102 protein-coding genes and 3 pseudogenes (1 of these 105 only partly in view) are annotated in these 114,654 nt (G+C 72.0%); 57 read left to right on the forward strand and 48 right to left on the reverse strand.

Going from position 1 to position 114,654, the window contains the following annotated elements; translation table 11 throughout:
- The first annotated feature begins 19 nt into the window (after positions 1-19).
- The 3 genes from FLV34_RS43375 (at position 20) to FLV34_RS14345 (ending at position 1,334) form a co-directional block, all read left to right on the forward strand.
- Entirely contained in the window at positions 20-169 is a 150-nt protein-coding gene (locus FLV34_RS43375) for an integrase core domain-containing protein (RefSeq protein ID WP_369074152.1), read from the forward strand.
- Between the two features lie 335 nt (positions 170-504).
- The gene (locus FLV34_RS40430; RefSeq protein WP_168065806.1) at positions 505-672 is read left to right on the forward strand and encodes a hypothetical protein; all 168 of its coding nucleotides are present in this window, start codon (positions 505-507) and stop codon (positions 670-672) included.
- The gene (locus tag FLV34_RS14345; RefSeq protein WP_142646950.1) at positions 669-1,334 is read left to right on the forward strand and encodes a hypothetical protein; all 666 of its coding nucleotides are present in this window, start codon (positions 669-671) and stop codon (positions 1,332-1,334) included. The genes FLV34_RS40430 and FLV34_RS14345 overlap by 4 nt, the downstream gene beginning before the upstream one ends.
- On the opposite strand, the gene FLV34_RS14350 is transcribed toward FLV34_RS14345, so the two are convergent.
- On the reverse strand, positions 1,272-5,099 hold the full coding sequence (locus tag FLV34_RS14350) for a CHAT domain-containing protein (protein ID WP_187280636.1): 3,828 nt from the start codon (positions 5,097-5,099) through the stop codon (positions 1,272-1,274). The genes FLV34_RS14345 and FLV34_RS14350 overlap by 63 nt on opposite strands.
- 521 nt (positions 5,100-5,620) lie before the next feature.
- On the opposite strand from FLV34_RS14350, the gene FLV34_RS14355 reads away from it, so the two are divergent.
- Entirely contained in the window at positions 5,621-6,268 is a 648-nt protein-coding gene (locus FLV34_RS14355; RefSeq protein WP_147943323.1) for a hemerythrin domain-containing protein, read from the forward strand.
- Between the two features lie 96 nt (positions 6,269-6,364).
- On the opposite strand, the pseudogene FLV34_RS14360 reads toward FLV34_RS14355, so the two are convergent.
- Positions 6,365-6,508: pseudogene (locus FLV34_RS14360) on the reverse strand (alpha/beta hydrolase); the annotation flags it as partial.
- A 127-nt stretch (positions 6,509-6,635) separates the two neighbouring features.
- Here FLV34_RS14360 and FLV34_RS14365 point away from each other — a divergent pair.
- Both FLV34_RS14365 and FLV34_RS14370 read left to right on the forward strand, forming a co-directional pair.
- Positions 6,636-6,896: a hypothetical protein gene (locus tag FLV34_RS14365; protein ID WP_261985776.1), complete on the forward strand. Its 261-nt coding sequence runs from the start codon at positions 6,636-6,638 to the stop codon at positions 6,894-6,896.
- A gap of 207 nt (positions 6,897-7,103) precedes the next feature.
- Positions 7,104-7,487: a hemerythrin domain-containing protein gene (locus FLV34_RS14370; RefSeq protein WP_187280637.1), complete on the forward strand. Its 384-nt coding sequence runs from the start codon at positions 7,104-7,106 to the stop codon at positions 7,485-7,487.
- Positions 7,488-7,783: 296 nt separating this feature from the next.
- Here FLV34_RS14370 and FLV34_RS14375 read toward each other — a convergent pair whose 3' ends face one another.
- Together FLV34_RS14375 and FLV34_RS14380 are read right to left on the reverse strand one after the other, a co-directional pair.
- A complete protein-coding gene (locus FLV34_RS14375; protein WP_261985777.1) occupies positions 7,784-9,613 on the reverse strand; it encodes an MFS transporter in 1,830 nt (609 codons plus the stop codon).
- A gap of 211 nt (positions 9,614-9,824) precedes the next feature.
- A complete protein-coding gene (locus FLV34_RS14380) occupies positions 9,825-10,499 on the reverse strand; it encodes a TetR family transcriptional regulator (RefSeq protein WP_147943325.1) in 675 nt (224 codons plus the stop codon).
- A 156-nt stretch (positions 10,500-10,655) separates the two neighbouring features.
- Here FLV34_RS14380 and FLV34_RS41515 point away from each other — a divergent pair, with 156 nt between their 5' ends.
- Positions 10,656-12,134, forward strand: a complete 1,479-nt coding sequence (locus FLV34_RS41515) for a serine/threonine-protein kinase (protein ID WP_222709505.1) — start codon at positions 10,656-10,658, stop codon at positions 12,132-12,134.
- A 171-nt stretch (positions 12,135-12,305) separates the two neighbouring features.
- Here the strand turns inward: FLV34_RS41515 and FLV34_RS14390 are convergent, their stop codons facing one another.
- From FLV34_RS14390 to FLV34_RS14405, 4 genes are all read right to left on the reverse strand, one after another.
- Entirely contained in the window at positions 12,306-14,153 is a 1,848-nt protein-coding gene (locus FLV34_RS14390) for a wax ester/triacylglycerol synthase family O-acyltransferase (RefSeq protein WP_222709506.1), read from the reverse strand.
- A gap of 75 nt (positions 14,154-14,228) precedes the next feature.
- Entirely contained in the window at positions 14,229-15,194 is a 966-nt protein-coding gene (locus FLV34_RS14395) for a peptidylprolyl isomerase (protein WP_147943326.1), read from the reverse strand.
- A 122-nt stretch (positions 15,195-15,316) separates the two neighbouring features.
- Positions 15,317-19,693, reverse strand: coding sequence for an NEW3 domain-containing protein (locus FLV34_RS14400; RefSeq protein ID WP_147943327.1), 4,377 nt, complete (start codon positions 19,691-19,693; stop codon positions 15,317-15,319).
- A 123-nt stretch (positions 19,694-19,816) separates the two neighbouring features.
- Positions 19,817-20,524 (reverse strand): MBL fold metallo-hydrolase, encoded by a 708-nt coding sequence (locus FLV34_RS14405; protein WP_142646942.1) that lies wholly within the window; start codon positions 20,522-20,524, stop codon positions 19,817-19,819.
- 192 nt (positions 20,525-20,716) lie between these two features.
- On the opposite strand from FLV34_RS14405, the gene FLV34_RS14410 reads away from it, so the two are divergent.
- Entirely contained in the window at positions 20,717-23,056 is a 2,340-nt protein-coding gene (locus FLV34_RS14410) for a glycoside hydrolase family 3 N-terminal domain-containing protein (protein WP_315985191.1), read from the forward strand.
- Between the two features lie 189 nt (positions 23,057-23,245).
- On the opposite strand, the gene FLV34_RS14415 is transcribed toward FLV34_RS14410, so the two are convergent.
- A complete protein-coding gene (locus FLV34_RS14415; protein WP_187280638.1) occupies positions 23,246-23,662 on the reverse strand; it encodes a DUF3592 domain-containing protein in 417 nt (138 codons plus the stop codon).
- A gap of 73 nt (positions 23,663-23,735) precedes the next feature.
- The gene (locus FLV34_RS14420) at positions 23,736-24,149 is read right to left on the reverse strand and encodes a PH domain-containing protein (RefSeq protein WP_147943329.1); all 414 of its coding nucleotides are present in this window, start codon (positions 24,147-24,149) and stop codon (positions 23,736-23,738) included.
- Between the two features lie 416 nt (positions 24,150-24,565).
- Between FLV34_RS14420 and FLV34_RS14425 the strand changes: the two genes are divergently transcribed.
- Positions 24,566-25,225 carry a dihydrofolate reductase family protein gene (locus FLV34_RS14425; RefSeq protein ID WP_142646938.1) on the forward strand — a complete coding sequence of 220 codons (660 nt, stop codon included), beginning with the start codon at positions 24,566-24,568 and terminating at the stop codon, positions 25,223-25,225.
- A 105-nt stretch (positions 25,226-25,330) separates the two neighbouring features.
- On the opposite strand, the gene FLV34_RS14430 is transcribed toward FLV34_RS14425, so the two are convergent.
- Positions 25,331-25,762: a DUF5709 domain-containing protein gene (locus FLV34_RS14430; RefSeq protein ID WP_142646937.1), complete on the reverse strand. Its 432-nt coding sequence runs from the start codon at positions 25,760-25,762 to the stop codon at positions 25,331-25,333.
- A 37-nt stretch (positions 25,763-25,799) separates the two neighbouring features.
- The gene (locus tag FLV34_RS14435) at positions 25,800-26,291 is read right to left on the reverse strand and encodes a metallophosphoesterase family protein (RefSeq protein ID WP_142646936.1); all 492 of its coding nucleotides are present in this window, start codon (positions 26,289-26,291) and stop codon (positions 25,800-25,802) included.
- A 130-nt stretch (positions 26,292-26,421) separates the two neighbouring features.
- On the opposite strand from FLV34_RS14435, the gene FLV34_RS40435 reads away from it, so the two are divergent.
- Entirely contained in the window at positions 26,422-26,562 is a 141-nt protein-coding gene (locus FLV34_RS40435; RefSeq protein WP_168065798.1) for a hypothetical protein, read from the forward strand.
- Between the two features lie 136 nt (positions 26,563-26,698).
- Here the strand turns inward: FLV34_RS40435 and FLV34_RS14440 are convergent, their stop codons facing one another.
- From FLV34_RS14440 to FLV34_RS14450, 3 genes are all read right to left on the reverse strand, one after another.
- A complete protein-coding gene (locus FLV34_RS14440; protein ID WP_147943330.1) occupies positions 26,699-27,271 on the reverse strand; it encodes a hypothetical protein in 573 nt (190 codons plus the stop codon).
- A gap of 126 nt (positions 27,272-27,397) precedes the next feature.
- Entirely contained in the window at positions 27,398-28,351 is a 954-nt protein-coding gene (locus FLV34_RS14445) for a Ppx/GppA phosphatase family protein (protein WP_142646934.1), read from the reverse strand.
- Positions 28,352-28,438: 87 nt separating this feature from the next.
- A complete protein-coding gene (locus FLV34_RS14450) occupies positions 28,439-29,452 on the reverse strand; it encodes an NADPH:quinone reductase (RefSeq protein WP_147943331.1) in 1,014 nt (337 codons plus the stop codon).
- Between the two features lie 94 nt (positions 29,453-29,546).
- Between FLV34_RS14450 and FLV34_RS14455 the strand changes: the two genes are divergently transcribed.
- From FLV34_RS14455 to FLV34_RS14470, 4 genes are all read left to right on the forward strand, one after another.
- The gene (locus FLV34_RS14455; protein ID WP_147943332.1) at positions 29,547-31,295 is read left to right on the forward strand and encodes an ATP-dependent DNA helicase RecQ; all 1,749 of its coding nucleotides are present in this window, start codon (positions 29,547-29,549) and stop codon (positions 31,293-31,295) included.
- 103 nt (positions 31,296-31,398) lie between these two features.
- A complete protein-coding gene (locus tag FLV34_RS14460) occupies positions 31,399-31,803 on the forward strand; it encodes a hypothetical protein (RefSeq protein ID WP_142646931.1) in 405 nt (134 codons plus the stop codon).
- Between the two features lie 622 nt (positions 31,804-32,425).
- The gene (locus tag FLV34_RS14465; RefSeq protein ID WP_147943333.1) at positions 32,426-34,825 is read left to right on the forward strand and encodes a Tex family protein; all 2,400 of its coding nucleotides are present in this window, start codon (positions 32,426-32,428) and stop codon (positions 34,823-34,825) included.
- Between the two features lie 463 nt (positions 34,826-35,288).
- On the forward strand, positions 35,289-35,840 hold the full coding sequence (locus FLV34_RS14470; protein WP_147943334.1) for a hypothetical protein: 552 nt from the start codon (positions 35,289-35,291) through the stop codon (positions 35,838-35,840).
- Between the two features lie 280 nt (positions 35,841-36,120).
- On the opposite strand, the gene FLV34_RS14475 is transcribed toward FLV34_RS14470, so the two are convergent.
- From FLV34_RS14475 to FLV34_RS41520, 3 genes are all read right to left on the reverse strand, one after another.
- A complete protein-coding gene (locus FLV34_RS14475; RefSeq protein WP_147943335.1) occupies positions 36,121-37,368 on the reverse strand; it encodes an allantoate amidohydrolase in 1,248 nt (415 codons plus the stop codon).
- Complete coding sequence (gene hutU, locus FLV34_RS14480; RefSeq protein WP_222709515.1) at positions 37,361-39,028, reverse strand: urocanate hydratase; 1,668 nt, start codon at positions 39,026-39,028, stop codon at positions 37,361-37,363. The genes FLV34_RS14475 and hutU overlap by 8 nt, the downstream gene beginning before the upstream one ends.
- Positions 39,029-39,282: 254 nt before the next feature.
- Entirely contained in the window at positions 39,283-40,365 is a 1,083-nt protein-coding gene (locus FLV34_RS41520; protein WP_261985778.1) for a MurR/RpiR family transcriptional regulator, read from the reverse strand.
- Here FLV34_RS41520 and FLV34_RS42420 point away from each other — a divergent pair.
- Positions 40,330-40,842, forward strand: coding sequence for a hypothetical protein (locus FLV34_RS42420; RefSeq protein ID WP_187280642.1), 513 nt, complete (start codon positions 40,330-40,332; stop codon positions 40,840-40,842). The two genes, FLV34_RS41520 and FLV34_RS42420, sit on opposite strands and share 36 nt — an antisense overlap.
- 31 nt (positions 40,843-40,873) lie before the next feature.
- A complete protein-coding gene (locus tag FLV34_RS14495) occupies positions 40,874-41,992 on the forward strand; it encodes an MBL fold metallo-hydrolase (protein ID WP_147943336.1) in 1,119 nt (372 codons plus the stop codon).
- Between the two features lie 112 nt (positions 41,993-42,104).
- Here FLV34_RS14495 and FLV34_RS14500 read toward each other — a convergent pair whose 3' ends face one another.
- On the reverse strand, positions 42,105-42,461 hold the full coding sequence (locus FLV34_RS14500; protein ID WP_168065793.1) for an STAS domain-containing protein: 357 nt from the start codon (positions 42,459-42,461) through the stop codon (positions 42,105-42,107).
- Between the two features lie 105 nt (positions 42,462-42,566).
- Complete coding sequence (locus FLV34_RS14505; RefSeq protein WP_147943337.1) at positions 42,567-42,791, reverse strand: hypothetical protein; 225 nt, start codon at positions 42,789-42,791, stop codon at positions 42,567-42,569.
- A gap of 206 nt (positions 42,792-42,997) precedes the next feature.
- Between FLV34_RS14505 and FLV34_RS14510 the strand changes: the two genes are divergently transcribed.
- Positions 42,998-44,197, forward strand: coding sequence for a hypothetical protein (locus FLV34_RS14510; protein ID WP_142646924.1), 1,200 nt, complete (start codon positions 42,998-43,000; stop codon positions 44,195-44,197).
- 65 nt (positions 44,198-44,262) lie between these two features.
- On the opposite strand, the gene FLV34_RS14515 is transcribed toward FLV34_RS14510, so the two are convergent.
- Both FLV34_RS14515 and FLV34_RS14520 read right to left on the reverse strand, forming a co-directional pair.
- Positions 44,263-44,844, reverse strand: coding sequence for a hemerythrin domain-containing protein (locus FLV34_RS14515; protein WP_147943338.1), 582 nt, complete (start codon positions 44,842-44,844; stop codon positions 44,263-44,265).
- A 126-nt stretch (positions 44,845-44,970) separates the two neighbouring features.
- Positions 44,971-46,326 (reverse strand): cellulose-binding domain-containing protein, encoded by a 1,356-nt coding sequence (locus FLV34_RS14520; RefSeq protein WP_142646922.1) that lies wholly within the window; start codon positions 46,324-46,326, stop codon positions 44,971-44,973.
- 469 nt (positions 46,327-46,795) lie between these two features.
- Here FLV34_RS14520 and FLV34_RS14525 point away from each other — a divergent pair, with 469 nt between their 5' ends.
- Positions 46,796-47,824: an ROK family protein gene (locus FLV34_RS14525; RefSeq protein WP_142646921.1), complete on the forward strand. Its 1,029-nt coding sequence runs from the start codon at positions 46,796-46,798 to the stop codon at positions 47,822-47,824.
- A 127-nt stretch (positions 47,825-47,951) separates the two neighbouring features.
- Positions 47,952-48,299, forward strand: a complete 348-nt coding sequence (locus FLV34_RS14530) for a hypothetical protein (protein WP_142620331.1) — start codon at positions 47,952-47,954, stop codon at positions 48,297-48,299.
- 2 nt (positions 48,300-48,301) lie between these two features.
- Here FLV34_RS14530 and FLV34_RS14535 read toward each other — a convergent pair whose 3' ends face one another.
- The gene (locus tag FLV34_RS14535; protein WP_205830081.1) at positions 48,302-48,979 is read right to left on the reverse strand and encodes an Lrp/AsnC family transcriptional regulator; all 678 of its coding nucleotides are present in this window, start codon (positions 48,977-48,979) and stop codon (positions 48,302-48,304) included.
- 139 nt (positions 48,980-49,118) lie between these two features.
- Between FLV34_RS14535 and FLV34_RS14540 the strand changes: the two genes are divergently transcribed.
- Genes FLV34_RS14540 through FLV34_RS14565 form a run of 6 tightly spaced genes read left to right on the forward strand, consistent with a single transcriptional unit; the run spans position 49,119 to position 55,379 of the window.
- Positions 49,119-50,714, forward strand: coding sequence for an ABC transporter substrate-binding protein (locus FLV34_RS14540; RefSeq protein ID WP_142646919.1), 1,596 nt, complete (start codon positions 49,119-49,121; stop codon positions 50,712-50,714).
- A gap of 22 nt (positions 50,715-50,736) precedes the next feature.
- Positions 50,737-51,762, forward strand: a complete 1,026-nt coding sequence (locus FLV34_RS14545; RefSeq protein WP_260617184.1) for an ABC transporter permease — start codon at positions 50,737-50,739, stop codon at positions 51,760-51,762.
- A complete protein-coding gene (locus tag FLV34_RS14550; RefSeq protein ID WP_260617183.1) occupies positions 51,759-52,634 on the forward strand; it encodes an ABC transporter permease in 876 nt (291 codons plus the stop codon). Before FLV34_RS14545 ends, FLV34_RS14550 begins: the two co-directional genes overlap by 4 nt.
- The gene (locus tag FLV34_RS14555; protein ID WP_168065791.1) at positions 52,631-53,449 is read left to right on the forward strand and encodes an ABC transporter ATP-binding protein; all 819 of its coding nucleotides are present in this window, start codon (positions 52,631-52,633) and stop codon (positions 53,447-53,449) included. The genes FLV34_RS14550 and FLV34_RS14555 overlap by 4 nt, the downstream gene beginning before the upstream one ends.
- Positions 53,446-54,381, forward strand: a complete 936-nt coding sequence (locus FLV34_RS14560; protein WP_147943339.1) for an ABC transporter ATP-binding protein — start codon at positions 53,446-53,448, stop codon at positions 54,379-54,381. The genes FLV34_RS14555 and FLV34_RS14560 overlap by 4 nt, the downstream gene beginning before the upstream one ends.
- A complete protein-coding gene (locus tag FLV34_RS14565; RefSeq protein ID WP_261985779.1) occupies positions 54,378-55,379 on the forward strand; it encodes a Xaa-Pro peptidase family protein in 1,002 nt (333 codons plus the stop codon). The genes FLV34_RS14560 and FLV34_RS14565 overlap by 4 nt, the downstream gene beginning before the upstream one ends.
- A gap of 33 nt (positions 55,380-55,412) precedes the next feature.
- Here the strand turns inward: FLV34_RS14565 and FLV34_RS14570 are convergent, their stop codons facing one another.
- Positions 55,413-55,997 carry a DJ-1/PfpI family protein gene (locus FLV34_RS14570; RefSeq protein ID WP_147943340.1) on the reverse strand — a complete coding sequence of 195 codons (585 nt, stop codon included), beginning with the start codon at positions 55,995-55,997 and terminating at the stop codon, positions 55,413-55,415.
- A 177-nt stretch (positions 55,998-56,174) separates the two neighbouring features.
- Between FLV34_RS14570 and FLV34_RS14575 the strand changes: the two genes are divergently transcribed.
- The gene (locus FLV34_RS14575; RefSeq protein WP_142646915.1) at positions 56,175-56,840 is read left to right on the forward strand and encodes a hypothetical protein; all 666 of its coding nucleotides are present in this window, start codon (positions 56,175-56,177) and stop codon (positions 56,838-56,840) included.
- Between the two features lie 715 nt (positions 56,841-57,555).
- The gene (locus FLV34_RS42425) at positions 57,556-57,681 is read left to right on the forward strand and encodes a hypothetical protein (protein ID WP_260617182.1); all 126 of its coding nucleotides are present in this window, start codon (positions 57,556-57,558) and stop codon (positions 57,679-57,681) included.
- A 543-nt stretch (positions 57,682-58,224) separates the two neighbouring features.
- Here the strand turns inward: FLV34_RS42425 and FLV34_RS14580 are convergent.
- Positions 58,225-58,419, reverse strand: a complete 195-nt coding sequence (locus tag FLV34_RS14580; protein ID WP_142646914.1) for a CsbD family protein — start codon at positions 58,417-58,419, stop codon at positions 58,225-58,227.
- A 188-nt stretch (positions 58,420-58,607) separates the two neighbouring features.
- Here FLV34_RS14580 and FLV34_RS14585 point away from each other — a divergent pair, with 188 nt between their 5' ends.
- Both FLV34_RS14585 and FLV34_RS14590 read left to right on the forward strand, forming a co-directional pair.
- Positions 58,608-59,081 carry an SPW repeat protein gene (locus FLV34_RS14585; protein WP_142646913.1) on the forward strand — a complete coding sequence of 158 codons (474 nt, stop codon included), beginning with the start codon at positions 58,608-58,610 and terminating at the stop codon, positions 59,079-59,081.
- 163 nt (positions 59,082-59,244) lie between these two features.
- Entirely contained in the window at positions 59,245-60,207 is a 963-nt protein-coding gene (locus tag FLV34_RS14590) for a glutathione S-transferase family protein (protein ID WP_147943341.1), read from the forward strand.
- Positions 60,208-60,414: 207 nt separating this feature from the next.
- Here FLV34_RS14590 and FLV34_RS42430 read toward each other — a convergent pair.
- Positions 60,415-60,630: pseudogene (locus tag FLV34_RS42430) on the reverse strand (aminotransferase); the annotation flags it as partial.
- Positions 60,631-60,896: 266 nt separating this feature from the next.
- Here FLV34_RS42430 and FLV34_RS14600 point away from each other — a divergent pair.
- The 3 genes from FLV34_RS14600 to FLV34_RS14610 all read left to right on the forward strand — a co-directional run bounded on the left by FLV34_RS14600 (position 60,897) and on the right by FLV34_RS14610 (position 63,139).
- A complete protein-coding gene (locus FLV34_RS14600; protein ID WP_142646911.1) occupies positions 60,897-61,205 on the forward strand; it encodes a helix-turn-helix domain-containing protein in 309 nt (102 codons plus the stop codon).
- A gap of 166 nt (positions 61,206-61,371) precedes the next feature.
- Entirely contained in the window at positions 61,372-62,340 is a 969-nt protein-coding gene (locus tag FLV34_RS14605) for a TerC family protein (RefSeq protein ID WP_142646910.1), read from the forward strand.
- A 151-nt stretch (positions 62,341-62,491) separates the two neighbouring features.
- On the forward strand, positions 62,492-63,139 hold the full coding sequence (locus FLV34_RS14610) for a 4'-phosphopantetheinyl transferase (protein ID WP_142646909.1): 648 nt from the start codon (positions 62,492-62,494) through the stop codon (positions 63,137-63,139).
- 194 nt (positions 63,140-63,333) lie between these two features.
- On the opposite strand, the gene FLV34_RS14615 is transcribed toward FLV34_RS14610, so the two are convergent.
- Positions 63,334-63,492, reverse strand: a complete 159-nt coding sequence (locus tag FLV34_RS14615) for a hypothetical protein (RefSeq protein ID WP_222709508.1) — start codon at positions 63,490-63,492, stop codon at positions 63,334-63,336.
- A 167-nt stretch (positions 63,493-63,659) separates the two neighbouring features.
- On the reverse strand, positions 63,660-64,103 hold the full coding sequence (locus tag FLV34_RS14620) for an ester cyclase (RefSeq protein WP_205830058.1): 444 nt from the start codon (positions 64,101-64,103) through the stop codon (positions 63,660-63,662).
- 288 nt (positions 64,104-64,391) lie between these two features.
- Between FLV34_RS14620 and FLV34_RS14625 the strand changes: the two genes are divergently transcribed.
- The 4 genes from FLV34_RS14625 (at position 64,392) to FLV34_RS14640 (ending at position 69,816) form a co-directional block, all read left to right on the forward strand.
- Complete coding sequence (locus FLV34_RS14625; protein ID WP_147943342.1) at positions 64,392-65,306, forward strand: SMP-30/gluconolactonase/LRE family protein; 915 nt, start codon at positions 64,392-64,394, stop codon at positions 65,304-65,306.
- A gap of 82 nt (positions 65,307-65,388) precedes the next feature.
- A complete protein-coding gene (locus FLV34_RS14630) occupies positions 65,389-66,402 on the forward strand; it encodes a zinc-binding dehydrogenase (protein ID WP_222709509.1) in 1,014 nt (337 codons plus the stop codon).
- A 39-nt stretch (positions 66,403-66,441) separates the two neighbouring features.
- Positions 66,442-69,285, forward strand: a complete 2,844-nt coding sequence (locus tag FLV34_RS14635; RefSeq protein ID WP_147943344.1) for an FAD-binding and (Fe-S)-binding domain-containing protein — start codon at positions 66,442-66,444, stop codon at positions 69,283-69,285.
- Between the two features lie 105 nt (positions 69,286-69,390).
- On the forward strand, positions 69,391-69,816 hold the full coding sequence (locus FLV34_RS14640) for a DoxX family membrane protein (RefSeq protein ID WP_205830057.1): 426 nt from the start codon (positions 69,391-69,393) through the stop codon (positions 69,814-69,816).
- Positions 69,817-69,839: 23 nt separating this feature from the next.
- On the opposite strand, the gene FLV34_RS14645 is transcribed toward FLV34_RS14640, so the two are convergent.
- Together FLV34_RS14645 and FLV34_RS14650 are read right to left on the reverse strand one after the other, a co-directional pair.
- Positions 69,840-70,034 (reverse strand): hypothetical protein, encoded by a 195-nt coding sequence (locus tag FLV34_RS14645; RefSeq protein ID WP_142646905.1) that lies wholly within the window; start codon positions 70,032-70,034, stop codon positions 69,840-69,842.
- Between the two features lie 111 nt (positions 70,035-70,145).
- Complete coding sequence (locus FLV34_RS14650; protein ID WP_222709510.1) at positions 70,146-70,688, reverse strand: MarR family winged helix-turn-helix transcriptional regulator; 543 nt, start codon at positions 70,686-70,688, stop codon at positions 70,146-70,148.
- Positions 70,689-70,773: 85 nt separating this feature from the next.
- Between FLV34_RS14650 and FLV34_RS14655 the strand changes: the two genes are divergently transcribed.
- From FLV34_RS14655 to FLV34_RS14670, 4 genes are all read left to right on the forward strand, one after another.
- Complete coding sequence (locus FLV34_RS14655; protein ID WP_147943345.1) at positions 70,774-71,955, forward strand: flavin-dependent oxidoreductase; 1,182 nt, start codon at positions 70,774-70,776, stop codon at positions 71,953-71,955.
- Entirely contained in the window at positions 71,952-72,401 is a 450-nt protein-coding gene (locus tag FLV34_RS14660; protein WP_142646903.1) for a DUF3237 domain-containing protein, read from the forward strand. Before FLV34_RS14655 ends, FLV34_RS14660 begins: the two co-directional genes overlap by 4 nt.
- A gap of 24 nt (positions 72,402-72,425) precedes the next feature.
- Complete coding sequence (locus FLV34_RS14665) at positions 72,426-74,018, forward strand: CocE/NonD family hydrolase (protein WP_142646902.1); 1,593 nt, start codon at positions 72,426-72,428, stop codon at positions 74,016-74,018.
- A gap of 311 nt (positions 74,019-74,329) precedes the next feature.
- A complete protein-coding gene (locus FLV34_RS14670; protein WP_142646901.1) occupies positions 74,330-75,271 on the forward strand; it encodes an HNH endonuclease in 942 nt (313 codons plus the stop codon).
- A gap of 51 nt (positions 75,272-75,322) precedes the next feature.
- On the opposite strand, the gene FLV34_RS14675 is transcribed toward FLV34_RS14670, so the two are convergent.
- The 3 genes from FLV34_RS14675 to FLV34_RS14685 form a co-directional block, all read right to left on the reverse strand.
- The gene (locus FLV34_RS14675; RefSeq protein ID WP_147943346.1) at positions 75,323-75,571 is read right to left on the reverse strand and encodes a hypothetical protein; all 249 of its coding nucleotides are present in this window, start codon (positions 75,569-75,571) and stop codon (positions 75,323-75,325) included.
- The gene (locus tag FLV34_RS14680; RefSeq protein WP_142646899.1) at positions 75,568-75,882 is read right to left on the reverse strand and encodes a hypothetical protein; all 315 of its coding nucleotides are present in this window, start codon (positions 75,880-75,882) and stop codon (positions 75,568-75,570) included. The genes FLV34_RS14675 and FLV34_RS14680 overlap by 4 nt, the downstream gene beginning before the upstream one ends.
- Before the next feature lie 129 nt (positions 75,883-76,011).
- Positions 76,012-76,548, reverse strand: coding sequence for an RNA 2'-phosphotransferase (locus FLV34_RS14685; RefSeq protein ID WP_147943347.1), 537 nt, complete (start codon positions 76,546-76,548; stop codon positions 76,012-76,014).
- 102 nt (positions 76,549-76,650) lie between these two features.
- On the opposite strand from FLV34_RS14685, the pseudogene FLV34_RS43380 reads away from it, so the two are divergent.
- From FLV34_RS43380 to FLV34_RS14695, 3 genes and pseudogenes are all read left to right on the forward strand, one after another.
- Positions 76,651-76,755, forward strand: a pseudogene (locus FLV34_RS43380) (restriction endonuclease); the annotation flags it as partial.
- Between the two features lie 19 nt (positions 76,756-76,774).
- Positions 76,775-77,509 (forward strand): helix-turn-helix domain-containing protein, encoded by a 735-nt coding sequence (locus FLV34_RS14690; protein WP_147943348.1) that lies wholly within the window; start codon positions 76,775-76,777, stop codon positions 77,507-77,509.
- Between the two features lie 132 nt (positions 77,510-77,641).
- The gene (locus tag FLV34_RS14695; protein WP_147943349.1) at positions 77,642-78,019 is read left to right on the forward strand and encodes a helix-turn-helix domain-containing protein; all 378 of its coding nucleotides are present in this window, start codon (positions 77,642-77,644) and stop codon (positions 78,017-78,019) included.
- A gap of 3 nt (positions 78,020-78,022) precedes the next feature.
- On the opposite strand, the gene FLV34_RS14700 is transcribed toward FLV34_RS14695, so the two are convergent.
- The 3 genes from FLV34_RS14700 to FLV34_RS14710 all read right to left on the reverse strand — a co-directional run bounded on the left by FLV34_RS14700 (position 78,023) and on the right by FLV34_RS14710 (position 79,883).
- The gene (locus tag FLV34_RS14700; RefSeq protein ID WP_142646895.1) at positions 78,023-78,619 is read right to left on the reverse strand and encodes a ClpP family protease; all 597 of its coding nucleotides are present in this window, start codon (positions 78,617-78,619) and stop codon (positions 78,023-78,025) included.
- Positions 78,616-79,224, reverse strand: a complete 609-nt coding sequence (locus tag FLV34_RS14705; protein ID WP_142646894.1) for a ClpP family protease — start codon at positions 79,222-79,224, stop codon at positions 78,616-78,618. The genes FLV34_RS14700 and FLV34_RS14705 overlap by 4 nt, the downstream gene beginning before the upstream one ends.
- A 317-nt stretch (positions 79,225-79,541) precedes the next feature.
- Complete coding sequence (locus FLV34_RS14710; protein ID WP_142646893.1) at positions 79,542-79,883, reverse strand: hypothetical protein; 342 nt, start codon at positions 79,881-79,883, stop codon at positions 79,542-79,544.
- A 225-nt stretch (positions 79,884-80,108) separates the two neighbouring features.
- Between FLV34_RS14710 and FLV34_RS14715 the strand changes: the two genes are divergently transcribed.
- Positions 80,109-81,098, forward strand: a complete 990-nt coding sequence (locus tag FLV34_RS14715) for an alpha/beta hydrolase (protein ID WP_261985780.1) — start codon at positions 80,109-80,111, stop codon at positions 81,096-81,098.
- A gap of 18 nt (positions 81,099-81,116) precedes the next feature.
- Positions 81,117-82,121: a helix-turn-helix domain-containing protein gene (locus FLV34_RS14720; RefSeq protein ID WP_142646892.1), complete on the forward strand. Its 1,005-nt coding sequence runs from the start codon at positions 81,117-81,119 to the stop codon at positions 82,119-82,121.
- Positions 82,122-82,230: 109 nt separating this feature from the next.
- On the opposite strand, the gene FLV34_RS14725 is transcribed toward FLV34_RS14720, so the two are convergent.
- Together FLV34_RS14725 and FLV34_RS14730 are read right to left on the reverse strand one after the other, a co-directional pair.
- Positions 82,231-83,082: a siderophore-interacting protein gene (locus FLV34_RS14725; protein ID WP_142646891.1), complete on the reverse strand. Its 852-nt coding sequence runs from the start codon at positions 83,080-83,082 to the stop codon at positions 82,231-82,233.
- Between the two features lie 54 nt (positions 83,083-83,136).
- Positions 83,137-86,214, reverse strand: a complete 3,078-nt coding sequence (locus tag FLV34_RS14730; RefSeq protein ID WP_147943350.1) for a CHAT domain-containing protein — start codon at positions 86,212-86,214, stop codon at positions 83,137-83,139.
- A gap of 274 nt (positions 86,215-86,488) precedes the next feature.
- Here FLV34_RS14730 and FLV34_RS14735 point away from each other — a divergent pair, with 274 nt between their 5' ends.
- From FLV34_RS14735 to FLV34_RS14770, 8 genes are all read left to right on the forward strand, one after another.
- The gene (locus FLV34_RS14735) at positions 86,489-87,745 is read left to right on the forward strand and encodes a S8/S53 family peptidase (RefSeq protein ID WP_142646889.1); all 1,257 of its coding nucleotides are present in this window, start codon (positions 86,489-86,491) and stop codon (positions 87,743-87,745) included.
- Positions 87,746-87,751: 6 nt separating this feature from the next.
- The gene (locus FLV34_RS14740; protein ID WP_147943351.1) at positions 87,752-88,315 is read left to right on the forward strand and encodes an RNA polymerase sigma factor; all 564 of its coding nucleotides are present in this window, start codon (positions 87,752-87,754) and stop codon (positions 88,313-88,315) included.
- Between the two features lie 172 nt (positions 88,316-88,487).
- Positions 88,488-88,988, forward strand: coding sequence for a hypothetical protein (locus tag FLV34_RS14745; RefSeq protein ID WP_147943352.1), 501 nt, complete (start codon positions 88,488-88,490; stop codon positions 88,986-88,988).
- A 283-nt stretch (positions 88,989-89,271) separates the two neighbouring features.
- Positions 89,272-90,048: a hypothetical protein gene (locus tag FLV34_RS14750; protein ID WP_147943353.1), complete on the forward strand. Its 777-nt coding sequence runs from the start codon at positions 89,272-89,274 to the stop codon at positions 90,046-90,048.
- A 2-nt stretch (positions 90,049-90,050) separates the two neighbouring features.
- On the forward strand, positions 90,051-90,746 hold the full coding sequence (locus tag FLV34_RS14755; protein ID WP_142646886.1) for a hypothetical protein: 696 nt from the start codon (positions 90,051-90,053) through the stop codon (positions 90,744-90,746).
- Positions 90,747-90,751: 5 nt separating this feature from the next.
- Positions 90,752-92,002, forward strand: a complete 1,251-nt coding sequence (locus tag FLV34_RS14760; RefSeq protein WP_147943354.1) for a hemopexin repeat-containing protein — start codon at positions 90,752-90,754, stop codon at positions 92,000-92,002.
- Between the two features lie 31 nt (positions 92,003-92,033).
- Complete coding sequence (locus FLV34_RS14765; protein ID WP_147943355.1) at positions 92,034-94,121, forward strand: hypothetical protein; 2,088 nt, start codon at positions 92,034-92,036, stop codon at positions 94,119-94,121.
- Positions 94,122-94,126: 5 nt separating this feature from the next.
- Positions 94,127-96,520 carry a hypothetical protein gene (locus FLV34_RS14770; protein WP_147943356.1) on the forward strand — a complete coding sequence of 798 codons (2,394 nt, stop codon included), beginning with the start codon at positions 94,127-94,129 and terminating at the stop codon, positions 96,518-96,520.
- Here FLV34_RS14770 and FLV34_RS14775 read toward each other — a convergent pair.
- Positions 96,507-97,337, reverse strand: a complete 831-nt coding sequence (locus FLV34_RS14775; protein WP_147943357.1) for a helix-turn-helix transcriptional regulator — start codon at positions 97,335-97,337, stop codon at positions 96,507-96,509. The two genes, FLV34_RS14770 and FLV34_RS14775, sit on opposite strands and share 14 nt — an antisense overlap.
- A gap of 348 nt (positions 97,338-97,685) precedes the next feature.
- Between FLV34_RS14775 and FLV34_RS14780 the strand changes: the two genes are divergently transcribed.
- A complete protein-coding gene (locus FLV34_RS14780; protein ID WP_147943358.1) occupies positions 97,686-98,915 on the forward strand; it encodes a sensor histidine kinase in 1,230 nt (409 codons plus the stop codon).
- A 152-nt stretch (positions 98,916-99,067) separates the two neighbouring features.
- Here FLV34_RS14780 and ligA read toward each other — a convergent pair whose 3' ends face one another.
- The 7 genes from ligA to FLV34_RS43385 form a co-directional block, all read right to left on the reverse strand.
- The gene (ligA, locus tag FLV34_RS14785) at positions 99,068-101,155 is read right to left on the reverse strand and encodes an NAD-dependent DNA ligase LigA (protein WP_142646880.1); all 2,088 of its coding nucleotides are present in this window, start codon (positions 101,153-101,155) and stop codon (positions 99,068-99,070) included.
- A 58-nt stretch (positions 101,156-101,213) separates the two neighbouring features.
- Complete coding sequence (locus FLV34_RS14790; RefSeq protein WP_222709512.1) at positions 101,214-102,302, reverse strand: D-alanyl-D-alanine carboxypeptidase family protein; 1,089 nt, start codon at positions 102,300-102,302, stop codon at positions 101,214-101,216.
- Between the two features lie 424 nt (positions 102,303-102,726).
- Entirely contained in the window at positions 102,727-104,370 is a 1,644-nt protein-coding gene (locus tag FLV34_RS14795; RefSeq protein ID WP_260617181.1) for a HAMP domain-containing sensor histidine kinase, read from the reverse strand.
- Position 104,371: 1 nt separating this feature from the next.
- Entirely contained in the window at positions 104,372-105,295 is a 924-nt protein-coding gene (locus FLV34_RS43265) for a response regulator (protein ID WP_315985192.1), read from the reverse strand.
- A 96-nt stretch (positions 105,296-105,391) separates the two neighbouring features.
- On the reverse strand, positions 105,392-107,011 hold the full coding sequence (locus tag FLV34_RS14810; protein ID WP_222709513.1) for a M1 family metallopeptidase: 1,620 nt from the start codon (positions 107,009-107,011) through the stop codon (positions 105,392-105,394).
- Positions 107,012-107,205: 194 nt separating this feature from the next.
- Complete coding sequence (locus FLV34_RS14815; protein ID WP_142646879.1) at positions 107,206-108,504, reverse strand: dicarboxylate/amino acid:cation symporter; 1,299 nt, start codon at positions 108,502-108,504, stop codon at positions 107,206-107,208.
- 79 nt (positions 108,505-108,583) lie between these two features.
- Entirely contained in the window at positions 108,584-108,667 is an 84-nt protein-coding gene (locus tag FLV34_RS43385) for a putative leader peptide (protein ID WP_356994099.1), read from the reverse strand.
- A gap of 186 nt (positions 108,668-108,853) precedes the next feature.
- Between FLV34_RS43385 and FLV34_RS14820 the strand changes: the two genes are divergently transcribed.
- The 3 genes from FLV34_RS14820 (at position 108,854) to FLV34_RS14830 (ending at position 112,642) form a co-directional block, all read left to right on the forward strand.
- Positions 108,854-109,510, forward strand: coding sequence for a GntR family transcriptional regulator (locus FLV34_RS14820; RefSeq protein WP_147943359.1), 657 nt, complete (start codon positions 108,854-108,856; stop codon positions 109,508-109,510).
- A gap of 35 nt (positions 109,511-109,545) precedes the next feature.
- The gene (locus FLV34_RS14825) at positions 109,546-110,925 is read left to right on the forward strand and encodes an MFS transporter (RefSeq protein WP_222709514.1); all 1,380 of its coding nucleotides are present in this window, start codon (positions 109,546-109,548) and stop codon (positions 110,923-110,925) included.
- A gap of 391 nt (positions 110,926-111,316) precedes the next feature.
- Positions 111,317-112,642, forward strand: coding sequence for a glycoside hydrolase family 6 protein (locus FLV34_RS14830; protein WP_147943360.1), 1,326 nt, complete (start codon positions 111,317-111,319; stop codon positions 112,640-112,642).
- A 118-nt stretch (positions 112,643-112,760) separates the two neighbouring features.
- Here FLV34_RS14830 and FLV34_RS14835 read toward each other — a convergent pair whose 3' ends face one another.
- Positions 112,761-113,126 carry an MmcQ/YjbR family DNA-binding protein gene (locus tag FLV34_RS14835; protein WP_147943361.1) on the reverse strand — a complete coding sequence of 122 codons (366 nt, stop codon included), beginning with the start codon at positions 113,124-113,126 and terminating at the stop codon, positions 112,761-112,763.
- Positions 113,127-113,287: 161 nt separating this feature from the next.
- Positions 113,288-114,654: the 3' portion of an MFS transporter gene (locus tag FLV34_RS14840; protein WP_147943362.1), read on the reverse strand. It continues 25 nt past the right edge of the window; 1,367 of the gene's 1,392 nt are visible here — the last part of the coding sequence; the start codon falls outside the window, past its right edge — the gene reads right to left on this strand; its stop codon occupies positions 113,288-113,290.

Raw genomic sequence — 114,654 nt, forward strand, 5'->3', positions numbered from 1 at the left:
GCGCGGCCCGTGGAACGGCCTGGACGACGTCGAGATCGCCACCATGGAATGGGTCGACTGGTACAACAACCGGCGCCTCCACAGCGCCTGCAACGACCTCCCACCAGCCGAATTCGAGACCCACTACCGAACACAAACCGCCACGGCTATCCTCACCCCAGCCAGCTAACCCGGCCTCCACGAAACTCGGCGCGGTTCAGATACAGTGCTGGTAGCACTCCAGCGAACCCGGCTCTTGTTTCACGGAATGTCTGCCGAGGGCGCCCGAGCAAAAGGCAGAATATGCCTCTTCTCCGAACGGCGGAGCACTGCGGTAAACGGTAGGAGGAGACCTTCACCGACCTGATCGCCGGCGCCGCCCACAGCGGAGCTCACCGCACTCGGCAAGCGAAGCGCGGGCCTGTCCAGGCGGTTTTTGCACAGTCCCGAAGCGCGCAGCGACTACGACTGTAGTCGGAGCAAGAGCCGGGTTGTCCGATCTTGCGGCGATGTCATACTTCGGGCATGACGGATTCCCAGCCGCCCGATCCCCGAGTGGAGAAGACCTGGGTCGACGACGCCGGCGAGTTGTTCGTTTCCGACGGGAGCCGCTGGCTGCGGTATGAGGACCTGCCGGACTGGCCGGATGGTGATGACCCAGACTCGAAGGCACTGTACAGGGACGCCGGATGACAACTCACGCAGGCAGCGCTGCCGGGAAGGCGAAAGCATTCGAGGGGCTGCCCTCGCCTCTGGACGCCGTCGATGACCTCCGGTCTGCGGCGAAGTGGACGCTGGCGACGGAAGGGGCGGTGGGTGCGGCGCTCATCAGCGGCGGGCCGCTGGTCGCGGTCGGCCAGGTGCACGGCACCTCGCACGCACTCCTCGCTGGAGCGGGCTTGACTGTGGCGCTGAGTGGGGTGGGGCTGGCGATATGGTTCACCGGCAAGGTGCTCTCACCACGGCTGACGACTCCCCAAACGCTGAGGTCCCCCGGCCTGGCTGGGCTGCGGCGAAGGATCGAGGCCGAGCCCGCACAGTTCCTCGGCGCGGTGGCGACAAAGGTGGACGACCTGCTGTTGCACCAGGAGGTCGCCGTCGACCTGGCACGAAAGGCAGCGACGGAGAAAGACCCCGCACGACGGCGGCTGATCCATCGCCAGTTGCGCCGGGCGGAGGCGAACGCGGAGCGGGCGGCCCCGTACGTCCGGTGGCTGTTGTCGTTGGCCCATGTCTGGCAGATTGAGGCGGACCTACGCCGGTCGCGGTGGTCCGCCCTGGTGGGCGGCCTGCTAGTGGTCGCCGGGGCGGTACTGTTCTTCGTCGCCACCGCTACCCCTGCGGTCGCTGAATAAGGAGGGGCGCTCGCTCGCGAGTTCGCGAACCTGAGCAATAAGGTCCCGGAGAGCCTGCTCGGCGATCTCCGGATCGGGGCAGAAGCGTTCGATGAGACCGGGCAGGTCTGTTCCAGGGATATCGCCGACCAGACCGCACAGCTCGGCCACATCGGCGGGCATGATGTCGTCGGCGCCGAACCTACCCAGGTCGTTGGCGGCGGCCTCGACCGATTCCGCGATGTCGTCATTGCCAATCAGAATGCAGACAAAGGCGGAAGCGAGATGGGCAGCGAAGGCCAAAACGGGCTGGCGGGTATGACTGGCCAGGCGGTCACCGAGGTTGTGGTAGCTGATCAGGATGCCTTCCACGTCCTCGACCATGTACTTATAGCGGAGGGAGTCGCGTTCCAGGCGTATGGCGGCGTCGCCGTGCCCGCGCGCGTCCTCAACGTCGGCGAGGGCGCCGAGGGTTCTGCCGAGCATGAGAGTGTCGCGGGAGTCTTGAAAGACCTGCCGGCACTCCCGCAGCACGGCCAGCGCCTCCTCGATACGGCCGAGGCGCAGAAGCGGGAAGTAGTTGTTGTACCGGCTGCGGGCGATGAAACTGGCAGGGGCGTGACGGTCGCGCTGGCTGGCGGTCACCTCGTCGATCAGGGTGAGAGCATCGGCATGTCGGCCGAGCAGCATGGCCGCATAGCGGCCGGTGTCTAGCAGCGCCTCGCGGACGTGCCAGGGCGCTTCCCCACCTTCGGGGTCGGGGGCGGAGGGCAGTGTGGCCATGCGGGCGCGGAGCCGGGTGACCTCGTCCAGGACCTGATCGGAGTGTCCCATCGCGGCCAGCACCTGCAGTCGCCAGACCTCGTCGGCCAGTTGGTTCCAGGGGCCCAGGCCGGCCTGGCGGGTGTAGACGGCCTTCTGCTCCGCCGCCTCAAGGGCCTCGGGTAGCTGCCCGGTGGACCGGCACAGCTCCAGCAGCCGCCCGGCGTTCGCCGACGCGGTTCGGTAGTCGCCGCGGGCTGCGGCCTCGGCCATGGCAGTGCGTAAGAGCGCGACGGCGATTGGCGGGTCGGTCACAGCAAGCACCTTGGCCAACACGCCCGACCACTGTGGCTTCTGGCCGGTAATCTGCTTAATTGCGGGCAGAACCGCCGCCGCGTTGGCCCGCGTGGGGTCCCTGACGAAGGCAGCCTCCAGCAGGCTGGCGGCGTCGTCCCAACGGTGCTGGCGGAGCAAGTAGGGAACCGCGGCTAGCCCGGCCCGGACCAACAGCTCGGTATCCACGCTCTCGCCGCCCACCTTCCCGGACGCGCGCTGGTGAACCGAGTCCCAGAATCCTCCGGCCAGGGCGTCCACTGCGTCCCTGAACATCTGGCCGGCATGGGCGCGGCCAGCCTCGGCGACCCCCGGATGCACCGCGTAGGTCTCGTTTGCGGACTGTGTCGTGATGAGGCTGGTGGCCGATATGACGGCCAGTGCCTCGTCCAGGTCGGGCGGCTCACCCTCCCGGCCTAGCCGCTGCCACAAGTCGGCCCAGGTATCGCCGAGGACCCATCGCTGGCGGTCGCGGTCCTCCAAGCAGCACAGGAACCAGAACAAGTCCTGCTCACCCGGCGCCAGCGTGTTAGTGATCGACCTGGTCCACGCGGCGAGGACATGCCAGTAGTCCGCGGCCGCTGCCGCCCTGCCCTCGGAGAGGGCTACCTCGCCCGTGGCGAAGAACCCGTGCGGAAGACCGCGCCGCTCACGCCACGCACGGTCACCATCCGCTAGCAGTGCGGCGAGTCGGTCCGGGTCCGCGGCCTGACCGTCGGCGAGCTCCAGTAGCTTCGGGTGACCACCTGCGGCGCTCAACACACCGCGGGCCAGCCGCTGTGACCTCGAACGGCCGATCCCGGGCAGCTTGCCGCCGAGGAGTGCCTTCACACGCGGGAGTTCCCGGGCGAGCAGCAATGCCTCGTCGGCCGAGAGCGCGTCGACCGCCTCGATCTGGAGCCGGATCGCATCCGACGATGGCTCGGGGGCCGACACGGTCCGGATGCCCTTCGCTTCCGACGGGATCAGGCGTGGCAGCACGCGGCGGCTCGTGATGATGACCCGACCGAGTCCGGTGTGAGTGGTGAGGGCAGCGATCAACTGGCCCCAGCGAACATCCTGCCAGCCCCCGTCTCCCGACATCAGCGACTCGGCGTTGTCGATGACGACGAGCAAACGGGATTGCTTCATCATTTCAGTAAGCCGGGGCAGAAACTCGGCCAGACCGTTATCGGTCGCAAGCAGATGCGCCATCTGGAAGCCGCCCATGTAGCGCTCCAGTGTCAGCGCGAAGTCGGTCAGCGCGCCGTCGACGGCCATGCCCTCGTCCGGTGCCTTGTACCAGATCAGTGTCTCGAATGCGTGTTCGTGACCGTAGGCCAGCTCTAGCGCGCAGGCGGTTTTGCCGCCGCCGGGCATGCCATACAGCAGGACGCCGGGAATGCCGCTCTCGGCGGCCAGAGCCGTACTTGCTCGGGCCATAACGCGGGTACGGCCGACGAAGCGGTCCGGCAGGGGCGGGAAGCCGGTCATCTTCGGCCTGGCAAGGCTGGGCCGCCCTGTGCGATCCGGTGCCGCGAGCCTGAGGCCGACGGCCTGGGCACCGAACAGCGCCGGGGTCGCGACAGACAGGTCCGACGCGCCGGAGGTACTCAGTTGCCCAAGCGCGATGCCGACGGCGCGGGGCAGCGACTGGCCCTTCTCAACCAGGAGCTCATAGAGCGTACTGGACAGTGTGGTGGCGAAGTCATCGTTCACCGGGTAGCGCATCGCGAGGACGGCGCAGTCCAGGCGGTCGGCGAGGGCAGTGGCCAACGCACCGCTGGAGTCCGCTCCGACGGGACGAGACTCTCGGAGTCGTTCGGCCCTTGCATTTTGATCGGGCACGGGGAGACCGAGCATGCGACGCTGCTCGGCGGTAGTGAGTGCGGCCGACCAGCAGGCTGAAACCGTTACGAGCCTGACGCGTTCCCTGGCCAGGTCCAGCAGCTCGGCGAGTTCGTCAGCCGTGACACGATCCGGCTGGCCCGCAGCGGTCTCCAGGAGGAGCTCGCCGGGGGCGCCATGGCCGGAGATGTGGATGATGTCCCATCCCTCGGCCTCCTTCAGAACGCCACGCAGTCGACTACGGGTCACTCCGTACTGGAGCACACGTACATCTACATCCTTGCCGTTGGCGGCGATTCGCTCGATAAGGCCGACCAAATTGTGCCGTTCGCGGCGCAGATTGAGAGGCTGGCCGCCTTCAGGAAGGCTGAACAAACCAAGGACGCGGAGGCGGGCGCCCACGGAGGTCTTCTGCGCCGCGCTGGTACCCAGCTCCACGACCAGGGTGACGTCCTGTGCGGCGAGCGGTTTGTTTCCTGCGTACGCGAGCGCGAAAGGTCGGAACGCCAGTGCTCGGGCCTCAGGGGGAACGACGACGCGAACCGTGGCCGGGGCTGCCTCAGCCAGCACGGCGGCGACCGGGCCAAAAACTTCCCCCTCGATCCATGCGCCGAGTTCCCTGACAATCCGTGCCTCGTCCTTTGGCCGCCGGTCCGGCGCGACATGCCACGACAGATACTCCAGCAGATCCGCAAACGCCTCGAACTGCCAGTTGGCGGCGTCCAACCGGACGTAGTGACTGACTACTTCTGTCCCGACGGCCTGATCAGCACCGTCGGATTCGTCAATGAGCACCCAGCGCCAACGCATCGGGCTCTCGAAGTCCCGGACCTCTAGCCGAAACAACCCCGCCACTCGGTTCACAACCGCAGTATGTCTCCATACGAAGGACCAAGCACGCATAAGCTATAAACCCGTAATGGGCCGATTCTTTGGCCGGGGGCATGCTGCTGTCGCCTCGGTCTTCCTCCAGCTCTCGGGCATGCGATATCTGGGTCTCTGTGCTCCGCTCCGCGGTATGGCATTTGTAAACGCGTCCCGGTGCGTGCAACGCCGGCAGGGCTTCCTGGGTGACGATCCAAGTGAGCCGGAGGATTTGAGGAAAGGCGCGATGTGGTCGCATGTACTGAGCGGTCGGTACGGCCCTGCCGTACGACCTATTGAACAATCCGCCGCCGCAGGTGCCGCCGGGTCTGCAGCCGAAGATTGACCGCCTGCTCAGCTGGGGCAAGTGGTCCTGTCTGGTTCTGGACGTCGCCGGAATCCTCATCTGCGCGGGAACGCGGCGCTCGCCGATGGCCGAGGACACCCCGGCGGCCCGGGCGGGGAGCGGGCCGCAAGTCGGCGTTGAGTGGCGGTGAAGGGGGCGGGGCCATCGTGGGGCCATGACAACACCGACGCAGACCCGGCGCCGACCGGGTGAACCCGCTCCCGACCTCGTCACGTTCCTGGTCTTCCATGCCGGCCTGCGGCGCGAGTTCGGCAGACTGGCCGACGTCTTCGACCGATGCGACCCTCGCGACGAGCGGCGGCGCGCGGTCGTCGACGAGCACCTCGCGCTGCTGCTGCGCGCGCTGCATCACCACCACACCGAGGAGGACGAGGCGATCTGGCCGCTGCTGCGCGGCCTCGTCCCCGAGGCCCGCGCCGTGCTGGACCGGCTGGAGGCCGACCACCAGGAGATGGACGCCGTGATCGGCAGGCTGTCCGGCGGGGGCCGGCCCGCCCGCGAGGTCGCGTCCGACCTGCGCTCGCTCGACCGGCTGCTGAACACCCACCTCGACCTGGAGGAGTCGGAGGTCGTCCCGCTCATCAGGGAGCACGTCAGCGCGGCCTGGTGGGAGGAGTCGGGCAAGAAGGTCTCCAAGAGCCAGGGCCGCGATCTGCCCATGCTCGCCGCCTGGCTGCTCGACGTGGCCACCCCGGCCGACCGCGACCACATCTACGGCTCCGCTCCGGCCATCATGCGGGTCCTCTACCGGCTCTCCTGGCGCCGGGCCTACGAGCGCCGGGTGTCTCAGGTGTACGGGTGACACGCGTACGGACGACCTGGCAGGCGGCCTCCGCCTGGGTCGTGCGGAGGCCGCGCCCGGGGAGCCCGGGCAGTCGCCGGGGCGGCAGACGGTGCCGGGCGGGGGCAGGGTCAGGTTTCTGAGATACCGCGTGGCGTGCCCGATCGCGCACCGGTTGCCGGAGAGGTAGAGCCCGTGGCCGGGGCCGTCATACCGGACGATCACCGAGCCGGGGACCCGCCGGACCAGGCTGCCGGTCAGGCGACGACGGCGATGATGCCGGGCGCCGCTCGGTGGTCATGCGGCGTACGCCGGAAAACCACGATCGCCGCCACGCCGAAATTGTGACTATGCCGGGTATTGGAACGATCCCTATGCTCGGCTGGAGATGGTGCGATTATGGGTGCTCGACCAATTCCGGGCCGAGGTCGGCGGGCGTCCGGTCGATCTGGGGCCGCCGCTGCAACGGGCCGTGCTGGCGCGCCTGATCTGCGCGGGCGGGCACGTCGTCTCGACCGATCGCTTCCTCGACGACCTGTGGCAGGGCCAGCCCCCGCCGAGGGCGCTGGGCGCACTCCTCGCCGGACAGCTCGGCTCGCCGCACTGGCGTGAGGAGGCGACGCGGGCGCTCGACGCGCTGAAGTCATGAGCACGCTGAAACCGTGAGCGCGGGGAGTCGTGAACACGCTGGAACCGTGAGCGCGGGGAGTCGTGGCGAGGATGAGAACACCGCCAAGTGACCACCAGACAGGCGTTTAGCGGGCGGAGCCACCGTGGTTTCCACTACCGATCCGGACGCCTTGGAGGCCACGTTGGACACTCCCGACCTCACCGGGATCGCATGATCCACCGCGCGATGCGTAACGACCTGCACCGGCTGCGCGCGCTGGCCGAGGACCTCGACGCGGGACGCCGTCGGGCGGACCCGGCCCGCGCCGCCGCCGTCGCCCGCTACACGGAGGACGTCTGCGCGGCGATCCATCACCATCACACCAGCGAGGATGAGGTCGTCTGGCCGGTGATCGAGCGGTCGGCGGGCGCCGCCGTCGATCTCACCGACCTGTCCGACGACCATTCGGAGCTCGACCCCCTGCTCGCCCGGGTCCGCGTGACGGCACAGGCCTTCGCGGGCGGCGGAGGCGCGGGCGACCTGGCGGCCGCGCTGCGCATGCTCTCCGAGCTCATCGACGAGCACATCGAGGAGGAGGAGTGCAGGATCTTCCCGGTCATCGAGACGTAAGTCTCCGCGGCCGGCTGGGAGAGGCTGGAGAAGTCGCTCCGGGGCGGCGACCCGCGTTTCGAGCTCGGCTGGGTGGACCACTATGGCCGGTCCCGTTCCGGGGACGAGAAGGGCGGCACCGCCTATCAGTACGCCCGGGTGGCGGCCCGCTGAGGACCGGCTGAGGACCGGCTGAGGACCGGCACGCCCCGTCCTCGCCCCGGTGGGGCGAGGAGGGGACACAGCCGGGGCGCGACGGGGACACGGCCGGGGCCACAGCGGGGAACAACAGGGCGCAGCGGGGCCCGGCGGTGCCGTCAGGGCTTCGTCGCGTCGGGTGCGGCGCCCTGGGAGTCGAACTGCTCGTCCGGGACGACGAGCTCGTTGCCGGCCAGGCCGGCCTCGCCGGAGACCGCGGCGAGCTCGGAGCCGAGCGACTCGTGGGCCGCGGCGCGGTGCCTGCGGCCGACGTGGCCGGTCAGCAGCGACGACAGGGCGGCCACCAGGCACGCGGCCACGGCGAACCAGAAGGCGATGACCAGGCCCTGGTGGAAGGGGCCCGCGATGAGGTGGGGGAAGAACTCCTTGCTCGTCAGGTGGGCGCCGCCGTCGGGCAGCCGGTCGAGGATGCCGCCCAGGAGCTGCCGGAACGGGTTGTAGCCGAGGAACGCCGCGAACAGCACGGCGATCGGCGGCAGCTGGGCGATGCCCTCGGCCTGCGCCGCGGGGACGCCCTGGGCCACCAGCTCGTCGTGCATGGTGTGCGGCAGCGACTGCGACAGGCCCGCGATCATCAGGCTGAAGAACACGCCGATGGACAGCACCATCGAGGAGTTCTGGAAGGTGGCGGTCATGCCCGCGCCGACGCCGCGGGACTCCGCCGGGACCGCGTTCATGATCTCCGCCCGGTTGGGCGAGGAGAACAGGCCGGACCCGACGCCGTTGATCAGGATGAGCAGCGCGAAGACGCCGTAGCCGAAGTCCGTGGGCAGGGTCATCAGGGCGTAGAAGCTCGCCGCGGTGACCAGCGCGCCGCCGACCGTGAACATCCGGGGCCCGAACCGGTCGGACAGCCAGCCGGAGATCGGCGCCGACAGCAGGAAGCCCACGGTCAGGGGGATCATGTAGATGCCCGCCCACAGAGGCGTCTCCTCGAAGCTGTAGCCGTGCAGCGGCAGCCAGATGCCCTGCAGCCAGATGATCAGCATGAACTGCAGGCCGCCTCGGCCGAGGGCGGTCAGCAGGCTCGCGACGTTGCCCGCCAGGAAGGCGCGGCTGCGGAACAGCGAGAGGCGGAACAGCGGATCGTCCACCCTGGTCTCGATCCAGGCGAACAGCGCGAGCAGCAGGACGCCTCCGCCGAGCGCGGCGATCACCCAGGGGTTGCCCCAGCCCATCACGCCGGTCCCGTACGGCTGGATGCCGTAGGTGATGCCGACCAGGATGGCGATGAGGCCGACGGCGAAGGTCGCGTTGCCCCACCAGTCCATCCGCGCCCGGCGCCGTACGCCGTTGTCCTTGAGCTTGACGTACGCCCAGATCGTGCCGAAGACGCCGAACGGCACGGACACCAGGAAGATCGCCTTCCAGTCGACCGGGGCGAGGACGCCGCCGATGACCAGGCCGAGGAAGGAGCCCGCGATGCCGGCGATGGAGTTGATGCCGAGCGCGGTGCCGCGCTGGCGTACGGGGAAGGCGTCGGTCAGGATCGCGGTGGAGTTGGCGAACAGCAGTGCGCCGCCGATGCCCTGCACGATCCGCCAGCCGATCAGCCACATCGCCCCGGCGTCGCCGTCCACCCAGGTCAGCGACAGCATGATCGAGCACAGGCTGAAGACCGCGAACCCGAGGTTGTACATGCGGACCCGGCCGAACATGTCGCCCAGGCGGCCGAACATCACCACGAGCACGGCCGTGACGACCATGAAGCCCATCATCATCCACAGCAGGTAGCCCGTGTTGCCGGGGTCGAGCGGGTTCAGGTGGATACCGCGGAAGACGTCGGGAAGGGCGATCAGCACGATGGACTGGTTGATCGTCACCATCAGGACGCCGAGAGTGGTGTTGGACAGCGCGATCCATTTGTACCGCGAGGACGGCGCCGACTGCGGCGATGCCCCCGCCCGGGACTGGTTCGCTACGGCCACGGAGTGGTTCCCCTCCTCTTGGCCCGCACGGCACGCGGCCGGTTTCCGCGCAGCGCGCCGTACGGGACAGACAGTTAGTTAGCGCAACTAAATTACCCCGACCGGGTGACATCGATGTTTCGCGGGCATGCGTAACGAAGGCTCAGAGGGGGCCTTTAATCGGATTTGACCCTTATATGACCTGGTTACGGGCCTTCGGGAAGAGGCGTCGTCAGGACCGGAGCGCCCCGGCGATCACGTCGGCGAGGCTGTCCACCACCGTCTCGCGGTCGAGCCCGGGGTTCTCCAGCCACCAATCGCCGATCGCCTGCACCATGCCGACGAACGCGTGGCCGAGCACCCGGGCGCGTACCGGGTCGGCGACGCCCTCCTCCGCCAGCGCCGCGCCCAGCTCCTCGCCGACGCTGCGCACGATGGCGGCCATCTGCGTGCGGGTGCGGCAGTCCTCGGCGCTGGCACGGTGGAACAGGAAGCGGTAGAGGTTGGGGTTGGCCGAGATCGTCTCCAGGTATGCCTCGATGGCGCTCCGGGCACGGGCCCGGGGGTCGGACATCGCCCTGGCGAACTCCGGGCGCAGCAGGTCGATCACGACGCGGGTGTGGCGTTCCGCGAGCGCCTGGTAGAGGCCGCTCTTGTCGCCGAAGTGACGGTAGAGAATCGGCTTGGTGATCCCCGCCTCGGCCGCGATCGCGGCCATCGACGCCTGCGGGCCCTCTCTGCGGATCACCCGGTCGGCCGCGTCGAGCAGGTCCCTGCGCCGCTCCGGGCTCCGGCCGCCTGTCGCGGTGCTGCCTGTCGCGGTGCCGCTCGGCGTGGTCCCTCCCGTCGTGGCGCCTCCCGGTGTGGCGCCTCCCGGTGTGGTGCCTCCCGTCGTGAGCCCCGTCATGAGCACAGCATAGGTGCCGATTCCGCGTCGCCTGGATCAAGTCAGGGCCCTATAGGCGATCACTCCGGTAATGTGCCGGACGCGGGTTTAGGAGCCGGATTCTCCGGTCCGGGATCCGCCGCTGAACGGTTCCGCCGGGTCCTCTGGAGGTGCGGGGTGGGCGAGGCGGGCGGGCCGCTGGTGCCGGGCTACGAGATGCTCGGAATCCTGGGCCAGGGCGGCTTCGGGGTCGTCTACCGGGCCAGGCAGCTCGCGGTGGGCCGCGAGGTCGCCCTCAAGGTCGACAACCGTGTGCTCGTCTCCGACCGCGACCGGCGCAGGTTCATGCGCGAGGTGACGTCCGCCGGCGCCCTGTCGGGTCATCCGCACGTCGCCGACGTCTACGACGCGGGCGTGCTGCCGGACGGACGGCCGTACATGGTGCTGGAGCTGTGCCCGAACGGGTCGCTTGCCGACCGGCTGCGCGGCGCGGGCCCGCTCGGCCCCCGCGAGGTGCGCGACATCGGCATCAAGATCGCCGACGCGCTGGCCGCGGCCCACGCCGTGGGCGTTCTCCACCGCGACGTCAAGCCCGCCAACATCCTGGTCAACTCGTACGGCATGGTCGCCCTGTCGGACTTCGGGCTGGCCACGATGCCGGGGCAGGGCGGCGCGGAGGGCGGCGAGGTGTCGGTCACCCGCGAGTCGCTCACGCCCGCCTACGCCCCGCCGGAGGCGTTCGACCTCACCGAGCCCACGGCCTCCGGGGACGTGTACGCGCTCTCGGCCACGCTGTACGCCCTGCTCCAGGGCAGGCCGCCCCGCTTCCCGGACAGCGGCGTGGTGAACATCGCGGCCATCATCGCGCTGCACCGGTTGCCCGTTCCCGACATTCCCGGCGTGCCCGCCGCGCTCACCGCCGTCCTGCGCCACGGCATGGAGACCGATCCGGCCCGGCGCATCCCGACGGCCGCCGCGCTGCGGGACGCGCTCGCCGCCCTGGCTCCGGACGGCTCCGCCTCGGGGGATCACCCGCACCTCGCCGCGTCCGGGAACCCGGGCGGCGGCCCGGGCTGGAGCGCTCCGACCGGGTCCGCCTCGTCTCCCGGACCACACCCCGGGGAGCGGCGACCCGGCGATACCCATGCCCCCTCCGCGCCAGGGCGCTCGATCACCGGCCCTGCCGGAGGCGTTCCCGCGCCCGGTCAGGACCTGCGCCGCGCGGCGACCTCGCCGAACGCGGCCCCGGGCCCGCGGACGGGAGGGCACCGGCCGTCCGAGCTGAGGCCGCTCGACCACCCGCCGCATCACCCGCCGCTCGGTCAAAGTCCGGTCGGCCACGGTCCGGTCGGTCACGGTCCACTCGGTCAGAGGCCGCCCGAGCACCGGCCTCTTGAGCAACGGCCACCCGGCCACCGGCCGCCGGGGCCCCGGCAAGGGTCCGCTCCCCCGCCTCCGCCGCGCACCGGCATGTCCCGGCAGTCGATCGTGTTCGCCGTGATCGCCGCCGTCTTCGCCCTGCTGCTCACGGCGGGGATCGCGGCGCTGACGCTGGGAGACGGCGGCCCGGAGGTGCAGACCCCGTCCTTCCCCGGTTACACGTCCGGCCTCGGCGCCGCCCACACGGGACCAGGCCGTACGGGCGCCCTCTCCTGACCGCCACCCTCCAGAAGCCCGGCCATGCGTGAGAGGGCATCAGGCCGACCCGGCGGCAGGCGGGCGGCAGCGTCAGGCCGAAACCGTCCTCAAGCGGCGGGCAGCGGGCGACGGCACCAAGTGCACGACCCCATCAGACAAAGGCCGCCGCATCAGGCGGATGGTGGCGTGTCAGGCTGACGGCGGCTCCGGAGGCTTGCGCGTCCGCCTCGGCCTCGGCGCGGCGCCCTGCTCCTGGCGCGGCCCGCCGGTCACCTCCGCACCGCGCGCTCCCGCGCCACTCGTCGCCGCGCCCTTCGCTTCCGCGCCCGCTTTCGCCGTCCTTCGCGGCATCGCGGCCTTCACCTGCTCAGCGGCCTTCGCCTGCTCGGCGGCCTTCCCCGGCTTCACGGCCTTGCTCGGCTCCATGAGCTTGCTCCGCTTCGCGGGTTTTCCCTGCTCCGCCGGCTTGCTCGGTGCTGCGGTCTTTCCCTGCTCGGCGGGCTTGCCGGCCTTGGCAGGCTTGGCCGGCTTCGCGGGCCTTACCTGCTTCGCGGGCTTGCTCGGCTCCGCCGTACCCGGCTCGCGCTGGGCCGCCAGCGTGCCGTACTCGGCGAGCGAGTCGCGCAGGTAGTCGATGAGGTCCCACACGTCGGGCACCATGTCGCGGTCGGTGACGATCCCGAAGCCGAGCTTGCCGTCGTAGGAGAAGACCGTGATGTTGATCCCCCCGCTGACGTCCGTGATCACCGACATCGGGTAGAGCGCGGTGACCCGCGCCCCGCACACGTAGAGCGGCGTCTGGGGCCCAGGCACGTTGGAGATCAGCAGGTTCATGGCGGGAGCCGTACGCGAGGCGATCCGGAAGGCGGACCTGGCCGCCAGCGCGTTGAGCGCGGCCGGCATCGCCTGGCTGAACTCCAGGAGCCAGGCCGCCGGAGCCGCAGCGAGACGTTCCTTCAGCAGACGCATCGACCTGTTCACCGACAGCAGGCGTTCGCCCGGATCGGCCACGTCGGTCGGCAGGGTGGTCATGGTCAGCATGACCTCGTTGGCGATCGTGCCGTTGCCTGCCTGTCCCCGGGTGGAGACCGGGATCCCGGCGACGAGCGGCTGACGGGGCAGCTCGTCGCGCTTGGCCAGCCAGCGCCGCATCGCCGTGGCGCACATCGCCATGACGACGTCGTTCACCGTGACGCCGAAGGCGTTCTTGATCCGCTTGACCTCGTCGAGGGGCAACTGCCCGAAGGCGAACCGGCGATGCCGCGAGATCGGCCCGGAGAACGGCGTGCGCGGCACCACCATGCGGGGCAGCTCGGGCAGGGGCTCGGCGTCCCCGCCGCCGATGCGCCGGACGAACCGCGAGAGCAGCCCCACCCCCGGAAGCTGCGCCACGAACGGCACCTCGTCAAGCCTCGGCATCGCCTCGGCGACGAAACGCAGCAGGGCGAACGGGTTGTCGATCACCCGCCCGATGCCCCTGATCACCATTTCCATCGCGTCGGGGGCCGGCTCCGGCTCGGCCACGGTCTCCGGGCCGGGTACGGCGGACGGCTCGGGCTCGAAGTCCATCACGGCGGCCAGCACCTCGGCCCCGGTGACCCCGTCGACGGCGGCGTGGTGGACCTTCGTGTAGATCGCCACCCGGCCCCCGGCCAGGCCGTGGATCAGGTAGATCTCCCACAACGGCCGTCCCCGGTCGAGCCGCGACCCGTGCAGCCGGGCGACCTGCTCGGCGAGCTTGTGGTCGTCGCCCGGAGGAGGCAGGGCGAGCTCCCGCACGTGGTAGTCGAAGTCGACCTCGCTGTCCTCCGCCCAGTAGGGGTGGTCGAGCCCGAAGGGCACCTCGACCAGCCGTCTGCGCAGCGGCGGCGCGAGATGGAGCCGGCGCTTGAGCAGCCCCACCAGGTCCTCGCGGGTCAGCGCGCCGCCGGGCCTGCCTGAGGGGTCGAGAATCGTGAGCGCCGCGATGTGCGCGAGGTTGGTGCCCGTCTCGAAGTTGAGGAACTGCGCGTCGAAGGCGCTGACTTGCTGTGCCATGCCTACTCACCTGCCCCGAAACGCCGGGGTCGGACCGCCGGGAAAGCGGGTGTCTCCCATGGTCAGTTCCGGTGGTCAGTGCCGGTGGTCGGCGTCGGGCTGGGCGGGGTCGGCCGGATGCTCGTGCCCCGGTGTGAGCACGACCGAGTCGGCGTGGCGTGCGTCGAGCCACCGGGCGAAGGCCCGCTCCCCGCTCTCCTGCGCCAGCTCCGCGCGGATCCGCTCCCGCACGGCCGCGTACGGCTCCCGCCGCGCCGCCTCGATCCGCTCGACCACCAGAGTCCAGGGGCCGCCGGGGCCCTCCACGGGCCCGACCGTCTCACCGTGGCGGGCGGCGAAGACCGCGTCCTCGATCAGCCCGGTGATCTCCCCGCGCCGGACCGGCCCGAACGGACGGACCCAGCGCGTCTCGGGAGTCGTGAAACGGTCGAGGTTGCGCCGGTAGTAGTCGCGCACCTCGTCCTCGGCCGGTTCGTGGCCCTCGGCGAGCACCCGGCACACCGCGCGCGCCGCCGGTGACACGGCCAGCACCGCCGCCGCGACTCCTCCGGTGCGCAGCGCGCCCGCGAGCGTCAGCACGGCCTCGGGCGCGACGGCGGTCCCGCCCGACGACGGGCCCGGTGGGCAGAGCCCCGGCGCCGGGAGAGGCCTCGGCGTTGGGAGGGGGTTCTCCGGGCCGACGTGGTCTGGCACCAGGCCAAGGCGGGCCGCCTCCTGCTCGCACAGCGCCTCGGCCACCATGACCTGCACCAACCAGCGGCGCAGGTTGCGGCCCTCGGCGGTCTCCGGGCGCGGCAGCCGGGACGCGAGCGGGCCGCCGCGCACCAGGCGCAGCCGCCGGTCCACCTCGGCGACCGTGATCACCCGGTCCCCCGCCGTCGCCGCGACCGCGCCGTCCATCGCGAGAACGCCGTCCGGTGAGAGGACGCCCACGGTCACGCGCGCCGCTCCCGGCGTCTCCGCGACGTGGCCGTCCACCGGCCGGCCCCGGGCGGAACCGGCCACCACGCCGCCGGCCAGGGAAGCGTCCAGGTTGTTCACCGGCGAACGTCGGACGGACCCGATCGCCACGCCACCGGTCGGGGAAGCGTCCAGGTTGTTCACCGGCGAACGTCGGGTGGAACCGATCGCCGCGCCGCCGGTCAAAGGAGCGTCCGGGCCAGTCACGGCTCGACCTCGACCTCGATGGTGTCGGTGTAGTGCAGCCACCCGGCGCAGGCGACCTTCACCAGCGCCCACCAGCGGCCCGGGCGAGCGCCGGGCGGCACGCGTACCGGGAAGCACACCTCCGCCTCGCCCTCGGGCGGCACGACGGCCCCGCCGTTCCACTCGGGGAACATCTCGAACGTCTGCCACGGGCTGACGAGCTGTGCCTGTGCGGCCACCGGCGAGCGTGCTTCCGACCGCAGCCGCACCACGACCTCGGCCCGGTCTCCGGGCCGCAGCCGCAGGTGCGGCGGGTGGCCGAGGCCCTCCAGGGACACCTCCAGCCCCGGTGACCGCCGCCCGCCCTCCCCCGGCCTGACCACGGGCAGCCGGGTCACGTCCTCGTACGCCTGGCCTCCGAACTCGATGCGCGCGGCGAGCACGTGGAGACCGATCTCGGCGTCGGCGGGCGGCGTGAGCCGGACCGGCACGGTGGCGTGCCCTCCGGGAGGCAGCACGTACGGCCGGACGGCGGGCGTCACCGACCAGCCGTCGGGGGCGGTGAGCGTGACCACGCCCTCCGCCCGGTCCTCCGTGAGGCCGGAGGCGATGGTCAGGGTCAGGTCCACCGACCCCGAGACGTCCAGGTCGGACGGGGACAGATGCACGGCGACCGGCAGGTCGCCCATCGGCGCGGGCCCGGTGTTGTTCAGCCAGTAACGCGTGTGGACCGGCTGGTGCGGCTCGATCTCCGGCACCACGGGCGCGTTCCCCCAGGCCGCCAACCGGCCACCGGCACTCCTGCCAGGACCGCTCGCCTCAGAGCCACCGGCCCGCAGCCCCGCCACATCCGCCGTCGCGACGCCCGCCTTAGGACCGTTCACCCTGGGACCGGTCGCCCGATCCCCTGCCACGTCCCCGGACGGCACGGGACGGAGCGGAGCGACGAGCGTGACGATCTCCATGCCGTCGAGCGTGCCGGGGGCGTCACCGGTGACGTTCTCCAGGAGATCTGCCCGCCGCCACGGCGCCGTTCCCCCGGAACCCGTGTCCAGGGGCAGCGTCGTGGCGATCGACAGCGGGACGGTGCGGCCACCGGCCTCGCACACGCGGGCGGTCAGCGCGGTCACCGGGCCGGGCGTACGGCCGGACGCGATCGGGTTGCCCGCCGCCTTGAGCGCGGTGAGGACCAGGCCGGGCCCGGTCTCCAGGAACGACCGCGACTCGCCCGCCGGCCCGTCCCGGCCCACGGTCGCCGCCAGCGGGTGGTTGACGTCGTGGCCGAGCCGTACGAGATCGGCCGCGCGCCAGTCGCCCGGCCCGGCCACCAGGGAGCACTCGAACGCGTGGGTCCAGTGCTGGAGCTGGAAGCCGGAGCCGTCGGGAGCGGTGCGGCGCGGCGGGTCGATCCACACGCCGGACGGCCAGCCGGTGCACGACCGCATAAGTGACACGTGCATCGCCCCCGAGGGATCGATGGCGAAACCCGGGAGGCCCCGGTTGATCAGCCCGATCGTGAAGTCGTCGAGTGAGGCGTCGGCCGGCTCGGCGTCCGTCACCACCTCCACGGCCGCGTCGGCGAGGTCCTCGATCAGCTCCCCCACCGCGCCCTCGCCGCAGACCACGAGCACCGGAAGGTCACGGAGGCCGGTGAGGTCCGCGCCCGGCACCCAGACCTTCTCCAGCGGCTCGTCGGCGGGCCCCCACAGGCGGGCCCGTCCCTCGGCGGCGAGACGGGCGCGCAGCTCCGCCGCCTCCGTGTCGTCCAGCAGCGCCGCGACGAACGGGTTCTCGTCGGGCGTGCCGACCGCGATGCGTACGTCGGGCAGGTTGGAGTCCACGGCCAGGTTGCCGTACCGGGTGCCGGGCCCGGTGGAGCACGTCGAGGTCACGCCCTGCCGTACGAGGGCGACGGCGAGGTCTCTCAGGTCGGCGGCGTCGGCGTCGCGCGGCGCGATGATCTCGGCGACGCCGACGGCCCGCGCGCCGAGGGGCCGCCCGGCGGGCGAGCGCAGCACGACGCGGGCGGTGGACGACAGCGCGAACCAGTTGTGCGCGGGGTTGTCCAGCGTCCACGGGTGCTCCGCGGAGTCCACGTCGATGAGGCCGAAGCCGCGGCCGACGACGGCGCCCGCGACCTCGCTGACCGGCAGCGCCCCCGGCGCCCGCACCGGCCAGCGCAGCCGCAGCAGCACGTCGGAGCCGTGGAACTCGTCCACGTGGGTGGTGAGGTCCACCCGCGGCAGCCCGTCCCAGAGCGTGATCTCCTGCGTGTAGGCCACCGGGCCGACTTTGCCGGTGACGACGATCCGACGGCCCGCCGGGCACTCGGCGACGTGGACCTCCGCCGGGGCGGCGGCAGAGCCCGTCACCCCGCCGCTCGGCACCAGGTGCCAGGGGCCCTCGCCGAAGCGGGGGTGCGCCGGGTGCTCGTCGTAGACGAGCAGTTCGTTGCCCGCCCGGTCCTGCTGCAGCAGCTCGCGGCCCTCGACGGTCAGGCTCGACACCGTCCCGCCGCGCTCGGGGTCGGCCTCCACCGCGTGGGTGGCGTTCGCGATCCGGGTCCCCTCGCGTACGGCCCAGCCGATCCGCGCGGGCTCGCGGGTGGGCACCAGCCGGAACGTGCGATATCCGAGCGCGGGCACGTCGTCGGCGACGAAGACCGCGTCCACGGCCGCGAGGCTGCCGTCGAGGTGCCGCTCGGGGTGCTCCAGCAGCACTCCCCGCGTGGGCGGGTCGAGCGCGACGCCGTACGAGCCGGGCTCGGGCAGCGTCAGCCGCACGCGGACGAGGTCGGTCCTGGGCCAGGAGGAGGGGTTCCAGACGGCGACGCCGGTCAGCCCCTCGCCGAGGCGGCGCAGCGACGCGTCGAGCACCTTCCCGCCCAGGTCGTACGCCTCCCGCCAGCCCGTCATCAGATGCAGATAGACCTGGTCGGACTCCGAGCCGGTGATGCCGTCGTGGTGCGCGCCGTACGCGATCTGCCGCCAGGCCTTGTCGAGCGCGGCATGCGGGTAGGGCGCGCCGAGGGTCGCGGTGGCGATCGCGGCGAACTTCTCGGCGTCGGCGAGCCGCGTCTCGGCGTGCCGCTGCGCCTGCTTGGTGTCGATGTACGACACGTCCTTGCCGGTGTAGATCGGGTTCATGTCCCGCGTCTGCGGCGTCAGGCGGACGCCCTCGGCCCGTACGGCGGCGAAGAACTCCCTGGGCAGGCCGCAGACGAACCGGGGCGAGACGTAGCGCCGGTTCCAGTCACGCTGGATCTCCATGACCCATTTGTTGGGCGGGGTGTAGTCGGTGCCGACGGGCAGCAGCACGTTGCGGGTGGCGGCGACCTTCTTGAGCAGCGTGAACAGCTCGTAGACCGCGGCCTCGGCCTGCTCCAGGGTCGGCGCGGAGTCCATCCACCATCCGGCGCTGTAGTGGGCCGGCATGTAGTGCGTGGTGACCCCGCGTCCCGACGGCGACACCCACTCGAACTCCGAGGGGAACTGCATCACCGAGGGGTCGCCCCAGCCGCCGCCGACGAGCATCGGGCCCCACTGGTGGTAGGGCCCGCGCGCCCACGAGCTGGAGGTCAGGCCCGCCTCGGCGGCCAGCCCGGGAAACTGCGGGTCGTGCCCGAACGCGTCGAGCTGCCAGGCCGTCGCCGGGTCGCCGCCGAGCACGTCGCGCTGGAAGCCGATGCCATGGACGAGGTTGCGGATCGTCGCCTCGGGCCCGGTCAGGTTGGTGTTCGGCTCGTTGTACGTGCCGCCCATGATCTCCACCCGGCCCTCCGCGAGCAGGCGGCGCAGATAGGCCCGGTCTTCGGGGTGGGCGTTCCAGTAGGGCTTGAGGTAGTCGACCTCCGCGAGCACGAACGTGTAGCCGGGCTCCCTCCTGGCGGTGTCCAGGTGGAGCCGTACGAGATCGAACCCCGCGTGCTGGAACTCCTGCCGGTTCGCCTGCGCCGCGCCGCCCGCGTGGTCCCAGGTGGCGGTGTAGGCGGCCTGGGTGTTCCACCAGACCGGGTCGTAGTGGAAGTGGGGGATCATCCAGACCGTCCACCCGGGCTCGGCGACGAGCAGCTCCCCCTCGGCCGTGCACCTTTCCCGCCCCGCGCCGGCCCGTACGGTGATCGGGACACGCGCGCCCAGGACCGCTGCGGGCGCGGTGACCCGCACCGGCACCTCCACGACCGTGTCCGGGGGACGCCCGTCCGGGGCGCGTCCGTCCGGGGCGCGTCCGTCGACTGTGCGCTCGCCGCGCACCCCGGGGCCGGTGACCTCCACCACCAGGGGCACGCCGTCCGGCACCTCGCCGAGGACGACCCGGACCACCTGGCGCGGGGCGTCATCTCCGGTGGCCGGGTGGACGAACAGTTCGGTGGACTCGACGGCGGTGACGCGCATGCGCACCCCTAACTGCGGCCGACCGCGGCGGCCGCGTGAGGGGACAGGTGACGGTCGAGACATCCCCCGCCCGCGCCGCCCTCACGCCTGTGATCTTCCGTGCGGAGGGGCGGCCGTACGGCGTCAGCCGGTGAGGCGGGCCGCGGTGTCCGCGATGAGCCGGGAGGCGCCCTTGGTGACGGGCTCGCCGTGGCCGAAGCAGGCGATCTCGACGTCGAGGGCCGCCTGCCGTACGAGCGAGGCGACGGCGGCGGGCGGGTCGGCGTTGAACACACCGAGGATGACCTGGCCGTCGGGGGCGCGGGCGATGGTGTCGCCGGTGAACAGCACTCCCTGCTCCGGCAGGTGCAGCGCGAGGCTGCCCGGAGTGTGACCGGGCACGGCGAGCACGCGCGCGCCACCGCCGAAGCCGAGCGTGTCGCCGTCGTCCAGTTCGCGGTCGACGCGCACGGGCGGTGCGGGCACGTGCGGCATGTCCGCGTGCACGTGGTCCCACAACTCCTGCTCCCAGCCGGACAGGATCGGCGCGGGTCCGGCCGCCTCGCCCCGGACGAACGGCGCGTCGTCGCGGTGGGCGCACACGGTGACGTCGCCCCAGGCGGCGATGTCGGCCGCCGAGCCGGTGTGGTCCTCGTGGAAGTGCGTCAGCACCAGGCGCCGTACGTCGGACGGCGCGTGCCCGAGCGTACGGACGGCGTCCGCGATGAGCGGCGCGGAGCCGGGAACCCCGGAGTCGATCAGGGTCAGCCCGTCGGGGTCGCGCCACAGGTAGACGTGCCCCACGGGAAACCGCAGGAAGTACAGGCTGGGGAGCAGTTCGACCAGATCCATGGGACGACGCTACGGCCGCCCCGCGGACCACCGGCGCGATCTTCGCCGGCAGCGGATCCGCTGAAGGCGCAAGCCCGGCGTGGAACGTGAAACTTTCCTCGCCCGCGGCTGGTGGCGAGTGTCCGGAAGTCACGTCGATTGACCCGAATTCCCGGCGATTCCTACCGTCAGCGGGACCACAAGGAGGACGTGATGACATCCCGGCTGACACCCGTCTGGATTCCCGCGCTCGTGGCGCTGCTCGCCGTGGCGCTCGGCGCCGTCTTCGTCGGCGGTCGCGAGGCCGCGCGGGCGGCGAACGCCCCCTACCAGGATCCGAGCCTTCCGGTGGCGACGCGGGTGGACGACCTGCTGTCGCGGATGTCGCTCGACGACAAGGTCGGGCAGATGACCCAGGCCGACCGGTCGGCCCTGACGACGATCTCCGACGTGGCGGCGTACCGGCTGGGCTCGATCCTGTCCGGCGGCGGCTCGGCTCCCTCCTCGAACACCCCGTCGTCGTGGGCCGACATGTACGACAACTTCCAGCGGCAGGCGCTGTCGACCCCGCTCGGCATTCCGATGATCTACGGCATCGACGCCGTGCACGGGCACAACAACGTGGCCGGCGCGACGATCTTCCCGCACAACATCGGGCTCGGCGCGACCCGCGACCCCGGCCTGGTGGAGCGGATCGGGCGGGCGACGGCCGAGGAGGTGTCCGGCACCGGCATCGACTGGACCTTCGCGCCCTGCCTGTGCGTGGCCCGCAACGACCGCTGGGGCCGTACGTACGAGTCCTTCAGCGAGGACCCGCAGCTCGTCACGCAGATGACGACGATCGTGGACGGCTTCCAGAACGCCGGGAACGCCTCCATCCTCGCCACCGCCAAGCACTACGTGGGCGACGGCGGCACCACGGGCGGCCGGGACCAGGGCAACACCGAGCTGAGCGAGGCCGACCTGCGGGCCATCCACCTGCCGCCGTTCAAGGCCGCCGTGGAGCGCGGGGTGGGCTCGGTGATGGTGTCCTACAGCTCCTGGAACGGCGTGCGGATGCACGGCAACAGATACCTGATCACCGACGTGCTGAAGGGCGAGCTGGGCTTCACGGGCTTCGTGGTCTCCGACTGGGCGGGCATCGACCAGCTCGACGGGCAGTCCGGCTTCACCGCGAACGAGATCACCACGGCGGTCAACGCGGGCATCGACATGGTGATGGTGCCGACCGACTACAAGAGGTTCATCTCCCTGCTGAGGCAGGAGGTGCAGGCGGGCCGGATCCCGATGTCGCGGATCGACGACGCCAACCGCCGCATCCTGACCAAGAAGTTCGAGCTCGGGCTGTTCGAGAAGCCGCTGACCGACCGCTCCTACACCTCCACGATCGGCAGCTCGGCGCACCGCGCCCTGGCCCGCGAGGCCGTACGCGAGTCGCTGGTGCTGCTCAAGAACGCGGGCAACGTGCTGCCGCTGAGCAAGAGCGGCGGCAAGATCTTCGTGGCGGGCAAGAGCGCCGACGACATCGGCAACCAGAGCGGCGGCTGGACGATCAGCTGGCAGGGCTCGTCAGGCAACATCACCACCGGCACCACGATCCTGCAGGGCATCCGCGACGCCGTCGGCTCCGGCACCCAGATCACCTACAACCGCGACGGCAGCGGCATCGACTCCTCCTACCGCGCGGCGATCGCCGTCGTCGGCGAGACGCCGTACGCCGAGGGCCAGGGCGACCGCACGGGCTCGATGGGCCTGGACTCGACCGATCTGGCCACGCTGCAGCGGCTCAAGGCGTCCGGCGTGCCGCTGGTCGTGGTGCTCGTCTCCGGGCGGCCGATGGACATCGCCGGCCAGCTCGACCAGTGGAACGCCCTGGTCGCGGCCTGGCTGCCGGGCACCGAGGGACGTGGCGTGGCCGACGTGCTGTTCGGCGACTACGCCCCGACCGGGAAGCTGCCGATGACGTGGCCGCGCAGCGCCGACCAGGAGCCGATCAACGTCGGTGACGGCAAGCAGGGGCTGTTCGAGTATGGCTTCGGGCTGACCTACACGGGCGCCAGCCCGTCGCCGTCTCCCTCCCCGTCGCCTTCCCCCTCACCTTCGCCGTCTCCGTCGCCGTCCCCGTCCCCGTCCCCGTCCCAGTCCCCGTCCCCGTCCCCGTCCCCGTCCCCGTCCCCGTCCCCGTCACGGTCGCCCAGCCCGTCGCCCAGCGCCAGCCCGTCGGCATCGGCGGGCGGCTGCGTGGTGACGTACAAGCCGAACGACTGGGGCAGCGGGTTCACCGCGGACGTGACGATCACCAACAGGTCGTCGAGCCCGGTCAACGGCTGGCGGCTCCAGTGGACGTACGCCGGCAACCAGAGGATCACCAACTCCTGGAACTCGACGATCACGCAGTCGGGCCAGCAGGTCACCGCGACGAACGCCGACTGGAACGGAACCATCGGCGCGAACGGCGGCACGGCGAACTTCGGCTTCCAGGGGACCTACAGCGGCTCCAACCCCGCCCCCGCCGCCTTCACCCTGAACGGGACGGCCTGCGCGACCGGATGATCCACACGCCGCGGGGGGCGGGGACCGAGCCTGCGGGCTCGTAGCGCGCCGGTTCAGAGCGCCCGTGCTCGAAAGCGTCCGTGCTCGAAAGCGTCCGTGCTCGAAAGCGTCCGTGCTCGAAAGCGTCCGTGCTCGAAAGCGTCCGTGCTCGAAGCGCTGGCTCAGATCGTCTGGCTCAGATCGTCTGGCTCAGATCGTCTGGGTCAGCGCAACCCCCGCCCCCGCGGTGAACAACACGATGCCCCCCGCGAGGAAGATGCCGCCGAGGAGCATGCCGTTCCCCGCCGCGCTGTCGATGCGGATCCGCGTCGGCCTGGCCGGGTCGTACAGCACCGTGACCTCCTGGCCCGGCCGCGCGGGCGGCGGGTTGCTCCCGAAGGAGGTCTCGGCCTCGACCTGCTGGCCGTAGATCGTCGTGAACCGGATGGCCGGGTAGTAGACGGTGCCGTCGGTGGCCCTGCTCGCCCGCAGCCCGACGACCAGGCCGCTGGCGCGCTGCGCCCGGCGGCGGAACTCCCGCGCGTTCCTGGTGATGGCGCCGCCGATGAGGCCGAAGACGAGCCCGAGGCCCGCGAGGATCAATGTGGTGAGAGCGGTTTGTGACACGATCGGACCTTAGGGCCCGGCGCTTGCGATCCGCTTGCATCGTTCCCGAACCGCGACGATCGTACGGGACGGGTCAGGGGCGCATCCGCATGAGCGTCTCGGCCACGTCGACGACCGGCTCGCCGAGGTCGAACCGGCTGAACAGGTGGATCTGCTCGCCGGCGTCGATCTCCAGCAGCTCGAACGTCAGGCCGTAACGGCGGTGGGAGTCCACCCGGATGCGGTCCACGTCATTCCAGGAGATGCGTTCCCGCCCGGACAGCCCGGTGACGACCAGCCCGTCCTCCCCCGCCGCGAGCCGTACCGGCGCGACCAGGTCCCGGCCGGTCAGCAGGCCGAAACCCAGGGTCGCGACGCCCGCGAGGAAGAGCTGCGCGCCGTCGCCGACGAGCGCCAGCACACCGCACAGCACCATGCCGGTGCCCTTCAGCGCAACGATCCCGCGCGGCCCCCGCCATTCGTGCCGCGGCTCCTCAACTCCCGCCATCGGGGCAGCGTAACGAATGCGAGGACCTCTCGCGGCTCCTTTCCCGGCCGCCTGCGCCGTGCGGCGGCCCGGCCGCCGGCCGCACGCGCCGTGGGCCCGGTCGATCCCCGAAGGGCCCTCGATCCACCGGACTCTCGCAGACCGCCGTGATGCGGATCGACCGCGCGAACGCCGCGGCCACGATGCTGCGCGACGGCCACGATCGGCGCTTTCTTCGGGGGGCTCGGCTGTTTCGCCAGGCCCACCTCGCACGTTCGCTACGTCGCTGCATAGGGCGCACCGCGCGCGAACTGCGGGAGGGCGGCCAAGCCTCGATGTCGTTTCCGTACAAGACCCGCCCCGGGCCGGGAAGCTAGCGTCTGCGTGCCGGTCAGCCCTGGCCGGCTGTCCGCCACCCGATTTCCGGGGGAAGAATCGTGCTGCTCAGCGTCAACACCTTCATCAGCCTCGACGGCGTCATGCAAGGGCCGGGAGCCCCGGACGAGGACCGCTCCGACGGCTTCGACCGCGGCGGGTGGCTCGTTCCGCACGCCTCGGCGCACACCAACGAGGTTGTCGAGAGCTGGTTCCGTGAGGCCGACGCCTTCCTCTTCGGCCGCACGAGCTTCAATCTGCTCGGTGGGTATTGGCCGAAGGTCACCGAACCGAACAATCTGATCGCCATCAAGCTCAACACGCTGCCGAAGTATGTCGTCAGCTCGACGCTGACCGACGAGGAAGCCGACTGGAGCCCGGCGACCGTCCTGCGCGGTGAACTGGTCGACGAGGTACGCCGGCTCAAGGAGCTTCCCGGAAGGGAACTCCAGGTTCACGGAAGCTGGAAGCTGGTGCAGACGCTGCATCAGGCGGGACTCGTCGACCTCTACCGGCTGCTCCAGTACCCAGTCGTCGTCGGGGCGGGGAAGCGCCTGTTCCCGGACGGATCGACGCCCGCGACGTTCACGACCGTGGACGAGAACTCTCGCGTACTGCCCGGCGGCGTCGTCTCGCTGACGCTCACCCCTGCGAGTCTCGGCGCGATCTCCGCGGGTGCGTACACCGTGGACGAGGGCCGCTCGGCGACGGTCCTCGGCTGACACCGGCGTCCGACCGCCTTCGGGACGTTGACGGCCGGCCGGAGCGAAGGGGCTCCGCCGTACAGCGGGGCCCCGGCGGGTCAGGTGTGATCAAAGAGGGTCGTCCTAGGGGGTCTCGTCCTCCACGCGCACCGCCTGCTCCTCCGGCGAGTAGCCGCCGAGGTCCGGCCCCACATCCTCGGCGATCATGTCCTTCTCCGTGTCCACGCCCATGCCGCCGTCCGGATCGACGAGGCGGACGGGCTGGGCGGGGTCGGCGGTCGCGTAGCCGTCCGGATCGCCCGTGCCCGGCTCCGTGCCGGACGGGACGTCCACATCGGGCACCTCGCGGGACAGGCGCAAGTCCAGGGGCTCGCCCTCGCGCATCTCGCTGGGCGTGGTGCCGTACTCGTCGAGGCCCAGGGGCCTGTCGCCGGGCAGCGGCATCTCCTGCGGGTCCTCGGCCCACTGCTGCCCGGGCGTGCCCTCCTGCAGGTCCGGAATGCCTTCATCCTCGAACCGCGAACGCGGGTCGGGCTGTGGTCTGTTCTCTCTCATACCGGTCCCCTGCCCCGCCGTACGGCCCTTAGGCAGGTCAGGTGACGGGCACGATCTCGGCCCGCCGCAGCACGCCGCCATCGACGTCGAGGATTCCGATGGTGCCGTACGGCTGGCGGCGGCGGTCGGTGGGCGAGCCGGGGTTGAACACCCGCACCCCGTCGCCGGTGAGGTCCATGGGGATGTGCGAGTGGCCGAAGACGACCAGGTCGGCCTCGGGGAAGCGGCGCCGCATCCGCGCGGTCCGCCCGGCGGCCTGCCCGCTGTCGTGGATCATCGCCACCCGGAGCCCGCCGAGGTCGAGGCCGAGCGTCTCGGGGGCGCCCCAGGCCGCGACGTCCGGGCCGTCGTTGTTGCCGAGCACCGCGTGGACCGGAGCGTACGCGGACAGCTCCACCAGGACGTCCGCGGTGCAGACGTCACCGGCGTGCAGGATCAGGTCGGCTCCCCGCAGGTGCGCGGCGACCGCGGGCGGGCAGGACTTCCAGCGCCGGGGAGCGTGGGTGTCCGCGAGCACGACGACCTTCACCGTTCCATCTTGCCCGTGAAGAAGAGGTGCCAAATCGCATATTCGGGGAATAGGGATTCAGGATCAGCACGACCCCCATGCCCTGCACCCCTACACCGGTCTCCCCGGCCGGTCCCGCTCGGGAGGAACGATGAGCAGGCAGATCGCCGACGGCTACCAGGCCCCCACCCTGTTCGAGCTCGAGGCGCGCGTACGCGGGCTGGAGGCTCAGGTCGCCCACCTCACCGAGCTGGTCAAGACGCTGTCCGGGCAGGGCAGGGAGGGCCGCTGACGGCCGCCCCGGCCCGGCCGCGAGGCACCCCGGACGACGGCGTCCCCGCCGGAGAGTCCCGCGGAGAAGCCTTGGACACGACGGCGTCCCCGCCAGGGAGGACCTGACGGGGACGCGGACGCCGGCGTGGGCCTCGCTATGCGCGACGCACGGAGGCGGCGACGGTATGGACCTTCCGGCCCGTGGCCCGCCCGTTCACGTGTCCGTTGCCGGACGCGCCGACGGGCGCCTTTCCGGATCCGGCCGCAGGCGCTTGACCGGATCCGGCCACAGCTCCTTGGCCGGGCCCGGCCGCGGATGCCTGGCCGGACTCGAGCACAGGCGCTCCGCCCGACCCGGCCGCAGGCGCTCCGCCCGACCCGAGCACAGGCGCTCCGCCCGACCCGGCCGCAGGCGCTCCGCCCGACCCGAGCACAGGCGCTCTGCCGGATCCGAGCGCGGGTGCTTTGCCGGATCCGAGCGCGGGTGCTTTGCCGGATCCGTCGGCGGACGCGCCGGTCGCCCCGGCCTCGGGCCGGGGGTTCCACGCGCGCTCGCCCGGGCCCGTGCCCTCCAGGCCGGGGATCGCCCGCCCGTAGGACTCGCGCCCGGTGGTCATCGCCATCGCACCCAGCCATATGAGGGTCGCGATCGCGATCACCAGCACGGCTCCGAGCACCAGCACCGCCACCGCCGCCAGGGAGACCACGGCTCCCAGCAGCTCCACCATTGAGATTCCTCCAGAGGTCGACCCCGATTACGGCACTCCGGTGGCCGGCGGAAGATCACCCGCCACGTAGAGGAACGAAAATTGCCGGTTGTTGGTGCCTTGCCCTGTTTGGATGACCCTCATACCTTACTGATCGGCCACCGAGGGCCGACCCATGGGAAGGCCGTCGAGCCTGCGCAGGATCACACCCTCCCGCAGCGCCCACGGGCAGATCTCCAGCACCGGCAGTTCGAACAGGTCCATTGCGGCGTCCGCGACGACCGCGCCGGCGAGAAGCTGCGCGGCCCGCCCGGCGGACACCCCGGGAAGCTCCGCCCGGCGGGCGGCCGGCATCGTGGCCAGCCTGCCCGTCCACTCGACCAGGTCGTCGTGCGTCAGCGTCCGCTTGACGTACGTGCCCTCGCCGGACGACGCGGCCCCCGCGATACGCGCGAGCTGGCGGAAGGTCTTGGACGTGGCGACCGCGTGGTCGGGCCTGCCGTACTTGGCGACCGCCCCGACCGTCCGCGCGATCTCGGCGCGTACGTGCCGCCGCAGCGCGCGGAGCTCCTCCGGATCGGGCGGGTCGGCGGTGAACCAGTCGCGGGTGAGCCGCCCCGCGCCGAGCGGAAGGGAGACCGCGACGTCGGGCTCCTCGTCGATGCCGGACGCGATCTCCAGCGACCCGCCCCCGATGTCGGTCACCAGCAGCCGCCCGGAGGACCACCCGAACCAGCGGCGGACGGCCAGGAACGTGAGCCTGGCCTCGTCGTCCCCCGACAGGACCTGGATGTCCACCCGGGTGTCCGCCTTGATCTGGGCCAGCACGTCCTCGCCGTTGACCGCGTCGCGGACCGCCGAGGTGGCGAAGGCGACCAGGTCCTCCACTCCCTTGTCCTCGGCGATGCGGACCGCTTCGCGTACGAAGGCCCCGAGCCGCGCCGCGCCCTCGTCGCTGAGCCGGTCGCCGCCGACGAGATGCTCGGCGAGCCGCAGCTCGTCCTTGTGGGAGAACGCGGGCAGCGGACGGGCCCCCTGATGCGCGTCCATCACCAGCAGGTGCACCGTGTTGGAACCCACGTCCAGCACTCCTAGTCGCATGCCCCGACGCTACCGCCCGTACGGGAAGATCCATCGCCCCTCCCGGCATCCGGATTCGCCGAGCTCGCCCGGGTTTCACCACGAGGCTCACTCCGGGGCGACGTCGACCAGCACCTTGCCGACCGCGCCCGACTCGACCGCGTCGTGGGCGTCGGCCGTACGCTCCAGCGGGAAGTGGTGCAGGGGCAGCCCGGCCTCCTCGCCCACCCGCAGCGCGCCCGCCTCGACCGCCGCGCGCACGTCGGCAACGGCCGCGTCCTTGACCGCCTCGGGGACCGTGTAGACCAGCACGAACTGATAGCGGATGTTGCGGGTGAACAGGTCGCGCACCGACAACGTGACCGCGTCTCCGCCGTTGTTCGCGTACACCGCGACGACCCCACAGGGAGCGGTGACCGCCGCGTCGAGGGCGGCGTTGGGCGCGGGCGCGACCTCCACCACGATGTCGGCGCCGCCCGGGGCGACGCGGCGGATCTCCGCCGCCGGATCGCCGACGCGGTAGTCGACCACGTGATGCGCCCCCGCGGCCCGGGCCAGCGCCGCCTTCTCCGGCCCGCTGACAGTGGTCACCACGGTCGCCCCGGCCCAGCGGGCGAGCTGGATCGCGGCGTTGCCCACGGCCCCGGCCCCGCCCGCGACGAGGACGGTCCTGCCGTCGAGCGCTCCGGGGGCGAGGCGGTCCGGTCCGCCGTCCGCCACGGTCAGGCAGCGATGCGCGGTCAGCGCGGGGATGCCGAGGCTCGCACCGAGGTCGAGGGAGGCTCCGTCCGGCAGCGGCACGACCTGCCGCTCGGGCAGCACGACATACTCCTGTGCGGTGCCGTCCGGACGCCCCCAGGCGGCCTCCCACACCCACACGCGATCTCCCGGGGCCACCCCCGTCACTCCCGGCCCGGTGACGTCCACGATCCCGGCGCCGTCCTGGTTGGGCACGGCCTCCGGATGGCTCAGCGTGCCGCGCCGCGACTTCCAGTCGGTCGGGTTGACGCCCGAACGCACCACCCGTACGCGTACCTCTCCGGGCCCCGGCTCGGGCACCGGCCGTTCGGTCAGGCGCAGGACGTCGCTGTCCCCGGTCTCGGAATACACGATCGCTCTCATAACCGCTCTCAGCGGCCGGGTCCGTACGGCTATTCCGGTTCGGTCCTTTCCGCTCGGGTAGTTGCAGCCCGATCGGGCGAGGGGGTGCGGCGGCATGAGCGTCAGGCAGAGGTACGGCGGCCTGTCCGGCGGAAGGGCCGGTGACCGGCTCGGCGGCACGGCGGGCGGCTGGTCGAGGGACTGGTCGGGAAGCTGGGCCGGCGGCTGGGCGGGAGGCCGCTTCGGCCGGCGTTTCGGACGCAGGGGCAGGCGGCTGCGGGCCACCGCGAGGGACGCGTTCGGCTGGCAGCAGCTGCGCCCCGGCCAGCAGGAGGCGATGGAGCACCTGCTCGCGGGGCGCGACGTGCTGCTGGTGATGCCGACCGGCGGCGGCAAGTCGGCCGTCTATCAGGTGCCCGGCCTGCTCCTGGACGGCCCGACGGTCATCGTCTCGCCGCTCATCGCTCTGCAGCGCGACCAGGTCATGGGCCTGCTCAAGGCGGGGGCAGCGGGCGCGGTGGCGGTCAACTCGGCCGGCTCGGTCGAGGCGGGCCTCGACCAGGTCACGGCGGGCGACGCCGAATATGTGTTCCTGTCCCCGGAGCAGCTCGCCAAGCCCGAGGTGGTCGAGCGGCTGGCCGAGGCCCGGCCCTCCCTGATCGCGGTGGACGAGGCGCACTGCGTGTCCGCCTGGGGCCACGACTTCCGGCCCGAGTATCTGCGGCTCGGCAAGGTGATCGAGCGTCTGGGCCATCCCCCGGTGATCGCGATGACCGCCACGGCCGCGCCGACCGTGCGCGAGGAGATCGTCGAGTCGCTCGGCCTGACCGGCGCGCAGCAGATCGTGCGGGGGTTCGACCGGCCCAACCTCCGTCTCGACGTCCACCGGTTCACGAGCGACGACGACAAGCGCAGGGCCCTCGCCGACCACACCGCCGGGCTCGACGGCGTGGGACTGCTCTATGTGGCGACGCGGCGCCAGGCCGAGGAGTACGCCGGCCTGCTGAGGGAGCGCGGCCGCCGGGCCGAGGCGTACCACGCGGGGATGAAGGCGAAGGAACGCCGCCGCATCCACGAGCGGTTCCAGGACGACGACCTCGACACCGTCGTGGCGACCTCGGCCTTCGGGATGGGCATCGACAAGCCCGACGTGCGCTACGTGCTGCACGCCGCGCCTCCGGAGTCGCTCGACGCGTACTACCAGGAGATCGGCCGGGCGGGCCGGGACGGCAACCCGGCCGATGCCGTGCTGTTCTACCGGCCCGAGGACCTGGGGCTGCGCAGGTTCTTCGCCGGGGGCCACGCGGACGAGGCCATGATGCGGCGCGTCGCGACGCTGGTCCACGAGCACGGCGGGGGGGTCGCCGCCGCCGACCTGCGCGAGCTCCTCGGCGTCGGGGCGGCCAGGCTGGCCTCGCACGTCAACCTGCTCGAACGGGCGGGCGCGGTCGAGGTGACCCATGGTGGCGCCCTGCGCTACACCCCGGACGGCCCGCCTCCGGACGAGGCCGCCGCCCACGCGGTGGAGATCGACGATCTCCGGCACCGGATGGGGGACTCCCGGCTGGAGATGATGCGCGGCTACGCGGAGACGACCGGCTGCCGGCGCCGCTTCCTGCTGGAGTATTTCGGCGAGCCGTACGAACGGTCCTGCGGCGACTGCGACACCTGCCGCTCCGGTACGGCGACCCCGCCGGAGACCGGCGACGGGCGGTTCCCCATGCACGCGGACGTCCGGCACGCCGAGTGGGGGCACGGGATCGTGATGAGCCGCGAGCAGGACCGGATCACGGTGCTGTTCGACTCCGTGGGCTACAAGACGCTGGCCCTCGGCCTGGTCGGCGAGCTGCTCGAAGTGGTCTGACGAAGCGGAGAAGCCACGAACGGCCTGGGCAATCATTACCCATCGTGTCCATATCACCACTTGCGGTGGTTTCACCCTGTGTTGAGACTCAAAGGCGGAGGTCGTGAGATCGGGGGTGGTACCGGTGCGCGAGGCGATCAGCGCCAGGGAGACGTGGCCGTTCGAGTGCCTGCGCTGCCTGCGTGTCTGGGAGGAGGAGTACGTCGTCCACCGCACGCGCGACGAGCAGGGCGTCGACGTCGTGATATGGACCCGGGACGAGGTCGTCGTCCCGCCACCCTGGTCCGGGACGACCTGCCCCGGATGCGGCCGTGAGATCGTGACCTCGTTCCCCACGGGCTACCTGGCTCACCATCCGGAGAGCGCACCGGGCCGCGAGCCCGCGGCGCAGGCCCCGGCCGGCGGGACGCCCGCCAGGGGCGTGCCGCTGGCGTCGCAGGCGCTGCTCACCCTCGCGCTCCTGCTGCTGGCGGGTGCCGGTCTGTACGAGCGGCTCAACGCGGGCTGAGCACGCCGGTCCATACGAGCGGCTCCACGTCCGCTGAGCACGCCGGTCCGTACGAGCGGCTCAACACCGGCTGAGCACGCGCCGGTCCGTACGCGTTCACCGGGCACGCTTCGAAGCCACGGGGGGCCTCCGGCGCGAATTCCCTATGGCCGGCGCTCCGCTTCCAAATATGGCCGGATATTAGCAGATATAGCAGCACGGCTCGACCGCCGCAGGATCTCACCGTGAAAATGCGTGGGACCGGGAAATGCGTCGAGCCGCCCACCGGGTCGACGTCGCGCGGTTCCCGCCGCGTCGTGGGCCGTGATCGCCGCACGTCCACGCCGGGCGGCGTACCGAGACCTGTATGTACGACGACAAGCCCGGCGTCCTTTCTCACTGATCGGCCGAACGGAGGATTTCCCGCGCGGAAATTGATTTTGCGGGGGACGCCCGGCCGATAAACGAGCGCGGAGAAGCAGGAGACACCGGCAGAGCCGATCACCTGACATCTCGGGTCGCGTGTGCCCGGCCTGCATCGGGGTGCTCGGGTTGTCCACAGGTTGACTGAGGGGGCCCGGCGAATCCGGCAGAATGAGAGCCCCTCGGAGAGGGCGGACCCGGAAGAAGGCGGATCAGGATCGTGACGACGTCCATTCAGCAGCGGATCGCCGAAGAGCTCGGCGTGCGCGAGAGTCAGGTCACCGCGGCCGTCGACCTGCTCGACGGCGGGGCGACGGTGCCGTTCATCGCCCGCTATCGCAAGGAGGCCACGGGCGCGCTCGACGACGCCCAGTTGCGCACGCTGGAGGAGCGGCTGCGCTACCTGCGCGAGCTGGAGGAGCGGCGGGCCGCCATCCTCGACTCGATCCGGTCGCAGGGCAAGCTCGACGAGGCCCTCGAAGCGCGCATCATGGAGGCCGACTCGAAGGCCCGCCTGGAGGACATCTACCTGCCCTACAAGCCCAAGCGCCGCACCAAGGCACAGATCGCCAGGGAGCTGGGGCTGGAGCCGCTGGCGGACGCGCTGCTCGGCGACCCGTCGCTGGACCCCCAGGCGACCGCGGAGGCGTACGTGCGCGAGGGCGTGGCCGACGCCGCCGCCGCGCTGGAGGGCGCCCGGGCCATCCTGGTCGAGCGCTTCGCCGAAGACGCCGACCTCATCGGCGACCTGCGGGAGCGCATGTGGTCCCGCGGGCGTCTGATCTCCCAGGTGCGGGAGGACAAGCAGGAGTCCGGGGCCAAGTTCTCCGACTACTTCGACTTCTCCGAGCCCTTCACCCGCCTGCCCTCGCACCGCATCCTCGCGATGTTCCGGGGTGAGAAGGAAGAAGTGCTCACGCTCACCCTCGACCCGGAGGCCGAGGAGCCGAACGACTACGAGGCGCGGATCGCCCGGCACTTCGGCATCGCCGACCTCGGCCGCACGGCCGACAAGTGGCTGCTCGACACCGTGCGCTGGGCCTGGCGGACCCGCGTCCTCGTGCACCTGGGCATCGACCTGCGGACCCGGTTGTGGCAGGCGGCCGAGGAGGAGGCCGTGCGCGTGTTCGCGGCCAACCTGCGCGACCTGCTGCTCGCCGCTCCCGCGGGGGCACGGCCGACCATGGGCCTCGACCCGGGCCTGCGCACCGGCGTGAAGGTCGCGGTCGTGGACGGCACCGGCAAGGTCGTCGCCACCGAGACGATCTATCCGCACGAGCCCAAGCGGCAGTGGGACCAGTCGCTCGCGGTGCTGGCCCGGCTCGCGACAGAGCACAAGGTGGAGCTGATCGCCATCGGCAACGGCACCGCGTCGCGGGAGACCGACAAGCTCGCCGGTGAGCTGGTCAAGCACATGCCGCACCTCACCAAGATCGTGGTGTCGGAGGCCGGAGCCTCCGTCTACTCCGCGTCGGCGTACGCCTCCCAGGAGCTGCCCGGTCTCGACGTCTCGCTGCGCGGCGCGGTCTCGATCGCCAGGCGGCTGCAGGACCCCCTGGCCGAGCTGGTCAAGATCGACCCCAAGTCCATCGGCGTCGGCCAATACCAGCACGACGTGTCCGAGGTGAAGCTGTCGCGCTCGCTCGACGCGGTGGTGGAAGACTGCGTGAACGCGGTGGGCGTGGACGTCAACACCGCGTCCGCCCCGCTGCTGACCCGCGTCTCCGGCATCAGCGCCGGGCTGGCGGAGAACATCGTCGCGCACCGCGACGCCAACGGGCCGTTCCGCTCCCGGACCGGGCTGAAGGAGGTGCCGCGGCTCGGCCCGAAGGCGTTCGAGCAGTGCGCGGGCTTCCTGCGCATCCCGGGCGGCGACGACCCCCTCGACGCCTCCAGCGTGCACCCGGAGGCCTACCCGGTGGTGCGCCGCATCCTCGACTTCACCAAGAGCGACCTGCGCACGCTGATCGGCAACACCTCGGCGCTGCGCTCGCTCAAGCCGTCGCAGTTCGTCGACGACACCTTCGGCCTGCCGACCGTGACCGACATCCTCAAGGAACTGGAGAAGCCGGGCCGCGACCCCCGTCCGGCGTTCAAGACCGCCACGTTCAAGGACGGCGTCGAGAAGCCGTCCGACCTGTCGCCCGGCATGATCCTGGAGGGCGTCGTCACCAACGTCGCCGCGTTCGGGGCGTTCGTCGACATCGGCGTGCACCAGGACGGCCTGGTCCACGTGTCCGCGATGTCCAACTCCTTCGTGAAGGACCCCCGCGACGTGGTCAAGCCCGGCGACATCGTGCGGGTCAAGGTGCTCGACGTGGACCTCCAGCGCAAGCGCATCTCGCTCACGCTGCGCCTGGACGACGAGACGGCCGGCGGTGGCCGCCGGGGCGGGCCGAACGGCGAGGCCCGCGACGACCGGCAGGACGGCCGGCGCGGCCAGCCGCGGCAGAACCAGTCCCGCCAGAACCCCGCCCGCCAGGGCCAGAACGGCAGGGGCGGGTCCGGCCGCGGCAACGGCGGGGGCTCGGGCGGCGCGCCGCTCGGCGGAGCCATGGCCGAGGCGCTGCGCCGGGCCGGTCTGACCGACCCCGGCTCCAGCGACCGCCGTTCCCGCTGACGCACCCCCGGTCCGGCCACGCCCCCGATTCGACGGCTGTCGTGCCCGGCGCTCGCCTTCTGAGCGCCGGGACCACCGTTCCCGCCGACGGCACCCCGGGGGCCGGCCAAGGTCCGGCCCGACAGCCGCCCGCACCCGGCACCCCGCCTCCGGGGTGACGGGACCGCCGCCACCGCTGAAGGCACCCCGGGTTGGCCAAGGCCCCCACCAGACGACCACTCACGCCCGGCTTCGGTGCGGCGGCACCGCTGTTCACGCTGACGCATTCGCCCGACCCATCGGTCTCGCGCACCCGGCGCTCGCCTTCCGAGCGCCGGGACCGCTGTCAGCGGCCACAGGAGAATGCCCCGCGAACGGTGGACGCGGGGCACGGTGTCGATCAGGCCCGACGAGCGTGAAGTCGATCGGACCTGATGACCACAGGGTCGATCAGGTGCGATGAACGGTCATCCGGTCACTGCTGTTGCTGTTGCTGCTGCTGTTGCTGACCGCCCGCCCCCTGCTGCTGTTGTTGCTGCTGTTGCTGTTGCTGAGCGCGGCCGCGCTGCTGTTGCTGTTGCTGCTGCTGTTGCTGACCGCCCGCCCCCTGCTGTTGCTGCTGCTGTTGCTGCTGCTGCAGTCGCTCGCGATGGTGGCGGCGGGGGCGATCGCGACCGTCCCAACGGTCCCAACGGTCGTGATGGTGGCGGAAGTGGTGGCGATAGCGGTGCCTGTCACGGCATCTGCCTCCCGGGCAGTCCCCCGTGACCGACGGCCGGACGACCTGCTCGGTCGTGCCGGCGGCGTTGGCCGACTGCGTCTGAATCGCGACAGGGACCACGAGAGCCGAAGCCGTCATGACGGCAGCAGCCAGTGCTTCTTTGAACATGGGTATCCCTCCGTCGGCTCCGTGACGAGAAGGCGGATGAACATCCGAATTCACGGAGCTCGAATCGATCCATCGAACCTGGATCCGGACCCTGATTCTCACGCTAAAGGCAGCAAACGCCGCAGTCACCCATCGTGGGGCAAATAAGCATTTTTAGCAACAAAACGCATGCAGCCTGGAAATACGGGGCTATCCGGCCCTGATTCGAACAGGTCGGCGATCACTACTTTGCGAAGACCTGGAGCCGATTCCCCTTAATGTGGAATTTCACTTGCCGCTTCCTGGGTAATGGACGTCTTCACGCCCCTCCCCGGCCTCCCCGGCGGCGGGGCCGCTCACGTGCGCAGCGAGCCCCGTCGTCAAAGCCCCGCCGTCACAGCCCATCCGGGCACTGAACGGGCCGCGCCGCCGCGGCCCATCCGTGCCCTCAGAGAGCCCCGCCGGGGCTGGCGGCGGCCGGTGTGAGCAGATCCTCCAGAACGGCGGCGAGTGCGGCGACCCCGGCGAGGCAGTCGGCCTCGTCGGCGTGCTCGTACGGCGAGTGCGAGACACCCGTGGGATTGCGCACGAACAGCATGGCCGCCGGGACCTCACCGGCGAGGATGCCGGCGTCGTGCCCTGCCCCCGTGGGCAGCACCGGCGCGCCGCCGAGGACGCCCGCGACACGGTCGCGCAGCCCCACGTCGAAGTTCACGACCGGCGTGTAGGACTCCCGGGTCACCTCGGCCCCCTCGGCAGCTCGGGTCGTCTCCTCGACGAGCCTGTCGAGCAGGGCGGCGTCCGGCGCCCGGCAGTCGAGCCAGGCGCTGACCAGCGACGCGATGGCGTTGGTGCCGTTGGGCTCGACTTTGATCCTGCCGAAGGTGGCCAGGGCCCCCAGGCGTTCGGCGTTCGCCCGGGCGGCCAGCACCGCCGCCGCGTACGCCGGCATGGGATCGCGCCGGTCCTCCAAGCGGGTGGTCCCGGCGTGGTTGGCCTCCCCCCGGAAGTCGAAACGCCAGCGGCCGTGCGGCCAGATCGCAGAGGCGACGCCGACCGGATGCGGTGTGGCGGCAAGGTGGCGGCCCTGCTCGACGTGCAGCTCCACGAAGGCCCCGATGCGGGTCAGGCGCGCGTCGTCACGGCCGGCGGCCGCCGGGTCGCGTCCCGCCCGCTCCATCGCCGCTGCCAGCGTGACGCCGTCCGCGTCGCGCAGCGCCCCTGCCGTCTCGGGACGGACGGCGCCGGTCATCAGCCGCGATCCCAGGCAGGCCAGGCCGAATCTTGCGCCCTCCTCCTCGGTGAAGTTCACCACCGCCAGCGGCCGCTCCGGCCGGAACCCGCGCGCCCGCAGGGCGTCGAGCGCGGCGAACGCCCCCACGACCCCCAGCGGGCCGTCGTACGCCCCGCCATCGGGCACGGAGTCAAGGTGGGAACCGGTCACCACGGCGTCGCCCGCCGTGGGATCGCCCAGCCAGGCCCACTGGTTGCCGTTGCGGTCGGTCTCGTACGCGAGGCCTCGGCTGAGTGCCTGCTCCTCGAACCAGGCCCGGCACTCCGCGTCGGCCGCCGTCCAAGCGTGCCGCCGATATCCGCCCGTCGCGTCGCACCGGCCCACGGGGAGCAGGTCGCGCCACAGCCGGCGAAAGCCGTACTCGACCTCCTCCGGCAGGACCAGGGCCGCGCCCTCACGCATCGTGGTCCGCCCCCGCCCCCGCCCCCGCCTCGGCCATCGGGACGCGTACGCCGCGGTCCCCGGCCACCTCGACGGCCCGGTCGTATCCGGCGTCCACGTGGCGGATCACACCCATCCCGGGGTCGTTGGTCAGCACCCGGCGGATCTTCTCCCCAGCCAGCGGCGTGCCGTCGGCGACGGTGACCTGTCCCGCGTGGATGGAGCGGCCGATGCCGACCCCGCCGCCGTGGTGGATGGACACCCAGGACGCGCCGGAGGCGACGTTGACCATGGCGTTGAGCAGCGGCCAGTCGGCGATCGCGTCGGAGCCGTCCAGCATGCCCTCCGTCTCGCGGTAGGGCGAGGCCACCGAGCCGCAGTCGAGGTGGTCGCGGCCGATCACGATGGGCGCGGAGATCTCCCCCGAGGCGACGAGGTCGTTGAACCGCTCGCCGGCCCGGTCGCGCTCGCCGTACCCGAGCCAGCAGATCCGCGCGGGCAGGCCCTGGAACCGCACCCGCTCCCCCGCCATCCTGATCCACCGGGCCAGCGGCTCGTTGTCGGGGAACAGATCGAGGATCGTGCGATCGGTCGTCGCGATGTCGGCCGGGTCGCCCGACAGCGCCGCCCACCGAAACGGGCCCTTCCCCTCGCAGAACAGCGGCCGGATGTAGGCGGGCACGAACCCCGGGAAGTCGAACGCCCGCGCATAGCCGGCGAGGCTCGCCTCGCCCCTGATCGAGTTGCCGTAGTCGAACACCTCCGCACCCGCGTCCTGGAAGCCGACCATCGCCTCGACGTGCCGGGCCATCGACTCGCGGGCCCGGCGGGTGAAGCCTTCGGGGTCCTTGCGCGCCAGCTCGGCCATGTCCTCGAACGCGACGCCCAGCGGCAGGTAGGCCAGCGGGTCGTGCGCGCTCGTCTGGTCGGTCACGATGTCGATCTCCGCGCCCCCGGCCAGCAGTGCGGGCACGGCCTCGGCCGCGTTGGCCACGACGCCGATGGACAGCGGGCGGCGGGCGTCCCTGGCCTCGTACGCCAGGCGCAGCGCCTCCTCCAGGCTCTCGGCCCGGACGTCGAGGTAGCGGTGGACGATGCGGCGCTCGACGCTGCGCGGGTCGCAGTCGACGCAGATCGCCACGCCGCCGTTCATCGTGACCGCGAGCGGCTGCGCGCCGCCCATGCCGCCGAGCCCGGCGGTGAGCGTGATCGTCCCGGCGAGACTGCCGCCGAACCGCTTGGCCGCGACCGCCGCGAACGTCTCGTACGTGCCCTGCAGGATGCCCTGGGTGCCGATGTAGATCCACGAACCGGCCGTCATCTGGCCGTACATCGTGAGCCCGAGCCGCTCCAGCCGCCGGAACTCCGGCCATGTCGCCCAGTCGCCGACGAGGTTGGAGTTGGCGATGAGCACGCGGGGAGCCCACTCGTGGGTGGTCATCACGCCGACCGGGCGGCCCGACTGCACCAGCAGGGTCTCGTCGGCCCGCAGGGTGGTGAGCTCACGCACGATCGCGTCGTACGACGGCCAGTCGCGGGCCGCCTTGCCGCTGCCGCCATAGACGACGAGCCGCTCCGGATGCTCGGCGACCTCGGGGTCGAGGTTGTTCATGAGCATGCGCAGGGCGGCCTCCTGCTGCCAGCCGCGGGTGTTCAGCGTGCCGCCGCGCGGAGCCCGGATCGGAGCCCGGCCGCCGGAATCCCGCTCGCCGGAATCCCGCTCGCCGGAACCCCTGCCGCTGAAAATCCGCTCGTCGGAACCCCCGCCGCCCGAACCGTGGCCGCCGGAACCCTGGTCGCCGGAACCCTGGTCGTGCGCGGCCCTGCCGTTGAGGGCGCCACCGCCGTCGTCAGCCACGAGTTCTCCTCCCACCCGCGCCCGCGGCGCATGGTTCTATTCAGTGAGTCCCACCCATCGTGGGTGAATGAATAGATTCAGTCAATGAGGAACACCCCACGGGCGGCGGCCGACGCCTCGAACGCCTCCAGGCGGGCCTGGGCCCCGGGCAGTTCATCGCACATCGCCTCAAGCAGCACCCGGCCGAGCATCATCGGCGCGCACGCCGTGTCGAACACCAGGTGCGTGCCCACCGCGGCGGTGAGCAGAACGTCCGACAGGCCGGCGAGGGACGGCACGCGCCGGTCCGCGACCGTGACGACGGCCAGCCCGGCCGCGCGGGCGGCCCGGAGCGCGTCCAGCAGTTCGGCGGGATAGCGGGGCAGGGCGAAGCACAGCAACGCCGTGGCCCCGGCCGCCGCCGCCTGCTCGACCCGGTCGGCGAGGAGCGACCCCGCCTCGTGCAGGGGCCGTACGTCGGGGTGCACCTTCGCCGCGAAGTACGCGAATCCGGCGGCCTGGGCGGCGGCGGCCCGCAGGCCCAGCACCGGCAGCGGCCGCGAGGCGGCGAGCAGGCGGGCGGCTTCGACGACGGGCCCGGGATCGTCCAGCGAGCGGGCGAGGGCGCGCAGGTTCTCGATCTCCGCCAGCACGGCCCGCCGATAGCCGCCGCCCGCGCCCGCCGCCCGGTCCGCCCCCAGATCGGGCCACGACTCGGGCAACGGCTCGGGCAACGGCTCGGACCACGACTCGGCGTCCGCGGGCGCAAGCTGCCGATACCCGGGTTTCTGCGGCACGGAGCGGGCGGGCGCGCCGGGGTCCGGCGACGGACGATGCGAGCCCTCCGGCGGGGCGGGAGGCACCGGCGCGGGCCGCTCCCCCCGGCCTCCGGTCCGTCCATCCGCGCCGCCGTCGGAGAGCCGGGGCGTCGCCGTGGAGATGCGGGCATCCGGCCCGGCGTCCTCCCCGTTCCGGCCGGAGCCGTCCCGTTCCCGGCCCTGCCGTACGCCCAGCTCGCGGAACCTGCGCCGGAGGCCGGGATATCCGCTGTAGCCCAGCGCCGTCGCGAAGCGGGTCACCGACGGCTGGCTGACCCCGGCCAGCTCGGCGACCTCGATGCTCGACAGGAACGGCGCCTCGGCGGCGTGCTGCGCGAGGCAGTGGGCGATCCTGCGCTGCACGGGCGTCAGCCGGTGCCCCTCGAACAGCCGCAACAGACGGGACGCGGCGTCGTCGTCAAGACCGCCGAGGTCCCCGAGGTCCCCGGGAACGCGGCGATCACCGTCCCGGCCACCGCGGTCGCCCCGATCGTCACTGTGATCACGGGCGTCACCACCGTTGCCGAGGTCCCCGGGAACCTGGCGATCACCGTCCCGGGCACTGCCGTCGCCCCGATCGTCATTGTGATCGCGGACGTCGCCCTCATCGCCAAGGTCATGATCATCGCGGCCGTCACCCTGAGCGGCGGCGTCACGGGGGTCGCGGGGGGTGGACGGGCCGTCGTCCGTGTGGTGGCCGGTGTTCATCGTCCTCCGCCTCGCCTGCCCACGCCGGGCCGTTCGGTCTGCATGCTTTTATTCAACACGCAGTCTCCGGGGAGGGGTTGTCCACAGGCAAGACGCCATCAGCGCGGCCCGCGCGGAGATTGCCTAGTCTGATCGGCAGAACTCAGCAAGGAGATTGCCGTTGATGACCGGTGGTTTGAGAAGTGGTGGCCTGGGCCGGCGCCTGGGGTTCGTCGCGGGAGCGGCCGCCCTGGCGGCGGCGGTGTGGGCGGTGCGCGACGTCCCCGCCGCGCTGGGGGCGCGGCCCTCGGGTGAGCGGGCGCTCAGGGTGCGGCGCTCGAAACAGTTCCGCAACGGCGCGTTCCGCAACACGAGCCCCAGCCCCGTCCTCCCGCCGGGGACCAGGCAGCAGGTCGTCCGCGAGTTCCTCCGCCGGACGCAGCGCAAGCCCCGGCTGCCCGTTCCCCTGATGACTCCCGGCCCGTCCCGGGGCGGCGACCTCGACGCCGTCTGGTACGGCCACTCCTCGGCTCTGATCGAGATCGAGGGGCGGCGGGTGCTGCTCGATCCGGTCTGGAGCGAGCGTTGCTCCCCGGCGTCGTTCACCGGGCCGCGGCGCCTGCATCCTCCGCCGGTGCCGCTGTATCAGCTGCCCGAGCTCGACGCGATCGTCATCTCGCACGACCACTACGACCACCTCGACATGGACACGGTGCGCCTGCTGGCCCGCACGCAGTCCGCGCCGTTCCTGGTGCCGCTCGGGGTCGGCGCCCATCTCGAACGGTGGCGGGTGCCCGCGTCGCGGATCGTCGAGCTCGACTGGAACGAGGAGACCACGGTGTCCGGTCTCCGGTTCGTGGCGACCCCCGGCCGTCACTTCTCCGGCCGCGGGCTCCGCCGGGACCAGACCCTCTGGGCCTCCTGGGTGATCGCGGGCGAGCGGCGCCGGGTCTTCTACACCGGCGACTCCGGCTACTTCGACGGGTATGCCGCGATCGGCGAGACGTACGGGCCGTTCGACCTGTCGGTGATCCAGATCGGCGCCTACAGCAAGGGCTGGCCGGACATCCACATGACGCCGGAGGAGGCGATCCTCGCCCACCTCGACGTACGCGCCGGGGTGCTGCTGCCGGTGCACTGGGGCACGTTCTCGCTCGCCCCGCACGCCTGGAACGACCCGATCGACCAGCTGTGGCGGGAGGCCAAGGCACGCGACGTGCGCCTCGTGGTGCCGCGGCCGGGCGAGCGCGTCACGGTGGACGACCCGCCGCCGGTGGACGGCTGGTGGCAGACGATCCTGTGAAGAGCCGGTCCGCGCCGCGAGGTGCGGGCCCTCGGGGCCGATACGGTGTCTGGGCCATCGCCGAGACGCTGGAGCAGGGCCGCGACAGGCCGGTCGGTTGATCCGGGCCGAGTCAGGGGGCGGTGGCCGCCGGACGGCTCAACGCGTCGGCGCGGGTCGGATACACGGTGAGCCGTGAGGTCAGGCCGAGCAGCGAGAACAGGTGACGCATCTGCGGGCTCATCCCGCAGAGCGCGCCGTCGCCGTCCTTCGGCGGGGTGCGGACGCAGGCGTCGATGAGCACCCGCATGCCGGCGCTGTCGATGAACCGCAGTTTCTCCACGTCGAAGAGGATGCGCGTCGCGGGACGGGCCAGGAGGGGCTCTACACGCTCACGCAGCCGGGGGACCGTGATCACATCGAGTTCGCCGCTGAGGGTGACGAGGGTGAAAGGAGGTGACTGCGCCACCGACACCTGGAAGTCGTGCATGGCTCCCACCTCCGTTGGTGAGATGACCCCACCGGAACAGCTTCCGGACTTGGCCATACTACGCGTAATCGGGCGATTAATCGCAGATTGCCGACGAAAGTCTGTTCAGGTTTCACTTCCGCCTCTCAGGTAGTCCCGGTCCATCGGCATACGAGCAACGGCGGTCGTCTGCCTCAGGCCGGTCACCACGCCGGTCACCACGCCGGTCACCACGCCGGTCACCACGCCGGTCACGCCGCCGGTCACGCCGCCGGTCACCGGACTGGTCGCGGCGCCGGTGACGGCACTGGTGACGGCACTGGTGACGGCACTGGTGACGGAACTGCTCACCACGGGAGGCTCATCCAGTAGTGGTTCACCGGAGTCGAAGAAGACCGGCGACCCCGCACGCCGGGACGGCGTCCAGCGGCTGACGGCCCCCGCCCACGGCCCCAGCCCACTGGATGACAATCTCGGTCAAAGGCTCCGAATGTCCACGTTTGTCGCATTCCACGGTTTGGGTACGCCCAGCGCCAATCGTGGGGAGGAGCACCGAGATGACGTTCAATCCGCTGCAGGAGCGGGGAGTCCCGCTGGATCGGCAGCTGCGCAACTGGCGCGAGCTGAATGTCACGCCGATCGACCCCGACCGCGCCGATCCCTACACCCGGTGCCGGATCATCACGATGAACGGCATCGAGATGGAAGCGGTCATGTTCAGCCATCATTTCGCCCGGCGGTGCCAGGACCTGGAGGTGCGGCAGCGCCTGGCGGAGGTGCGCTACATCGAGGCCCAGCAGCAGAAGGCGGTCAACTGGCTGCTGCCGGGGCAGTCCTCGGTGCTGGAGACGACCCTCGGCTACGAGCAGGTGGCGGTGGACCTGACCGCCTGGGTGGCCCGCATGGAGCCCGACCCCTATCTCAAGCAGGCCTACCAGTTCGGCGTGCTGGAGGACTTCGACCACCTCTATCGGTACGCCAACCTGTACGAGATGATCGAGCACCGCAAGGCCGAGAAGATCGTCGACCAGCTGACCGAGGTGATGCCGGGCCGGCCGACGAAGATGCACCACCGTCACCCGGTCGACAACGTCCGCGAGCACTACGACCGCAACAAGGCGAAGCCCATCTCCAAGCTGCACGCGCTGACCATCATGTCCGCCGAGCAGCAGACGATGAACTTCTACATGAACGTCGGCCCGACGTACATGGAGCCGATCGCGCGGCAGCTCTACCAGGAGATCGGGCTCATCGAGGAGGAGCACGTCACCCACTACGAGTCGCTGCTCGATCCGGGCGAGACGTGGTGGGAGCAGTGGCTCAACCACGAGTACAACGAGTGCTACCTGTACCACTCGTTCATGGAGACCGAGTCCGACCCCAGGATCAAGGCGATCTGGGAGCTGCACCTGAACATGGAGCTGGAGCACCTGCGGATCGCCGCGGACATGTTCCGCCGGCACGACGGGCGCGAACCGGAGCAGGTGGTGGCCCGGGAGCTGCCGAAGCCGGTGACGTTCGAGCCGAACAAGGAGTATCTGCGCGAGCTGATCTCCACGCAGATCGACTACACGACCCTGGGCACCGGGTACGTCCAGGAGGCCCACGAGCGGTTCCAGCGCTGGCAGGACCAGCTCATGGGCGGGGAGGAACCGCCCAGCGAGCGCGTCATCGACGACAACCGCGCCAGGTCGGGTGACGAGTATCGCCTGGAGACCGAGGGCTCCCACCCCCTCTACAGCCTGCGCACCCACTGAGGACGCGCCCCGGCCCGGGTCCGTACGCGTCGTACGGACCCGGGCCGGGGCCGGTCGTGCCGCCCTTACTTGCGCATCGCCTGCCGGATCAGGTCGCGTGCCCGATCCATGATCGCCGCCGGCGGGCCCCGCAGCAGGGTGCGCGTCATCGACCCCACCCCCGGGCGCGGGCGGGTCGGGGCCATCGCCTCGGCGGCACGGACCCCGAGCGCCATCGCCCGCCGTTCGGCCGCCGTCGTCTCGGCCCGGAGCCTGGTGAACTCGTAACGCTCCTCGGCCCGCGCGTGCGTGAGCACGGCCATCCGGAGCCGGTCGAGCTCGGACATGAAGCCGGGATGGTCCGGGCCCATCTCGTTCAGCTTGAGGAGCATCTCCTTGGCCTCGCGCTCCTCCTTGAGCCGGTCGGCCACCACGCCCGTTCCCCCGTCCACGCGCAGCCGGGTGTAGGGGTGGACGATCTCCTCCTCCGCCGTCTCGTGGACGGCCAGCATGCGCACCAGCCGCCGGAACGGCTCGGCGCGCCGGTCGGACGGGGCGTGCTCCACCTCGTCGAACATCTCCCTGATCAGCGCGTGCTGGTGGATGAGCAGGTCGACGACGTCGCCTTCCTTCATCAGTTCCGGCACCGGGTGCTGCATCTCGGTCATGTCCCTCTCCCCTCTGATATGGCAGCCCGGCCTCCCATGGAGGCCGGGCGCCGGACGAAACGGGACCACGGTCGAGCGTGACCGCACAGGGCGGACACCCGGCTATCTACCCCTGACGAGCGCTGATCAGCAGCCGACCGGGCTCGACCCCAGCGCCACGTCGTCGTACCAGATGGTGTCGGAGTCGCTGCCGTAGCTCTCCCAGCCCAGGCGGAACGTCGTGGGCCGGGGCGCGGTGGAGCGGCGGAGCCACTGGGCGTCGATGTCGGTGGTCGGCGTGCCGTCCACCCGCAGGCCCGCGATCTCCTGGTCGTCCAGGTACGTACGCATGGACTGCTGCGTGGTGTCGATCTGGAAGCGCAGGCAGACCCAGCGGTTGACGGGCAGCGGGGAGCTCAGCGCGACGCCGGAGGGGCTCTGCTCGGGCAGCGTGGCGTCGTCGGACTCCCGGTTCCACTGGAGCGCGCCGTTCTGGCCGCCGATGCGCAGGTCCCTGCCGCCGTCCCTGGAGTCCGACATCGTGATCATCGAGACGTGGCCCGTGGGGAGCGCGGTCGTGTGGCGCACCCACATGCGGCCGTACACCACGGGCGCGATGCCGGAGACGTCCTTGGTGGTCGCGGCGAAGATGTGGTTGCAGTAGTTGCCGCCGCCGTTGATCCGCAGCGACTTGCCGCCGCTGTGCACGGTGGCGGTGTCGATCGTGGCGGTGCCGGTGCCCGAGCAGTTCGGGGTGGTCACCTGCCACTCACCCGACGGCGTGCCCGACTGGTCCTCGAAGCCGGTGCAGACGACCAGCCCGGTCCCCGAGCAGCCGGACGGCGTGGGCGTCACCGACGGGCTGGGCGAGGGAGACGGCGAAGGGGACGGCGACGGCGAGTGGTCCACCGTGGGCGACGGCGACGGCGACGGCGAGGGGGAAGGAGAGGGGGAAGGAGACGGGGACGGCGAGGGGGAAAGAGACGGAGACGGAGACGGGGACGGCGAGTGGTCCACGATCACCGACGGCGAGGGGGACGGGGAGGCGACGCCGCCGCACGGCACGCCGTTCAGCGACCAGTCGGAAGGCGTCGTGAGGCTGCTCGACCAGGTGCCCTGGAACCCGAAGTCGGCGACGCCGCCCGTCGCCAGCGAGCCGTTCCACGCGGCATTGGTCGCGGTCACGGTCGTGCCCGACTGGCTGACCTGGGCGCTCCAGGCGTTGGTGATCTGCTCGCCGGTGCCCGCCGTCCAGCGCAGCGTCCATCCGCTGACCGCCGGGCCGAGGTTGGTGAGCCGCACCGAGGCGGTGAAGCCGCCGGGCCACTGGTTGGTCGTGTAGTCCACACTGCAGACGGGAGCCGCGGTGGCGGTGCCGGGCACCAGCACGACCACCAGGCCGGCGACCAGCGCGGCCAGGGCCGCGACCACGCGCGCCACCGGAGAGCCCGGCAGGCCGCGGGCCGCGAGGCGATGCCCTCGGACGGGACGGAACTGCTTCATGCGTACCTCGATTTCTGCGCATCTGCTCGTTCGGCACGCCACCCCGCTCGCGCGCCGCGCCTCCTCACCGAGACGGGCGCCGGGCGAGCACCGGCGAACACGGGCAGGCGCGGGCACGCACGGACAGGCGAGGGTAGGCGCGCTCCCGCTCGGGGCCGCGGCCACTGGGACAGATGGGTCGCGACGCTGCGGCCCCCGGACGCAGATGTTTTCTCCGGGTCGCGGAACCGGTCAACGGACCCCGCCGCTCCCGGACCGGGCCCGCCCCGGCGGCGGCGACGCCCGCGCAGCTCAGGGGCACGACACGGGCCGCGGACGGCCGCGCCCGGGTGACGGCGCGAACTGAATCTTTCACCCTGGGCACCCGCGTGCCCGGGCCGCCCGGGTTGTTACGAGGGGACCGGTGCCCCGCGCGCCCGACTCTCGTAGTCTTCGCACTGAAACGCGCGAACGCAAAGGACAACCCCCAATGGCAGATACAGGGTCCTGGGTCGTCGTCGGGCTCGACAACGGCGGCACAAGCAACAACGCGACCGTTCTGGACGCCTCAGGGCGGTTCCTGGTGGACCGGCTGGTCGAGACCCCCAGCCTCGTGCGGGAGGGTCCCGAGGTCGCGGTCGAGCAGCTCCTGCTCGCCCTCGACAACGTGCTGGAGCTGACCGGCACGCCGCGCTCCGCCGTACGCGCTGTGGGCCTGGACACCCCGGGCCCGGCCAGCGCCGACGGGGTGATCTCCTCGAAGGGCGCGACCAACTTCGTCGATCCGGGCTGGTTCGGCTTCGACTTCCGGGGAGCCCTGGAGTCGCGGCTGGGGCTGCCGGTCGTCTACAACAACGACGGCAACGCCGCGGCGCTCTACTCCCACCACGTACGCTTCGGGCCGGACGCCTGGCAGCACTCGTCGGTGTCGGCGATCGTCGGCACCGGGCTCGGGGGCGGCGTCATCCAGTCGGGACACGTGGTGAAGGGCGCCGCCGGGATGGCCGGCGAGCTCGGCCACGTCCACATCCCGCTGCAGGGCCTGCTGGAGGACGGCCAGCCGCTCCCCGAGTGCAACTGCGGCTTCGTCGGGGACGCCGAGAGCGTCGCCTCGCTGACCGGCATCGAGAAGAACCTGCTGCCCTACTGGCTGACCCGCTTCCCCGACCACGAGCTGCACAAGGTCGAGCCCGTCGGGAAGGCCGCCAAGCTGCTGCGCGGCTACGCCGAGAACGGCGACCCGCTCGCGCTCAAGGTCTTCGAGCAGCAGGCCATGGCCATCGGCAGGCTGTTCACGATCGCGGCCAACTTCACCGACCCGGACGCGTACTTCCTGGGCGGCGGGGTGGTCGAGGCGGCCCCGCACTTCCGCGAGTGGTTCCTGGAGAAGGTCCGCGAGCACACCCTGCTGCGCGAGGAGCAGCGGCGGGTGGCCTCGGTGACGCTCGTCGAGGACCTCGACATGGCCGGCGCCCGGGGCGCGGCGCTCGCCGCCCTCGCCGAGATCGTCGGCCGCTGACACCTGTCCGCGGCCCGGCCCGGTCACGGCGGGTGATCTGGACGGATCACCCGCCAGGACGGGGTCCGGCGGACGGAACGTCCAGAGCGGGTTGCGAATCTCGTTCGGTTCGGCACGATGCGGACTCGTGAACGACACAGACCTGCTCAACGGCCGCCGCTTCGTCATGGTCAGCTCCACGGCCAGCGTGGTGGACGCCGACGCGCCGACCGAGTTCGCCTACGAGGAGTCGGGCGGCGTCATCTGGGGGCATTACACGGGCGACACCGTGGTCCACGGCCGGTTCGTCGGCACGCGGGACAGCGACCGCATCGAGCTGTCCTACGTCCACCTGCTGAAGACCGGCGAGCGCGCGAGCGGCCGCAGCGTCAGCCGCATCGAAACGGCCGAGGACGGCCGGCTGCGCCTGGTGGAGGAGTTCCAGTTCGAGGGCGACGACGCCACCCACGTCAGCGTCTGCGCCGAGGTGGCCTGACCCTACGTTTCGTCGCGCAGCGCGGCGCGGCCCTCGGCCGCGCCGACGAAGCGCATCTTGCCGAGCGGCAGCCCCTGCCCCTGCCCCTGGCCTGGCCCCGGCCCCTGCTCGGGCTCCGGGGAGGCCGAGGGCGTGGGCCGCCGCGCGGCGCCCCTGCCCCGGTCGCGCTCCCGGTCGCTCGGCAGCACGTACGGCCGCCTGAGCACCTCGTCGAGGATGAACACGGTCTCGGTGGCCTTGACGGCGGGGATGTTGGCCAGGCGTTCGGTGACCATCGCGTGCACCTCGGCCACGTCGGCCATCCGCACCTGGATCATGGCGTCGTGCTGGCCGGTGGTGATGGCGCAGTACTCCACCTCCGGCATCTGCGCGAGCTGGGCGCGGAACTGCCGCCACATCTGCTGGCGCACGGTCACGAAGATCAGCGCGACGATGCCGAGACCGGCCCGCTGGTGGTCGATCTCGGCCGTGAAGCGCTTGATCACACCGTCGGCGCGCAGCGCCTCGAAGCGTGTGTAGGCGTTGGCCCGGGAGATCCCCACGCGCTCGGCGAGCGCGGAGACCGAGACCCGCCCGTTCTCCCTGAGCACCTCGAGGATCTTCAGATGGGTGGCGTCCAGCTCCAGGCCGATGCCGATCCGTCCAGTGGCGCCGCCCCCGGACCCCGAGTTGCTTGACATTTCGGTCACCGCTTCATCCTCCGTGGGAGATTCGTCTCGGCTTGGCCGCACGAGCTGGACTTTCTGCCGGACAATCCTGGACGATCGGCGACCAAACGTCCATACGGCCAAGAGTTGGCCTGTTTTCGGAGGACACATAATGACGACCCGTTCGTGGCAGGTGAGGGCCGGCCTGCTCCCGGTTGTGCTCACCGGCGCCCTCGCCCTCGCGGCCTGCTCCGGCGGCGGCTCGTCCAGCAGCACCCCCAGCGGCGCCGCGGGCAAGACGCTCGTGATAGACACCTCGTTCGACCTCAAGACGGCGGACCCGGGACGGACCTACGAGCCGACCGGCCTGATCGTCGACAAGGCGACCTACGACACGCTTCTCACGTTCGACGGCTCCGACGTCACCAAGCCGGTGCCGTCGCTCGCCGAGTCGTACGAACTGTCGCCCGACGGCAAGACGCTCACGCTCAAGCTGCGGCAGGGCGCGAAGTTCGCCGACGGCTCCCCGGTGACCGCCGACGACGTGGTGTTCTCGCTCACCCGCGTGCGCGACATGAAGGGCACGCCGTCGTTCCTGCTCGACGGCGTGGAGATCGCCAAGACCGACGACTCGACCATCACGCTGACGTCGAAGACCTCCAACCCGGCGCTGCCGTACATCCTGCCCAACCCCGCCCTCGGCATCCTCAACTCGAAGGCGGCCAAGGAGCACGGGGCGACCGACGACCCGGGCGACAAGGCAGAGCAGTACCTCAACTCCACCTCGGCGGGCTCGGGGCCGTACACGATCGAGTCGTTCAACGTGAGCAGCCAGGTCGTGCTGAAGGCGAACGCGAACTACTGGGGCACGAAGAAGCCCTATTACGACAAGGTGGTCATCCGCAACGTCGAGTCGGCCACGCAGAAGCTCAACGTGCAGCGCGGCGACAGCCAGGTGGCGCTGAACCTGTCCGGCGACCAGGTGGCCGGCATCTCCGGCGGCCTGCAGGTCGACCGGACCACCTCGGCGTACGTGTTCTTCCTGCTCGCCAACCAGGACTCGGGCGTCAGCAAGGTCACCTCCAACCCCAAGTTCGTCGAGGCGGTGCGCAAGGGCATCGACTATCAGGGGCTGCTCGAGCTGGCCGGCGAGGGCTCGACGCAGGCATCGGGCATCATCCCGTCGATGTTCCTCGGCGCGCTGCCCGCCGACCAGGCGGCCACGCGCGACGTCGAGGGCGCCAAGGCGGCGCTCGCCGCGAGCGGCGTGACCGACCCCACGGTCAAGCTGGAGTATCCCAGCGAGCTGACCGTGAACGGCCTGTCCTTCCAGCCGCTGGCCGAGCGTATCCAGGCCAACCTCAAGGAGGTCGGCATCAACGTCGAGCTGACCCCCGCCCCGGTCACCACCGCCCTGGACAACTACCGCAACGGCAAGGAGGAGCTGGGCCTGTGGTACTGGGGCCCCGACTTCCCCGACCCCAGCAACTACCTGTCGTTCGCCCCGGGCAAGCTGGTCGGCCTGCGGGCCGGATGGAAGGCGGGCGCGGACAAGGACGTCGAGGCCGCCGCCGACAAGGCCGCCGCCGCGGTGAGCGACGACGACCGCAAGCAGGCGTACACCGACTTCCAGCAGAAGCTCAACGCGACCGGCCCGTTCATGCCGCTGATCCAGCCCGGCCAGAACATCGTGACGGCGGCGTCCGTCACCGGTGTGGCGTACCACCCCGTGTGGACGATCAATGTCGCCGACCTCGGCGCCAAGTAGACGCCGTACGGGGAACCGGGCGGTGCGCAGTCCGCTCGCCCGGTTCCTGGTGCGGCGCGTCCTCACGGCGGTGCTGCTGGCGCTGGGCATCACGCTGGTCACCTTCGTGCTGACCAACCTGGTGCCCGGCGACCCGGTCGCGGCCAACCTCGGCCAGCGGGCGCTCGGCGACCCGGCGATCGTGGCCCAGTGGCGCGCCGATCACGGCCTCGACCGGCCGCTGCCGCAGCAATACCTGCTGCACCTCGAAGGGCTGCTGCACGGCGACCTCGGGACGAGCCAGCAGAGCCACCGCCCGGTGCTCGACGACCTCTCCGAGGCGGTGCCGGCCACGCTGGAGCTGGCCGGGGCCGCGATCCTCGTCTCGCTGATCCTCGGCGTGGGATTCGGCGTGATCGCGGCGCTGCGCCGCGACCGGATCTCCGACCACGTGCTGCGGGTGCTCAGCCTCATCGGCATCTCGGTGCCGACGTTCTGGCTGGCGCTCGTGGCGTTCTACGTGTTCTTCTTCCGGCTCCAGATCACCCCGGGCAGCGGCCGCATCGATCCCGGGATGACCCCGCCGCCGCAGGTCACCGGCCTCTACACGGTCGACGCCCTACTGTCCGGCCAGTGGGACGTGTTCTCCTCGGCGGTCGGCCACCTGGCCGCGCCGGCGCTCGTGCTGGCCCTCTACACGATCGGCCTGCTCACGCGGTTCACCCGCTCGGCCGTGCTGGAGGTGCTCGGGCAGGACTACGTGCGCGCCGCCCGCGCCAAGGGCCTGCCCGGCCGGGTGGTGCTGTTCCGCTATGTGCTGCGCCCCGCGCTGGTGCCGGTCATCACCGTGGCCGGCCTGGCGTTCGGCAGCCTGCTGTCCGGCACCGTGCTGGTGGAGGCCGTCTTCGCCTGGCCGGGCGTCGGCCAGTACGCCTACAAGAGCGCGACCACCCTCGACCTGCCCGCCGTCATGGGCGTCGGCCTCGTGGTGGGCGTGGTCTACCTTGTCATCAACCTGGTCGTCGACGTGCTGTACGGCGTCATCGACCCGAGAGTGAGGGTCTCGTGAAGCGCGCCGGCCTGTTCGCGCGCACCCGCGCGAGCCGGCTCCCGCAGGCGTGGCGGCGTCCGCTGGCGGTCGTCGGCACCGTCGTCGCGGTGGTCTGGATCGTGGTCGCGCTGGCCGCGCCGGTGCTCGCGCCGCACGACCCGCTGGCGCAGGAGCTGCCCCGGCTCGCACCGCCCGGCCCCGGCCACTGGCTCGGCACCGACCAGCTCGGCCGTGACATCCTCAGCCGGATCATGTACGGAGCACGGGTGTCCATCCCGCTGACGCTGCTGCTGGTGGCGCTGTCGGTGGTGATCGGGGGCCTGCTCGGCGCCTGCGCGGGCTATTTCGGCCGGTGGGTGGACGAGACGATCATGCGCCTGGCCGACCTCGTGTTCGCCTTCCCCACCGTCATCCTCGCGATGGTCGTCGCCGCCGCCCTGGGCGCGAGCCTCGGCAACGCGGTGCTCGCCGTGCTCGTCGTCGCCTGGCCGGCGTACGCACGGGTCACCCGCGGCCTCGTGCTCGGCGTACGGGAGCGGGAGTTCGTGCTGAGCGGCAGGCTGCTGGGCTTTTCCGCCTGGCGGTCGCTGCGGGTGGACGTGCTGCCCAACGTCACCGGGCCCGTGCTGGTGCTCGCCACCCTCGACATCGGCACCGCGCTGCTGCTGCTGTCGGGCCTGTCGTTCCTCGGGCTCGGCGCCAAGCCGCCGTCGCCCGAGTGGGGCGCGATGGTCGCCGGAGGGGTGGAGGTCTTCGACAGCTGGTGGGTCGCGACGTTCCCCGGGCTCGCGATCCTCACGGTCGTCCTCGCGTTCAACTTCCTCGGCGACACGCTGCGCGACGCGCTCGACCCGCGTACCGCCCGGGCGATCAAGGAGCGTGCACTGTGACTGCCGCATCGAAGACGGCGGCACCGAAGAAGGCGGCGCTGACGATCGAAGGGCTGCGGGTCTCGATCGGCGGCCACGACGTCCTGCACGGCGTCGACCTGACCCTGGAGGCAGGCCGCGTGCACGGCCTCGCCGGCGAGAGCGGCTCGGGCAAGACCATGACCGGGCTCGCCGTGCTCGGCCTGCTCCCCCACGGCTCCCGCGCGTCGGGACGGATCGCCTTCGGCGGCCGTGACCTGCTGGAGATGCCCGCCCGCGAGCTCAACGAGGTGCGCGGCGCGAAGATCGCCATGGTCTTCCAGGACCCGGCGACCAGCCTGCACCCGATGCTGACGGTGGAGCGGCAGCTCACCGAGCACATGCGCCATCACCTGGGCGTCGGCAGGAAGGATGCGCGGGAGCGGGCCGCCGGTCTGCTCGCCAAGGTGCGCATCCCGGGCCCCGAGGAGGCGCTGAAGCGCTACCCGCACCAGTTCTCCGGCGGCATGCGGCAGCGCATCGCCATCGCCGTCGCGCTGGCCTGCGAGCCCGAGGTGCTCATCGCCGACGAGCCGACGACCGCGCTCGACGTCACCGTGCAGGCCGGAATCCTGCGCCTGCTGCGTGGCCTGTGCGACGACCTCGGCCTCGCCGTCCTGCTCGTCACCCATGACCTCGGCGTGATGTCGGCGGTCGCCGACGAGGTGAGCGTGATGAAGGACGGGCTGGTCGTGGAGACCGGCCCGCGCGGCCGGGTGCTCCGCGAGCCGAGCCACCCCTACACCCGTTCGCTGCTCGACGCCCTGCCCGTGCCGCCCGCGGAGGAGTCACGATGACCACCCCCCTGTTGTCCGTGGAGGACCTGGTCGTGGAGCACCGCACGCCGGGCCGCCCGGTCGTGCGAGCGGTGGCCGGGGCCAGCCTGCACGTCGCCGCCGGCGAGGTCGTCGGCCTGGTCGGCGAGTCCGGATGCGGCAAGTCCACCCTGGCCAGGGCGGTGTGCGGGCTGCACGGCGCGGCCTCCGGACGGATCCGCGTCGGCGGGCGGCCGGTGACGCCCCTCGGGCTGCGCCGCAGGGACCCCGCGCTCACCGGCGTGCAGATGGTGTTCCAGGATCCGTACTCCTCGCTGAACCCGCGCCGCCGCGTCGGCGCGCAGATCGCCGACGGGCTGCGGACCGCGGGCGACACCGCGGCCAGCCCCGCCGACCTGCTCGAACGGGTCGGGCTGCCGCGCGACTTCGCCGGCCGATATCCGCACGAGTTCTCCGGCGGGCAGCGGCAGCGCGTCGCGATCGCGCGGGCGCTCGCCGCCCGGCCGTCGCTGCTGATCGGGGCCGAGCCGATCTCGGCACTGGACGCCTCCGCCCAGGCGCAGGTGGCCCGGCTGATGCGCGACCTCGCCGTGGAGTCCGGCGCGGGCCTGCTGTTCATCAGCCACGACCTGTCCGTCGTACGGCTGATCGCCGACCGGATCGCGGTCATGTACCTCGGCAAGGTGGTGGAGACCGGGCCGACCGCCGAGGTGTGGGCCGACCCCCGGCACCCGTACACGCGGGCGCTGCTCGCCGCGATCCCCTCCCCCGACGGCGCGGGCGTGCTGCCCGCCGAGCTGCCGGGGGACGTGCCCGACCCCGCCGATCCCCCGGCGGGCTGCCGGTTCCATCCCCGCTGCCCGCTGGCCATGGACGTGTGCCGGGAGAAGGAACCGGACTTCGGGCCGGTGGCCTGCTGGCTGCACGCGCCGGAGCCGTCCCCCGCGTCATGATCGACCCGCTCATGCTGGAGGACGTACGCGCGGGGATGACCGGGGCGGGGGTCGACGCCCTCGTGCTGCGGCCCTCCCCGGACTTCCGCTACCTGCGGGCGGGCCCGCCGGCGGGCGCGGACGGCGAGAGTTACCTCGTGGTGGCGCTCGACGGGCCGCCCGCCCAGGCCGGCGACCCCGCGCAGGCGGCGGCCCTCGTGCCGCCGTCGGCCCGCCGTGTGGCGGTGGACCCGCAGATGCCCGCCGCCGAGCTGTTCGCGCTGCGCCTCGACGCGGAGCTCGTGCTGGCCTCTGCCGTGCTCGCGCCGCTCCGCCTGCGCAAGCGGGCCGACGAGGTGGCCGCGATGCGGCACGCCGCCGCGGCGGCCGACGCCGTGCTGCTCGCCGCCTGCGAGCCGGCCTGGTTCGGCGCCACCGAGCTGGGGATGGCACGCAGGCTGCGGGCGATGCTCGCCGAGACCGGCTGCGAGGGAACGCCCTCCGTGCTCGTCGCGGCGGGCGAGCACTCCGCCGAGCCGCGCCACCGGCCGTGCGAACGGGTGATCAACCCCGGCGACGCGCTGCTCGTCTCGATCGGCGGACGCTGGAACGGCTACTGCGCCGAGGTCGCCCGGGTCTTCGCGGTCGCCGAGCCGCCGGAGGACTTCGACGCCATGTATTCGGTCGTCCTCGCCGCGCAGCGGGCCGCCGTCGACCTCGTACGCCCCGGGGTGGCGTGCGCCGAGGCCGCGGCCGTCGCCCGCGAGGTCATCGACGGCAGCGGCTACGGCGACTACGCCGCCGCCCGCGCCGGCCGGGGCATCGGGCTGAGCCCGGCCGAGGGGCCCTGGCTGGCGGCCGGGGAGAGGTTCGAGCCCGGGATGACCGTCTGCCTGGAGCCCGCCATCTATCTGCCCGAGCTCTTCGGCGCCCGCGTGGCCGACGTGGTCGTGTGCGGCGAGGACGGCCCGGAGCTGCTCAGCACCGGCTCCCGCGCGCTCCACGTCCTCGACCGGTAGACCGGCTCACCCGGGGGATCGCCGGGCGGGCCGTCAGACGGGGGGCTCGGGGTCGTACTGCATGTGCCGGCGCACCTCGCGGGCCCGGTCGGCCCCCGCGAGCCGTGCCACCAGGTGGAGCGCCATGTCGATGCCCGCCGACACCCCGGACGAGGTGACGACGTCGCCGTCGTCGACGAAGCGGTCCTCGCGACGGATGTCGATGGTCGGGTCGAGCTCGGCGAGCAGGTCGAGGGCGCCCCAGTGCGTGGTCGCCGGGCGGCCCGCCAGCAGCCCGGCCGCGGCGAAGACGAGCGACCCCGTGCAGACGCTGGTCATCAGCGGCACGCGTCCGCGCAGGTCCCGCACCCAGGCGAGGTGGTCGGGGTCCTTCAGCTGGGGACGGGTCCCCGCGCCGCCCGGGTGCAGGAAGACGTCCAGGTGACCGACGTCGGCCGCCGACCTGTCGGCGTGCAGCGTCAGCCCCTTCGACGCCCGTACGGCTCCCGCCTCGGGCGCGAAGGCGACGACCTCCGCCTCGTCGGGGCGCAGTTTCGCCCAAACGCCGAAGACCTCCCAGGGGCCCACCGCGTCGAGTTCCTCCACCTGGTCGAACAGCAAGATCCCAATCCGTGTCATGCCGCCATCCTCGCGCAGGGGGCGTACGGAGACGAAAGCACCGGCAAGACTGGGCAAATAGTCGCTATCAGCACCAGCAACCCCAGGAGGCTCGATAGAGGATAGAAAGGTCATTTTCCCGAAGCTCTCGCGGGTCGGGCAGCGATCCGCGTCGGGACACGTCATCGGGGAGGATCCATGACCACGACCGAGGCGACGCCGGGCACGAGCAGGGCGGGCACGACCACGACCGGCACGACCACGACCGGCACGACGACCGCCCGGGGCCGGACGACCCGCGCCCGGACGACGACCACGCGGCCCACGACCACGCGAACCACGCCCACTCCGGCTCCGCGCGCCGGCAAGAGCATGGAGATGAAAGAGGAGCACCGGCCCCAGCTGAACCTGAACCTGCCGTTCATGCGCGTTCAGTTCCGGGCGCCCGAGATGCACCTGCCGCACGTGGGCATGCCGCACATCAGCGGCCGCGACGTCGGGCACGCCATGGACGTCGCCCGCACGTTCCTGCCGCCGCCGGAGCGGATCATGTACTACGGCGGGCTCGGCGCGCTGGCCGCGCTCGGCATCCTGGAGTGGCCGGTGGCGGCGGCGATCGGCGCGGGCACGATGATCGCCCAGCGCGCCAGGGGACGGGAGCAGCGCTGGTCACCGTTCGGCACCGCACAGAAGGAGACCCGCGGGCGGACCACGCCGAGAACGGCTGCAACCGGGGCCGGAGCCATGCCGGAGCCGGCGACGCCGGCAGCCCGGACGGCCGGGCGGAGAAGCACCACGGCCAAGGGCGAGGCGAAGACTCCCGCCACCACCACCGCCCGGCGCACCAGGGCCGGCGCCAAGTAACGCGGGGCGCCTCGCGCGGTCCGCGCCCGCGGCACCGCGCGATCGGCGTGTGCTCGGCGCGCGCGATCATCGGCACGTTGTCACCGCACGATCGGACGCTGCGGCGCGCGCCCGAGGGACATGAGGCGGCATTCGGCGACATCCGTAGATATGCGGCGGCATCCGGCCGGACGGCCGGCGGGCGAGCAACAGGCGAGCGGTGCCGGCCGCTGCGCGGCGACCGGCACGGCCGACACGGGTCGGCCGGTGAACGATCCACGCGCGTGCCTTACCCGCGAACGCGAGGGACCCACGCGCCCGGCTGATCCGCATGCGCGATTGATCGGCGCATGGCCGACCACGGGTGACCGACCCGCGCCTGACCGACCCGCGCCTGACTGATCCTCGCGTGAGTCATGCCGCGCATGAGCGGTCCGCACCGCGACGGACCCGCGCTCAGAGGCACCGGCGCCTGAGCGATGCACGCGATGAGCGACCCGAGCGCGTGCATGATGGGGCACGCTCCGGGCCCTGTCGCGGCCCGCGCGGGGGCCGTATCACGCCCGGGACTTCATGGTCGGCTTCATGATCGGGGACAACGGCGGATGCGCGTGATCGGGACGTGTATCCGCAACGGTCATCGACCGTTCACCGAACGGTAACCTGAACTACGCCGTTTTGGGAGGTTGGTGCGTCACTCTTCCCTAGAAGCCGATTTGTCCTACCGAGGTGTGAAGTGTCTGAGTTCCTCGCCGCCGTACTCTCCCGGGCGGCCATCATGGTCCTGGAGGCGCTGCTCGTGCGTCTCTTCCAGGCTCTTCTGACATCGACCTTCCGCATGCCGATGCCGCAGGCGGCCTGACCGGAGGCGTCCGCCATCGTCGCGGGCCGGCGCCGACCGGCCCGAAAACACGGGCCTTCCCCGGGACGACGCCCGTCGAGCCAGGCGAACAGCCCGGTGACCAACCCGGGGCGGACAGCCGGCGACCAGCCGGCGACCAGCCGACGATCAGACGACGATCAGACCGGCGAACAGCCGCTTGACTCGCCCCGCGAAGCCATCGCATCCCGCCGCCCGCCATCCCTGCGCTCGCGGATCGCTACGCTCCGCCACCTGCCGCTGCGTCCTGCCATCGGCCGAGCCCTGCCGACTGCTTCGCCCCGGTCGTCTGTTGCCGGGCTGCGATCGTCGCGCCAGGTGAACACCCGGTGAACGCGGAAGCCGGCCCCCCTTGGGGAGCCGGCCGTTCTCCACACCATCACGCACACCATCCGGCGGGGACGGGAGCGCCGGGAGATCATCCCCGGCTCGGCGGCCCCTCGCCCCCGGCGACGGTTGCCCACCCCTTCGTACGGGCCCCGTGGCGGCCTGTCGCCTCCAGCGGGATCGTCGCCCCGGCGCGGGTCAGTCCTTGATGGAGTCCTTCACCTTGCCGGCGGCGTCCTTGATCTTCTCGCCGGCCTGCTTCATGTGGCTCTCGGACTGGTCGGCCCGGCCCTCGGCCTCAAGGCTCTCGTTGTCGGTGACCTTGCCGAGCCCCTCCTTGGCCTTGCCGACGACCTCTTCCGACTTGTTGCGGAACTTGTCCTCCGTGCTCATCCGGACACTCCTCTCGGTTCCAGAAGCTGACCAACCCCCCCTTTCCCCAGGTGAAGGGGCTAAACGCCGCACGGCGCGCCGCCGCCCACCCCGCAAACACAATCCCACCCAAACGGGAAAAAGTGACGAATCGGGCGTACGCTAGAAATAAGGACTACAGCACACACCTCTGAAGGGTGGTGTGACGTATGACACACGGTGCCGACATCGGGACGCATCCCGACATCATGCAGATGCGCGCTCGTTACGAGGCCGCCGCGGCGAATCCCGCCGCGCAGCTCGCCGATGGTCTCACGCTTCTGAGCGGTATGTATCTAGCGCTCTCACCGTGGATCGTCGGATTCAGCGGCACGCGGACTCCGCTTGCCGTGAACAACCTGATCACCGGCCTGGCCGTGGCGCTCCTGGCGATGGGGTACAGCTCGGCGTTCGGGCGCACCTACGGAATCTCCTGGGTCGCCCCGCTGCTCGGTATCTGGACCATCATCGCCCCCTGGGTGATCCGCGGAGGCATGGCGACCACGTCGACGATCGTCAGCAACGTGATCGTCGGCGCGCTCATCCTGCTCTTCGGCCTGGTGACCATGCGGTTCGGCATGATGGATCGCGGGCGGCCCGGCGGCTTCCGTACGGGATCGGCACATATGGGACCGGCCCACTGACCGGATCCCGAACCCCGGCGGCCTGCCCGCACCGGGCACCCGGCGCACAGGCGCGGCACCGCCGTCCCCGGGACGGCGGGGCCGCCGCGGCCGGCACGATGGCCGTCCTGTCACCGGCTCCCGTTACTCTCGTCTCGTCGGAGACGGAGAGGACGGTGACGGCGTGACGACAACGGCCCCCGTCGCGAGTCCGGTGGACTTCGCGACCTACGGCGACTACGGGATCAAGGCGGCGACGCGGCCGGACGGGTCGTTCGAGCGGCCCGTCTATCGGTTCCGCGACCGCGTGACGGCCGACGGAAGCAGCGGATATCCCGCCGAGCCCGGGCGATATCACCTGTACGTGTCGCTGGCCTGCCCGTGGGCCCACCGCTCGGTCATCGTCCGGGCGCTCCTCGGCCTAGAGGACGTCGTGTCGATGTCCGTGGTCGATCCCGTCCGCGACGGACGCGGGTGGGCGTTCCGCGAGGGCCCGGGCCACGGCCCCGACGAGCTCAACGGCTTCACGCTGCTGCGTGAGGCGTACGAGGCGACCGAGCCCGGCTACGACGGCCACGTGTCGGTGCCCGTGCTGTGGGACCGGCGCACCGGCCGGATCGTCAGCAACAACTTCCCCGACATCAGCCTCGACCTCGGCCAGGCGTTCGCGCGGTGGGCCAGGCCGGGCATCGACCTCTACCCGGAGAACCTCCGGGGTGACATCGACGCGCTCAACGAGCGCGTGTACGCCGACGTCAACAACGGCGTGTACAAGTGCGGCTTCGCCGAGAGCCAGGAGGCGTACGACACGGCCGTGACGACGTTGTTCGCGACGCTCGACGAGCTCGACGAGCGCCTCGCCGGCGGCCGTTACCTGTTCGGCGACCGGCTCACCGAGGCCGACGTCCGCCTGTGGGTCACGCTGGCCCGGTTCGACACGGTCTACGTGACCCACTTCAAGGCGAACATCCGCCGCCTGGCCGACTATCCCAACCTCTGGCGCTACGCCCGGGACCTCTACGCGAACCCGGCCTTCGGCGGCACGACGAACTTCGACCACATCAAGCGGCACTACTACGACACCCACCCGAAGATCAATCCATTTCGGATCGTGCCCGCGGGTCCGGTCATCGACTGGAGCCTGTAGCTCACGCGGAGGGCAGCGCCTCGCACAGCCGGTCGAGCTCGTCCTCGGTGTCGTAGTAGTGCACCGAGGACCGCACGAGCGGGGGCAGATGACGTCGAGCCCGAGGCTCAGCGCGTATTCGGCCGCCACGCCGAGGCCGATCTTGCCGGCCCGCCGGACGGTCCGCAGGAAGGCGATCGCGTTGCCGGCGTACTCGGCCTGCGAGGTGAGGATGCGGTCGCCCGGCTTCCACGGCAGGGAGTAGAAGGCCATGTCCCAGGCGCGGGTGGCGTTCTCGACGAGGGCGATCTCGTCGCGGTCCGCGCCGACGAGCCCGGCCACCGCATCGTAGGTCCGCTCCGACCGGTCGAGGGCGGCGGCGGCCGCCTCGTAGCAGCCGATGCGCTCCTCCAGGCGCAGGTGATCCACCACGGCGTCGGTCACCTGCGCGGCGGCAGGGACGATCCGGCGCTGTTGAGGTGGACGACATGCTCGCATCCCGGCGTGTCCGCCCGCACCTGTCCGACGTCGATGGCCATGTGCAGCCCCCAAAAGACAGCGGAAGCCCTATTCTGTCGGAGATGTTAGCCACTCCACAGGGAGTGATGATCTTCGGCCGACGGCCCGTGGCGCTGCGCGACCCGGGCGGGTGCGGACGTCGGGACGGGACCCGACCTCGGTTTCGTGAATCGTCCATCGCATAATGAGGTATGAGCACCTCCTCCCCTGCGGGCGGCTGGACGTTCCTCACCAACCACGCGCACGTCCTGCTCGCGGTGTCCCGCGATCCCGACGCGCGGTTGCGGGACGTCGCCGAGTCGGTCGGCATCACCGAACGGGCGGCGCAGGCGATCGTCTCGGACCTGGAGGCGGCGGGCTACCTGCGCCGGGAGCGCGTGGGACGGCGCAACCATTACACGATCAACCCTGAGGCCCCGTTCCGTCACCCGGTCGAGCGGCACCGCCACATCGGCGAGTTCCTCGAGCTGTTCGGGTCCACGGTTGACATACGAAGCTGATTTCCTGAATACTTCAACATAGTTCGAGGGGGAGTACCCGGCTTCCTCAGCGTCGTCATCACGGCCGCCGCACAGGGCGTCCCGGCGCGGAGGGTCACCGCTGGCGGTGGCACGGGGAGACCGTCGACCTGCCTAGCCCGCCCACGCGGCGGTGAGGAGGTTGACGATGTCCGTACCCCTGTGGGTCTGGGCCGCGGTCCTGGCGGTCATCCTCGCCATGCTCGCCGTGGACCTGTTCGCCCATCGCCGGGCCCACGTGGTGGGCGTCCGTGAGGCGCTGGGCTGGTCGGGCGTGTGGATCACGCTGGGACTCGGCTTCGGGGCCGTGGTCTGGCTCGTCTGGGGGCCCGAGGCGGGCGGGGAATACCTGGCCGGTTATCTCATCGAGAAATCCCTGGCCGTCGACAACGTCTTCGTGATCGCGCTGCTGTTCTCGTACTTCGCGGTCCCCCGCGAGCTGCAGCATCGCGTGCTGTTCTTCGGCGTGCTCGGCGCGCTGGTCTTCCGCGCGGGGTTCATCGGCGCGGGCGCCGTCCTGCTCGAACACTTCCACTGGATCCTGTACGCCTTCGGGGCGTTCCTGCTCTACACCGGCGTGAAGATGGCCAGGCACTCGGCGATCGAGGTGCACCCCGACCGCAACCTGGTGCTGCGCGCGATGCGCCGGATCGTCCCCGTCACCGGCTCCTACCAGGGCCAGCGGTTCCTCGTACGGCAGGACGCGGACGGGCGGACGGGCGGACGGTGGGCCGCGACGCCGCTGCTGGCCGTCCTGGTCGCGGTGGAGACCAGCGACATCGTCTTCGCCGTCGATTCGATTCCGGCGATCTTCGCCGTGACGTCGGAGCCGTTCCTCGTCTTCACCTCCAACGCGTTCGCGATCCTGGGGCTGCGGGCGATGTACTTCCTGCTGGCCGGGGCCATGCACCGGTTCGGCTATCTGCGGTTCGGCCTCGCGGCGATCCTCGTGTTCGTCGGCGCGAAGATGCTCCTGGCGGACGTGTACAAGATCCCCGTGTGGCTGTCGCTCGTGGTCATCTGCGCCTGCCTCGTGGCCGCCGTGGGCGCGAGCGCGTACCGGAACCGCCGCGAGGAGCGCGCGGGGACGGATCCGGCCGTCCCGGATCGCCGTTAGCGGACGTCCCCCTTCCGTCACCGGCCTCATACTGCCCGGACGGCAGGCCGTACGGCGCCTGAATCGATCTTCCGCTGCGGCGCGGGGATCTGTACTCTCCACACATGGCCGCGGCGGTGGAGGAGATGTCGACGGCGCCGGGGACGGCCGCATGATCGACGAGATCCTGCCCTCGTGGGTGGCGTCGGCCGAGAAGTTCGGCGACGTGCCGGAGGACACGCTGTTCCCGGAGGAGAGACCGCTCATCGCACGTGCCGTCGACCGGCGGCGGCGGGAGTTCGTCACCGGACGCCACTGCGCCCGGCTCGCGCTCGCCCGAATCGGCTTTGCGCCGGTGCCGATCCCGCGCGGCGAGCGAGGCGCCCCGATCTGGCCCGCAGGCACGGTCGGCAGCATCACGCACTGCTCGGGCTATCGCGCGGCGGCCGTCGCCTCCGCCGACGTCGCGCGCGCCGTCGGCATCGACGCGGAACCGCACGAACCCCTCCCGGACGGGGTCCTTCCCACGATCGCCTCCCCCGGGGAGATCGCCGCCCTCCGGGTGATGAGCGACGCGGACGGCGAGGTCTGCTGGGACCGGATCCTGTTCAGCGCCAAGGAGTCGGTCTACAAGGTGTGGTTCCCGCTGACCCGCCGCTGGCTCGACTTCTCCGAGGCGGTCGTGGACATCGAGCCCTCGGGCACGTTCCGCGCCCGGCTCCTGGCCGCGGACCCGGCCGTCGGGACGGACGTCCTGCCGGGCCGGTGGACGGTGCGCGGCGGGCACATCGCGACCTCCATCACCCTCCCCCGGCCCTGACGATCCCGCTATGAAGATACGGCTGTGACGACCTCGCTCTGACGACCCTGTTTTGACCACCCCGCTCTGACGACCCCGCTCTGACGACCCCGCTCTGACGACCCCGCTTTGTGGATCCGCACCTGGCGCGCCCGCGTGGTCTCCTGCCACCGCTCATCGCTCGGCGGTCGCTTCACGGGGTCACTTCACGATGGTCACTTCGCGCGGAAGTAGTGGCCCTTGTCGAGGTCGTCGATCAGCCCCGGCTGCACCGGCTGCCACCCCAGCAGTTCACGGGTCAGTGCGCTCGTCGCCGGGGAGTCGAGCCCGATCATGCCGCCCAGCCAGGAGAAGTGCTCGCCCGCCTCCAGCAATGTCAGTGACTGCCATCAACGTAGCACCGATGTCAGTCACTGTCATCAGCCTAGGAGCCGAGGCATGGGTCGATGGGCCCGTGAACCATGAGCCGGAACGGCGGGCAGACGGCGCGCGCCGGCACGACCCGGTCGCTATGGGGGACGGCAGACCAGGGCCGAGGGCGTCAGGCGACGGCCTCCGGCAGGCAGAGGCCGAGCTGGCTGAAGAGCTCCAACTGGTCGTAATAGTCGCGGTCGCTGACGATCAGCCCGTTCTCGATGGTGCACAACCCCGCGCCGCGGACCGCGATGCGCTGGCCGGTCGCCTCCAGCATCGATCCACCGGGTAGCAGGAGCGGCCCGAGATGCGTACCGGTCATGACGTACTCGGAGACGGCCGAGACGGCCGGATCACACGCGGGGACCTTGCACCACGGTGTGATCTGCAGATCCGGGAAGGCCTGCAGCAGGTGCTCGAAGTACCAGGCGATCTGTTCGCGTCCCTCGGCCGGGCCCACCGGCCCGACATAGACGGCGTCTCGGGCGAAATACTGCATTACCACTTCAATATCGTGATCGTTCAGAGCCGCGATCACCCGATCTTTGACCTCTCGAGCGGTGGCGATCATCTTCGCTCCCCTTGAATGCGACCATCACCGGCTCCTACGACACCACGGTAACGTGGCGCCTTCTGGCGGGCCCATACCGCCGTCGCCTGCAAGACGAACGGCAGGCTCGCGAGCCCGCGTGAGGCCGACCCGCCGTTTCTTCCGCCCGAAAGATCCCGGAGGACCTTTTCTCCCGCCCGAAATCGGCTCTAGTATCCGGAACATGACCTTGCTTCCGCTCGCTCCGCCGCGGGCGGTTCCCGGCGGCCCGCCGTCCGTCCACGCGATCCCCGCCGACCGGGAGGCCTTATGACCAGGCAGTTCGCCGCCACCCGGGCCTCCGGCGAGGTGTACGCCCTCGGGGAGGGCCCCGTGTGGGACCCCGTCAGGCAGCGCCTGCTGTGGGTGGACATCAACGCGGGAGCCGTACACGAGGGACGGCTCGACCCCGAGACCGGCACGATCACCGCCACCGCCGCGCACACCTTCGGCGCGGCGGGCACCGCGGCGGGCAACACGGTGGGCAACACGGTGGGCGCGGTCGCCGTATCCGCCGACGGGCAGCTCGTCGTCGCCGAGCGCGAGGTCCTCACCCGGGTCGACGCCGCGGGCCGCCGCACCGAGCTGGCCCGGGTGCTGCCGCCCGGCGCGCCGAGCCGGCTCAACGACGGCGCCGTGGACCCGGCCGGGCGCTTCCTGATCGGCAGCATGGCGCTGGACGACCGGGAGGGCCAGGAGGTGCTGGCCCGCCTCGACGGCACGGACTGCGTCCTCCTCGATGAGGACCTGACCCTGTCGAACGGCCTGGCCTGGAGCCCCGAGGGCGACCGCCTCTACAGCATCGACAGCACGCCGCACGTGGTGTGGGAGCGTGACTACGACCCGGCCACCGGGCGGACCGGGCCGCGGCGGGAACTGTTCCGGCTCACCGGTGGCATGCCCGACGGAATGTGCGCCGACGCCGAGGGCAACCTGTGGATCGCGTTCTTCGGCGGCGGCCGGGTGGAGTGCCGCGATCCGGGCGGCCGCCTGCTCGCCGTGGTCGAGGTCGGCGCGCCCAACGTCACCTGCCCCGCCTTCGCCGGGCCGGACCTCGACGTCCTCGTCATCACCACGTCCACCAACGACGTCGATGTGGCCGAACACCCCGGGTCCGGGCACCTGTTCACCGCCCGGGTGGGCGTACGCGGCCTGGCGACGCCCTACTGGGCTCCGCCGCGATGACGAATCCTCATCCTTCCCGAGGAGACACGACCTTGCCTCACCCCGGCATCGGCGCCGTCGCGCCCGTCCCCGGCGTCCGGTAGTGCGGGCACTGGTCATCACCGGCCCCGGCAGGGCCGAGGTCGTGGACGTCGAACCACCGGTCGCCGCGCCCGGGCAGGTGGTCGTCGACGTCGAGCGGGTCGGCGTCTGCGGCACCGACGTGGAGCTGTTCACCGGCGAGATGAGCTATCTGCACTCCGGCCACGCCTGGTATCCGCTGCGTCCGGGCCACGAGTGGTGCGGCGTCGTCACGGCACTCGGGGACGGCGTCGACCCCGGCTGGCTGGGCCGCCGGGTCACGGGCGACACCATGCTGGGCTGCGGGCGCTGCCGCTTCTGCGGTGACGGGCTGCAGCACGTCTGTCCCGACCGGGCGGAGATCGGCATCCGCCGGGGCTTCCCGGGGGCGCTGGCCGAGCGGCTCGCCGTACCGGCGGGGGCGCTGCACGCGCTGCCCGAGACGATCGACGCGACGCTGGGCGCGCTGGTCGAACCCGGCGGCAGCGCCCTGCGCGCCGTACGTGGGGCCGCCGTGCACCCCGGCGACCGGCTGCTGGTGCTGGGCACGGGCACGATCGGCCTGCTGGTCGCGCTGCTCGCGCGGGCCAGGGGCGCCGACGTGCACCTGATGGGCCGCGACGAGCCCACGCTCCGGCCGGCCCGCGACCTCGGCTTCGCGGGCGCGTGGACCCGCGCGTCACTGCCGTCACTACGGTGGGACGCCGTGGTCGACGCGTCCAACGCGGCGGACCTGCCGGCGCTCGCGCTCGACCTGGTCAGGCCCGCGGGCCGGGTAGTCTATGTCGGTCTCGCGGGGTCTCCCAGCCGCATCGACACCCGCGACCTCGCGCTCAGGGACGTCACCGCCGTCGGCGTGCTCAGCGGATCGGCCGGTCTGGCCGGGACCATCGAGGCGTACGCGGACGGGTCGGTCGACGCCCGCCCGCTCGTGGCCGCCACCGTCGGCCTGGACGACGCCGCCGGTGTGCTGGCGGGGCGCCGCCCGGCCGGCGCGGGCCCGGGCCCGAAGATCCACATCGACCCTCGGCGATAGAGGGGGCGCAGCGCCGCCCCGGACGGAAGCGTTCACATCATGAGCCTCATCCACGTGGATCCCCCCCACCGCATCGCCCCGGCGGACCCCGCCGTGCTGGCGGCGGTGGAGGCCGCCGTGCCGGCGATCACCCGGTCCCGGGTGAGCGACCGGCTGGGCATGGCCCACGACGCCTCGCACTACCTGCTGACGCCGCAGGCGGTCGTGGTGCCGGAAAGCGCCGCGCAGGTGGCGGCGCTGATGCGGGCCGGGTTGCCGCTGACCTTCCGCTCCGGCGGCACCAGCCTGTCCGGGCAGGGCATCACGAGTCATCTGCTCGTCGACACCCGCCGCCACTTCAGGGGTGTCGAGGTGCTCGACGGCGGTGAGCGGGTGCGGGTGCAGCCCGGCGCCGTGCTGCGGCAGGTCAACGCCCGTCTGGCCGCGTACGGCCGCAGGCTGGGCCCCGACCCGGCCAGCGAGTCGGCGTGCACGATCGGCGGGGTCGTCGCCAACAACTCCAGCGGCATGACCTGCGGCACCCACGCCAACACCTATCGGACGCTGGAGTCGATGACGCTGGTGCTGCCCAGCGGCACCGTGATCGACACCGGCGCGCCCGACGCCGACGCGCGCCTGCACGCCCTCGAACCCGACCTGGCCCAGGGGCTGGAACGGCTGCGCGACCGGATCCGCGGCAATCCGGACTCCGTACGCCGGGTCAAGGCGCAGTTCTCCATCAAGAACACCATGGGCTACGGCCTGAACAGCTTCCTCGATCACGACAGCCCGGCGCAGATCCTCGCCCACCTGGTCATCGGCAGTGAGGGCACGCTGGCGTTCGTCGCGGAGGCCGTGCTGCGGACGGTGCCGCTGCACCGCCTCGCCACGACCGGCCTGATCGTCTTCCCGACGCTGCGGGAGGCGATGGCCGCCGTGCCGGAGATCGTCACGGCCGGGCCCGCCGCCATCGAACTGCTCGACGCCGAATCGCTGCGGGTGGCCGCGACCGACCCGGGCGCCGACGACGTCCTGCGCACGCTGGAGGTGCGCGATCACGCGGCGCTGCTGGTGGAGTGGCAGGAGTCCGACCCCGAGCTGCTCGCCCGGCGCGAGCGGGAGGCCGGGCAGGTCTTCGCCGGGATGGATCTCGCCGCTCCGGCCCGGCTCAGCGGCGACAGCGCCGGCCGCGCGGCCCTGTGGCGCATCCGCAAGAACCTGTACGCCTCGGTCGCCGGGGCCCGGCCGTCCGGCACCACCGCGCTGCTGGAGGACGTCGCCGTCCCGGTGCCCACGCTGGCCGATCTCTGCGACGAGCTGTCCGAGCTGTTCGACCGCTACCGCTACGAGCGCAGCGTGATCTTCGGACACGCCAAGGACGGCAACCTGCACTTCATGCTCAACGAGCGCTTCGGCACCGATCTGGGGCGCTACGCCGACTTCACCGAAGACCTGGTGGACGCCGTGCTGTCGCGTGGCGGCACGCTCAAGGCCGAGCACGGCACCGGCCGGGTCATGGCCCCCTTCGTACGCCGCCAGTACGGCGAGGAGCTGTTCGAGGTGATGCGGGAGGTCAAACGGCTGTGCGACCCCGGCGGCACGCTCAACCCCGGCGTCGTGCTCACCGACGACCCCGAGGCGCACCTGCGTGACCTAAAGCCCGTCGCCACCGTCGAGCCCGAGGTCGACCGGTGCGTGGAGTGCGGCTACTGCGAACCGGTCTGCCCCAGCCGCGACCTGACCACCACACCGCGCCAGCGCATCGTGCTGCGCCGCGAGCTGGCCGCGGCCGAAGCGGCCGGCGACCACGCCCTCGCCCGGCAGCTTGAGGAGGAGTACGGCTACGACGCCATCGACACCTGCGCCGTGGACGGCATGTGCGCCACCGCCTGCCCCGTCCTGATCAACACCGGCGACCTCACCAAACGCCTGCGCGCCGAGCGGCACGGCCGCACCGCGCGGGCGGGCTGGAAGTCCGCAGCGAAGCACTGGGACGCGGTGACCCGGGCCATGGACCTCGCGATGGACATCGCCGCCGCGTCCCCGGCCCGGCTCGCCGAGGGCGCCGGCCGGGCCGCCCGCGCCGTCGTGAGCCCGGACGCCGTTCCCCAGTGGAGCCGCGCCCTGCCGCGCGGCGGCACGCCCCGGCGCGCGGCGCCGCATCGCGAGGCCGACGCCGTCTACGTGCCGTCGTGCCTGAACACCATGTTCGCCCCCGCCGACGGCGGGCCCGGCGTCATGGCCGCGCTGCTGCGGCTGGCCGAGCGGGCCGGCCTGCGGCTGCACGTGCCGGAGGGCGTCGGCAGCCTGTGCTGCGGCACCCCGTGGTCCTCGAAGGGCTTCGGCGACGGCTATGAGGTCATGCGCCGCCGGGTGCGCGATGCGCTCCTGACCGCGACCGACGGCGGCAGGCTTCCGGTCGTCAGCGACGCCGCCTCGTGCACGGAGGGGTTCGAACGGCTGACCGCCGCGGGGTCCGGACCGGCCACCGGCGCGGCCTCGCCCGCCGTCCGGGTGCTCGACGCGGTGACCTTCGTGGCCGACCACGTGCTGCCGCGGCTGCCGCAGCCGCCGGAGGACCGCCGGCTGGCCTCGCTGGCCCTCCACCCGACCTGCTCGTCCACCCGGCTCGGTCTCGACGCGGCCATCGCCAAGATCGCCGGCGTGGTCGCGAAGCGGGTCGTCGTCCCGGACGGCTGGCAGTGCTGCGCCTTCGCCGGCGACCGTGGGCTGCTGCATCCCGAGCTGACCGCCTCCGCCACCCGCGCCGAGGCCGCCTCGGTGGCCGAGGGCGGCTTCGCCGCGCACGCGTCGGTCAACCGTACGTGCGAGATCGGCATGACCCGCGCCACCGGGAAGACGTATCACCACCTGCTCGAACTGCTCGACACGATCACCGCTTGAGGGCGCTGAGGCCGTCTCCTGCCGAGGGCCCCGGACACCGGGGTCGCCCGCCGGGCGAGTATCGTCGCGGCCGGACATAACACACCAGATCGGACGGGAGTGTCGATGAAGTTCATGAAGGCCCGGGAGGTGCCGGGGCGGGTGGCCACGGGTGCGTACATCCTGCACTCCGGCCTGGAGAAGTGGAAGGGCGGCGACGAACAGGCCGCCGGGCTCCACGGCACGGCCGCCAACGCCTTTCCGTTCCTGAAGAACATCCCGCCGCGCCGGTTCCTCAAACTGCTGTCCGCGGCCGAGATCGCGACGGGCGTGGCTCTCCTGACGCCGTTCGTGCCCGCCGCGCTCGCCGGAGCCGCGCTCACCGGATTCTCCGGCAGCCTGGTCGCGCTCTACCTGCGTACGCCCGCGCTGCACAAGCCCGGCAGCATCTGGCCGACCCCGGCGGGCATCGGCATCAGCAAGGACGTGTGGATGCTGGGCGTCGGGCTCGGGCTGCTCGCCGACGCCGCGACCCGGCGGCGCGACGGCTGACCCGCCGCCCTCGGGGAAGCGCGTCAGAGCGCTCGCAGCGCGCGCCGCAGACGACTCACCAGCGTGAGGGGCTCGTCCTCCTCCGGCGCGGCGTCGTCGTCCGGCAGGTCGTACCAGTGCGTGTCGCCCGGGAACGGGTCCGGCTCCGCACCGGGCTCGTCCCCGGCGGCGGCGTCGTCCGGTGCCTCGAACGGCGGGAACTGCTCGGAAACGGCCACTGGTACGGTCCTCACGATGAAGCGGGCACGTCCCGGGGGACGCCTGCGAGAACTGTACGCGTAGCTTCTGGACAACTGCCCCGGTTCGTCCCCTCCGATGTTCGTCCCTGGCTACAGAAGATCCGCCGGGCGGGTATGGAGGATGCGGGCCAGCAGGGCGGTCATCTGCTCGCGCTCCGCGGGGCCGAGGCAGGCGAACCACTCCCGCTCCCTGCGGGTCTGCTCGGCGAATGCCTCACGCACGGCCGCCTCGCCCGCCTCGGTCAGCGCGACGACCACCGCGCGGCCGTCGTCGGGCACCGGTCGCCGTTCGACCAGGCCGCCGCGTTCGAGGGTGTTGACGGCGTTGGTCACCGCGGACCTCGACATGGCGGAGATCTCGGCGAGCCGTACGGGCTGGGTGGGGCCGAGCAGCCAGAGCTTGAACATCAGCCGGAAACCGGGCAGCGTCAGACCGCGCGGCCGGTGGATAAGGGTCTCCAGGTCGGTGACCAGCACGTAGGCGAGCTGGAGCAGGTGATAGGCCAGCGCGAACGCCTCCGCGTCGGCCGGAGGCGTCATCTCCGCCAGGCGCTCGCGCGCGTAGGCGGCGTACCGCAGGTCGGGTGGCGTGGCCGCGCCGGAATCCGGCCGGATGCCGGGCTCGCTGTCCATCGGTCAAGTCTTGCGCAGCCGCAGGAGTGCCGTGAATATTGTTTCGGCCATAACGACTTCTCCTCATTTCTCCCCGGAGGCCCTCGTGCGCATCGTCATCGCCGGAGCAGGCATCGGCGGGCTGACCGCCGCGCTCAGCCTGCACGCGGCCGGGTTCGAAGACGTGACCGTGCACGAGGCCGCCCCCGAGATCCGGCCGCTGGGCGTCGGGATCAACCTCCTCCCCCACGCCGTACGGGAGCTGACCGAGCTGGGGCTGGCCGACCGGCTGGCGGAGATCGGCGTGGCCACGGCCGAACTGGCCTACTTCAACCGCTACGGCACGCCGATCTGGTCCGAGCCCCGGGGACTGGCCGCGGGCTACGCCTGGCCGCAATACTCCGTCCATCGCGGGACGCTCCAGATGCTCCTGCTGGAGGCGGTCGTCGAGCGGCTCGGCCCGGACTCCGTGCGGAGTGGCAGCAGGATCACCGGTCCCGGCGACGAGGACCTGCTGATCGGCGCGGACGGAATCCACTCGGCCGTGCGCGCCCATCTCTACCCCGATGAGGGTCCGCCGCCGTGGAACGGCCTGGTCCTGTGGCGGGGCGTCACCTACGGCGAGCCGTTCCTCACCGGCCGGTCCATGATCATGGCCGGTGACGGCACGCAGAAGTTCGTCGCCTACCCCATCGAGACCGGCGAACGCACACTGATCAACTGGATCGCGGAGCGGCCGCTGGACGGCGAGGCCCCCGACCGGGGGAACTGGAACCGCCCGGCCGACCTGACCGAGATCGGCAGGCACTTCGCCGACTGGCGCTTCGACTGGCTCGACGTGCCCGGGATCATCGCCGGGGCCGAGACCGCGTACGAGTACCCGATGGTCGACCGCGACCCCCTGCCCCGCTGGACCTTCGACGGCATCACGCTCCTCGGCGACGCGGCGCACGCCATGTATCCGATCGGCTCCAACGGCGCCTCCCAGGCGATCATCGACGCCCGCGTGCTGGCGTACGCCCTCGCCCAGGGCGACCTGGCGGCGTACGAGGAGCTGCGCCGGCCGGCCACCACGGCGCTTCAGCTGTCCAACCGCGAGATGGGCCCGGAGGTCGTCATGAAGCTCGCCCACGAGCGGGCGCCCGAAGGGTTCGACGACATCGAGCAGGTCATCCCCCACGAGGAGCGGGCGGAGATCGCCGCCTCCTACAAGCGGACCGCCGGATTCGACCCCGCCTCGCTCAGCGAACGCCCCTCGTGGAGCGTAGATCGGAGTGCCACCTCGTGAACCTCGAACCGCTCGCCACCTTCCACGTGGATCTCGATCCCGTGCTCGACCTCGGCGACTCGCACTGGGGCCACCGCCGTGTGGTCAACATCGTGGGCGGCACGTTCGACGGTCCCCGCCTGTCGGGAACCGTGCTGCCCGGCGGGGCCGACTGGCAGGTCGTCCACGCCGACGGCATGATCAGCATCGACACGCGCTACACGCTGCGCACCCACGACGGCGCGCACATCTACATCACCACCAGCGGAGTCAGGCACGGCTCCCCCGAGGTGCTCGACCGCCTCGGGCGCGGCGAAGACGTGGACCCGTCGGAGTACTACTTCCGGCTGTTCTGCCGCTTCGAGACGGGCGACGATCGATATCTGTGGCTCAACCGCACCCTCGCCGTGGCCTCGGCCGCCCGCGTGGCCACCGCCGTACGCTACGACGCCTACGCCCTGACCTGACCTGACCTCGTCCTGAGGAGCCCCATGCCGAAGCTCGACCGCTCCCCGTTTCCGGTCACCGTCGAGCACGACGTCCCGATGCCGATGCGGGACGGCACCGTCCTGCGCGGCTCCGTCCACCGGCCGGCCCACGGCGGCCCGTTCCCGGCGCTGCTCATGCGCACGCCGTACGGCGAGGACTCGCTGCGGACGGCGCCGGTGACGCCCGCGCTGCGGGCCGGGTTCGCGGTGGTGCTGCAGCACTGCCGGGGGCGCGGGAGCAGCGACGGCGAGTTCCGGCCGTGGGCGGACGAGGGCGCCGACGGCCACGACACGATCACCTGGATCACCGCGCAGCCCTGGTCGAACGGCGAGGTCGTCATGAGCGGCATGTCCTACCTCGCCGGGTGTGCCCTCCAGGCGGCGGCGACCCGCCCGCCGGGGCTGAAGGCCGTGGTCGCCTCCATGACGCCACACGACTTCCACGACGGCCTCAAGTATCACGGCGGGGCCTTCGCCCTGGGCTCGGCACTCAACTGGGGTGCGCTGCAGGCGATGCTCAGCCTGCTGCACGCCGCCGAGGCGGGCGAGGACGCCGGCCCGGGTCTGGCCGTGGTCCTTCCCGTGCTGCACGACCAGGACGCCGCGGCACGCACCCTGCCGGTCGGCGACATCCCCGGCATCCCCTGGTGGCGCGACTGGACCTCGCACGTGGAACGCGACGCCTACTGGGAGGACCTGGCCGATACCCTGCGCCACGACCGCATCGAGGTGCCGGTCATGCACGTGGCGGGCTGGTTCGACCTGTTCCTCGGCGGGACGCTGGAAAACCACCGCCGTCTCGGTGGTCCTCTGGTCATCGGCCCCTGGTCCCACCTCGCGCCGGGCGCCGCGGGCACCGGGCGGCTGTTCTTCGGGGCCGCCGCCTCGGGGCAGGCGATCGGGCTGGAGCAGCGGGAGCTCGCGTTCCTGAAGGGCGAGGACACCGGCCCCGCCGTGAAGATCTTCGTGATGGGCGACGACGTCTGGCGGGACGAGGAGACCTGGCCGCTGGAGCGCGCCGTCGAGACCCCCTACTACCTGCACACCGGCGGGCTCCTCTCCCCCGAGCCTCCCTCGGCGTACGAGCCGGCGACCTTCACCTTCGACCCGCGCGACCCGGTCCCGACCGTCGGCGGCCCGACCCTGCTGGCCGATCCCACCAACGTCGGCCCGCAGGACCAGCGCGACGTGGAGCGGCGGCCCGACGTGCTCTGCTACTCGACCGAGGTGCTCGCCTCCGACGTCGAGGTGACGGGCCCGGTGTCGGTGACCCTGCACGCGGAGACCTCCGCCGCCTCGACCGACTGGACGGCCAAGCTCGTGGACGTCCATCCCGACGGCCGGGCGATGAGCGTGATCGACGGCATCGTCCGCGTCGCCGAGCCGTCCGGGACGTTCGTCATCGATCTGGTGGCCACCAGCCAGGTCTTCAAGGCCGGTCACCGGATCCGGGTGGAGATCTCCAGCTCCAACTTCCCCCGTTTCGACCGCAACCCCGGCACCGGCCGGAGCGCGGCGACCGAGGCGGACATGGTCGTCCAGCACCAGAAGGTCTTCCCCGACTCGTACATCACGCTGCCGATCGTCCCCCGCTGACCCCACTTCCCTGGGCCGGCCTCCCTGCCGTCGATCCGGTGGCGATCCCTTCGAGGAGATCCACGCCTCCGCCCCATCCGGCCGCCCGGAAGCCGTGGCAACCCGGATCAGCCTTCGGCCTTCGCCTTCACGGCCTGCGCCGTTCTCCCGGCCAGCCCGGCACTCTACAAGCATCATTCCGGCACGAGCGAGAACTTACGATCACCATCTGGCCTCCTCCTATGCCCACCACCTCATCGAGCCCGGCTTCTGCTCGCGGCTGATTCCGCTACGTTGCGACGCCCTGGCACAGTTGATCACGAACGTGCACAATGACCTCCGTGAAGGTGTACGTCGGGGTGACCGACGACAGGTGGTACCGCTTTCTGGCGGGACGTCCCGACCTGAGCGAGGTCAATTTCTGGCGGCCCTCCAGCGGACGGGAGTTCCGCGCGATCGACCACGGCGAGCCGTTCTTCTTCAAAACGCACCATCCGCACAACCGCGTGGTCGGCGGTGGGTTCTTCAGCGGCTTCGCGCCTCTCCGAGTGTCCGAGGCCTGGGAGTTCTTCGGGCAGGGAAACGGCGCCGTGAGCCTGGGAGAACTGCGTCAGCAGGTGGGCAAATACCGCAGCCGACCGATGATGCTCGGCGAGGACCCGGTCATCGGCTGCGTCATCATCCGCGACGTCTTCTTCTATCCCGAGGATCGTGTCGCCGGACCACCGCCCGGCTTCGCTTCGAACATCGTGCAGGGCAAGAGCTACGACCTTGCCGTTCACCCTGCCGCTGGTTACTTCTACGATTTGCTGAACCGGGCCGGGATCGGCGGGGACGTCGACCTGTCCGAGCCGTGGCATCGCGACGGGCCCGTCTTCGGCGACCCCAGGATGGCTCCACGAAGGCTCGGTCAGCAGGCGTTCCAGGCCGTCGTCCTCCATGCATACGAACGGCGTTGCGCGATCACCGGTGACCGGATCAGGCCGGTCCTGCAGGCCGCACACATCCGTCCGGTCACGAAGGGCGGCGAGCACCGGTTGGACAACGGGCTCCTGCTCCGCTCGGACGTGCACACGCTCTTCGACCGCGGTTATCTGGCGGTCGACCCCGAGCATCGGTTACTGGTCAGCCCGCGCCTGCGCGAGGAGTTCGGCAACGGCGAGGAGTTCTACCGGCGGGCCGGGCAGGAAATCGCGGTCCCCGACCGGCCCCGCGACCGGCCGAACCGGGAATCCATCGAGTGGCATCTCGACGAAGTCTTCCTCCGTACGTAGGCCCGCCCGACACCCGGCTCGGCGGGGTCACGACAACCCAGCCGGGCCGGGTCAGGAGATGTCGCCGAGCAGCTCGTCGGAGGAGTCAACCGTGGCAGCTGCCCGGAGCCGGGAATTCAGACGATCGAAATCGTGGCATTTCCGGATCCGCTCGGAAAAGTCGTCGAACACCTCGATACCCCGGGCCGACAGGACCGTCAGGATCGCCTCCGCCTTACCTTCAGCTATGCCTTCGGCCTTGCCCTTGGCGATGTTCTCGCGGGCCCAGTCGCTGAGGTATTCGTAAGTCTCGCTCTTCAAGTGCTCCTCCAAGTGATCCCAGACCTCTCGAGGCAGCGCCGCACGAACCATGTCAGCGTACATACCCCCAGGTCCCGGTCGAGATTGTGCAGCGCGGCGAACAGGGCGTTGAGGATCTCGGGGCCCTCCGGCGTGGCGGCGTGGTGGATCGCCGAGAGCACCGCGAGCTCGATGTCCTCGGCCGCCTGACCGGGATCGGTGATGACCGGCACCTCGTTGGTGCCCGCGACCAGCGGCTTGAGGACCAGACCGGGGTGGCCGAGTTCGATCGGGCGGGCGCACCAGCGGGCGACCGACGCCTCGGGGCACACCGCCAGCAGGATGACCGGGCATTCGAGGCGGCTGCTACCGCAGCAGCAGAGGATCGTTGGCCGCCCGGGCGGGCGAGAAGGGCTCGGACGCTGAATATGACGGCATGCCCGCCTTCATCGGTTGCTCGTTCACCAGCGGATGAAGTCCGGCGGGACGTGGTCCACCAGCCAGACGCCGTTGGCACTCACCCGGAAGTGATGCCCCGCCGCGTACATAGCGCCCGCGTCGACCACGAGCACGACCGGCTTCCCCCTGCGTGCGCCGACCCGGGTGGCGGTCTCCCGGTCCGGCGACAGGTGGACGTGATGGCGGGCCATCGGCCGCAGCCCCTCCGCGCGGATCGGCTCGACGTTCCGGGCGACCGTGCCGTGGTAGAGGACCGGAGGCGGCTCGGCCACCGGCAGGTCGAGGTCGACGGGCACCGAGTGCCCCTGGCTGGCGCGGATGCGATCACCCCCGATCACGTATCGCCGTTTGTCGTTGCCGGCGACCACCTGCTCCAGCTCGGCACGCGAGATCGGGAACCCGTTCGAGGCCGCCGCCGTCAGCAGCACGTCGATGTCCACCCAGCCGTGCGCGTCGAGTTCGATGCCGATGCGCTCGGGCTGGTGGCGCAGGTGCTTGGCGAGGTACTTCGAGACCCGCACCAGCCGCTGTTCGTCCACACCTTCCTCCAGTCCCCGGCGTCTAGATCACCCTATGGTGTCGGTCATGGACTGGGTCGAGCGTTTCGCGAACCTCCGCCGCTGCACGCTGCTGGGCGAACGGGCAGGCCTGCACGGGTTCCCCACGCCGGTCTCGACTCTGTCGACACGAGCCACATCGAGTGGCACGGCCGCCAGGTCTTCCGGACCCCGGCACGGCAGGGATAGCCGATAGGCTTCAGGCCCTATGGACAGCTCGATCCTGGAGAAGGTCCGCGAACTGCGCGGACAGGGCAACTCCCCCAAGCAGATCGCCCGGGCCCTGGGCATGGCGCCTGCGGCGGTCGCGCCGTACATCAGGGCGGTGGCCGAGCAGACGGGCGGGCAGGCCGCCGAACCCGAAGTCGCGGGGTGCTGGATCAACGCGGGCTGGAGCGAGGGGCTGACCATCCCGGACACGACCGGCTGGGCGGACGACGCCCCGGACGGCCAGGAGACGGCGGGCACGGTGAGCGTCATCGTGGCGCGCAAGCACGGCTGGGACAAGCTGTCGGCCTGCGCCTACCTCGTCGACGTCTACTGCCTCGGCGTCAAGCACGCCCTGGGCCCCGACGTGATGAACGAAGTGGAGCTGCACCGCTTCCTCACCAGGTATTTCCGGATCTACCCGCGGGGCCGGCGGGAGGCGCCGCTCGATTTGGTGCGGCACCTCGTCTTCGGCGCGGTCGACTACGCCCGCGATCTCGGCTTCGAGCCGACGGCGGACTTCGCCGCGACGGCCGGCCACCTCGGCACCTGGGACGAGAAGTCGGCCATCACGTTCGGCAAGGACGGCAAGCCCCTCTATCTCGCGGGCCCGGACGACGACGTCAGGCACGTGGTGAAGACGCTGGAGCGGCGGGTCGGCCCGCCGCCCAACTTCGACTTCTTCGCCCCGATGCCCGAGTCGCAGATCTCCCTGGGCGGTCACCGGCTCGCCTGACGCCGGAGGACACGAGGAGCCGCCCGCGCTCCCGGGCCGCCGGTCGCCCTGGCGGCCCGGGGAGGTGGCACTCGCTCATCTGTGCGCGAACAGGCGGTCCGCCGTACGTCCCGGCGTGCCAGACTGCGAGGCATGGCAGCATCGGGCCGACCAGTGGTCATCGACATCCGGACGCGCCGGGCCGCCGAGGAGCGCGGCAAAGCGACTCCCGACGGCTCTGACCCGTTGCTGCGCACGGTGTACGGGGAGATCCTCCGCGACGAGCGGCTGGACCAGGACCGCACACTCGACGACGTGGCGCGTGCGGTGGGCATGTCGAAGCAGTATCTGTCGGAGGTCGAGCGCGGCCGCAAGGAGCCGTCGTCGGAGATGCTGCACTCGGTGTGCGACGCGCTCGGGTTGCCGATCGAGCACCTGCTCACCCGTGCCGTCCGGCGGATCACGGCGTCGCGGCGGATCGCGACCGGCAGGCCGTCCGGCACGCCACGGGTGGAGCTGTTGGCGGCGTGAGCGCTACGACGGCTCGCGAGCGCTGATCACCTCGTCGGCCAGGCCGTACTCGACGGCCTCTCGGGCGGTGAAGATGCGGTCGCGGTCGGTGTCCTCGCGCAGCCGCGCGACCTCCACCCCGGTGTGGCGGCTGAGGATCTCCTCGGTCTGCGCGCGCACGCGCAGCACCTCGGCCGCCTGCAGGGTCAGGTCGGAGATGGTGCCCTGCCCCTGCGTGGACGGCTGGTGGAGCAGCACGCGGGAGTGGCCGAGCATGAAACGCCGCCCGGGGGCGCCGGCGGCGAACAGCACCGCGGCGGCGGAGGCCGCCTGGCCCATGCAGTACGTCGCGACCTTCGCGCGGATGAACTGCATGGTGTCGTAGATCGCGAGCATCGCGGTCGACGAGCCGCCCGGGGAGTTGATGTACAGGTTGATCTCCTGGTCCGGGCTCTCCGCCTCCAGGTGCAGCAACTGTGCCATCACGACGTTGGCGACGCCGTCGTCGATCTCCGTGCCGAGGAAGATGATCCGCTCGTTGAGCAGCCGGCTGAAGATGTCGAACGACCGCTCCCCCACCGGGGTCTTCTCGACCACGTACGGAATCGTGTACTGGCTCATGACGTGAACCCCATCCGGTTGGAAACGGCGTACGGCGCGATGGCCTGGAAGGAGTCGACGATCGAGTCGATGATCCCGTAGTCGCGGGCCTGCTCGGGGGTGAACCAGCGGTCCCGGTCGCTGTCGGCGGCGATCTCCTCGATCGTGCGGCCCGTCTCCGCGGCGAGGATCTCCTCGGACTGCCGTTTCATGTACTTGAGGTTCTCTGCCTGGATGGAGATGTCGATCGCCGTGCCGCCGATGCCGGCCGACGGCTGGTGCATCATGATCCGGCTGTGCGCGAGGCTGATCCGCTTGCCGTGCGTGCCGGACGCCAGCAGCACCTGGCCCATGCTCGCCGCCATCCCCAGCGCGACGGTGACGACGTCGTTCGGCACCAGCTTCATCGTGTCGTAGATCGCCAGCCCGGCCAGCACCGACCCTCCCGGCGAATTGATGTAGAGGATGATGTCGCTTTCGGGGTCCGCCGAGGCGAGCAGCACCATCTCGGCGCACGCCCGCTCGGCCATCTCGTCGTCGACCTCTCCGGTCAGCAGCAGGGTCCGTTGCTGGAACAGCCTTTCGTTCAGCCGATCCCGGTAACTCGTGCTCGGTGAAACACTCATGGCGCAGTTGTATCCGCCGCGACCCCGCTACCTGTCGATATGTCTGCTGAGGGCAGACCGGATGGTGCGCGAGCGGGCGGCGGGCTGGTGACCTGAACGCCTTCGGCGCATCCCGGCGTACGGCGGGCGGGCGGCCTGACGACCAGGCCGCCGACCGCGGCCACCGCCGATCACCCCCGCGCCCGGCCGCGTACGGGAGGAGGCGGGCACGTGCGCCCCGCCTCTGTCCCGATGGATCCCCCCCACCGGGCTCCCGGTCATGGCCCGGGAAACCCCGGCGGCCGGTCAGCGGGCCTGGCCCGGCGCTCCGGGCCGGGTCATCGGCCGGACGCGGTCGCCTTGGGCGAGGCGCCGGCGGACGGCGACGCGGGCGCCTCGGGGGACGCGGACCCCGATGGCGTGGCCGAACTCGTGGCCTCCGGCTTGGCCGGTCCTATGACCGAAGAGGACGGTTGCGGCGAGGCGTTCGCGACCGGCGTCACCGTGTCCGGCGTTCCGGAGGAGACGAAGACCAGCACTCCCGTCGCGACGGCCACCACCGCCACCACTCCGGCGGCCGCATACATGATCTTGCGCCTGAGCCGCCTGCGCTGCTCGCGCCGCCTGGCTTCCTCGCGCCGCATCGCGGCGCGCATGCGCTTCACCTTTCGCTGTGACATGGGCACTCCCGAGACCGCTCCCCGAGACGTCGTCGCGGGTCACCATAGCCGCGGGCGCGTAACGCGGATCTAAAACCCGCTCGCGCCGTTCGGCCCCCTGTCGCGGCACCCGCCGTACGGCGGGTAGTCTCCGCCGCGTGGCGCTGGATCGTCGCACCCGTGTTTTCCACGATGGTGAGCACGGACCAGTTGGTCGCAGGCAACCTCCACGACACGGGAGCCCCATTGAGCAACACCCTGCCCTCGGCCGCCACCCCACCGCCCTTCGACCCGGAGCTGGCCGCGGCCCTCGCCGTGCTGGGCGAGTCCATACCGTCGTCGCTGACCCCGGACATGATCCCGCTCATGCGGGCGGCGATGGCGGACGGCCCCAGCCTCCCCGACGAGGCGCTCACCCGTGACGGCGCCTTCGAGGTGGAGGAGCGGGCGGTGCCGGGCCCGCCCGGCGCCCCCGACGTTTCGCTGCTCGTCTGCCGTCCGGCGGGCGCCACCATCCCGCTCGCCGCGATCTACCACACGCACGGCGGCGGGATGATCATCGGCGACAACCGCGTGGGCGTCGACGGCGTGCTCGACTGGGCTCAGGAGCTCCAGCTCGTCGTCGTGTCGGTGGAATACCGGCTGGCGCCGGAGCACCCCCATCCCGCGCCGATCGAGGACTGCTACGCGGGCCTGGCGTGGACCGCCGCCCACGCCGCCGAGCTGGGCATCGACCCGGAGCGGATCATCGTCGCCGGGGCGAGCGCCGGTGGCGGGCTGGCCGCGGCGCTGGCGCTCATGGCCCGTGATCGCGGCGGTCCCGCCCTGGCGGGCCAGATGCTCATGTGCCCCATGCTCGACGACCGCAACGACACCCCGTCGTCGCACCAGATGGCCGGGCTCGGCGTCTGGGACCGCACCGCGAACGAGACCGGCTGGACCGCCCTGCTCGGCGCGGCCCGTGGCGGCCCCGGCGTCTCGCCGTACGCGGCCCCGGCCCGCGCCACCGACCTGTCCGGGCTGCCGCCCGCCTTCATCGACGTCGGCTCGGCCGAGACCTTCCGCGACGAGGACGTCGCGTACGCCGGCGCCATCTGGCGGGCGGGCGGCAGCGCCGAGCTGCACGTGTGGCCGGGCGGGTTCCACGGCTTCGACATGATGGCGCCGCAGGCGGCCGTCTCGCAGGACGCCCGGGCCGCCCGCCTGCGCTGGCTGCGCCGCGTGCTCGGCAGCTGAGCTGTCCGGGGGCACGGGATGCGCGACCTCGTCGGACGGCTGTCGGCGCTCGACCCGGACGCCGGGGCGGCGGTGCAGGTCATCGCCTACTTCGACCGGCTGGTGGAGACACGGGCGGGGCTGGAGGCGATCGTCCGCGGCGCCGCCGTCCTGGCGGGCTGCCCGGCCTGCCTGACCGACTCCGAGCGCGGCGTCCACGTGCGTGTGCTCCCCGACGGAGCCCGCACGGACGCCGGTCCGCCGCCGGATCCCGCCTGGCCCCGCATCGCCGTGCCCGGCGGGGCGGCCGTCCTGTGGCTGGAGCGCCCGGCGCCGCCGGGGCCGGTCGGGGCGATGGTGCTCGAACGGGCCGCGGCGGCGGCGCGGGGCGTGCTCGACCGGACCCGGGGCCGTGCCCCGGCCCACCAGGACAGGGACGACCCGGCCCTCGTCGAGGTGCTGCTCGACCCCGCCGCTCCCCCGGCCGCGCGATCGCTCGCCGCCCGCGCGCTGGGCCTGCCCGGTGACGTCCCCGTACGAGCGGTCGCCCTGGAGGGCGGCGTGGCCCGCGTCGGGCCGGCCCATCACCCGCTGCCCGAGGGGGTCAGGGCGGGTGTCGGCCCGGCGGTGACCCTGCCCGACCTGCCGCGCTCGTGGGCGCTCGCCCGTACGGCGCTGCGGCTGGCGGCCGAGGGGACCCCGCAGGATCCTGGGCCGCGAGTGGTCCACTCCGACGACCTGGGCGGGCTGGCGGTCCTCGCGGCGGCCGTCCCGCCCGGCGCCGCGCCCCACCCCGACGTCCGCGCGCTCGAACGCGCCGGGTCCGAGGCGCCGTGGATGCTCGCGACCCTGTACGCCGCCGCCTACGCACCCAGCCTGCGCGCCGCCGCGGCGGAGCTGACGGTGCATCACTCGACGCTGCAGGACCGGCTCGCGCACGCCGAGCCGCTCCTCGGGTGGACGGTGCGCGATCCCCAGGGGCGGCTGCGTCTTCAGCTCGCCTTCGCGCTGCGCCGTCTGCACCGCGACGCGGGCTCGCCATGAGAGGCCGATCTTCCGGTGCGACCGGGCGTGGCCGGGAGCGGCGTCGCGGCCGGCGTCGGTGCTCCGTCACCCTTCCGGGCTTCGCGGCGGCCGGGCGGCGTGGCCGTCGTCAGCCGCCGAGGGCGGCGGACTCCTCTTCCTCGATGCTGCGGTTCCACTCCCGCTTGGAGGACTGCCAGCCGTCCTCGTCACGGCCCCGCCGCCAGTAGCCGGAGATCGACAACCGCTCCAGCGGCAGGCCGCGCTCCACGCGCAGATATCGGCGCAGTTCCTTGACGAAGTTCGCCTCGCCGTGGACGAAGGCGTGCACGACGCCCTCGGGGAACTCCAGCTCCCGCACCGCCCGCACCAGCGCCTCGCCCACCTGCGCGCCGTGGCGGTGCAGCCACACGATCTCCGCGTCGCCCTCCGTGTGCAGCTTCTGCTCCTCTTCCGGGCCCTCGACCTCCACGAACACCCGGGCCGGCGCCCCCGCCGGGAGGCGCTCCAGTGCGGCGCCGATCGCCGGGAGCGCGCTCTCGTCCCCGGCCAGCAGGTGCCAGTCGGCCTGCGCGCTCGGCGCGTACGCCCCGCCGGGGCCCAGGAAGCGGATCTCGTCGCCCGGCCGGGCCCGCAATGCCCAGGGCCCGGCCAGTCCCTCGTCCCCGTGGTAGACGAAGTCGATGGTCAGCTCCCGCGCCTGCGGGTCCCAGGCCCGCACCGTGTACGTCCGGGTCTTCGGCCACTGGTCGCGCGGCAGCTCGGCGCGGATCACCGCCATGTCGAACGGCTCCGGGTAGGCCACTCCCGGCAGCGGGAACAGCAGTTTCACGTAGTGGTCGGCGAACTCGCCCGCCTCGAAACCGGCGAGCCCCTCACCGCCGAGCACCACCCGGATCATGTGCGGGGTCAGCCGCTCGGTGCGCTCCACCACGCCGGTGGTCGCCCGGGGTGCGCGCCGCGCCGGTTCGGTCGTCGCCATGGACGTTCCCTTCGTCAGATTATTAGGTAAGCCTAACCTCATCTCGTGACATCGTCACCGTGCCGGGCCCGCGACGCCGGCGGCGACCTCGTCAGGGCCCTGACCACGGCCGCGGACCGGTACGGCCCCGGCGCCGATGCACACGAAACCGGCCGCCGCCGCGGCGGTCCGCGGGTCGCCGCCCCGTACGGCCTGCTGGGCCTCGGCGAGGGCGGCGGCGGGCGGGCGCCCGGCGGCCAGCCGTTCGTGGAAGGCCACCATGACGGGCATCGTCGCCGCGTCGGGGATCGGCAGCACCGAGGCGACGAGCTGCGACGCGCCACGGGCGAGGAACGCCACGGCGAGGCCCATCAGTTCGTCGCCGGTGCGCACCACGGAACGGCCGCTGTCGCAGGCGGCGAGCACGAGCGTGTGCGGCACCCGCGGCAGCCGTTCCACGTCGTAGGCCATCAGCGGCCCGTCCGCGAGGGCGATGCCGGAGAACAGCGGGTTGTCCGCCGACAGGTGGCCGTGCGCCGCGAGATGCGCGAGCCCGGCCCGCGCCAGGGCGGCCGAGACCGCCTCGACCGACGCCGCGGCTCCGGCGAGCACGGTGCCGCCGTGGATCGCGCCGACCGCCGCCGCCTCGGGCCCCGCGGCCGGCAGCCGCGGGCCCGCCACCGCGACCACTCCTCCCCCGGCCACGGCGCCATCACCATGGCCGTCGCCGTCCGCTCCGGTCGCCGCCGCGAGGCGGGTCCGCGCGAGGTGCCACAGCGTCGCGGACGGCGCTACGGTCACGGGCCGTCCCGCGCACGACGGCAGGAGGGACCACGGCAGGCTGTGCAGCGGTCCGGTGGGCACCACGACGAGCGGGCGGTCGCCGATCTCGGTCAGCGGCCCGAGCAGCAGGGCGTCGAGCCGGGCGGCCGCGGCGTCCGACAGCGCGGCGGACGCGGCCAGCGCCTCGGGCCGGGCGTCCGGGCGCGCGTCGCGCCGCACCGCGAATGTCAGCCGCTCGATCAGGTCGGCCGCCCCGGCCGTCGTCCCGAGGCGGCGGACGCTCACGCGGCCGTCGACCACGGTGAGCACGTGCAGGTCGGCGCCCCGGCGGACGTACTCGACCAGCGCCCACGCGCCGAGCGAGGCGGCGAGGTCCCGGGGCGTGACCGGCGTCGCGGGCGTGTTGCCGGGAGTGCCGCCGAGCCGGCGGCTGTGGTCGCGGATGCGCCGTTCCAGGTCGGCCTGCCGGGCCAGCAGCGGAGCGGGCGCCGCCGCCTGACCGGCCAGGTCCCTCGTGACCGAGCGCAGCCGGGCCAGCAGCGCGGTCAGCACCGGGTCGTCCGGCGGACGGACCGGCGCGGACGGCAGGCGGCTGGCCCGGGCGCGCTCCGACCACTCCAGGAGGCCGTCGGGGCGACCGGCCTCGAAGGCCACCTCCAGTCCCAGCGCCACCAGGTCGGCCCGGTGCGCCGCCGCGTGCACCCGCAGGTCGGTGGCCCCCATCGCCGAGGCGTGCTCGTCCAGGACCCGCAGGCCCGTCCGTACGGCGGCGAGCACGCCGCGCGCGTCCCCCTCGGCCCGTCGTTGCAGCGCCCGTGCGTACCAGCCGCGCGCCCGGACGAGCGCCGGTCCCCGGGATCGGGACGCCGCCGCGGCCCGGCTCAGGTAATCGGCGGCCACGTCCGCCGTCCGGGAGCGCCGCTCGGCGGCAGGCTCCGCTCCCGCCCGCGCGTCTCCGGAGCGCTCGGGCGCTCCGTCGTCCCTGTCCCTCCGTACGTCGTGCCGGACGCGGCGCCCGGCGGTCACCTGGGCGGCCACGATCGCGGCGTCCAGCGCCGCCGCGGGCCATCCCGCCGCGTCCAGGGTCGCGACCATGACGTCGATGACCGCCGTCGGGACGCGCGGCCGGAGACCGGCGGCACGCTGCGCGGACAGAACGGATAACCGGGCCAGTTCCGTCCATTCCCGCCGTCCTTGGGCGCGGAAGCGGCGCAACGCGGCGCGGGCGTGGCCCAGCGCGGCGGCCGGATCGCCGGACAGGATCTCGGCCTGCGCGAGCAGCACCTGCACCTCGGGCACCTTGAGCGAACGGCGCTCGCGGCGGTAGGCGTCCACCGCGCGGGCGGCGGCCGCCTTCGCCTCTGCCGTGAGTCCCACCGACAGCAGCAGCTCGGCCCGGTCCTGGTGCAGCGTGCCCAGCTGGGCGCCGTGCGCGCCGATGATGCGCTCGGCCCGGTCGAGGTGGCGCAGCGCGGCCGGCACGTCGCCCCGCAGCGTCTCCATGAGACCGAGGTTGTTGGCGATCAGGCCGATCGTCAGCGGGCGGCCGAGCGTGCGTGCCAGCGTCTCCGCCTCCAGCAGGTCGCGCTCGGCCGCGGCGAAGGCGTGCCGGTCGGAGTGGACGAGGGCCCGGTTGATCAGCATCCGCTGCACGCCGAGCAGGTCGGCGTGGTGGCGCAGCACCTGCAGCGCCACCTCGAACTCGGCGAACGACTCGTCGAGGCGGCCCATCACGTGCAGCACGATCGCGCGCTGCGCGCGGGCACGTGCGGCCGCAATGCCGGTCAGATCGGGCAGGGCGGCGTCGATCTCGCGGAGCGCGGCCTGCGGCCTGCCCCGTTGCAGGATCGCGAAGGCGAGCTTGTATCGCGCCTCGGCGGTCAGGTCGGCTCGACCGGCCCGTGCGCCCCATGCGGCGGCGCGGCTCAGGTGCCTGATGGCGTTGTCGAGCTCTCCCACGTGCAGGAGCGCGTGCCCCCAGGCGCGTTCTGCCGTGGACGCCGCCACGGCGTGACCCGCGCGGGCCGCGCGCCGGGCGGCCCTCTCGGCCGCCGGAAGGCCCGAGACGGGGTCGCGGTCGACGGCGGCCAGCGCCGCCTCCGCCTCTGCCGCCTCCGCCTCTGCCGGCACCGCGTCGGCCGACACCACGTCAGTCGGCACCACGTCAGTCGGCACCACGTCAGTCGGCATCGCGTCGGCCGGCATCGTGTCGGCCGGCACCGCGTCGGCCGGCACCGCGTCGGCCGGCACCGCGTCGGCCGGCACCGCGTCGGCCGGCACCGCGTCGGCCGGCACCGCGTCGATCGGCACTGCGTCGGCCGGCTCCAGCGAGCCCGGTGACTCCGGCGACGCGTCCACGCGCGTGCCCACGGCCTCCGTCCCCGCCTCTGCTCCAACCCGCTCCCCGGCCTGTGCCTCGGCCTGTGCCTCGGCTCTGGCCGCTGATCCGGCTGCCGATCTATCCGGTAAGCCGCCGCTGTCGCCGTCGCCGGGGCCGGCGGAGGCGCGACCTGGAGCGTTCCCGAGAACCCTTGCGCCCGGCGGCGTTTCCTGCGTTGGATGTATCACGGCCAGGCCCTCGTGGTTCCGTCTGAGGCAGTTCGCGTTCCGGAAAAGTCATGACCCCGGGAAGGACACTATCCAGATGCCAGTCGACGCGGGCACCACATCGCACCAACCGGACCAACTCATCGTCGACCTCCTGCATCTGGAGGCCGTCGAGCGCATGCTGGACGACTTCGGCATCGTCCACGCCGCCCTCGCGCCCGACGACCGGGACGAGCTCCTCGGGCTGGCCCGGCTGCGCGATCTCAGGGACGCCGACGACGATCCCGTCGAGGTCGGCGAGCTCCTCGCACTGCTGCGGGAGAAGGCGGCCGCCGACCGTGGCGGATGGGTGCCGACGATCGGCAAGAACCGGGTCGTGGACGCGGTGATCGGAGACGGCCACAAACCCATGTCGCTGCCGGACGGCGCGATCCAGGAGAGCGGCCACAAGCCCATGCACCTGGTGAGCGGCGGGTTCTCCACTCTCGGGCACAAGCCCATGTCCCCCGGCGCGCTCGGCGTGCTGGGGCACAAGCCGATGGACGGCGGGCAGCCGGAACCCGCCGGCCCCGCCGACCTGCCGCAGCCGGTCGCCGGGCACGAGGACGCCGGGCGCGGCGTGCGGGTCGGCGTGGTCGACACGCCGCTCGCGCCCGCGCGGCCGGGTACGGCGGAGCACCCGCTGCCGTACCGCTCGGGGCACTCGGCGTTCGTGCGCAGCCTCATCCAGCGGGAGGCGCCGGCCGCGGAGCTGTCCGTCGAGGGGGTCCTCGACGCCCGCACGGGACGGGCCGACTCCTGGGACACTGCCCGGGCCATGCTGCGGCTGACGGACGCCTTCCAGCCCGACATCCTCAACCTCTCCCTCGGCTGCTTCACGCTGTCCGGGGGGCCGCCGCTGGTCATCGCCCGCGCGATCGAGCGGCTCGCCCCGCGGGTGCTGGTCGTGGCCGCCGCGGGCAACCACGGCGCGCTCCCCCATCTCAGCTCCGGGCGCAGCCGGCGCTCGGCCTGCTGGCCTGCCGCCGTCCCACCCGTCGTCGCGGTCGGCGCGTACGGCACGGCGGACGGGCGCCCGGTCATGCCCGGCTGGAGCCCGGACCTCCCGTGGGTGACGTGCCTGGCGCCCGGGGTGGGGGTCGTGGGCGCGTACCTCACCGGGGAGGTCGACATCGACGGCGTCCACCAGACCTTTCAGGGCCACGCCCGGTGGAGCGGCACCTCCTTCTCGGCCGCCCTCGTCAGCGGCGCGGTCGCCGCTCGCACGATCCCGGGCTCGGTGACGCCCCGGCAGGCGCTGGACAAGCTCCTGGCCGAGGCCGGCGAGGTCCGGCCCTATCCGCTGGAGGACTGACCGGGCATGCGTGACGATCCGGTCGTCGTCGCCCTCGTGCTCCGGGCGCGCGAGGGCGACGCCGCGGCGTGGGACGCCATCGTCGAGCGGTACGCGCCGCTGCTCTGGGGCGTGTGCGCTCGTTATGGCGTGACCGGCAGCGACGCGGACGACGTCGCGGGCGGCGTCTGGCTGCGGCTGGTGGAGCGCCTCGACACCCTGCACGAGCCGGCCGCTCTGCCCGGCTGGCTCGTCCGCACCACCCAGCGGCAGTGCCTGCAACTGCTGCGCGCCCGGAAGCGGCAGGTTCCGGTGGACGCCCCCGAGCCTGGCGCCCACCGGAAGGAGGACGACGGCGTGGACGGCGAGATACTGGTGGCCGAGCGGCGGCACGCCCTGCGCATGGCCTTCGCCGAGCTGCCGGACCGGTGCCGGGAGCTGCTGAGCATGCTGTTCGCCGAACCGCCGGCCTCGTACGCCGAGATCAGCGCCACGCTCGGCGTGCCGGTGGGGGCGATCGGCCCCAACCGCGGGCGTTGCCTCGACAGGCTGCGCAGGAGCCGTGCGCTGGCCGCCCTCGAACTGGCCTGAGGAGTGTCCGACAAATGCTGCTTGTCGCGAGCGGGGATCCAGGTGGATGCATCGCAACGCGGAGGAGGAGCCGATAACAGCGTTATCGGCGACGACGGCAACGCAGCGAGGCGCCGCCTGGGCCACGCGCGGTAGGGCCATGATCTGTCAGACACGACCAAGATGCATCGACGTGGACGGGGACGACGGCGTGACGGACACACCGAGCTGGTGGGACGACGACGACCGGCTGATCGAGGAGCTGGGGCACGCGATGCGCGAGGCCCGGGTGCCCGAGTCCTTCGTACGCGCCGGGAAGGCGGCCTTCGCATGGCGGACCGCCGACGCCGAACTGGCCGAGCTGTGGTTCGACTCCCTGCTTTCGGCGCGGGAACCTGCGGGCCTGCGCGACGAGACGCGGCCGGACGGCTCGGGGCCGCGCGTGCTGACGTTCGCCGCCGGGGAGTTGTCCATCGAGGCCGAGATCCACCCCGACGCGGTGCGCGGGCAGCTCGTCCCCGCGCAGCCCGGCGCGGTCCTCGTGCGGGACGACGACGGCCCCGTACGGGAGGTCCCGGTCGACGAGGTCGGCTGGTTCGTGATCGAGCCGGTCCCGGCGCGGCGCTTCCGGCTGCACGTGCGAACGTCCGCCGGAGCGGCCGTCATCACCGGCTGGATCGACCCCCGGCCATAGCCGGCCCCGCAGGCCCCGGCCGGACGACCCGCCCACCGGCCGCGGCCCACCCCGGCCCGGCCGCGCCGCTCGCGGCGCCACCGCGATCCCAGTGCAATCCCACCGCGATCCCACCGCGTCCCCACAGAGGCCCCACCGCGGCCCCACCGCGGCCCCACCGCGGACTGCCGGAGAACGCCGGGAAATTCGCGGGGATTCGCTGTATCACCGGGCTCCTGACTCCATCCGTCGTGCGACAGACCACCGCGTCAGCGGTGACGTACGCACCGGAAGGACCAGGATCGTGAGCGATCCCGCACGCGCGATGAGCAAGGAAGACGCCTACGCCGAGCTGCTCGACCTGCAGTCGGGCGACGTGATCAGGCTGGAGGGGGCGGGCGGCCCCGAGAGGGTGAGCCTGGACGGCTGGGACGGCGAGCAGCCCCAGGACGGCAACGTCGCCGGAGTCGTCGTCCGCTACCTGTCGTCGGGCACGGTGACGTTCGGGCAGCCCAGCCACCCGGCGGCGCCCGACCGGCTCGACCCCCGCAACGCGCTCGCCCTGGTGCGGCTGTGCCAGTGGCTGAAGGACACCTACAACGTCGTCGAGTTCTACCACCTCGGCATCTCCGGGGGCGGCGTCGACAGCCAGGGCCGCCCGCGCACCGACTGCCACGGCCAGGGCCGCGCGGTCGACTTCGTCGGCGTCAAGGCCGTCGCCGAGGACGGCGAGGAGTGGACGCTCACCGTCAACGACGACTGGGGGACCGTCTCGACCGCCGCGACCCCCGGCGGGAACTGGCCGCCGGGCACCGGGTCCGGCACGTTCTACCGGCTCGACGACGAGGACGCCGACCCGTTCACGCGCGACTTCTGGCGCGCCGTGTACGAGTTCATCGCCTCGGAGTGGCAGGACCGCACCGACGGCCCCGACGGGCTGGACACGCCCACGTCGATCGGCGAGCGCAGCTTCGTCATGCACCCCGACCACCCGGCCACCGCCCCGGGGACGGCGCACGGCCGGGAGGCCCACAAGAACCACATCCACATGCAGATCGGCGTCACAGGAACGGCGGTCTGAGCATGCGCAACCTCACCTTCTGCGACATCCGGCTGCACCCCTCGACGGTGGAGTCCGCCTTCGAGGAGGCCATGACCGGCGACGTCATGCCGGGCGCGGGCGTCCTGCCGCACCCACCCGGCACGCTGTTCGTACGCAGCCTCTATCGCGAGGCCGGCTACGGGTTCCCGCCGGCGTACCGGTGCGTCGTGCACACGGCCCTGGTGAGCGACACCGGGTTCTTCGGCATGCGCCCCCGGATCGCCCGGCTCGGCGCCGACACCAAGGAGCCGCGCCTGCGGCCCGTCGCGGGCGCGGTGCCGGACGACGAGACGGCGCTGGGCGTGCTGCGGGCCCGCGACGGCCACTCGCTGGTGATGGCCGCCGTCCATCTCCCCCTGCGGATGATCCAGGAGGCGTTCGAGAAGGAGCTGGTGGCCGCGCTCGAAGAGGAGGTCACCGAGCCGTCCCGGGTCAGCGCGGTGTCCGGGGCGATCTGGACGCGCGACGACGAAGCCGTCCACGGCCGGGTCGAGTATCTCGTCGCCGCGACGGGCGACTTCGCCGAGCTGCGGCTGCGGCCCCGCACGGTCGAGCGGATCGAGGCGGCAGGCGGCAGGCTGGTCGAGTCGCGCGGGTTCCGTCACGTCGGCACGGTGTTCGCCGACGCGGTCGTCGGCGGGGTGGCGGGCGACCCCGCGCCTCCGGCCGGGGGGTGACGGCCATGGAGAAGCTCTGCGGGTTCGTCGCCCCGTCCGGGATGAAGGCGTACTTCTTCACCGGCGATCGCTACATCCGCTACGACGTCGAGGCCGACGGCGCCGACGAGGGCTACCCGCTGGCGATCGCCGACCAATGGCCCGGCCTGTTCGAGGCGGACATCGACGCCGCCCTGCCGTGGAGCGACGGCTCGGTCTTCTTCTTCCGCGGCGACCAGTGCCTGGCGTACGACATCGAGAACGGGGTCGTGCTGGACGGGCCGCGGCCGATCGCCGAGATGTGGCCGGGACTGTTCGATCTCGGCATCGACGCCGCGATCCTGTGGGGCAGCGGCAACGCCTACTTCTTCTCCGGGGAGGAATACCAGGTCTTCGACGGCGCGAGCGGCGAGATCGACCCGGAGGCCAGGCCGATCGCCGGCGACTGGCCTGGAGCGTTCCCACGGATCGACACGGCGCTGTGGTGGCCCAGCGGCAACCCGTACGTCTTCGCGGGGAGCGAGTACGCGAGGCTCGACCCCGAGGACGGCTCGGTGGCCGAGGGCTTCCCCCGGCCCGTCGAGGAGGACTGGCGGGGGCTGCCCATCGGGCCGGTGGCGGGGGACGTTCCCGAGCCGGCCTGGCTGGCCGGCTCGGCGCGCTCGGTCAGGGACTTCTTCCCCGAGTTCAGCGCCCCGCTGGAGGGCCGGGTGCCCTACCTCTACCAGGACGTCAAGGGCCTGGTCACCACGGGCGTCGGCAACCTCGTCGACTCTCCGGAGGAGGCGGCCGCCCTGCCGTTCGTGCACGCGGCCACCGGGCGGCCCGCCACCCGCGCGGAGATCGAGGCCGAGTGGCACCGGATCAAGAACGAGCCCGGCCTCGCGAAGAAGGGCCACCTGGCGGCCAAGGCCATCCACACCCTGGAGCTGCCCGACGCGGCGATCGACGAGCTCGTCCGCAAGCGGTTCGACGTCAACGAGGCCCGGCTGTCGGCCTTCTTCCCCGGGTGGGCGGACTGGCCCGCCGACGCCCGGCTCGGGGCGCACAGCATCGCCTGGACCGGCTCGTTCTTCCCCACCCGCTGGCCGGGCTTCACCGCCGCCGCGAACGCGGGCCGGTGGGAGGAGGCTGCGGCCCAGTCCCACCTGCGGGAGGACGGCAACCCCGGCATCGCCCCGCGAAACCGGGCGAATCTCCGGTTGTTCCGCAACGCGGCCGCCGTGGTCGCCCGCGGGCTCGACCGATCCCGCATCTACTACCCCGCCGCTCTGTGAGCGGCGTCCCCACACTGTTCAGGAGCCAGCGATGGTGAACCCAGCAGGACCGATCATGGCCGGCGGATTCGAGACCGTCACCCTCAACGAGGCCGGCGTCGAATACTCCCTCGTCTTCCTCCCCGACAAGCACAACGACGAGCTCCAGGCCCAGGGGTCCAACCCCGTCTTCTACTGGCTGCCGGAGCGGATGCGCCTGGCGCGCAAGTCGAACGGCGACCTCAGACTCAGTTTCCTGCATTTCGTCGGCGTGCAGGACGGCCAGACCAACATCGGCGTGGCCCCCGGGCAGACCCGGGAGACCTCGGGCGGGGTGCTCAGCTTCGCGATGACCGGCGCGCCGCCCGAGGGCGTCCTGCGGGACGCGCACAAGCAGATCCTGGAACGGATGCAGCAGGGCAGCCGGGACCGGTTCTGGCAGGTCAAACCGGGCGTGGCCGACCGGTCCACGATCGCCGACATCCGGCCGATCCCGATCAGGAGCTCCACGCTGCGACTGATGATCACCGACCAGGACGGTACGCAGGGCGGCAACGCGGGCGACCCGTTCTTCGTCACCGCCCAGGGCGCCGGGCCCGGCAGCCTGATCCCCACCGCCGAGCACCCGTTCGTCGTCAACCTCGGCACGTTCGCGGCGGCGCAGGTGGAGCAGGGGCTGCTGGGCACCGAGGTGCCCATCGCGGTGACGGCCGACCTCACCCTGCCGCTGTGGGCGCCGATCACGCGGCTGCACATGACCGCCAACTGGGAGCGGGTGTTCAGCCACTTCACGGCCCAGGCCGGCGCGAGCTGGTGGTGGAGCTCGGCCGACCTCAAGGCCACCTGGAACACGCTGCGGATGAACGGCGACATCAAGGTCGAGCTGGAGATGGACCGGACCATCCCCGGCGCGGACAACAAGGAGGCGATGGTCACCAAGTACATCGACATGCTCGTGGCGATGTGGCTGGACCAGGCGAAACAGGTCATCTTCCAGCCGATGCCGGAGGTCCAGGACCCGGGCCCGCCCAAGCCCGGCGGGCTGCTCAACCTCTTCGGCTGGGGCTTCGGCGCGGGGTTCAGCCTCAACTTCCGCCGTGACCGGGTGGAGATCGCCAACTCCTTCACGTTCGAGGTCGACGAGATGTACGCGCAGCCGAGCACGATGGGCGGCAACGTGGACGGCGTGGCCGACCTGCTGGCCGCCCACCCGGAGCTCAAGAGCCGCTACCTGCGCACGCTCTACCTGGACAACTGGGACCGCAAGATCACCACGGTCTGCCGGCCCGTGATCAAGTGGCCCGACCCGGACCACGGCGTGAGCGGCGACCCGGTGAAGTTCGCGAGCGTCCAGATCGGCTACCCCAGTGTGAACGGCGAGATCGCGTGGTCGGCCCACGACTTCCTGCCGCCGCGGCGCCCGCAGGAGGTCGACGCGACGACCAGCGTGCAGGGCGAGGGCGCCCCCGTCGGGGAGACCACCCCGCTCGCCCCCGCCTCCTCGCCGACCCTCGTCTATGCGAGCGGCTCGACCAGCGAGCTCTTCTTCGCCCGGCAGACCCAGAAGAAGGCGGAGGAGGTCACCGGCGCGCCGGAGGGGTGGCGCCCTGACAAGGTGTTCGTCCGGCGCACCATCCAGTTCGACGAGGCGCCGTCCGCCCTCGACGACCGGTTCACCCGGATCATGGTCGAGGCCAACGAGGTGAATCTCGACCCGGGCCCGTTCGGCACCCTCACCGACAGCCTGAACGTGGCCGTGCGAGCCGACAACGCCGGCGTGCTCGTGCTCACCCCGATCACGATCAACATCGATCTGACGGCGAGCAACCAGATCGTCGAGGTGCAGGTGCAGGCCAAGGGCGAGAGCCCCGACGGCGGCGAACGCCCGATCGTGACGTTCACCTTCACCATGGCCGACACCGGGGAGCACTACAAGGAGCGCCGGTTCGCGCTCTACACGGGGCAGCCGGGACGGCCGCCGGGATACCGCTACCGGGCGCGCGTGATCATCAAGGGCACACTGTTCGAGGACGGGGAGGAGTGGATCGGGCCCTGGACAGACGGCGAGGGCAGCGGCGACCTGCCCGTACGGGTGCCGAAGAAGACCGCTCCGGGCGTCACCGTCGTGAGCCAGGTCTGACCGCGATGAACACACCAGGATTCCCGGCCGACGAGCCGGGTCCCCGCATCGGGGCGGCCGACGGGGGTGAGCCCCTGCTGCCCGACTCGCAACTGGGCCCGCCCTGGTGGGCGCCCGCTCCGGAGCTCGTGCCCGCCTCCGCGGGCACGTTCCGGTTCCTGTTCCGCGTCACCGGTCACGACGACGAGGGATCGCCCGTCCTCAGCGCGACGGTCACCACCGTGCTGCGCTTCCCCCCGCCGCCCGCCGGTGCCCGGACCGTCCCGTGGACGGACGTGAGCGTACGGCTGCGCATCCCGTTCGTTGACGCCGACACCGGCCGGCCTGCCTCCACCGAGCTCCCGATCGACGTTGACGTGCGCGACGACGTCGTCCACTGCCGGGCCGAGATCAGCGGAGCCGTGGCCAGGGCCGCGTACGGCGCGCTGAGCACGCCGGGCTTCCAGCCGGGCGACGGGGCGGGGCTGATCGTCAGCACGAGCTTCGTCGGCGTGCAGGAGACGCTCGCGGCGTGGGCCGTCTCCACGATGGTCCACGCCGAGCCGGAGCGTCTGGAGATCGTGCCGGTCCAGGGATGGCCGATCGAGGATCCGCCCCGCGAGGAGCACCCGATCCCCGAGGAGCATCCGAACTGGTCGGACGTGGTGATCACCGAGGTTCGCGTCCCCGGCGAGGTCATGATCGCCGGGCGGGGCGCCATCCGGCCGGCCGAGGTGTCGCCGCTGCTCACGGAGTCGGTGCTCAGGGAGTCGGTGCTCAGGGATTCGGCGATCACTGATTCCGCGCTCGCGGACACGGCGGTGGCGGGGCGGGCCTTCCTGGCGGCCTCGCCGGCCGAGGAGGCGTCGCTGGAGCCCTTGGCGGAGATCCCCGTGGAGTCCCTGGCGGAGGCCCCGGTCGAGGCGACGGCGGAGGCCCCGGCGGAGGCGACGGCGGAGGATCTGCCGGCCCTGTCGGCCCTCGCCCGGATGCCGCTCCCCCTGCCGCCCACCGGCCGGCGCCTGGTGCTCCGCGACGACCTCAAGGGACGACTCGACGGACGCCTCCTCCGCGGGTGGCCGGGCGGACGGCTCCTCGGCGGAATCTCCACCGGCCCCGTGGGAACGGGCGTGATCCCAACGTACCCCCCGTCGTTCACCATGGACATGGGCGTGACCGTGACCCGCTCGCACCGCCTGCCGCTGCTGGTGCCGTGCCGGGACGACCCCGGCCTCTACCGGCAGGACGTCGGAAGCGGCGAGCCCGTGATCGTCGGCTGCCAGGACGCCTTCCAGCTCGGCCGCGCCCCGGCCCGGCGGTTCGCGCCGGCTCCGCGCCTGGACCGCGACCACCGATACTCGGTGTGGGAGTCGCTCCAGCAGCCGGCCACCTACCTCGTCGTGCCCTCCCACTATCGGGTGGCCCGCGACGTGGTCGGCCGTCCCCAGCTGGAATGGCTGCAGGTGTTCGACGCCACCGTGGACGCGGGCCTGCCGTGCCGGCTGCAGGCCCGGTGCGTGCCCGATCTGTCGGCGGCCGAGCTCGCCGAGCTGGAGTCGCTGCTGCGTGCGGACGCCGGCGGGCGCGACGTCCGCATGCTGCTTCCGACGTCCCCCTCGGTGGGGTCCACCGGGGTGTCGGTGCGGTCGAGCACGCTGGAGGGCGGCCTGCGCGCCGTCCTGGACGACGACGCGATCCGGCTGGCGCTGCAGGTGGACTACGACGACGCGGTCGTGGCGGTCACCCAGTTGCGCGGCGGCGAAGCGGTCTCGCAGATCGTCTTCGACACCGGCGACTCCTCCACCTCGATCGCGACCACCGTGCACCTGGACGTGGACGAGCTGGCCGGCCCATACCCGGCCGGGCCCGTACGGGTCACCGCGACCGGACTGCGCAACGACGCCGACACGGCGGCCACGGTCACGGCCCTCTGGGTGCGGCGGGTAGTCGGGGGCTGGGAGCGGGTCCCGCTCGACCCACCGGTGCGGGTCCCCGCGCACGGGGACGTCGTGCTGCCCGCCGCCGTCGGGGACGGGGCGGTCGCGCCGCAGGCGCTGCTCGACCCCGCGGACCCCGCCCAGCTGGTCGTCCGCAACGTCTACCTGGAGAACCTGCACACGGCCGTGCTGATCCGCCGGGACGTGGACCTGCGGGCCGCGGGCATCTCCGCCGTGGGGCTGGTCTTCGCGGTGTCCGGCATCGAGGTGGCGCGGGCCGTCCTGCCCGCGGACGCGCCCACGCTCGAGGTCACCCTGGTGCAGCCGCTGGTCGCCGACCGTGCGACGTTCGACCGGAAGGTCGCCGTGTCCGTCACGCTCACGCGGGACGACGGCACCGTACGGCCGTCGCCGAACGGCCCGGTGATCATCGACCTCGCGGCCGGCGCGATCGTCCGGCTGTCCCGGCTCATGGAGGGGTGACGGCGGGCCGGAGGCGCGCGAGGATGCCGAGCGCGTCCTCCGACGCGCTTCCCGGTTCGGCCTGGCAGACGACGAGCTGCTGGCCCGGGGCGCTGTTGGCCGTGAACATCTCGTAGGAGAACGTCAACTCGCCGACCAGCGGGTGATAGTAGTGCTTACGGTCCACGTCCCGGGGCAGGACGTCGTGGCGAGCCCACATCCGTACGAAATCCCTGCTCTGGTCGGACAGCTCGTCCACCAGCAGGGGCAGGAACGGGTCCTCGGGGTCGGCGCCGGCGATGGCGCGCAGTTGCGCCACCTTCGTCGCCGCCGCCGCCTCCCATTCCACGAAGAAGGCGCGTGCCTGCGGGCTGAGGAGACACATGCGCAGGAAGTTGTCGTTGTGGTCGAGACCCTGGCAGAGGGTGTCGGCCAGCCGGTTGGTCGCGAGCACGTCCATCCAGCGGCCGAGGATGAACGCCGGGGCGGCGTCGCACATCCGGAGCAGGTGCAGCAGGCGGCGGCTGACCTGCTCCTCCCGGCAGGGCGGCCGGGGCCGGGGCCTCGGGTAGGCGAGCTCGTAGAGGTGCTCGGTGGCGGCGTCGTCGAGGCGCAGCGCCCGGGCGAGCGCGTTGAGGACCTGCTCGGACGGACGGCGTTCCCTGCCCTGCTCCAGCCGCGCGTAGTAGTCGTTGCTGACGCCGGCGAGCATGGCCACCTCTTCCCTGCGCAGTCCGGGGGTACGGCGGCGGCCCATTCGCACCAGCCCGGCGTCCTCCAGGCTGACGGCCTCGCGGCGAGCCCGGAGGAAGTCTCCCAGAAGTCGCTTACGGTCCACTTTTTCACCGTACGTCACTTATGATGAGTTTTTAGGAAATTTGTCCCCAATTGGGGTAGTGTTGAGCCTGTCACCGATCGTCCGACAGATCACGTTCGGATAAACGGAGCGCTCGCCCCGGCCCACCAGGGCGATCGACTTTGGGTGGTTGTGCCACACCCAGGATGAACACATTTAGGAAGACCACAGCCTTATCCATGTGATGTGGACCACCCTGGCAGACGATGGCCACGTGCATGGAACTACGGCTCCCCGCTGCAACATGGGATCTCCTCCGACCTCCGAAGGATCAATCAGGGTGCGTTCCGAGAGCGGGGAGCCGGGCTGCCTCCCGGAAAGAGCCCTCTCGTGCGAAACACCCTGAATCCTGTCTGCGTCCCCTTGGCGCTGGCCGAATTCACCGAAGCGCACCGCCGGCGGATCGTCGACGCGCTGCTGGCCATATCGATCCTCTGTTTCACCATCCCGCCGACGCTCCTGGGTCTGTCCTTCTCCCTGTGGGGCCCGGTCCCGCAATGGATCGAGATCGTCATCGAGGTCATCACCGCGGGCGCCTTGCTGATACGCCGGCGCACCGGACTGCCCATGATCGTCACTTCGGCTCTCTGCGCAGTGACCACCGGGCAGATCGTGCCCATGGCCTTCGCCGCATACTCGATGACGGCCGACAGCAAGATCCGCAAGTGGCAGCTGGTGACCCTGCCTCTGATCATGACCGCCGCAGCCGTCGACTACGTGGACCCCAAGACGGACGACGTCCTCTACCTCTGCGTGGTGCGCGCGCTGGTGTTCATCTTCATGCCCGCACTGGTCGGCACGTGGGTGCGCGGCTACCGCGGCATGATCTCGGAGTTGCGGGCCGAGGTGCGGGACCGCGAAGAGCAGGCGGCAGTCCGGGAGCGCCGCAAGATCGCACGAGAACTGCACGACACCGTGACGCACGCGGTCACCGTGATGGTCCTCAACGCGGGGATCATCCGCGACGACGCGGACCCCGAGACCGGCAGGATCGCCACGACCATCGAGGACAAGGGCGTGCAGGCCCTCGCCGAGCTGCGCGAGCTGCTCGCGGTGCTCCGGCGCGAGGACGGGTCCCGGATGACGGCGGGGGCCAAGGCGATCCCTTCCCTCGTGGAAGAGGCGGCCGCCACGGGCACGCGGGTCAGTCTCGACTACCACCTGCCGGATATCGGCCTGCCCGCCCAGATCGGGCTCGCCTGCTACCGGGTCGTGCAGGAAGGGCTGAGCAATGTCAGGAAGCACGCTCCCGGGTCCCTGGTGCGCGTCACCTGCGAGGCCCGCGACGGCGTCGTGACCGTCTCGGTCGTGAACGGCAGGGATGAAGGCCGGGCGAGGATGTCCCTCCAGCGCCTGCTTCCCCCATCGGGGTTCGGCCTGGCCGGGCTCGAAGAGCGCATCGCCATTCTGGACGGCCGGTTGGAGAGAAAGGGGACGCCTGACGGCGGCTTCATGCTGGTGGCGCGCATCCCCTTCCACCCCGCCGGCGCTCAGGCGGCCGACGACCTTGCCTACGACCCTGCCGACGCCGACGAGGCTGCGGACGGCGAGAGCGCGTGAGCCGTGCGCGGCCCACGCGGCGGCGCCTCACCGCGTTCTCGCCCGCCCACGATGGATCCCGCACGGGCCACCGCCGGCAGCGATCGCCGGACGCCGCCTGAGCCGCTCGTCTCGTCCGTCGCACGTGGGCTCGCGCGAGCGGACAAGGTCGCCTACAACAGGTGCGCGACCATCTCGGCGAACTCCTCGGGGGCGACGATCCGCACGCCCAGGGACTCGGCCTTGGCCCGCTTGGATCCCGCGTTGTCTCCCGCGACGACCAACGAGGTCTTCGCGGAAACGCTGGACGAGGCCCGGCCTCCGGCCCGTTCGACGAGCTCGTTCATCTCGTTGCGGGACAACGCCGCCAGGCGCCCGCTCATCGCGCCGGTGACCACGACCGTCATCCCGGTCAGCGGCAGCGCACCCTGCTCCTGATCATCCGGAGCCGGGATGGTCGTGCCGCCCACGTCACCGGCCACCGCCGCCACACCGGGCTCGACCATGTTCACCCCGGCACGGACGAGCTTGTCGATGAGGTCGCCCAGCTCGGCCAGCTCGGCGACGATCACGGGCGCCTTCTCCGGGCCGATGCCGTCCACCTGCTGGAGCGCCTCGGCGTCGGCCGCGCGGATGGCCTCCATCGTGCCGAAGTGCCGGGCGATGCGGCGGCTCATCGAGCGCCCCGTCCCCCTGACCCCGAGCGCGCAGAACACCCGGCTCAGCGGCCTCGTCCTGGCCCTGTCGATGGCGGCCAGGAGGTTGTCGGTGGACACCTCCCCCATCCGCTCCAGGTCAAGCAGCTGCTCGCGGGTGAGGAAGAACAGGTCGCCGAAGTCGGCGATCAAGGCGGCGTCCAGCATCTGCTGGATGCGGTTGTCGGCCAGCCCCTCCACGTCGAGCTGGTCGCGGCCGACCGCGTATCGGATCGAGGCGATCGCACGGCAGTCGCGGCCTCGCACGCATCTCCACCGCTCCTGGGAGGTGTCGATCTCGCCTTCGCAGGCCGGGCACACCTCGGGGAACACGATGGGCTGCTCGTCGCCGGTGCGCAGGTGCACCACCGGGGACTCCACTCTCGGGATCACGTCGCCCGCCTTGTAGACGACCACGCTGTCCCCCAGCATCAGCCCACGCCGCCCGATGTCCGCGGGGTTGTGCAGCGTCGCGTACGTCACGACGGAGCCGTCCAGCTCCACCGGCTCCAGAACCGCGCGCGGGGCGATCACACCGGTGCGCCCGGTGTTCCACTCCACGCCGAGCAGCTTCGTGATCTTCTGCACGGCGGGCAGCTTGTAGGCGATCGCCCACCGCGGCGCCCGCGAGCCGGACCCGGCCTGCGCCTGGTCGGCCGCGTCATCCGCCTTGATCACGATGCCGTCGATCCCGAACGGCAGCTCCGGCCGCGCGGCCGCGATCTCCTCGACCCGCCGCTGCACCTGCTCCACACTCGTCGCGACGATCCCGGCGACCGCGGTCTCGGCCGTGGTCTGCACCCCCTGACCGGCGACCCAGTCCATCACCTGGCTGTGCGGCGACTCCCGCAGCCGCGTCGCGAGGCCGGAGGTGTCGTCGGGCAGCGGCAGCGCCCCATACCCGAAGAACGTCAGCTCGCATACGTACGGCCGGTCCTGCGCCCGCAGCGTGCCCGCGGCGGCGCTGCGCGGGTTCGCGAACGTCGTCCCGTCGTGCGCCTGCCGTTTCGCGCACGCCTCCTCGAACTGCCGCGCGGTCATCATCACCTCGCCGCGCAGCTCCACCGTGACCGGGTCGGCCAGCCGCCCGGGCAGGCCGACGATCGTGCCGATCGCGTGGGAGACGTCCTCGCCCGCGCTCCCGTCGCCGCGGGTGACCAGCTGGACGAGGCGGCCGTCACGATAACGGGCGGCGATCGCCAGCCCGTCCAGCTTCGGCTCCACCGACCACGCGGTCACCGGACGGCCCAGCCGGCGCTCCAGCGAGGCCGCCCAGCTCGCGAGCTCCTCCGGCCCGAACACGTTGTCGAGGCTGAGCATGGGCACGATGTGCGGGACATCGCCCACGACTCCGGCGACCTTGCCCGTCGGCGACTCCTCCAGCACCTGATCGGGGTGGGCCCTCTCGTAGGCGGCGATGCCGCGGACGAGCCTGTCGTAGGCGTCGTCGTCCAACGAGGAGGTTCCGTCGCCGTAGTAGGCCGCTGCCGCGTCGGCCGCCAGCCGTACCGCCTCGGCGTAGGCGACCTCGTCGGGGATCGCGTCGATCGGGGGCGCTTCAGTCATGCGGTCATCGTGCCAAGCGGCTCCGACAAAAACGCCCGCCTCCGCCGCGCGTCCGATGTCATCTGTCCTGCTCGTTCGCGGCCCGCGCCGCGATCAGCGAATCGAGCGACGCGCGGACCCCGTCGATCAGTGTCCGGCTGCGGTCGAGTGCGGCCTGCAGGCCGGTCGCGGGAGGCGAGCCGGCGCTCTGGTGCAGGACGACGCCGAGGACCAGCCACGTACGGCCGGCGGCCTCGGCCTCGGCCGCCCACATCAGCGCACCCCCGGCCGGCGTGGTGGAACCGGTCTTGAGGCCGATCACGCCCGACCTGCCCAGCAGCGTGTTGGTGTTGACGATCATGCCGGGCACCCCGGGGATCGTGACCTCGCGCTTGGCGACGATCGAGCGGAGCACCGGGTTCTTCATCACCTGCCGGGCCAGCCTGAGCTGGTCCGCGGCGGTGCTCACGGTCGTCGGCTCGATGCCGCTGGCGCCGGTGTAGGTGGTGTGGGTCATGCCGAGCCGGGCGGCGGCCCGGTTCATCTTCACCACGAACGCCTCCTGACTCCCGGCGTCCCATCGGGCGAGCAGGCGGGCGATGTTGTTGCCCGAAGGGATCAGCATCAGTTCGAGCATCTGACGTTCGCTGAACCTCTGGCCTTCCCTGACCGGCGCGCTCGACTCCTCCCGGGACGACGACTCGTCCGCGGCCTGCCTGTCGACCTCGATGACCGGCCCGGTGGCGGCGCCCTTCAGCGGATGCTCCTTGAGGATCACGTACGCCGTCATCACCTTGGTGACGCTCGCGATCGGCACCGGCTCCCGCTCCCCCTTGCCGCCGAGATCACCGAGGCCCTCGACCATGACGCTCGTCTGGCCGTCCTCGGGCCACGGCAGGTCGATCCCGGCCGCGAGGCCCCCGTCCGTCGTGTTCGCTTCGCCCATGGGAGATCCGAAGCAACCACCGACGGCAGACGCGATGAGGACGACGGCCCACATCATGGCCGCGAGGCGGAGGGAGCGACGGCGGCGGACCGGCAGGACCGGGTGGTCGCCCGGCCGCTCCCCGCCGCGAACGGCCCGAGCGGCGGGTACGGCAGGAGCGGCGGGAACCACGGCGGGAGCGGTGGGAATCGTGGACACGGCGGGCGGGCGGGTTGGGAGCATGAAGGGCACCTCCGGGCGGTCGGTACGCGTTTGCGCACGTCACCCACCTTGTGCCGGGCGAATTTCCACGCCGCCGCAGCGAGAAGTCAGCGACCGCTCGAATCTCCCGCGGCTGTGTATCCGCCGTGTATCGGCTGCTCCTCGTCCCCGCACCGGCACCTGCTGGTGGCCTTCCGGCTCCCGCCGGATGCGCGCCACCGAATACCTCAGCCGCACATGCGCCAGCCGCCCGCGTCTCAGCCGCGCATGCCGACGTCGAGACGGACAGCGGCCTTCCTGCCCACGAGCTGCACGCCCCCGAAGACCTCAACCGCACATGCGCCAGCCGCGCACGTCCCAGCTACGGATGCATGCGTCGAGGTGGTTGGTGACCTTCCGGCTCCGATGGGCTGTGCGTCCCCGGAACGCCTCAGCGGCCCGCGTGTCAGTCGTGGGTGCCGGCGTCGAGGCGAATGGTGGCGACCGCGCCGCCGTCCGGGGCGTTGGCGAAGTCGAGGGCCGCGCCGATCACCTGGGCCTGGCCGAGGGCGATGGTCAGACCGAGGCCGTGGCCCCTGCCGCGTTCCGCCGCGCCCGTACGGAAGCGCCGCGGCCCTTCCGCCAGCAGCGTGCCGGGGAACCCCGGCCCGTGGTCGCGTACGACGATCGTCGTGCCGCGCACGGTGACCTCGACCGGAGCCCGCCCGTGGCGGTGCGCGTTGACGACCAGGTTGGCGATGATCCTGTCGAGACGGCGCGGGTCGGTGTCGGCCACGGGATCGCCGATCACCTCCACCTGGGCCGGGAGCCCGGTCCGGCGTACGGACTCCTCGACGACCCCGCCCAGCGGCACCGGCACGTGGTCGGCCCGCTCCGCGCCCGCGTCCAGGCGCGAGATCTCCAGCAGGTCCTCGACGAGCCCGCGCAGCACCCCGACCCGGTCGCGTACCAGCTCGGTGATCTCCCCCTCCGGGAGCAGCTCCGCCGAGGTGATCAGACCCATCAGCGGGGTGCGCAGCTCGTGGGCCACATCCGCGGTGAAGCGCTGCTCGGCGAGCAACCGCTCCTGCAGCGCGCTCGCCATCGAGTCGACCGCCGCCGAGATCTCGCCGATCTCGTCGCGGGTCCGGCCCTCCGCCCCGATCCTGGCGTCGAGGTCTCCGCCCGCGATGCGCCGGGCCGTTCCCGCCACGCGCCGCAGACGCCGGTTCGGCAGCTCGGCGATCAGCGCCGTGAGGGGCACCACGATCGCGAGCACTGCCAGCGTGGCCATGACGATGTGCCGGTCGAGGGCCTGGAGGCTGCGCCGCTCGGCGCCCATGTCCACCTTGACGGCCAGCACGCGGCCGCCTTTGCGGACGGCCGCCCACATCCATGGCTCGTCGGGTTTCGTGTCGTCATACCAGGTGGCGACTTCCGAGTCGTCATGCCAGGTGGCGGGTTTCCGGGGTGTCACCTGCCGCAGCAGTTCCGGCGGAAGCTCGGCCGGGTCCTCGATCGCGCTGTCCGGCGGGTCCTCGCCAGGGGTGCCGCTCGCCGTGCGGATGACAGCCTGGAACGCCTCGGACCTGCCCGTGTTCAGCGACCATTCGTACGTCGTGGTGTGCACCAGAACCCCGACCGCCACGGCGACCGCGCAGGAGGCCACGGCCGCCAGCGCGGCGATCTTCCAGCGGAGCGACCGGGGGTCCAGGAGCGACAGGAGGTGCAGTGACGCCCGGATGCGCGGCGTGCGTCTGGGCTCCGACGGGGTGTGCTGGGTGTCCGGCGACATCCGCCGCCCCTTCCGCGCCGTACGGCGTGCTCCCGCGAGCACGGCGGAATCGGCCGGCCCTCCGAACCGGGTGGACCTGGCGGGCGCAGGGATGTCGGCGGGCTCCGCGGAGCGAGTGGGCTCGGCGGGCGCGACGGACTCGGTGGGCTCGGCCGGCGCGGCGGGCTCCGCGGAGCGAGTGGCCTCGGCGTGCGTGACAGGGGCGGCGGGCGCGGAGGGCTCCGCGGACTCGGCGGATTCGGCGGCGGCCTCGGTGCGCCCGGCGGACCCGGTCGGTCGGGAGATCTTGGTGGGTTTGATGGGATCGGTGCTCACATCAGCGCCGCAGCTTGTAGCCGAAACCGCGAACGGTCTCGATCCTGTCGGCGCCGATCTTCTTGCGCAGCCGCTGCACGCACAGGTCCACGACGCGGCTGTCGCCGTCCCAGCCGTAGTCCCAGACGTTGCGCAGCAGCGTCTGGCGGTCCAGCACGATCCCCGGATGCGCCGCGAACTCCAGCAGCAGCCGCAGCTCGGTGGGGGCGAGCGCGACCGGCTCGCCGGCCAGGCGCACTTCGAGGCCGTCGGTATCGATGGTCAGGTCGCCGAAGACGAGGCCGCCTGCCCCGCCGGACGCGGACCGCGGGGGATCATCCGGCCCATGCCCGGCAGAAGGCTCGGCAGAAGGCTCAACGGAGGGCCCGGCAGAAGGCTCGGCAGAAGGCTCGGCGGAGGGCCCGCGCTCGGGCTCGCCGCCAAAGCCGCGACCGAGACCGTGACCGGCCCCTCGATCACCAGCACGATCGGGAGCGCGACCAGGCCCATGATCGAACGCTCGACCGGGCCCGTGATCGAGGGCACGATCGGGGGCGAACGTGGCCCGGCGCAGCAACGAGCGGATCCGGGCCACCAGCACGCCGGTGTCGACCGGCTTGACGACATAGTCGTCCGCCCCCGCCTCCAGGCCCGACACCACGTCGAGCGAGTCACCGCGCGCGGACATCATCAGGATCGGGACCAGGCTGGTCTCCCTGACCGCGCGGCACAGGCCGATGCCGTCCAGGCCCGGCAGCATCACGTCCAGCAACAGCAGGTCGTGCCGCCCCTCCCGGGCGAGCTCCAGGCCGGTGAGGCCGTCGCCGGCCGTGGACACCGCGTAGCCGTAGCGTTCCAGAGCCATCCCGACCGTCTTGCGGATCACCTCGTCGTCCTCGACGAGCAGCACGGTGACAGGGGCCTGCGGCCCGCCCTTGATGTCCAAACCCGAAATATCTCCCCGATGGCGGCTGATTGCGCGCTTGCGAGCTTATAAGGACGCATCCGGTGCTCCCCTCTCAGTGGCGTACGGCGGGAAGCGTCAGGAGGCCGGGGCCGCCGGCGGCTTCCAGTCCGGGTGGCCCGGCATCGGGGGGACCTTGGCCCCGTAGAGCCAGCCTTCGATGTAGGAGGTGAGGTCGCGCCCGCTGACGCGGTTGGCCACGTCGATGTAGTCCTTCGTGGTCGCGGACCTGCCCAGGTATCGGTCGTAGAACGTCTGCTCGATCTTCTTGAAGACGGAGTCGCCGACCTGCCGGCGCAGGCCCGCGAGCATCAGCAGTCCGCCGTTGTTCCCGCCGGTCAGCACGTCCTGCGCCGTCTTGAGCCGCGCGGGAGGCCCGGATTCGACCCGCTTGTCGAACTCGAACTCGTAGCGCTGCTTCAGGACGTCGTCGAGCTTCCGATACCCCTTCGCCACGGAATAGAGCAGCTGGTAGTACTCGGCGTGGCCCTCGCTGATCCACATGTCGTTCCAGGTGCGTACGGAGACGGCGTCGCCGAAATACTGGTGGACCAACTCGTGGATCATGGTGGGCGCGATCTCCGCGGCCGGGAGCGCCAGCCCGTCGGCGCTGAACGTGGAGAGCGTCGCCGACTCCAGGGCGACGCCGTCGTAGCCGCCCTGCACGCCCAGCACCCCGTAGGTCTCGAAGGGATATTTACGGCCCAGCTCCTTCTCCACCCAGGCGACCTGCTCGGGGATGTCGTCCACCCGGGGCTTCACCGCCTTGTAGCGGCCGGTCGCGACGTAGCTGCGGATCGGCAGGCCGTGCGGCCCGCGCGCCGTCACCTTCGTGAAGCGGCCGACTGCCACCTGGGCGACGTCGGTCGGGATGGCGTCGCGGGTGGTGTAGGTGTACGTGGTGCGGCCCCCGGTCGTCCTGCGCGACCGCAGCGTCCCGCTCGCCACCGCCTGGAGGTTCTTCGGCGTGGTGACGCGGAAGGTGAAGCGGGCCCTGTCGCTGGGGTGGTCGTTGCCGGGGAAGAACATGTGGGCGCGGTCCGGCTGGCCCATGAGAGCGAAGCCGTCGTCCTTCTCGACCCAGGCCATCAGGTGATGCGCTCCAGCCGGGTAGGAGGGCGACGGCGTGTCGTCCGCGCGGTCGACACGATAGGAGACGTCGACGCGGAACGACTCGCCTTCGCGCAGGGGACGCCGCGGCGTGATCACGAGCTTCTCGCCGGACGCCGTGAACGCGGCCGGCTCGCCCTGCACGGAGACCGAGGTGATGCGGTCCACCTTCGAGTCCAGGCTGAAGCTGGACAGAGCCTGCTTCGCCGTGGCCGTGATGCGCACGGAGGAGTTCATCTTCGTCGTGCCGGGACGGTAGTCGTACCGGATGTCGTAGGAGGCGACGTCGTACCCGCCGTTGCCGAGGTAGGTGAAGAGCGGGTCACCGGCGCTGTGAGCGCCGGGCCGGGGCGTCCGTACGTCCGGCGAGGACGCGCCGGCGCGGACGTCACCCTTGACGGCCGTGGCGGCGTCCCCGGCCTGGGCCGCCGCGCCGCACGCGGAGACCGCCAGCGTCAGCGCGCCCGTCGTCGCCAGCGCGGCGAGCGATCCCCGCGTACGGCGCCGGGGCGGCTGGGGCGCGGGCGACTGGGTGCTGCCTGTGGTGCTGGGCCGCGGTCGCGGGCCGGACATGCGGGCAGAGGACATCGATGACCACCTTCGGGAAGAAGACGCGCTGGGTGCGCGCACTCCGCCCATCGTGGGTGGGGCATGTGTCGGCACCGCCTGGACCGTGTATCAGCGACCGCTCAGGCATGTATCACCGTGCACGGCCGCCCGCCGGGAACGGCCCCGCCCACGACGCGACGTCGTGGGCGGGGCCGGACGGGAGGGAGGGAGGATCAGGCGAGCGCAGGCTCGGGACCCGACGCGGGACGAACCGCGGCGGGGGCCTCGTCCAGAGGCTGCGGCGGGGCGCTGAACACCTCCTCGTCGAGACGGCCCTCGGAACGTGCGACCAGGACGGGCACCACCATCTGTCCCGTGACGTTGGTCGCGGTGCGGATCATGTCGAGGATCGGGTCGATCGCCAGGAGCAGCCCGACGCCCTCCAGGGGCAGGCCCAGCGTGCTCAGGGTCAGGGTGAGCATCACGATCGCGCCGGTCAGACCGGCGGTCGCGGCCGAGCCGACCACGGAGACGAACGCGATCAGCAGGTAGTGGCCCACGTGCAGGTGGACGCCGAAGACCTGGGCCACGAAGATCGCCGCGAGCGCGGGATAGATGGCGGCGCAGCCGTCCATCTTGGTAGTGGCCCCGAACGGCACCGCGAAGGAGGCGTAGTCGCGGTCCACGCCCAGGCGCTCGGTGGTGACCCGCTGGGTGAGCGGCATGGTCCCGACCGAGGAACGGGAGACGAAGGCCAGCTCGATCGCGGGCCAGGCGTTGCGATAGAAGGTGAGCGGGCTGACCTTGCCCACGAAGGCGAGCAGCAGCGGGTAGCTCACCAGGAGCACCAGCAGGCAGCCGATGTAGACGCCCGCGCTGAGCTTCGCGAGCGGGGCGAGCAGGTCCCAGCCGTAGCTGGCCACCGACTTGCCGATCAGACCGGCGGTGCCGATCGGGGCCAGCCTGATGACCCACCACAGAGCCTTCTGGACCAGGTCGAGGACCGACCGGCTGAAGCCGAGGAACGGCTCCGCCTTCTCGCCGACCGCCAGGGCGGCGGCGCCGAGGACGACACCCAGGAAGACGATCTGGAGGACGTTGAGCTCGGTGAACGCGGTGACGATGTTCGTCGGGATGATGCCGGTCAGGAAGTCCAGCCAGGTGCCTGCGCCGTCCAGGTCGACGGCCTTCGCCCCGGAAGTGGAGATGGTGACGCCCAGGCCGGGGTTGAGGATCAGACCGAGGCCGATGCCGAAGACCACCGCGATCAGCGAGGTGATCAGGAACCACAGCAGCGTCTTGCCCGCGAGCCTGGCGGCGCCGCTGACGTTGCGCAGGTTGGCCACGCTGACGACGACCGCGGTGAACACCAGCGGCGCGACCGCGAGCTTGAGGAGCTGGACGAAGATCTTGCCGACTTCGGTGAGGGTTGCGGTGAGCCAGGCGACGTCACCGGCGCGGGCGACGAACCCGAGGGCCGCGCCGATCACCAGGCCGAGCAGCAACTGCAGGGAAAAAGAGAGTTTCTTCACGAACGAGACTCCGGCAGGAAGGCATGCTCACGCCGAGGCGGCATGCGAGTGGAGAGGGGGGAAGGAGTGGTGACTGCGTTCAGTGACAGAGACGACTGCTCAACCGGCACAGGTCGACGTGCAGCCGCTTGACGAGCAGCACGGACACCGGGATTGATCTCATAGCGCGAGAAAACCTCCTCAACCGGCAGTAAATTCCGGTGTTTCAATGTGATCCGTATCACGTTCTCCTGAGCCAGTGAAGCCTCAATCGCCCCAGAAGTCCCATATGAGCTTCCTGACCGTGATGTCCGATCACGGGATGCGCCCATAGATACAACTTGTATCTATGCCTGCTACGCTCCTTCGCATGGCCGATCCCGCGAAGCGCCCGTCCGCCGCCCACACCGCGTACGCCGTGACCAAGGAGCTGATCCTCTCCGGCGAGCTGCCGGGAGGAAGCCTCATCAGCGAGGGTGAGATCGCCGAACGCGTACGCGTGAGCAGGACGCCCGTCCGGGAGGCGTTCCTGCGGCTGGAGTCGGAGGAACTGCTGGCGCTGCACCCCAAGCGCGGCGCGGTGGTGGTGCCGGTGCCGCCGGGAGAGGCCGCGGACGTCCTGGAGCTGCGGCTGGCCCTCGAACGGTCCGCGGCCGAGCGCATCGCCAGGACCGGACTGCGCGACGATCATCATGAGAGGATGCGCGACCTGCTGCGCCAGCAGCGCGCCCTCGCCGAGGCCGCGGACGTCGGCCGGTTCGCCGAGGCGGACGAGGCGTTCCATCGGTGCATCGTCGAAGCGTCGGGCAACCGGCTGGCCGGCCGGTTTTACGCCACGCTCGGCGACCGGCAGCGGCGGATGAGCATCACCGCCCTGCGCCCGCGGCCGGAGCGGCTGTCCGTGCTGGCCGGCGAGCACGAGGCCCTCCTCGGCCACCTCCTCGCCGGGGACAGCGCGGCCTTCGCCTCGGCCCTGCTCGATCACCTCACCGCGACGCACGGCTCGCCCTACCCCGCCGACCGCTGATCCGCCTCCACTTGTCTCGAAGGTTCGACGTCCCCATGCCGGAAACCCAGCGGATGCCGGAACCCCGGCAGGCCGCCCCCAAACCTGCCGTCACCCTCAGCCCTGCCGCACACAGCCCCGGCGCGCTCAGTCCCGTCACGCTCAGTCCCGTCACGCTCAGTCCCGTCACGCTCAGCCCCGGCGCCTGGCGGGCCGTCGCCGCGGCGATGTTCGCCGCCGGCTGGGGCGGCAACCAGTTCACCCCGTTGCTGCTGATGTATCGCCGGCTGGGCGGCTACTCCGCGCTCAGCGTCGACGCCTTCCTCGGCGCGTACGTCGTCGGGCTCGTGCCGGGGCTGCTGCTCGCCGGACCCGTGTCCGACCGGCGCGGGCGGCGTCCCGTGCTGGTGGCCGGCACCGTCGCCTCGGCCGTCGCGAGCCTGGTGCTCTGCTTCGGCGGCCACAGCGCCTGGCCCATCTACGCGGGACGGCTGATCACCGGCTTCGCCGTCGGCATCGCCATGTCGGTGGGCAGCAGCTGGGTGAAGGAGCTGTCGAGCGGGACGGACGGCGGGCTCGCCGCACGCCGGGCAGCGCTGTGCCAGACGGCGGGATTCGGCCTCGGCGCCGGGATCGCGGGCGTGCTCGCCCAGTGGGGGCCATGGCCCATGGTGAGCCCGTACGCCGTCCACATCCTCCTCACCGCGGCGATACCCGTGCTGCTCCTGCGGGTGCCCGAGACGCGGCCCGCTCGGGCGGGAGGCTCGGTGCGCGAGCTCCTCGGGGCGCTGGCGGACGATCTGCGCGTCCCCGCGCCGGCCCGCAGGCGGTTCCGGCTCGTGGTGCTGCCGATGGCGCCGTGGGGGTTCGGCGCGGCCGGGCTGGCGTACGCGGTCACGCCCCAGCTTGTCGGCTTCCGCGTCGGCGACTGGGGGCTGGCGTACGCGACCGGGCTGACCGTGCTGACCCTGGGCACGGGCGTGGCGGTGCAGCCCGTGGCCAGGTGGCTGCACAGCGGGAAGAGAAACGGCGCGGCGGGCGACCGCGCTGCGGGAAGCCGGACCGGACGGGCTCCGATTGCGGCCATGGCGGTGATGCTCCTCGGCGCGGCGCTGTGCGCGGCGAACGCGGTGCTGCTCTCGCCGTGGCTCGCGGCCGTCACCGCGGCCGCCCTGGGCGCCGGTTATGGCATCGCGGTGGTCTCCGGGCTGCTGGAGATCCAGCGCATGGCCGGCCCTGACGATCTGGCCGGACTGACCGGCGTCTACTACATGCTCGCCTACGCGGGCTTCCTCCTCCCGACCGTGCTGGCCGGTTTGTCGTCGTGGCTCTCCTACCCCGTCATGCTGGCGGCGGTGGCGGCAGCGGCCCTGGTCTGCCTGGGCCTCGTCGTGACCGGCGCCCGCGTCACGGAGCCGACCACCCCGGCGCGCTGAAGGCGGGCTTCCGGGACGTCCCGCCAGAAGCCTCCGCATCGCCATCCTCCGCGCCGCTGGGGTCCAGGCCGCCGCGCCCTCCGCCCTCCGCCTCCGCTCTGCTGCCGTCCGGGTCGGCTGCCCTCCTGCGCCGCCGCCCTCCGCTCTGCTGCCGTCCGCTCTGCTGCCGTCCGCTCTGCTGCCGTCCGGGCCGGCTGAAGCTTTCAGGCCATCCGGCGCGCGGCGGCACCGGGCGACCTCGCGCGACGCGGCGTTCGCCGAGCTGAGGGCGGGTGATCTCCCCCGGACCCCACGCGCGTACGGCGGCGGGTGCGATCGAGCCCTGTACGCGCCCGACCAGCCGATGAATCGTGCATGGTGACGACGGTCTCGCGCGATGAGGAGGCACGGCATGGCGGTGCGGCTGGGAGCGCGTCTCATGGCGGCGATCGCGGCGACGATCCTCCTCCCCGTGGCGACGGTCCTCATGGGCACCCCCGCCGCCGCGGACACCCGTGTCGACAACCCGTACATCGCCTCGGAGCGCTACGTCGATCCCTGGTGGTACGCGTCGGCCGTGTCCGAGCCCGGCGGCGCGGCGGTGGCCATCGAGCCGACCGGCATCTGGCTCGACAGCGTCGCCCACATCGAGGGCACCTCCTCCTTCCCCGGGCTGCGCGCGCATCTGGACGAGGCCGTCGTGCAGGACTCCTACGGCTCGGCCCCGCTCACGATCCAGATCGTGCTGAACGACCTGCCCGATCGCAACTGCACCCACGCGGTCTCCAACGGGGACTTCAGCGTGACCGCCGACGGCCTGAACCGCTATCGGACCGAGTATGTCGATCCGATCGCCGAGATCCTGGCCGACCCGGCCTACCAGCGGTTGCGCATCGTGGCGATCGTCGAGCCCGACTTCCTGCCCGGGCTGCTCCTGCCCGCCGCCACCTCCCGCTGCGCCGCCGTACAGGCGAGCGGGGCCTATCCCACGGCGCTGCGGTACGCGATCACCCGGCTGCACGCCATCCCCAACGTGTACGTCTACCTCGACGCCTCCCATCACGGCGTCGTCGGTCATCCGGACAACTTCGGCCGGGCCGCCGATCTGCTCGCGAGCATCGCGGGCGCGACCGGTGGGCAGCCTTCGCCCGTGCACGGCTTCACGGTGAACGTCGCGGGCTACGGCGCCCTGGTCGAGCCCTACTTCAACACCCACATGGGCCTGCCGGTGAAGAACTCGCGGTGGGTGGCCGGGAACGACTACGTGGACGAGCTGTCGTTCGCCCAGGCGTTCCGTCAGCGGCTCATCGCGGCCGGCTTCGGGCCCGGCATCGGCATGGTGATCGACACCTCGCGCAGCGGCTGGGGCGGCCCCTATCGCCCGGTCCGCACCAGCACCTCCACTGACGTGAACCGGTTCGTCGACGAGTCGCGGACGGATCGCCGCCACAGCGTCGGCAACTGGTGCAACCAGGCCGGGGCCGGGCTCGGCGCGCGGCCCACGGCCACCCCCGCCTCCGGCATCGACGCGTACGCGTGGATCAAGCCGCCGGGCGTCTCCGACGGAACGAGCATGAACGTCCCGGGCCCCGACGGCCTCCAGCCCGACCCGATGTGCGATCCGACCTACGTTCAGGGGACCGTGCCCAGCGGGGCGCTGCCGTACGCCCCGGCGGCGGGGCAGTGGTTCGGGCAGCAGTTCCAGGAGCTCCTCGCCAACGCCTACCCGCCGCTGTGAGGCACCCGGCCCGGCCAAGCGGCCGGACTGAGCCGCCGGGCTGATACACCGGACCAGGCGGCCGGACTGAGCCGCCGGACCAGGCGGCCGGGCCGAGCAGCCACATCAGGCCCCCGGATTAGACGATCGGCCGTTCGTCGAGAAGCCGGACCAGGCGTTTCGGCGCGATCAGCCGATAGCTGTCCTCGATCAGCCCGGCGATCTCGTCCCAGTCCTGCTCGACGTCGAGGCGCGCGCCCACCCAGCCGTTGCGCCCGACGTACGGCGGGACGAAGAAGCGCTCCGGGTCCGAGCCCACGAGGGCGTCCTGCACCCCCGGCCCGCCCTTGAACGTCAGCGACCGCCCGTCCTCACTGGTCATCGCGAACATCTTGTCGCCGACCCGATAGGTGGGAGCGGTGTGACCCCCGAACGGCTTCTCCACGGCCTCCGGCAGGGCCAGGCAGATCTCCCTGAGCCGGGACGCCACATCCTCATCGCTCACGCGGCTCGCCCCCTCGCACGGTCGTCATGACCGACCAGGGTAGGGGCGGGCCTCAGGCCGCACCACCCGACCGCACCACCCGGCCGCGCCACCCGACCGCATCGCCCCGTCACGCCCCGGGCCGCACCACCCCGCTCACGGCACCCGCTCACGACACCCGCTCACGACACCGGGTCGCGCACCCGGCCCGCGGCGGTGAGGGCCGCCAGCAGCGCCACGGCCGCCAGGACGGCCGAGGCGGCGCGGGCGCCCGCCTCGTGGGGATGCCCACCGAGATGCAGGGCCAGGGTCACCACGGCGATGCCGAGCGCCGTGCCGATGCCGCGCGCCATGCCGACCATGCCACCGGCCGTGGCGGCCGTCCGTTCGGGGACGGCGGCCATGACGACGGCGTTGTTGGCGGGCACGAACAGGCCGAGCCCGGCGCCGGTCAGCGCCAGGCAGGCCCCGGCCCAGCCCTCGGCGGCGGGATCCGCCGCCGCCAGCACACAGCCGGCGGCCGCCGCCACGGCACCGGCGACGCACCTGCGCCGGTCGCCCCAGGCGCGGGGCAGCAGATGGTCGCCCACGAGGGCGCTCACCGCGAAACCACCGGGCAGCGCGGTCAGGACCAGGCCTGCGACCAGTTCGCCGCTGCCCGCCACGAGGACCTGCGGGATCGACACCAGCGGACCGAACAGCACCAGGTAGCCGCCCAGCGCTCCCGCGAGCCCGGCCGTGACGACCCGGCTGCGGAGCAGGGCGGTGTCGATCAGCGCGGACGGCACCCGCGCCTCCCATCGCCAGAAGCCGATCGCGGCCCCGGCGGCGACGGCGAGCAGGACGGGCACCGACCACGACGGCAGGTCCAGGCCCGAGACCACGGAGGCGGCGAGCAGCAGGGCGCTGGTGGAGGCCCCCAGCAGGACCAGCCCCGGCCAGTCGAAGCGGCCGCCCCTCCCCCGATGCCGCGTGCGCGGCAGCAGGTAGCGCCCGGCGATCACGGCCACGCAGCCGACCGGCACGTTGATCCAGAACACCCACCGCCATCCCGCCGTGGCGACCAGCACACCGCCGGCGACCGGCCCGAGGGCCAGGCCGAGCGCCTGGGCCGCCGCCTGCATGCCCAGCCCGGTCCGCATCCGTTCCCGGGGGACGCTCGACACGACCAGGGCCACGCTGTTGGCCTGGAGCATCGCCGCGCCCGCCGCCTGTACCAGCCGGCAGGCCACCAGCACCGCCAGGGACGGCGCCAGCCCGCAGGCGGCCGAGGCGGCGGTGAACACGACGAAGCCGTAGAGATAGACCAGCTTGCGGCCCGCGACGTCGGCGAGGCGTCCCGCCCCGGCCAGCAACGCGACCAGCACCAGCAGGTAGCCCAGGGACACCCATTGCACGGCCGCCAGCGAGGCGCCGAACTCCCGCTGCATCGCCGGGAAGGCCAGGGTGACGATGCTCGCGTCCAGTTGTCCCATGAACGCGCCGATGCACACGGCTCCCACGGCGAACCAGGGGGCGTACGGGTGCTCGCGCACGCGGTGGGGGCGGC

The organism is Microbispora sp. CSR-4 (assembly GCF_008033685.1).
In the GTDB taxonomy this organism is placed as follows: domain Bacteria; phylum Actinomycetota; class Actinomycetes; order Streptosporangiales; family Streptosporangiaceae; genus Microbispora.

Excerpts from the sequence above, each read along its gene's own strand:
- FLV34_RS14760 (WP_147943354.1), top strand. The coding sequence starts at position 90,752 with ATGGAGAAGCTCTGCGGGTTCGTCGCCCCGTCCGGGATGAAGGCGTAC.
- FLV34_RS14810 (WP_222709513.1), bottom strand. The coding sequence starts at position 107,011 with ATGTCCTCTGCCCGCATGTCCGGCCCGCGACCGCGGCCCAGCACCACA.
- FLV34_RS14725 (WP_142646891.1), bottom strand. The coding sequence starts at position 83,082 with ATGGCGACGACCGAACCGGCGCGGCGCGCACCCCGGGCGACCACCGGC.
- FLV34_RS14390 (WP_222709506.1), bottom strand. The coding sequence starts at position 14,153 with ATGGCACAGCAAGTCAGCGCCTTCGACGCGCAGTTCCTCAACTTCGAG.
- FLV34_RS14755 (WP_142646886.1), top strand. The coding sequence starts at position 90,051 with ATGCGCAACCTCACCTTCTGCGACATCCGGCTGCACCCCTCGACGGTG.
- FLV34_RS14440 (WP_147943330.1), bottom strand. The coding sequence starts at position 27,271 with ATGGTGGAGCTGCTGGGAGCCGTGGTCTCCCTGGCGGCGGTGGCGGTG.
- FLV34_RS14770 (WP_147943356.1), top strand. The coding sequence starts at position 94,127 with ATGAACACACCAGGATTCCCGGCCGACGAGCCGGGTCCCCGCATCGGG.
- FLV34_RS14705 (WP_142646894.1), bottom strand. The coding sequence starts at position 79,224 with ATGAGTGTTTCACCGAGCACGAGTTACCGGGATCGGCTGAACGAAAGG.
- FLV34_RS14535 (WP_205830081.1), bottom strand. The coding sequence starts at position 48,979 with ATGTCAAGCAACTCGGGGTCCGGGGGCGGCGCCACTGGACGGATCGGC.
- FLV34_RS14510 (WP_142646924.1), top strand. The coding sequence starts at position 42,998 with ATGACGTTCAATCCGCTGCAGGAGCGGGGAGTCCCGCTGGATCGGCAG.
- FLV34_RS14690 (WP_147943348.1), top strand. The coding sequence starts at position 76,775 with ATGGACAGCTCGATCCTGGAGAAGGTCCGCGAACTGCGCGGACAGGGC.
- FLV34_RS14405 (WP_142646942.1), bottom strand. The coding sequence starts at position 20,524 with ATGGATCTGGTCGAACTGCTCCCCAGCCTGTACTTCCTGCGGTTTCCC.
- FLV34_RS40435 (WP_168065798.1), top strand. The coding sequence starts at position 26,422 with ATGAGCAGGCAGATCGCCGACGGCTACCAGGCCCCCACCCTGTTCGAG.
- FLV34_RS14515 (WP_147943338.1), bottom strand. The coding sequence starts at position 44,844 with ATGACCGAGATGCAGCACCCGGTGCCGGAACTGATGAAGGAAGGCGAC.
- FLV34_RS14700 (WP_142646895.1), bottom strand. The coding sequence starts at position 78,619 with ATGAGCCAGTACACGATTCCGTACGTGGTCGAGAAGACCCCGGTGGGG.
- FLV34_RS14580 (WP_142646914.1), bottom strand. The coding sequence starts at position 58,419 with ATGAGCACGGAGGACAAGTTCCGCAACAAGTCGGAAGAGGTCGTCGGC.
- FLV34_RS14710 (WP_142646893.1), bottom strand. The coding sequence starts at position 79,883 with ATGTCACAGCGAAAGGTGAAGCGCATGCGCGCCGCGATGCGGCGCGAG.
- FLV34_RS14500 (WP_168065793.1), bottom strand. The coding sequence starts at position 42,461 with ATGCACGACTTCCAGGTGTCGGTGGCGCAGTCACCTCCTTTCACCCTC.
- FLV34_RS14740 (WP_147943351.1), top strand. The coding sequence starts at position 87,752 with ATGCGTGACGATCCGGTCGTCGTCGCCCTCGTGCTCCGGGCGCGCGAG.
- FLV34_RS14445 (WP_142646934.1), bottom strand. The coding sequence starts at position 28,351 with ATGCGACTAGGAGTGCTGGACGTGGGTTCCAACACGGTGCACCTGCTG.
- FLV34_RS14635 (WP_147943344.1), top strand. The coding sequence starts at position 66,442 with ATGAGCCTCATCCACGTGGATCCCCCCCACCGCATCGCCCCGGCGGAC.
- FLV34_RS40430 (WP_168065806.1), top strand. The coding sequence starts at position 505 with ATGACGGATTCCCAGCCGCCCGATCCCCGAGTGGAGAAGACCTGGGTC.
- FLV34_RS14820 (WP_147943359.1), top strand. The coding sequence starts at position 108,854 with ATGGCCGATCCCGCGAAGCGCCCGTCCGCCGCCCACACCGCGTACGCC.
- FLV34_RS14380 (WP_147943325.1), bottom strand. The coding sequence starts at position 10,499 with ATGACGGGGCTCACGACGGGAGGCACCACACCGGGAGGCGCCACACCG.
- FLV34_RS14765 (WP_147943355.1), top strand. The coding sequence starts at position 92,034 with ATGGTGAACCCAGCAGGACCGATCATGGCCGGCGGATTCGAGACCGTC.
- FLV34_RS14605 (WP_142646910.1), top strand. The coding sequence starts at position 61,372 with ATGTCCGTACCCCTGTGGGTCTGGGCCGCGGTCCTGGCGGTCATCCTC.
- FLV34_RS14585 (WP_142646913.1), top strand. The coding sequence starts at position 58,608 with ATGACACACGGTGCCGACATCGGGACGCATCCCGACATCATGCAGATG.
- FLV34_RS14560 (WP_147943339.1), top strand. The coding sequence starts at position 53,446 with ATGACCACCCCCCTGTTGTCCGTGGAGGACCTGGTCGTGGAGCACCGC.
- FLV34_RS14355 (WP_147943323.1), top strand. The coding sequence starts at position 5,621 with ATGACAACACCGACGCAGACCCGGCGCCGACCGGGTGAACCCGCTCCC.
- FLV34_RS14825 (WP_222709514.1), top strand. The coding sequence starts at position 109,546 with ATGCCGGAAACCCAGCGGATGCCGGAACCCCGGCAGGCCGCCCCCAAA.
- ligA (WP_142646880.1), bottom strand. The coding sequence starts at position 101,155 with ATGACTGAAGCGCCCCCGATCGACGCGATCCCCGACGAGGTCGCCTAC.
- FLV34_RS14455 (WP_147943332.1), top strand. The coding sequence starts at position 29,547 with ATGAGCGTCAGGCAGAGGTACGGCGGCCTGTCCGGCGGAAGGGCCGGT.
- FLV34_RS14430 (WP_142646937.1), bottom strand. The coding sequence starts at position 25,762 with ATGAGAGAGAACAGACCACAGCCCGACCCGCGTTCGCGGTTCGAGGAT.
- FLV34_RS14670 (WP_142646901.1), top strand. The coding sequence starts at position 74,330 with ATGACCTCCGTGAAGGTGTACGTCGGGGTGACCGACGACAGGTGGTAC.
- FLV34_RS14625 (WP_147943342.1), top strand. The coding sequence starts at position 64,392 with ATGACCAGGCAGTTCGCCGCCACCCGGGCCTCCGGCGAGGTGTACGCC.
- FLV34_RS14475 (WP_147943335.1), bottom strand. The coding sequence starts at position 37,368 with ATGCGTGAGGGCGCGGCCCTGGTCCTGCCGGAGGAGGTCGAGTACGGC.
- FLV34_RS14665 (WP_142646902.1), top strand. The coding sequence starts at position 72,426 with ATGCCGAAGCTCGACCGCTCCCCGTTTCCGGTCACCGTCGAGCACGAC.
- FLV34_RS14410 (WP_315985191.1), top strand. The coding sequence starts at position 20,717 with ATGACATCCCGGCTGACACCCGTCTGGATTCCCGCGCTCGTGGCGCTG.
- FLV34_RS14520 (WP_142646922.1), bottom strand. The coding sequence starts at position 46,326 with ATGAAGCAGTTCCGTCCCGTCCGAGGGCATCGCCTCGCGGCCCGCGGC.
- FLV34_RS43385 (WP_356994099.1), bottom strand. The coding sequence starts at position 108,667 with ATGAGATCAATCCCGGTGTCCGTGCTGCTCGTCAAGCGGCTGCACGTC.
- FLV34_RS14365 (WP_261985776.1), top strand. The coding sequence starts at position 6,636 with ATGGTGCGATTATGGGTGCTCGACCAATTCCGGGCCGAGGTCGGCGGG.
- FLV34_RS14650 (WP_222709510.1), bottom strand. The coding sequence starts at position 70,688 with ATGGACAGCGAGCCCGGCATCCGGCCGGATTCCGGCGCGGCCACGCCA.
- FLV34_RS14695 (WP_147943349.1), top strand. The coding sequence starts at position 77,642 with ATGGCAGCATCGGGCCGACCAGTGGTCATCGACATCCGGACGCGCCGG.
- FLV34_RS14610 (WP_142646909.1), top strand. The coding sequence starts at position 62,492 with ATGATCGACGAGATCCTGCCCTCGTGGGTGGCGTCGGCCGAGAAGTTC.
- FLV34_RS14575 (WP_142646915.1), top strand. The coding sequence starts at position 56,175 with ATGACCACGACCGAGGCGACGCCGGGCACGAGCAGGGCGGGCACGACC.
- FLV34_RS14620 (WP_205830058.1), bottom strand. The coding sequence starts at position 64,103 with ATGATCGCCACCGCTCGAGAGGTCAAAGATCGGGTGATCGCGGCTCTG.
- FLV34_RS14600 (WP_142646911.1), top strand. The coding sequence starts at position 60,897 with ATGAGCACCTCCTCCCCTGCGGGCGGCTGGACGTTCCTCACCAACCAC.
- FLV34_RS14400 (WP_147943327.1), bottom strand. The coding sequence starts at position 19,693 with ATGCGCGTCACCGCCGTCGAGTCCACCGAACTGTTCGTCCACCCGGCC.
- FLV34_RS14790 (WP_222709512.1), bottom strand. The coding sequence starts at position 102,302 with ATGCTCCCAACCCGCCCGCCCGCCGTGTCCACGATTCCCACCGCTCCC.
- FLV34_RS14640 (WP_205830057.1), top strand. The coding sequence starts at position 69,391 with ATGAAGTTCATGAAGGCCCGGGAGGTGCCGGGGCGGGTGGCCACGGGT.
- FLV34_RS14720 (WP_142646892.1), top strand. The coding sequence starts at position 81,117 with ATGCGCGACCTCGTCGGACGGCTGTCGGCGCTCGACCCGGACGCCGGG.
- FLV34_RS14345 (WP_142646950.1), top strand. The coding sequence starts at position 669 with ATGACAACTCACGCAGGCAGCGCTGCCGGGAAGGCGAAAGCATTCGAG.
- FLV34_RS14495 (WP_147943336.1), top strand. The coding sequence starts at position 40,874 with ATGACCGGTGGTTTGAGAAGTGGTGGCCTGGGCCGGCGCCTGGGGTTC.
- FLV34_RS14540 (WP_142646919.1), top strand. The coding sequence starts at position 49,119 with ATGACGACCCGTTCGTGGCAGGTGAGGGCCGGCCTGCTCCCGGTTGTG.
- FLV34_RS14735 (WP_142646889.1), top strand. The coding sequence starts at position 86,489 with ATGCCAGTCGACGCGGGCACCACATCGCACCAACCGGACCAACTCATC.
- FLV34_RS14420 (WP_147943329.1), bottom strand. The coding sequence starts at position 24,149 with ATGGCGGGAGTTGAGGAGCCGCGGCACGAATGGCGGGGGCCGCGCGGG.
- FLV34_RS14525 (WP_142646921.1), top strand. The coding sequence starts at position 46,796 with ATGGCAGATACAGGGTCCTGGGTCGTCGTCGGGCTCGACAACGGCGGC.
- FLV34_RS14830 (WP_147943360.1), top strand. The coding sequence starts at position 111,317 with ATGGCGGTGCGGCTGGGAGCGCGTCTCATGGCGGCGATCGCGGCGACG.
- FLV34_RS14450 (WP_147943331.1), bottom strand. The coding sequence starts at position 29,452 with ATGAGAGCGATCGTGTATTCCGAGACCGGGGACAGCGACGTCCTGCGC.
- FLV34_RS14370 (WP_187280637.1), top strand. The coding sequence starts at position 7,104 with ATGCGTAACGACCTGCACCGGCTGCGCGCGCTGGCCGAGGACCTCGAC.
- FLV34_RS14565 (WP_261985779.1), top strand. The coding sequence starts at position 54,378 with ATGATCGACCCGCTCATGCTGGAGGACGTACGCGCGGGGATGACCGGG.
- FLV34_RS14570 (WP_147943340.1), bottom strand. The coding sequence starts at position 55,997 with ATGACACGGATTGGGATCTTGCTGTTCGACCAGGTGGAGGAACTCGAC.